The sequence below is a fragment of the Paenibacillus mesophilus genome (genome assembly GCF_005938385.1).
GTDB lineage: Bacteria > Bacillota > Bacilli > Paenibacillales > NBRC-103111 > Paenibacillus_AB > Paenibacillus_AB mesophilus.
In genome coordinates this window covers 57,672-138,732 of the sequence record NZ_VCRA01000016.1, presented here as the reverse complement: position 1 = coordinate 138,732, position 81,061 = coordinate 57,672, and the positions used below count along the sequence as shown (strand labels likewise).

General features: G+C 55.0%; 74 protein-coding genes and 1 rRNA gene (1 of these 75 running past the window's edge). 27 read left to right on the top strand and 48 right to left on the bottom strand.

Translation table 11 applies throughout. The annotated features are described in order from the left end of the window. Together FE783_RS25045 and FE783_RS25040 are read right to left on the bottom strand one after the other, a co-directional pair. Window positions 1–208: ribosomal RNA gene (locus FE783_RS25045) — 16S ribosomal RNA — on the bottom strand; the annotation flags it as partial. Between the two features lie 425 nt (window positions 209–633). Beyond that, window positions 634–1,482, bottom strand: a complete 849-nt coding sequence (locus tag FE783_RS25040; RefSeq protein ID WP_138882119.1) for a MurR/RpiR family transcriptional regulator — start codon at window positions 1,480–1,482, stop codon at window positions 634–636. Between the two features lie 217 nt (window positions 1,483–1,699). Here FE783_RS25040 and FE783_RS25035 point away from each other — a divergent pair, with 217 nt between their 5' ends. Continuing rightward, window positions 1,700–2,281: a sigma-70 family RNA polymerase sigma factor gene (locus FE783_RS25035; RefSeq protein ID WP_138882118.1), complete on the top strand. Its 582-nt coding sequence runs from the start codon at window positions 1,700–1,702 to the stop codon at window positions 2,279–2,281. Continuing rightward, window positions 2,268–3,266, top strand: coding sequence for a hypothetical protein (locus tag FE783_RS25030; protein WP_138882117.1), 999 nt, complete (start codon window positions 2,268–2,270; stop codon window positions 3,264–3,266). Before FE783_RS25035 ends, FE783_RS25030 begins: the two co-directional genes overlap by 14 nt. Window positions 3,267–3,325: 59 nt before the next feature. Here the strand turns inward: FE783_RS25030 and FE783_RS25025 are convergent, their stop codons facing one another. Together FE783_RS25025 and abc-f are read right to left on the bottom strand one after the other, a co-directional pair. After that, window positions 3,326–4,216: an EcsC family protein gene (locus FE783_RS25025; protein ID WP_138882116.1), complete on the bottom strand. Its 891-nt coding sequence runs from the start codon at window positions 4,214–4,216 to the stop codon at window positions 3,326–3,328. A 93-nt stretch (window positions 4,217–4,309) separates the two neighbouring features. Beyond that, window positions 4,310–6,055, bottom strand: a complete 1,746-nt coding sequence (gene abc-f / locus FE783_RS25020; protein ID WP_138882115.1) for a ribosomal protection-like ABC-F family protein — start codon at window positions 6,053–6,055, stop codon at window positions 4,310–4,312. A gap of 510 nt (window positions 6,056–6,565) precedes the next feature. Between abc-f and FE783_RS25015 the strand changes: the two genes are divergently transcribed. Then, a complete protein-coding gene (locus tag FE783_RS25015; protein WP_138882114.1) occupies window positions 6,566–7,666 on the top strand; it encodes an NAD(P)H-dependent flavin oxidoreductase in 1,101 nt (366 codons plus the stop codon). Between the two features lie 160 nt (window positions 7,667–7,826). On the opposite strand, the gene hisJ is transcribed toward FE783_RS25015, so the two are convergent. After that, on the bottom strand, window positions 7,827–8,645 hold the full coding sequence (gene hisJ / locus FE783_RS25010; protein WP_138882113.1) for a histidinol-phosphatase HisJ: 819 nt from the start codon (window positions 8,643–8,645) through the stop codon (window positions 7,827–7,829). 117 nt (window positions 8,646–8,762) lie between these two features. Continuing rightward, window positions 8,763–11,111 carry an RNA polymerase recycling motor HelD gene (gene helD, locus FE783_RS25005; RefSeq protein ID WP_138882112.1) on the bottom strand — a complete coding sequence of 783 codons (2,349 nt, stop codon included), beginning with the start codon at window positions 11,109–11,111 and terminating at the stop codon, window positions 8,763–8,765. A 447-nt stretch (window positions 11,112–11,558) separates the two neighbouring features. On the opposite strand from helD, the gene FE783_RS25000 reads away from it, so the two are divergent. The 5 genes from FE783_RS25000 to def all read left to right on the top strand — a co-directional run bounded on the left by FE783_RS25000 (window position 11,559) and on the right by def (window position 16,319). After that, a complete protein-coding gene (locus FE783_RS25000; protein ID WP_138882111.1) occupies window positions 11,559–12,278 on the top strand; it encodes a polyphosphate polymerase domain-containing protein in 720 nt (239 codons plus the stop codon). Window position 12,279: 1 nt separating this feature from the next. Beyond that, on the top strand, window positions 12,280–12,966 hold the full coding sequence (locus FE783_RS24995) for a DUF4956 domain-containing protein (protein ID WP_138882110.1): 687 nt from the start codon (window positions 12,280–12,282) through the stop codon (window positions 12,964–12,966). Between the two features lie 19 nt (window positions 12,967–12,985). Continuing rightward, window positions 12,986–14,773 (top strand): CotH kinase family protein, encoded by a 1,788-nt coding sequence (locus tag FE783_RS24990; protein ID WP_138882109.1) that lies wholly within the window; start codon window positions 12,986–12,988, stop codon window positions 14,771–14,773. 357 nt (window positions 14,774–15,130) lie between these two features. Next, the gene (locus tag FE783_RS24985; protein ID WP_138882108.1) at window positions 15,131–15,757 is read left to right on the top strand and encodes a hypothetical protein; all 627 of its coding nucleotides are present in this window, start codon (window positions 15,131–15,133) and stop codon (window positions 15,755–15,757) included. A 40-nt stretch (window positions 15,758–15,797) separates the two neighbouring features. Then, window positions 15,798–16,319, top strand: a complete 522-nt coding sequence (gene def / locus FE783_RS24980) for a peptide deformylase (RefSeq protein ID WP_138882107.1) — start codon at window positions 15,798–15,800, stop codon at window positions 16,317–16,319. 228 nt (window positions 16,320–16,547) lie between these two features. Here def and FE783_RS24975 read toward each other — a convergent pair whose 3' ends face one another. After that, entirely contained in the window at window positions 16,548–17,165 is a 618-nt protein-coding gene (locus FE783_RS24975) for a L,D-transpeptidase family protein (protein WP_138882106.1), read from the bottom strand. 292 nt (window positions 17,166–17,457) lie between these two features. Here FE783_RS24975 and FE783_RS24970 point away from each other — a divergent pair, with 292 nt between their 5' ends. Continuing rightward, window positions 17,458–19,032: an FAD-dependent oxidoreductase gene (locus tag FE783_RS24970; RefSeq protein ID WP_138882105.1), complete on the top strand. Its 1,575-nt coding sequence runs from the start codon at window positions 17,458–17,460 to the stop codon at window positions 19,030–19,032. Between the two features lie 55 nt (window positions 19,033–19,087). After that, a complete protein-coding gene (locus FE783_RS24965; protein ID WP_138882104.1) occupies window positions 19,088–20,149 on the top strand; it encodes a Gfo/Idh/MocA family protein in 1,062 nt (353 codons plus the stop codon). 114 nt (window positions 20,150–20,263) lie between these two features. Here the strand turns inward: FE783_RS24965 and FE783_RS24960 are convergent, their stop codons facing one another. The 3 genes from FE783_RS24960 to FE783_RS38720 form a co-directional block, all read right to left on the bottom strand. Further along, window positions 20,264–20,416: a DUF1540 domain-containing protein gene (locus tag FE783_RS24960; protein ID WP_138882103.1), complete on the bottom strand. Its 153-nt coding sequence runs from the start codon at window positions 20,414–20,416 to the stop codon at window positions 20,264–20,266. An 86-nt stretch (window positions 20,417–20,502) separates the two neighbouring features. Continuing rightward, window positions 20,503–21,084 carry a helix-turn-helix domain-containing protein gene (locus FE783_RS37685; protein WP_158302018.1) on the bottom strand — a complete coding sequence of 194 codons (582 nt, stop codon included), beginning with the start codon at window positions 21,082–21,084 and terminating at the stop codon, window positions 20,503–20,505. Between the two features lie 21 nt (window positions 21,085–21,105). Beyond that, on the bottom strand, window positions 21,106–21,237 hold the full coding sequence (locus FE783_RS38720) for a hypothetical protein (RefSeq protein WP_274381459.1): 132 nt from the start codon (window positions 21,235–21,237) through the stop codon (window positions 21,106–21,108). A 280-nt stretch (window positions 21,238–21,517) separates the two neighbouring features. On the opposite strand from FE783_RS38720, the gene FE783_RS24950 reads away from it, so the two are divergent. Continuing rightward, window positions 21,518–22,858, top strand: coding sequence for an ABC transporter substrate-binding protein (locus FE783_RS24950; RefSeq protein ID WP_138882102.1), 1,341 nt, complete (start codon window positions 21,518–21,520; stop codon window positions 22,856–22,858). A gap of 256 nt (window positions 22,859–23,114) precedes the next feature. Here the strand turns inward: FE783_RS24950 and FE783_RS24945 are convergent, their stop codons facing one another. From FE783_RS24945 to FE783_RS24920, 6 genes are all read right to left on the bottom strand, one after another. After that, window positions 23,115–24,617 carry a type 2 periplasmic-binding domain-containing protein gene (locus FE783_RS24945; RefSeq protein ID WP_138882101.1) on the bottom strand — a complete coding sequence of 501 codons (1,503 nt, stop codon included), beginning with the start codon at window positions 24,615–24,617 and terminating at the stop codon, window positions 23,115–23,117. 115 nt (window positions 24,618–24,732) lie between these two features. Then, the gene (locus FE783_RS24940) at window positions 24,733–25,662 is read right to left on the bottom strand and encodes a carbohydrate ABC transporter permease (RefSeq protein WP_138882100.1); all 930 of its coding nucleotides are present in this window, start codon (window positions 25,660–25,662) and stop codon (window positions 24,733–24,735) included. 25 nt (window positions 25,663–25,687) lie between these two features. Further along, a complete protein-coding gene (locus FE783_RS24935; protein ID WP_138882099.1) occupies window positions 25,688–26,650 on the bottom strand; it encodes an ABC transporter permease in 963 nt (320 codons plus the stop codon). Between the two features lie 332 nt (window positions 26,651–26,982). Then, window positions 26,983–27,945 carry a metal-dependent hydrolase gene (locus tag FE783_RS24930; RefSeq protein ID WP_138882098.1) on the bottom strand — a complete coding sequence of 321 codons (963 nt, stop codon included), beginning with the start codon at window positions 27,943–27,945 and terminating at the stop codon, window positions 26,983–26,985. Between the two features lie 17 nt (window positions 27,946–27,962). Beyond that, on the bottom strand, window positions 27,963–28,880 hold the full coding sequence (locus tag FE783_RS24925; protein ID WP_138882097.1) for a lysophospholipid acyltransferase family protein: 918 nt from the start codon (window positions 28,878–28,880) through the stop codon (window positions 27,963–27,965). A 19-nt stretch (window positions 28,881–28,899) separates the two neighbouring features. Continuing rightward, window positions 28,900–29,667, bottom strand: a complete 768-nt coding sequence (locus FE783_RS24920) for a GNAT family N-acetyltransferase (RefSeq protein ID WP_138882096.1) — start codon at window positions 29,665–29,667, stop codon at window positions 28,900–28,902. 217 nt (window positions 29,668–29,884) lie between these two features. On the opposite strand from FE783_RS24920, the gene FE783_RS37680 reads away from it, so the two are divergent. From FE783_RS37680 to FE783_RS24910, 3 genes are all read left to right on the top strand, one after another. After that, complete coding sequence (locus FE783_RS37680; protein ID WP_158302017.1) at window positions 29,885–30,049, top strand: hypothetical protein; 165 nt, start codon at window positions 29,885–29,887, stop codon at window positions 30,047–30,049. 68 nt (window positions 30,050–30,117) lie between these two features. Beyond that, window positions 30,118–31,272 (top strand): glycosyltransferase family 4 protein, encoded by a 1,155-nt coding sequence (locus tag FE783_RS24915; protein ID WP_138882095.1) that lies wholly within the window; start codon window positions 30,118–30,120, stop codon window positions 31,270–31,272. A 15-nt stretch (window positions 31,273–31,287) separates the two neighbouring features. Continuing rightward, on the top strand, window positions 31,288–32,652 hold the full coding sequence (locus FE783_RS24910) for a UDP-glucose dehydrogenase family protein (RefSeq protein WP_138882094.1): 1,365 nt from the start codon (window positions 31,288–31,290) through the stop codon (window positions 32,650–32,652). On the opposite strand, the gene FE783_RS24905 is transcribed toward FE783_RS24910, so the two are convergent. From FE783_RS24905 to FE783_RS24890, 4 genes are all read right to left on the bottom strand, one after another. Continuing rightward, window positions 32,592–34,187, bottom strand: a complete 1,596-nt coding sequence (locus tag FE783_RS24905) for a response regulator (protein ID WP_138882093.1) — start codon at window positions 34,185–34,187, stop codon at window positions 32,592–32,594. The genes FE783_RS24910 and FE783_RS24905 overlap by 61 nt on opposite strands. Then, window positions 34,184–36,043, bottom strand: coding sequence for a cache domain-containing sensor histidine kinase (locus FE783_RS24900; RefSeq protein ID WP_238403249.1), 1,860 nt, complete (start codon window positions 36,041–36,043; stop codon window positions 34,184–34,186). Before FE783_RS24900 ends, FE783_RS24905 begins: the two co-directional genes overlap by 4 nt. Before the next feature lie 33 nt (window positions 36,044–36,076). Further along, window positions 36,077–37,600: an extracellular solute-binding protein gene (locus FE783_RS24895; protein WP_138882092.1), complete on the bottom strand. Its 1,524-nt coding sequence runs from the start codon at window positions 37,598–37,600 to the stop codon at window positions 36,077–36,079. A 588-nt stretch (window positions 37,601–38,188) separates the two neighbouring features. Beyond that, window positions 38,189–38,884, bottom strand: coding sequence for an SGNH/GDSL hydrolase family protein (locus FE783_RS24890; protein ID WP_138882091.1), 696 nt, complete (start codon window positions 38,882–38,884; stop codon window positions 38,189–38,191). A gap of 269 nt (window positions 38,885–39,153) precedes the next feature. On the opposite strand from FE783_RS24890, the gene FE783_RS24885 reads away from it, so the two are divergent. Further along, window positions 39,154–39,411 (top strand): YqkE family protein, encoded by a 258-nt coding sequence (locus tag FE783_RS24885; RefSeq protein WP_138882090.1) that lies wholly within the window; start codon window positions 39,154–39,156, stop codon window positions 39,409–39,411. Window positions 39,412–39,686: 275 nt separating this feature from the next. On the opposite strand, the gene FE783_RS38045 is transcribed toward FE783_RS24885, so the two are convergent. The 12 genes from FE783_RS38045 to FE783_RS24830 form a co-directional block, all read right to left on the bottom strand. After that, window positions 39,687–39,848 (bottom strand): hypothetical protein, encoded by a 162-nt coding sequence (locus tag FE783_RS38045; RefSeq protein WP_202916254.1) that lies wholly within the window; start codon window positions 39,846–39,848, stop codon window positions 39,687–39,689. Beyond that, entirely contained in the window at window positions 39,845–41,029 is a 1,185-nt protein-coding gene (locus tag FE783_RS24880; RefSeq protein ID WP_158302016.1) for an ABC transporter substrate-binding protein, read from the bottom strand. Before FE783_RS24880 ends, FE783_RS38045 begins: the two co-directional genes overlap by 4 nt. Window positions 41,030–41,209: 180 nt before the next feature. Then, window positions 41,210–41,926 carry a hypothetical protein gene (locus FE783_RS24875; protein WP_138882088.1) on the bottom strand — a complete coding sequence of 239 codons (717 nt, stop codon included), beginning with the start codon at window positions 41,924–41,926 and terminating at the stop codon, window positions 41,210–41,212. A 402-nt stretch (window positions 41,927–42,328) separates the two neighbouring features. Then, window positions 42,329–43,000: a FadR/GntR family transcriptional regulator gene (locus FE783_RS24870; RefSeq protein ID WP_138882087.1), complete on the bottom strand. Its 672-nt coding sequence runs from the start codon at window positions 42,998–43,000 to the stop codon at window positions 42,329–42,331. Between the two features lie 292 nt (window positions 43,001–43,292). Continuing rightward, window positions 43,293–43,982: a GDSL-type esterase/lipase family protein gene (locus tag FE783_RS24865; RefSeq protein WP_138882086.1), complete on the bottom strand. Its 690-nt coding sequence runs from the start codon at window positions 43,980–43,982 to the stop codon at window positions 43,293–43,295. An 18-nt stretch (window positions 43,983–44,000) separates the two neighbouring features. Beyond that, window positions 44,001–45,314, bottom strand: a complete 1,314-nt coding sequence (locus tag FE783_RS24860; RefSeq protein ID WP_138882085.1) for an ABC transporter substrate-binding protein — start codon at window positions 45,312–45,314, stop codon at window positions 44,001–44,003. Between the two features lie 112 nt (window positions 45,315–45,426). After that, window positions 45,427–47,595 (bottom strand): tail fiber domain-containing protein, encoded by a 2,169-nt coding sequence (locus tag FE783_RS24855; RefSeq protein ID WP_138882084.1) that lies wholly within the window; start codon window positions 47,593–47,595, stop codon window positions 45,427–45,429. Window positions 47,596–47,622: 27 nt separating this feature from the next. Then, window positions 47,623–49,962, bottom strand: coding sequence for a helix-turn-helix domain-containing protein (locus FE783_RS24850; protein WP_138882083.1), 2,340 nt, complete (start codon window positions 49,960–49,962; stop codon window positions 47,623–47,625). A 26-nt stretch (window positions 49,963–49,988) separates the two neighbouring features. Next, window positions 49,989–51,116: an exo-alpha-sialidase gene (locus FE783_RS24845; RefSeq protein WP_138882082.1), complete on the bottom strand. Its 1,128-nt coding sequence runs from the start codon at window positions 51,114–51,116 to the stop codon at window positions 49,989–49,991. A gap of 14 nt (window positions 51,117–51,130) precedes the next feature. Next, window positions 51,131–52,684, bottom strand: a complete 1,554-nt coding sequence (locus FE783_RS24840) for an extracellular solute-binding protein (protein WP_138882081.1) — start codon at window positions 52,682–52,684, stop codon at window positions 51,131–51,133. Window positions 52,685–52,765: 81 nt separating this feature from the next. After that, window positions 52,766–53,644 carry a carbohydrate ABC transporter permease gene (locus tag FE783_RS24835; protein WP_238403248.1) on the bottom strand — a complete coding sequence of 293 codons (879 nt, stop codon included), beginning with the start codon at window positions 53,642–53,644 and terminating at the stop codon, window positions 52,766–52,768. A gap of 13 nt (window positions 53,645–53,657) precedes the next feature. Further along, window positions 53,658–54,602, bottom strand: coding sequence for an ABC transporter permease (locus FE783_RS24830; protein ID WP_138882080.1), 945 nt, complete (start codon window positions 54,600–54,602; stop codon window positions 53,658–53,660). A gap of 404 nt (window positions 54,603–55,006) precedes the next feature. Here FE783_RS24830 and FE783_RS24825 point away from each other — a divergent pair, with 404 nt between their 5' ends. Beyond that, entirely contained in the window at window positions 55,007–55,789 is a 783-nt protein-coding gene (locus FE783_RS24825) for an ABC transporter ATP-binding protein (RefSeq protein ID WP_138882079.1), read from the top strand. 84 nt (window positions 55,790–55,873) lie between these two features. Here FE783_RS24825 and FE783_RS24820 read toward each other — a convergent pair whose 3' ends face one another. The 6 genes from FE783_RS24820 to FE783_RS24795 form a co-directional block, all read right to left on the bottom strand. Then, window positions 55,874–57,676 carry a right-handed parallel beta-helix repeat-containing protein gene (locus tag FE783_RS24820; RefSeq protein ID WP_158302015.1) on the bottom strand — a complete coding sequence of 601 codons (1,803 nt, stop codon included), beginning with the start codon at window positions 57,674–57,676 and terminating at the stop codon, window positions 55,874–55,876. Between the two features lie 192 nt (window positions 57,677–57,868). Continuing rightward, a complete protein-coding gene (locus FE783_RS24815; RefSeq protein WP_158302014.1) occupies window positions 57,869–59,212 on the bottom strand; it encodes an ABC transporter substrate-binding protein in 1,344 nt (447 codons plus the stop codon). A gap of 145 nt (window positions 59,213–59,357) precedes the next feature. Further along, window positions 59,358–59,681 carry a hypothetical protein gene (locus FE783_RS24810; RefSeq protein ID WP_138882076.1) on the bottom strand — a complete coding sequence of 108 codons (324 nt, stop codon included), beginning with the start codon at window positions 59,679–59,681 and terminating at the stop codon, window positions 59,358–59,360. 64 nt (window positions 59,682–59,745) lie between these two features. Next, window positions 59,746–60,714: a LacI family DNA-binding transcriptional regulator gene (locus tag FE783_RS24805; RefSeq protein WP_158302013.1), complete on the bottom strand. Its 969-nt coding sequence runs from the start codon at window positions 60,712–60,714 to the stop codon at window positions 59,746–59,748. An 830-nt stretch (window positions 60,715–61,544) separates the two neighbouring features. Next, window positions 61,545–62,228, bottom strand: coding sequence for a rhamnogalacturonan acetylesterase (locus FE783_RS24800; RefSeq protein ID WP_238403247.1), 684 nt, complete (start codon window positions 62,226–62,228; stop codon window positions 61,545–61,547). Window positions 62,229–62,469: 241 nt separating this feature from the next. Further along, window positions 62,470–62,925, bottom strand: a complete 456-nt coding sequence (locus tag FE783_RS24795; RefSeq protein WP_138882074.1) for an RrF2 family transcriptional regulator — start codon at window positions 62,923–62,925, stop codon at window positions 62,470–62,472. 233 nt (window positions 62,926–63,158) lie between these two features. Here FE783_RS24795 and FE783_RS24790 point away from each other — a divergent pair, with 233 nt between their 5' ends. The 3 genes from FE783_RS24790 to FE783_RS24780 all read left to right on the top strand — a co-directional run bounded on the left by FE783_RS24790 (window position 63,159) and on the right by FE783_RS24780 (window position 65,789). Beyond that, window positions 63,159–63,785 carry an FMN-dependent NADH-azoreductase gene (locus FE783_RS24790; protein ID WP_138882073.1) on the top strand — a complete coding sequence of 209 codons (627 nt, stop codon included), beginning with the start codon at window positions 63,159–63,161 and terminating at the stop codon, window positions 63,783–63,785. A gap of 126 nt (window positions 63,786–63,911) precedes the next feature. Next, entirely contained in the window at window positions 63,912–64,337 is a 426-nt protein-coding gene (locus FE783_RS24785; protein WP_138882072.1) for an Rrf2 family transcriptional regulator, read from the top strand. A gap of 177 nt (window positions 64,338–64,514) precedes the next feature. Continuing rightward, complete coding sequence (locus tag FE783_RS24780; protein WP_138882071.1) at window positions 64,515–65,789, top strand: MFS transporter; 1,275 nt, start codon at window positions 64,515–64,517, stop codon at window positions 65,787–65,789. Between the two features lie 42 nt (window positions 65,790–65,831). Here the strand turns inward: FE783_RS24780 and FE783_RS24775 are convergent, their stop codons facing one another. Both FE783_RS24775 and FE783_RS24770 read right to left on the bottom strand, forming a co-directional pair. Then, complete coding sequence (locus FE783_RS24775) at window positions 65,832–67,565, bottom strand: ATP-binding cassette domain-containing protein (RefSeq protein WP_158302012.1); 1,734 nt, start codon at window positions 67,563–67,565, stop codon at window positions 65,832–65,834. Next, window positions 67,556–68,380, bottom strand: a complete 825-nt coding sequence (locus tag FE783_RS24770) for an energy-coupling factor ABC transporter ATP-binding protein (RefSeq protein ID WP_138882069.1) — start codon at window positions 68,378–68,380, stop codon at window positions 67,556–67,558. Before FE783_RS24770 ends, FE783_RS24775 begins: the two co-directional genes overlap by 10 nt. A 104-nt stretch (window positions 68,381–68,484) precedes the next feature. On the opposite strand from FE783_RS24770, the gene FE783_RS24765 reads away from it, so the two are divergent. The 4 genes from FE783_RS24765 to FE783_RS24750 all read left to right on the top strand — a co-directional run bounded on the left by FE783_RS24765 (window position 68,485) and on the right by FE783_RS24750 (window position 70,869). After that, on the top strand, window positions 68,485–69,048 hold the full coding sequence (locus FE783_RS24765) for a biotin transporter BioY (protein ID WP_138882068.1): 564 nt from the start codon (window positions 68,485–68,487) through the stop codon (window positions 69,046–69,048). Window positions 69,049–69,206: 158 nt separating this feature from the next. Next, window positions 69,207–69,938, top strand: coding sequence for an MBL fold metallo-hydrolase (locus FE783_RS24760; RefSeq protein ID WP_138882067.1), 732 nt, complete (start codon window positions 69,207–69,209; stop codon window positions 69,936–69,938). 2 nt (window positions 69,939–69,940) lie between these two features. Further along, window positions 69,941–70,534, top strand: a complete 594-nt coding sequence (locus FE783_RS24755) for a TetR/AcrR family transcriptional regulator (RefSeq protein WP_138882066.1) — start codon at window positions 69,941–69,943, stop codon at window positions 70,532–70,534. Beyond that, window positions 70,531–70,869, top strand: coding sequence for a YrdB family protein (locus FE783_RS24750; RefSeq protein WP_138882065.1), 339 nt, complete (start codon window positions 70,531–70,533; stop codon window positions 70,867–70,869). The genes FE783_RS24755 and FE783_RS24750 overlap by 4 nt, the downstream gene beginning before the upstream one ends. 57 nt (window positions 70,870–70,926) lie before the next feature. Here the strand turns inward: FE783_RS24750 and FE783_RS24745 are convergent, their stop codons facing one another. From FE783_RS24745 to FE783_RS24735, 3 genes are all read right to left on the bottom strand, one after another. Then, entirely contained in the window at window positions 70,927–71,343 is a 417-nt protein-coding gene (locus FE783_RS24745) for a DUF4395 domain-containing protein (protein WP_138882064.1), read from the bottom strand. 145 nt (window positions 71,344–71,488) lie between these two features. Continuing rightward, window positions 71,489–72,550 carry a copper amine oxidase N-terminal domain-containing protein gene (locus FE783_RS24740; RefSeq protein ID WP_138882063.1) on the bottom strand — a complete coding sequence of 354 codons (1,062 nt, stop codon included), beginning with the start codon at window positions 72,548–72,550 and terminating at the stop codon, window positions 71,489–71,491. 176 nt (window positions 72,551–72,726) lie between these two features. Then, a complete protein-coding gene (locus FE783_RS24735; protein ID WP_138882062.1) occupies window positions 72,727–73,047 on the bottom strand; it encodes a cupin domain-containing protein in 321 nt (106 codons plus the stop codon). A 215-nt stretch (window positions 73,048–73,262) separates the two neighbouring features. On the opposite strand from FE783_RS24735, the gene FE783_RS24730 reads away from it, so the two are divergent. The 4 genes from FE783_RS24730 (at window position 73,263) to FE783_RS24715 (ending at window position 78,661) form a co-directional block, all read left to right on the top strand. Further along, a complete protein-coding gene (locus FE783_RS24730) occupies window positions 73,263–73,685 on the top strand; it encodes a hypothetical protein (RefSeq protein WP_138882061.1) in 423 nt (140 codons plus the stop codon). A gap of 198 nt (window positions 73,686–73,883) precedes the next feature. Beyond that, window positions 73,884–75,251, top strand: coding sequence for a plastocyanin/azurin family copper-binding protein (locus FE783_RS24725; RefSeq protein ID WP_158302011.1), 1,368 nt, complete (start codon window positions 73,884–73,886; stop codon window positions 75,249–75,251). 312 nt (window positions 75,252–75,563) lie between these two features. Beyond that, window positions 75,564–76,937, top strand: coding sequence for a multicopper oxidase domain-containing protein (locus tag FE783_RS24720; protein WP_138882059.1), 1,374 nt, complete (start codon window positions 75,564–75,566; stop codon window positions 76,935–76,937). A 473-nt stretch (window positions 76,938–77,410) separates the two neighbouring features. Further along, a complete protein-coding gene (locus FE783_RS24715) occupies window positions 77,411–78,661 on the top strand; it encodes a hypothetical protein (RefSeq protein WP_138882058.1) in 1,251 nt (416 codons plus the stop codon). Window positions 78,662–78,717: 56 nt separating this feature from the next. Here FE783_RS24715 and FE783_RS24710 read toward each other — a convergent pair whose 3' ends face one another. The 5 genes from FE783_RS24710 to FE783_RS24690 all read right to left on the bottom strand — a co-directional run. After that, window positions 78,718–79,113, bottom strand: a complete 396-nt coding sequence (locus FE783_RS24710) for a DUF1801 domain-containing protein (RefSeq protein ID WP_138882057.1) — start codon at window positions 79,111–79,113, stop codon at window positions 78,718–78,720. After that, complete coding sequence (locus tag FE783_RS24705) at window positions 79,110–79,517, bottom strand: NUDIX hydrolase (RefSeq protein ID WP_138882056.1); 408 nt, start codon at window positions 79,515–79,517, stop codon at window positions 79,110–79,112. The genes FE783_RS24710 and FE783_RS24705 overlap by 4 nt, the downstream gene beginning before the upstream one ends. Before the next feature lie 25 nt (window positions 79,518–79,542). After that, on the bottom strand, window positions 79,543–79,902 hold the full coding sequence (locus FE783_RS24700; RefSeq protein WP_138882055.1) for a hypothetical protein: 360 nt from the start codon (window positions 79,900–79,902) through the stop codon (window positions 79,543–79,545). Between the two features lie 94 nt (window positions 79,903–79,996). Beyond that, a complete protein-coding gene (locus FE783_RS24695) occupies window positions 79,997–80,371 on the bottom strand; it encodes a VOC family protein (protein WP_138882054.1) in 375 nt (124 codons plus the stop codon). Window positions 80,372–80,476: 105 nt separating this feature from the next. Next, window positions 80,477–81,061, bottom strand: partial view of a hypothetical protein gene (locus FE783_RS24690; RefSeq protein WP_138882053.1) — the 3' portion only. It continues 3 nt past the right edge of the window; 585 of the gene's 588 nt are visible here — the last part of the coding sequence; its start codon lies off the right edge, out of view — the gene reads right to left on this strand; its stop codon occupies window positions 80,477–80,479.

Below are 81,061 nucleotides of genomic sequence, written 5' to 3'. Positions count from 1 at the left end.
AGATTGCTCCGCCTTTCCAGAAGGAAGGATGCCCCTCCTCCACTTATTCGGTATTAGCTATCGTTTCCGATAGTTATCCCAAGCTTACAGGCAGGTTGCCTACGTGTTACTCACCCGTCCGCCGCTAGGCCCGAAGGCCTCGCTCGACTTGCATGTATTAGGCACGCCGCCAGCGTTCGTCCTGAGCCAGGATCAAACTCTCCAATAAGGTCCCGGTTCCCCGGGGTCCCCGAAAAGTAATCGGTGTTGCTGCGAAGCTTCACGTCACTTTTTGGGGTGAAGAAGAGCTGATTGCTCAATACTTAACACTTGCGTGTTTTGCTTTTCACTCGTTGTGCAGTTTTCAAAGAGCATTTTGTTGTGTTGCGACAGCGAAATTTACTATATCATATTTCACCGTTGCATTGCAACTTCTTTTTTTTCACCATCTACTCGAAGTTGTTTCATAGTCGAGCGACAGAATCATATGTTACCACGTTGCCGTTCAAAACGCAAGCGCATCATTTTTCCAAGCGAGGGTATTTAAATACCAAGCAAGCGCAGAGTCATTCAGCATTCGAAGCGTTTCGTAAAGACAACGAAAACTAATATAACACACTCGCATCCACTTCGCAAATGGAAATATTAAACTTGCTAGGAACGCTTCGTCCGGCTAACGGCCAGCCTTGTTTTGTCCAGCAGCGGAATCACTTTATCCTGCTGGCGGCTGGCAATCGTAAGGAACAAAATATCGACTACGTTCAGCTGTGCGATTCTCGAAGCCATCGCACCGCTTCGAATACTCTGCTCGACGGAGCTCGTGAACAGTCGGATATCTCCCAGCTCGGCGACGGGGGAAGAACCGAATTTGGTCAGCGTTATAATGGTCGCCCCTTGTTTCTTCGCTTCCGTCAGCGATTGAATGATCTCGTCCGTTTGTCCGGAATATGAAATACCGAATGCCACATCGTTCTCCGTCAACGTAACGGCTGACGTCAACTGCGCATGAAAATCGGCATAAGCTTGGCACCACCAGTTGATCCGGCTCAGCTTCTGATGAATATCCTGCGCAATGACAGCCGAAGCACCCATTCCGTACACATCGATTTTGCGGGCTTTGGAGAGCGCCTCCGCCGCCTTCTCTACTTCCTCGGATGAAAGCACCGATACGGTGTCTTGTATCGATTGCTTGTTATTATTGCTTACCGCCTGAATGATCTCCTCAACGGTCGCTCCCATCTTAATCTCTTCATAGGTGCCGCTTGGCAAATTCGAGCTTAGATCGCCGGCAATGCGCAGCTTCAGTTCTTGGAATCCTTTCATATTCATCGTCTTCGAGAGACGAATGATCGTCGCCTCGGAAACGCCGCTATATTCCGCGAGCTTCTGTACCGAAAGCTTGACTACATCTTTAGGATATTCCAATATATAATCCGCAACTTTTCGTTCGGACGGTTTCAATTGATCCAGTATGGCCTTTAACGCCACAAGCCCGCCATTCATCTTAATCACTCGTTTCTTATAAACCCAACTTTAGCAGCATTTGTTCTGCAAAAGTTGAGTTATAAATGGAACTTCACAAATCTAGCTTAACCGATGCGCCACGCCTGTGCAAATACATTTTCCAGCCGCAAACCGGAACATTCAAAATAAGGATCGTCCGGAAATTGAACCCGCCGCCGTCATAGAACCAATATAGAGTGAAGGAGGCCGGCCCCTGATGAATGTTCAACCCCCAAACGAACTGCTGCAGCGTATAGGCAACGGAGACCGAGAGGCGTTCGGCCAGCTGTACGAATCGACCCGCGATCAAGTGTATCGAACCGTCTACTTTCTGCTGAATCAAAAACAGGATACTTCCGACGTAGTCAGCGAGGTCTTTATGGAGCTGCTCCGCAGTCTGCCCAGCTACAACGACGATAAGCCGTTCCGTTCCTGGTTAAGCGGATTAACCGTCCGCCAAGCCCGTAATTGGAACCGGAAGCTGTGGCGCAAGTTCAGATTGTTCGAGCGCAGCAAGAGCATGGAAATCGAAGAGCTGCAGGAAGACGCGGCGGTCGCAGTACTCCGCGAGGAGGACCGCAGCGAGCTGAGAATCAACATCGAGCAGCTGCCCTTCAGGCTGAAGGCCGTTATCGTTTTGCGATATTACCAAGACTGTACCGTGGAGGAGATTTCCGATATTTTGAACATCCCGGCGGGAACGGTCAAATCGCGGCACCATCACGCCTTGAAGAAGCTCCGTCTCCTCGTGCGGCAGCCCGAATTAGCAAAGGAGGATTCCGTTCATGCCAACGGATAACGATCTGAAGCTTTGGTACCGAAAGAGTGCCGCACGGATACGTCCGCCCCGCGATCTCGACAGCAGGATTATGCACAGGTTTGACGCTTATGCCAAGGAACGGGCAGAAGGAACAGCCGGGTCAAAAGCCGTCCGCCGCTTCAAAACTGCCGTAGGCCGGCGAACCGCGGTGATTGCGCTTTGTCTCACGCTGTTTTGCGGCGCCGCTTATGCGTCCAATGCGATTTACACGATATCGACAAACAATATGCGTTATGAAATGACGATTGACCCGACCATCGCTTTAAAGCATACGTCTAAAGAAGAAATTATCAAAGCGCTGGACGGAGTCGGAAGCAAGCTCGGCGAAGAAGAGAAAGCGGTCGTATTCGTTCGCCTGCTCGATCGGGAAAAGCTGCCCGCCTTGATCAGCGTATCGAAGCCCCGATTGTACCGGGATATGACCGAGTGGAAAAAGGCGGTCGGGTACACCGCAGAGTGGAAGCTGCCTCAGCTGCTTCCTGAAGGCTACGCCGTCGCCGGCGGCCGGACACAGCAGCAATTCGAAAGAGTCGCACCCGAATGGGCCGACCAATACGGACGCGCATTAAAGAAAGCAGCCGACCGGAACGGGGAAGAAGTCTCATGGGTACAGGTCGGGACAGCTGCGAAATCCAAGCTCCCGGGGGTATTTGTACCGAATCTGCTTCTGACCTCCGATAAAGGGCACGAAATTACGGTCAGCTGGCAAACGATCCCTCAAGGTACGAACATCACGATGAATATCAAGACCGGGAGTCGGGCAACCGCTGAGAAGCTTAGTGTAAACGGCGCCGATGCGGTATATACCTACAATGCCGACAACTTCCTCAGTCATACCGGGAACGTCCAGACGCTCGCTTGGGCGGAGGAAACGAACGGCAGGACGATTCTATACGAACTATCTTCCGAAGCCTCGGCCAACCTGAAGGAAGATATGCACTCCATTGCCGCGCATATGAAATAAAAATAAATGCATGCAAAACCCCCGTATCGCCGTGGTGCGGTACGAGGGTTTTGAGCGTGTTATTCCAAATGACCAAGTCTGCGGATGATTCTTCTTTTCCGGTACATCATCTTGCCCGCTTCCGCAACGTCGTTCACCGTGCTTTTGTTCAGCAGCGCCCCGAAAAGCATGCCTGCAACCGGAACGAGTTGAAACAGCTTCTTCCAACCGAAGTTATCTCGGTACGTAGTAATCACTTCACGCCAGCCCTGCAGCTGGGACGCAAGCTGTTTGCCATCCGTCGCGCCGTCGTAGGTGGCCAGCTCTTCGAGTACGGCTTTTTTGCCGACAATATCGGATGAGCTGAATTGCAAACATTTGACGATAAAGACACGTTCCCTCGGATCGTTCGGATCGAATCCGTAACAGATCGCGGTTTCCTGAAGCACCTTCAGCGACAGTCCGAGCAGCGCCGGAATGTCGACCGCAAGCGTAAATAGCCCTCCGAATCCGGTAGTAGCGCCTTGAACCGCGGCGATTTTTTTGCGACTCTCGGCCAGCCGATCCGCCGCCCGGTCCATCACCGCGAGCGGCAATTCGCCGGCTTGCGCCACAGTTGCAACGGAAGCCCCCTCATACCCCGCCTCTTTGGCCGTGCGCTCCAATGACGCAAGCATCGACTTCTCCGACACGAGATAACGGCCGCCCGTCTGCACGTAACCGCCCAATTCGTCGATCGCTTGACCGATCTTCTTCTGAATCGCCTGCGGCGTCAGCTTATCGAGCAGCATGAACGGAATGCGGCCGAGCTTCTCCCAAAACCATAAATCTTTCTGATCCCGCTCCCAACGGGCGATCGACTCGAGCTCCGTCTCCAACTGCCGCCTGGTTTCTTGTGCATATCGTTGCAGCTCCCGCAAGGAAGCGGTATTTTCTTCGAAGGCAGATGTTCCATCGGGGTTCAGCGCCATACGATCATCCACTCCTGTCTCCATAGTTAGTATGTTATACGGAGCAGAAGCCATTCGGATGCATAACGGCAGTTTCCGGAAAATCGGACCGGGTTAGTTAGCGGCTCGCTGTCCCTTTAATTGTTTCAATCGCCCGGTCAGTTGTTTGTACTGCTTGTCGAGCTCTTCTTTCGCATCGTTTTTGCCCGGGGCGGACAATCGTCCCAACAGCCCGACAAGCTCCATCTCGATCCGCATGATCTCGTTTTCCCGTTCCGCATGCGTCATCGAAATTGAATCCGTATCAGGCCCGGGATTCGGAGACGTTGCAGGCGGGACGCTGTCATCGCTCAATTTGCCCGATCCGGCCGGATTTATGGAGTCCCGCTTTCGCTTCCGTTCACGGTATTCCGCATAGCCCCCGTATTCGAACGTCCATCGGCCGTTCTCGATCACAAGCAGGTGCGTCGCCAATTCGCTCAAAAAATGCCGGTCGTGCGAGCAGAATAAAATCGTACCCGGGTATTCCTTCAACACTTGCGCCAGCTTCTCTCTGGCGAAAATGTCCAAATAGTTGGTCGGCTCGTCGAGCAGCAGCACGTTATGGTCTGCCATGAAAAGCTTGGCCAGCACGGCCTTGACCTTCTCGCCTCCGCTCAAAACCGACGCAGGCTTGAATACGTCATCCCGCTTCATCAGCATGCGGGCCAGCGCGGTTCGTACGGCCGCTTCCGGATATTCGCTAGTCTCCGCCACCTGTTCAAGCACCGTGCGGTCGTCCCTTAATACGTCCAGCCGCTGGTCGAAGTAGCCGATCTTGCAGCCCGCGGCCAGCCGGACTCCGGATTCCGCCTCCATGATCGCACGCAGCAGCGTCGTCTTGCCGGAGCCGTTCGCACCGACGATCCCCACTCTCATTCCCGGTGCAATGCTGCAAGAAAGCGGCAGGAACAGCTGCCTCGAACCGAACGAGCGCTCCAGCCGTTCCAGCCGGATCGCCTCCTTCGCGTGAATCTGTGCATGATAGCGTATATCGAATACGGGCTGTTCCCTGTTTTTTGGCTTTTCCTTCACTTCCAACTGATCGATCCGTTTCTGAATCGACTGTACCGTTTTCTCGACCTTGGATTTCCTTCTGTTGAACTGATCTTTCCCGAGTCTCGCTTCGCTGTCGACTTTGCCGGTCGGCTTCTTCTTCATGCTTCGCGCCTGCCCGGCTTTCTCGATGGCCGCCATCGTAAGCCGCTTCTTTTCCTTGGCGTATTGGTCGTATTCGAACCATTCGCGCTCGCGCCGCAGCTCCTTCAAACGCAAATATTCGCTAAAATTTCCGGGATACTCGCGCAGGACTCCTTCATCCAGTTCAAGAATACGGGTGCATACCGCATCGAGCAAAGCACGGTCATGCGAGATAAGCATAACCGTACCTTCGTACTTGCGCAGCTCTTCTTCGACCTCCGCCGCCTTGTCGCCATCCAGATGGCTGGTCGGTTCGTCGGCAAACAAAATAACCGCACGCTTACGCAGAGCTTGCTCCCATCTCCACCTCGTCCGCTCTCCGCCGCTCATCGTGCCATATTCGAGCGGCACGGGGTCCTCGGGTGCCGTGACGCGGCCGGAACGCTGCCGGCCGGGATCGTCGAATTGCGCAACTACGGCTGCTGTACCGTGCCGCGCAGCCGCTCCCGCATCCGGATCTTCCAGACCGGCCAATACGGAGAGCAGCGTCGACTTGCCCGCTCCGTTCACGCCGACCAGACCGACACGCTCGTCTTCATAAATGCGCAGCGTACCTTCGATCCGGAACAGCAGCCGGTCGCCGATCCGGCGTTCGATTTGATTCGCTTCCAGTCTTAACATACAAAAAAACCTCCCCGTACCCGGAGAGGAGTCTCGATCGTCTCTATTCCACGCGCCTGCAGGCGCAGCCAAATACACCGTTACATGTTACCTTCCGCCGACCCGCGGCTTGCGGCCAACGCAAGCACGCCCGCCATTAAGGCACCGGCATGAGGCATAACGAATACGAAGTCGCGGTCGCATGCCATATGAGGCAGCAACGGCAACCGTATGGGACGGGTACTTTGGTTTATGGACAGACGTATCCAATCTCCGGGTCAATTCAAATTTGAGTCATTCCGAGAATGATCATTTGAGTTGCCTTACGATTCGGATTCATTGTCCATGGCACCGGGTACCTTGCCCTTCCTTCAGTTATGCCGCGGTTTGTTCCTGCGGCTTGCTCACAGTATAATGGGGGCAGATGGCAATGTCAATGCGCGAGGAGCAAGAGATGTGTCGTCCAGCCGCCGGCGGTTTGCTTTTTAGATAACCAACTTGGAAAATCGAAAAACGCAGGAGGGATCGCACATGTCCAACGATCCGTTATTTACCCCGCTCTGCCGGCTGCTCGGCATCGAGCTGCCGATCATTCAAGCCGGCATGGCCGGAGGTCCGACGACGCCCGAGCTTGTGGCGGCCGTCTCCGAGGCGGGCGGCCTCGGCACGCTCGGCGCGGCCTATATGGAGCCGGAGGCGATCCGCGAAGCGGTTCGCGCCATCCGGCGCCTGACGGCCAAGCCGTTCAGCGTCAATTTGTTCGTCGCCCCGATGCGCGACGACTATTCGCGGTACGCCGAGGTGCAGCCGGTGATCGACCGGATCGGCGCGCAGCTCGGCGTACCCGGCCGGGCCGGCACGGAGCCGACGCCGACACCCGAGCGGCTGGAGCGGCAGTTCGCCGTGCTGCTGGAGGAAGGGATTCCCGTCATCAGCACGGCGTTCGGTCCGCTCCCCGAGGCGCTCGGGCAGGCGGCGCGCGAAGCGGGCCGGGTCGTCACGACGATGGTGACGACGGTGGAGGAGGCGCGGCTCGCCGAAGCGGCGGGCTGCGACGTCCTCATCGCCCAAGGCAGCGACGCCGGGGGCCACAGGGGCACGTTCGATACCGAACGGCACCCCTATGGGGCCCTGGTAGGCACGTTCTCGCTGGTCCCGCAAATTGCGGACCGCGCGAACGTGCCCGTCGTCGCCGCCGGAGGCGTGATGGACGGCCGCGGCCTCGCCGCGGCGCTGCTCCTCGGGGCGCAAGGGGCGCAGCTCGGGACGCGGTTCCTGACCGCGGCCGAGTCGGGCGCCCATGCCGCCTACAAGGAGGCGCTGCTCGTGGGCTCGGAGGACGACACCGTCGTCACCCGCTGGTTTTCCGGCCGGCCGGCGCGGTCGCTCCGTAATCGATTCATCGAAGATGCCGAGCGTTCCGGCATCGCACCTATGCCTTTTCCAAGCCATAACACCGCCACCGGCCCATTGCGTCAAGCTGCGGCGAAGCAGAACAATGCCGACTATATGTCACTCTGGACTGGACAGGCGCTTCGCCTGCTCACCCGCGATACGCCGGCTGCGCACATCGTGCGGGACATTGCCGAGCAAGCACGGGGACTGCTGTCCTCCGGTTCACGCCCCAACTGATCAAAGCAGCGGCAACGAGTACATCGGCGGTTCCACGAAAACGCCTTTCGACGAAAGCTGAAATTCGATCCATTAACATTTAGCGCCGCAAACCTCGCCCCACATAGACAAAGGGCTGCCTGCCGGCAAATTTAACCTTACCGGCAGACAGCCCCCTTTATTACCCATGCATAGCCTGCTCGTAATAGTCCCAGCCGAAGCCGACCTGCTCCGGCTTGTGGGAGTCGGAGCCGTACACGCACTCGATGCCTGCAGCGATGCACTCCCGGATGAACCACTCGGGCACATACGGCTTGCCGCACGCAGCAACGCGCAGACCGGCCGTGTTCACATCCACGCCGACGCCCGACTTCTTCAGCAGCGGCAGCACCTTCACGAGCCGTTCGCGTATTTGCGCCTCGTCGACCGGCGGCAGCTCCCGCCGGAATTTCTCGATCAGGCCGATATGCCCGAGCCGCTTCCGACCGGGCAGCCGGACGGCTGTTGCGATTGCAAGCTCGACATGGTCGAAATATTCGTCGACCACCTTCTCCATCGTACCGTAGTACTCGAGCAGATGAACCCGGAAATCGTCGGGCTTGTAGTCGATACAGCGCATTCCGCCCCGTCCGGGCAAGTAATGGACGGACATGACGGAGTCTTCCAGCACGTCCGCCCACGGCTCGGCGATCCGCTCGGTAAACGCGTAATTGTCATGCAAATAATCGAACTCCAGCCCGATGGCGACGTCCAACCGGCCCTCATAACGTTTCTTGTATTCGCGTACGTATTCGAAGTAAGCGGGCATTTCCGAGAAATCCATCGCCAGCTCCGCCATCAGCTGCTCGTCGTCGACCAGCCGCTCGGGCAACGACGGATGCTCCGTTACCGAATAACGCACGAAACCGAGCTTGACCGCCCTGTCCAAATACCGCTCCAATTCGTCCGGATGCCCATGCTTGCAAAATTTCGTATGAGAATGTCCATCCCACTTGATCATCGGCCGCTTCTCCCCTTAATCGATTCAGTTCGGCCGCCCGCGGTGATTCCGATCACGCGTCCATACCGGCACTATTCCATTGTACCAATTCCGCCCCCGCACCGGTACCGTCTGCCGCTACCGGACCTCATAGCTGTCCGGCGAAGCTCCCGACAGAAACGGGCTCGGCTCACCGATATAACAAACGTGCAGCTCATGCATGGCCCGCGTACAAGCCGTGTAGAACAGCTTCCGCTCGCTTTCCCGACCGTAAGTTCCGCTGGAGGCGTCATAGATAACGACACCGTCGAACTCGACCCCTTTGGCCAAATACGATGGAATGACGACCGTCCCCTGCTCAAAAGAACTCGTCTCCGTGCCGATCAGCTTGAGCGGCAATGTCTCTTTCAGCGCAGCGTAAGCTTCGCGGCTTTCTTTGACGGTTTTGCAGATGACCGCGATCGAGCGATGCCCTTCGTCCTGCATCCGGCGTATGCGATCGGCTACGGTGGCTGCCAGCTTCGACCGATCCGCGACAGCAGTTACCGTCGGTTTGCTCCCGCCCCGGTTGAACAGCTCGATGGACTCTCCGCCCTCTATAAGCCCCCGCGTAAACTCTACGATTTCGCGCGTGGACCGGTAGCTCCGGGTGAGCACGAGCTTCTCCGTCTCCTCCTCGCCGAACAGCTGCGCAAGCGCCGCGAAGCCGTCCGTGCCGGCCCCGGCATGGGCGTAGATCGCCTGGTTCAAATCGCCCAACACGGTCTTTTTGGCACGCGGAAACAACCGTTTGAGCACAGCGAACTGAAACGCCGAATAATCCTGAGCCTCATCGATAAATACGTGGCGGACCGACGAATTCGTCTGAAAGCCTTCCAGCCGCTCCAGAACGTTCATGTAAGGCGCCGCATCCTCGTTCGGCAGCTCGCCCCGGTCCAGCTTGTCGACGGTCTGTCCGCATACTTCCGCCCATAGCGTCGGAAGCGGATGGCCGGGAGCTAACGACGCCGCGAACGACGGATCGGCGAACAACTGCCGGTAAATGCCGCGTACGTCCACGAATTTCAGCCGTTTCGCTTGAACCCGCAGCGGCTTGAATTGCTCCTGAACGATCATGAAGGCGAGCTGCTCCTGCTCCCTCGCATAATCGTCGAACGTATCCGCAGAAAACCGCTTCTTCCGTTGAAGCTGCTCGAATGCTTGAATATAGGCATCCTTGTCGAGCAGTTCGATTTCGTCCTCGACCCATGGCTTGCGCCGCTCCAGCTTGGCAAGCTGCCGCAGCTCCTTCAGCAGCCATTCCGACAAAGCCTGCAGCCGGTTCGGAATCGAGAGCGACGCGTCCAGCTCGTAAAACTTTTCCCGCAGACGTTCCCCCGACACCAGTACCCCGTCCCGAAAAAGCACATCGCGGAAAAGTAGGCCGTCCTTTGCCAAGTAAGCCGCATACGCATCCAGCAGCCGCATGCAATCGGCCGACGCCTTATAGCGTATCCCTTCCACCCGAGCCGGGTAGCCGGGCTCTTCCATAGCCGTCAGCGTATACTCCATCTGCTCGAACGGGTCTTCGATCTTAAACGTTCTTCCGAGCCGGTGCTCCACATATTCCTGAAACGTCGTCTGCTGCATGTTCTCTTCCCCAAGCTCGGGAAGAACCGTAGATACGTAGCTGTTGAACATCGGGTTAGGCGAGAAAAGCACGATCTGATCGGCCTTCAGCGTCTCCCGATACCGGTACAGCAAGTAAGCGACACGCTGCAAAGCGGCAGACGTCTTGCCGCTTCCCGCGGCCCCCTGGACGACAAGCAGCCGCGCCCGCTCGTTGCGGATTATCCGGTTCTGCTCCCGCTGGATCGTCGCAACGATGCTCTTCATCTGCGCGTCGGATTGCTTGCCCAGCACTTCCTGCAGCAGCTCGTCGCCGATTGTGACGCCCGTGTCGAACAGGCTGCGAATCGTGCCGTCCCGGATAACGAATTGCCGCTTCAGCTCGATCGTGCCTTCGATTGTGCCACCCGGCGTCTCGTATTGCGCGGCTCCCGGTCCGTAATCGTAATAAAGGCTCGATACGGGCGCCCGCCAATCGTACACGAGAAAATCAAATCCGTCGTCGTCAAGCAAAGAGCTCGTTCCGATATAAACGATCGCGGCTTCCCGCTCGCCCGCTTCGAGAAAGTCGATCCGTCCGAAATAAGGAGTTTGCTTCAAACGGGTCAACGCCTTCAGCTGGCTCATAGCATGGCGATGGCCGCGTTCTCTCTCCGACAGCACTTCCGCCTGCTGCTTCATGCTCGCGAACGTTTCGGCTATTTCGAATTCGTCTTCCATGTTGACGGTCACGTCGTCCCAAAACGTTTTACGGATGTTGACGATGTCCGATCTAAGGTCGCCTACTTGCAGTCCGAGCTTCTCCAGCCGTCCGCCGATGATGGCGACAATTCGATCCACCCTTGACTGCTCCTCCGGCCAATTTTGTTCCGCGCTCATGTCACCGCTCCTTTACGTCCTCCATATTTGCTCAAAAAGGATTTGACAGTCACCAGATTTTTGTGATATTATTATTTTGGGAACATCTGATGAAATCATTCCTCTCTTGGCAACGATCACTTTCCATTGTACCATGGAGCTTTGCCCGATTCAACCGTTTTGCCTTCAACAGTGCTCAACCAACCTACTACATACGAACGGAGACGCGACGCGTCTCCGTTTTTTTGTTTTCCCAAGCATTGCGACGCCCGTAAATGTGAGGTTCATTTCCAGATTAAGCATCGATACTCCGGTTGCCTCCCGCTATTTCAGCTTCCTCTTGGCTTTCCTTCAGTTCGCATTCAGTTCAATTTAATAAAAAAATAATAAACCCCTCTTATACTTAGCCATGTCAACAAAAAAACGAAGCGATGCGGCAGCGATATAGAAAAAGAAGGAGGGTTATCCATGAACTCGAATACGAAGCTGAAGTTCCGCAATGAACTGAAATTTTTCATCAACTATCATCAATATTTCCTGATCCGCCAACGACTCCGGCACTTGATCGAGACGGATCGGCATGTCGGCCCGTCGGGCGAATATCATATTCGCAGCTTGTACTTTGACGACATTCAGAATACGGCGCTTCACGAGAAGCTGGGCGGCGTCCGCGATCGGGCCAAATACCGTATCCGGATTTACAACATGGAAGACAGCATCATTCACCTGGAGAAAAAAATAAAACGGCAAGATTACATCGCCAAAGTGAAGGAACCGCTTACGAAGCCCATGTACGAACGAATCATGGAAGGCGACTACGAGGTACTGAATGTTCCCGGCAAGCCTCTGCTGCTGGACATGTACGACCAAGCGATGCATCGACTTCTGCGGCCTAAAGTGATCGTCGACTATGTGCGCGAGCCCTACGTATGCGACAACGGCAACGTTCGCATTACATTCGACAAAGAGCTGCGGACCGGTCTGCATGCTACCGATATGTTTAATAAAGATTTGGAGACGGTGCGGGCTCTCGACAACGACTTTATGATCTTCGAAGTCAAATACGACGACTACATTCCCGAGTATGTCCGAGCCGCCGTTCAGAATGAAGGGCTGGTCCGGCAGTCGGCCTCCAAATATGTCATTTGCCGCAAGTTTCTAAAAGAAAACAGCTGGGAGGATTTTTAAGATGGATACGACTACCAATTTCTCGGATATTATCAAAAATTCGGTGCTGGAAAACTTCTCGTCCGACATCAGCATCTGGAAAATACTCATTACGCTCGGCGTCGCTTTCTTCATCGGCTTGTTCATTTACATCCTGTACAAACGGATATTCAGCGGCGTACTGTACTCGAAAAGCTTCAACGTTTCGCTGATCGGCATGACGATGGTTACGGCGATGGTCATTATCGCGATCAATTCCAACCTGGTGCTGTCGCTCGGCATGGTCGGCGCGCTGTCGATCGTCCGCTTCCGGACGCCGATCAAAGACCCTACCGATCTGATCTTCCTGTTCTGGTCTGCGGTTGCCGGCATCGTAGCCGGGGCCGGCTTCTTCACCCTCGCCATCGCGGGCTCGATTATCGTAGGACTCGTGCTCGTGCTGTTTATCAAAAGTATGGCCGTGGAGACACCGTATTTGCTCGTCGTCAACTGCGACGGCGACGAGAGCGAGAAAGAAGTGCACAGCAAATTGAGCAGCCTCGTGAAACGGTACAATATAAAGCAAAAAACGGTCAAGCACGGAAACACCGAGCTGACGATGGAAGTACGTCTGAAAGATCACGAAGGCGCATTCGTCAACCGGATATCCGAGCTTAACGGAGTGAAAAACGCCGTGCTCATCAGCTACAGCGGCGACTACGCATCTTAAACGATCGGTGGTGATGAAGATGAATTCCAAAGCAGCTTTACCGATTCTGGCATGCATCTGCATCGCTTTGCTCTTAATCGGTTTTACGGGGAAGTCGCTCTCCCAGAACGCGGAGAGCTCTTCCGCCGCCGGTGCCGTCAACGCTTCCTCCTCGGCGATCACCGCCAACATCGAGAAATACGTGTTCCCCAAAGACAAGGTCGTCGATGTGAAAATCACGATCGCTCCCGAAGATTTTCAGGATATGCTCGACAACGCCGCGGCCGAGGAGCTGAAAACCGCCTCGATCGAATACAACGGAATCAAATTCGATAACGTAGGCATCCGGACAAAAGGAAATCTGAGCTTGCGGAGCGTAGTCAATTCGGAATCCGACCGGTACAGCTTCAAAATTTCGTTCGACGAATATTTAACGAACCAAACCTTTTACGGCATCGACAAAATCAATCTGAACAACAATTACAGCGACGCCACGTACATGCGCGAATATTTGTCTTACGAGCTGGCCAAAGAAATGGGCCTTCCCACACCGGAGTATTCCTTCGTGAACGTATATGTGAACGGCGAGCTTAAAGGCTTTTATTTGGCCGTCGAGCAAATAGGCGATTCTTACCTTGAACGGAATTTCGGCAACAGCAGCGGCGCCTTGTACAAAGCCGTTCAAGGAACCGGTACGGAGCTGAAATGGCTCGGGGCCGATACGGATTCGTATCCGGGACTCGTGCAGAAGTCCAAAGCGTTGAACGACGACATTTTGCTGGACATGCTGGACGAGCTGAACAACGGAACGGATTACGAGAGCGTGATGGACGTCGAGGAAATGCTGAAATTCATCGCGCTGAACGCGATTACGGTCAATATGGACAGCTATCTCGGCTCCAACAAGCATAACTATTATTTGTACGAAAACGACGGCATCTTCTCGGCTTTGCCTTGGGATTACAATATGTCATTCGGCGGGCTCGGATCTTCGCAGATCTTGATCGATGAACCGACACAAGGCGCATTGTCGGAACGGCCTCTGGTGGATAAGCTGCTCCAAGTCGAGGAGTATAAAGAAAAATATCATGACATTATACGAGAAGCGCTCCAAGGTATGCTGTCCTCCTCTGCATTCGAAACGAAAGTCCAACAGTTATCGGCGCTGATCTCTCCTTACGTCGAGAAAGACCCTACCGCGTTTTACACGTATGAACAATATAAAAGCGCCGTAACGCAGCTTGTCTCCTCCAATGCCGGCCGCGTACAAAATTTTGCGCAGCAGCTCAACGGCACGATTCCTTCCTCCGGCGACGGAAGCGGCAGCGGCGGCGGGATGGGCGGCCCTGGTGGTGGCGCCGGAGGGTTCGGCGGCGGCAGAAATGGCGGCGGCCCGGGGCAAGGCCGCGGGATAGACGGGCAGCAGCCCGGCGGCAATGCCGGGGCCGGCGTGCAAGCGATGACGCTTCCAGCCGGTCAAACCGGCGCGGTTGTTCAAACCGCAGCAGCGAATACGGAACAAGCCCAGAACGGGCAGCAGCCACAAAACGGGCAACAAGCTCCGAACGGACAGCAAAACCAGAACGGACAACTGCCCCAGAATGGGCAGCAAGGTCAAATGAGCCAAGGCGGCCGGGGGCAATTCGGTCAAGGCGGGATGGGTGGCGGGCCTGGAGGCATGGGCGGCGGTATGCCCGGCATGGACACTCCGTCGAAAAACGCAAATACGGCCGCAAACCGGAACGAGGCGCTCCTGACTGCCGGTATGCTCGTTCTGCTCCTGCTGTCGTGCCTGTTTGTCGCCAAGTTCAGACGGAGAAGGTTATGATGCCAGTTTATTTTTGCCGGGAGTTGACTCTGACGTTGCGTCATAGTTTAACATGATATTTGCGAGTTGATTGCAAGGTGTACAAAGTCAGACAAGTGGCCCGGAGTCGGACTTCTCCGAAACTCTCTGGTTTACCGGAGAGTTTCGGAGAGTTTTTTCATTTTCACTGACCGCTATTTTGTTTCTGCCACACTAACGCCCTCTCCCTCATCATATTTCGAACGTACACGAGCATCCCGCTCCCCAACTCCAGTCCTCCTTTCTCACTTCGCCCAAATTGCCGTTTTGTACTTGAATACATTTCGTTACCGTTATATAATTTCGTTACAAAATATATTTTACAAGGAGGCAAACGCTATGCCCGATCCTACCGCCGTCAGTTCGTCGCTCGACGAATTGTCCGAAGGGATGACCGCTTATGAGGAAGAACTGGCCGATGAAATCGGGGAACTCGCCAAGCAGCGCGATTGGCAGGGCATTCAGGAACGTACCGAATATGCCAAGAACATCCGCTCGTTCGCCCATAAAATAATGGCGCTCAAAGAAGAATGGGACCGCCTGAACGGCTTGGACGATACCTCCGGTACGAATAACGCCGACGAGGCCGACGTCGATAACTTGCCGGTAACTGCCCGCACGCGCTGGGAAAGGATCGGGGACAAAATCCGCGTTCAAACCGAGGGCGGCCGTTCCGCCTATTCGAACGTCATTCCGATCTGGCTGTTCAAGGAACTCGCTCTCGCTGCACTGCATCAGATCAAATCGAGCGGATATGTGAAGACATCCGACGTATTGAACGTCAAGCTCGACACGATCGTGGAGAAGAGCGATTACAAAAGAGCTCCGCGTTTACCGGTCTACGTCACGTTCAAGGTGCTGGTTAAAGAAGGCGTATTCGAAAATCCCGACAGCAACTCGCACCGGTACACGCTTGTAGGCGGCAACGAAAATTTGCTCCGCCGCTTTCTGGGTGAGCTTGGATAAGAGGGACAGCGGCAATGAATAACCGAAAGGAGAACATTGTATGGCGGAAAAAATGATTCGCAAAATCGGCGATCCCGTCCTGCGGCAAGTATGCAAGCCCGTACCTTCCGTAACATCCAACACGATCAAGCTGTTGAACGATTTGGCGGATACGATCCACTCCGGGGAAAACCGGGCAGGACTCGCCGCACCGCAAGTAGGCATAGCGAAACGAGTCGCCGTGCTCGACTACGGCACCGGACTGATCGAATTGATCAATCCCGTCATCGTCGAACGGTCCGGCGAGCAGAGCGGGTTCGAAGCTTGCTTGTCGCTACCGGGATTTTACGGTACGGTAAAGCGCTCGAAGTATGTCAAAGTGAAAACATGGAATCGGAACGGGGAAGAGACGTTCGTCGAAGGCGAAGACCATATCGCGGTATGCATGCAGCACGAAATCGACCATTTGGACGGCGTGCTGTACATCGACCACGTCAAGAAAGGCCAACTGTTCAACGAGCGCAACGACAAGCCGGTCGACGTCCTGCAAATGATAAAGCTGTCCAGAACGGGCGATCGGTAACATACGCAGAATCGTAACGGAACTAGCTTCCGCTACTCAGGTAAAAGTATCGTTCAAGGAAAAAATAAAGGAACTCTATTCCGTAAATTGACGAAAAACCGGCTTATCGGCCAGAAATCCCCTCAGATAGCGGAAAGAAGTTCCTTTATTTTTCGGGAACGATGCGAAAACAGCGGTTTAGCGGATTGGAGTTCCGTTATCGGCAAGCCGGGCATCCAGGCAAACCGCCTACAACGCAAACGGCGCAAGCCGGAGAAGCTCTTGGCGCGTTCCGATCGCCATAGCCGGCTCCGCGTCCGGCACCATCCACTCCAGCACGCGTACGACCTCCTCTTCCGCCACCGTTACGCAGCCCGCGGAGCTTAAATCCGGTCCGCTCCAGATGTGGAAGAAGATCGCGCTCCCCCGCCCCCTCACGATCGGGTCCTCGTTGTAGCGGATGACCGCCGCTTTCCGGTATAGCGGAATCGCCAGCCTCTCGAACGATTTCCATCGTTGTGCCGGATCTCCCTCGTAGCGGACCCATGTATTGTAGTCGGCCGAATTCGGGTCGTCGACCCAATAATCCTGCTCACCCGCGATCCGGTACGACCACGCCCCCGCAGGTGCCGGCTCGGCGCCGAAGCCGGTTCCCATGCGGAACCGCCCGGCAGGCGTTCTTCCGTCTCCTTCCCGCTTCAGCAGGGACAGCCCGTTTCTCCCGATGGCCGCCGGAGCACCTCCGATCCTCCGCCAGCCGCCGGCGCCTTCCGACTCCCATAATGTCAGCACAGCCTTCGTCGAGACATAATCCGGCGCTTCCACGACGAGCAGTTGCCGGGTGCGCTCGATGCCGCATACTTCCATGGACGCCAACCTCCCATTCCCGTATCCTCATCGGAAACTAAATTTATTGGTCTGTCCATTATACGCCGGTTCCCGCCCTCGAAGAAGGCACTGACGGAAAAGTAATTTGCATTGGTGTCCTTCCGGCCGAAAAAACGTCGAAAGTACCAAAAAAGGTCATCTCATTCCCTAGGTTTGCACGCCGCTTTTCATTACAATGAAACTATCTATGCCTATTGCATAGCGCTATAATAGATTTTGGCGGAGGAACCAACATCATGTTATGGACAATACCGGCAAAGGAGTCGAACCGATGAACCGTCATCTGCACGCGGATATCGTCATTATCGGAGGAGGAACCGGAGGAACCGCTGCCGCCTTGGCCGCTGCACGCATGGGACGCTCCGTTATCATGACAGAGGAAACCGATTGGATCGGAGGACAATTGACCAGTCAGGCCGTACCGCCGGACGAGCATCCGTGGATCGAGCAATTCGGCTGCACGCGCAGCTACCGCCAGTTCCGCAACGGAGTACGCGCTTATTACCGCGATCATTTCCCGTTGACGCCGCAAGCGCGCGCGAATGAAAGACTGAATCCGGGAAGCGGCGGAGTGAGCCGAATTTGCCACGAGTTCCGCACCGCCTGGGCGGTACTGAACCAGATGCTGGCGCCTTATGTGCACAGCGGCCAACTGACGATCTTGACCCGACATGCGATCGAATCGGCGGAAACCGATGGCGACCGCGTCGTATCGGCCGTCGTGCTGAACCGGGATACCGGCTCGCGGATTACGCTCACCGCTCCGTATTTCATCGACGCGACCGAATGCGGCGACGTGCTGCCTCTCGCAGGCGCGGAATACGTGACCGGATCGGAATCGCAGGCGCAGACGGGCGAGCCCCACGCGCTTGAAGGCGAGGCGGACCCGCTCGACATGCAGGGCTTCACCCACTGCTTCGCGATGGATTATATCGAAGGCGAAGACCATACGATCGACCGGCCGGCGCAATACGATTTCTGGCGCAATTACAAAGCCGACTTCTGGCCGGACAAGCTGCTGAGCTGGTCGGGCGTCCGTCCGCATACGCTGGAGACGGTGCAGTACGAGCTGTTCCCCGGAACGGACCGCTACTCGCTATTCCATTACCGGCAAATCGTGGACAAGTCGCACTTCGCCCCGGGTACGTATGCGGGCAACGCGACACTGGTCAACTGGCCGCAGAACGATTACTGGCTCGGCCCCGTATTCGAAGTTAGCGAGGAAGAACGCGCGAAGCATCTGGAAGGCGCCAAGCAGCTCAGCCTGTCGCTGCTGTACTGGCTGCAGACGGAAGCGCCGCGCCCGGACGGCAAGCAAGGTTATCCCGGACTTCGTCTGCGCAAGGACATCGTCGGCACCGAGGACGGACTCGCGATGTATCCGTACTTCCGCGAATCCCGCAGAATCAAGGCGGAATTCACGGTTCTCGAGCAGCATGTCGCCACGGCGTGCCGTCCAGACGGCAAGGCGGAAACGTTCACGGATTCGGTCGGCATCGGTTGCTACCGGATCGACCTGCATCCGAGCACGAGCAACCGCCACTACATCGATATTTCGTCGCTGCCGTTCCAAATTCCGCTCGGGGCGCTCATTCCGGTTCGGATGAACAACCTTTTGCCGGCTTGCAAAAACTTGGGCGTTACGCACATTACAAATGGCTGCTACCGTCTCCACCCCGTCGAGTGGAACATCGGCGAATCCGCCGGTTATTTGGCCGCTTATTGCGTAGAGCGAGGCGTCACGCCGCGCGCCGTGCGCAATACGAAGCCGGAGCTCGAGCAGTTCCAGCAATTACTTTCCCGCGAAGGCGTAGAGTTGTCCTGGCCTGTAACCCGGCCGGTCTAACCGATCCGCCCTGCAACGAACTTAACCATGAACAAATAAACGAGGTGTGTAACCGATGAGCAAAACCGTCAAAATCGCCGTCGTCGGCGCCGGATCGATATCCGAAAGCCATCTGCGTTCCTACAAGGAAAATCCGCAGGCCGAGCTGTACGCCATCTGCGATCTGAACGAAGAGCGCGCCCGCGCCAAAGCGGAGAAGTACAACATCCCGAACGTATATACGGACTACAACGAACTGCTGAAAGACCCGAATATCGATGCAATCAGCGTATGTACGTGGAACAACGGCCATGCTCCGATCAGCATCGCCGCGCTTAATGCCGGCAAGCACGTGCTGTGCGAGAAGCCTCTCTGCAAAACGGTAGAGGAAGCGCTGGCTGTAGAGGAAGCGGTCCGCAAAAGCGGCAAAACGCTGCAAGTCGGTTTCGTGCGCCGTTATGCTTCTAATACGCGGATCGTCAAGCAGTACATCGACAACGGGGACTTCGGCGACATTTATTACGCCAAAGCTACCTGCATCCGCAGACTCGGCAATCCGGGCGGCTGGTTCTCCGACATCGAGCGTTCCGGCGGCGGTCCTCTGATCGACTTGGGCGTTCACGTCATCGACTTGTGCTGGTACTTGATGGGCCGTCCAAAGGTGAAGAGCATCAGCGGGAATACGTACCGCAAGCTCGGCAACCGTTCCAACGTGAAAAACCTGAATTACTACAAAGCGGCCGACTACAATGCCGAACACAACGACGTGGAAGATTTGGCGAATGCGGTCATCCGCTTCGAGAACGGCGCTTCCCTGCTCGTCGACGTCAGCTTTACGCTGCATGTGAAGAAGGACGAAATTTCCGTGAAGCTGTTCGGGGAGAAGGGCGGCTTCGAGGTCGAGCCGGAGCTTTCGATCGTTACGGAAAAATACGATACGATCTTGAACGTAACACCGCAAATCAACAACTTGTCCTTCGATTTCGTTAAAGGGTTCCAAGATGAAGTCGACCATTTCATCGGCGTCTGCCTAGGCGAGCGAGAAACATTGAGCCCGGTCGAAGACGGCGTAGAAATGATGAAAATTCTTTGCGGCATTTACGAATCCGCGGAGAAGGGTGTAGAAGTGCGGTTTTAACCGATAAAAGAAATCGGCAAAGCCCTCTGATAATAATTATCATTCTTGGCAATACTATCGGATGAAGACAACAGAAGAGGGGAGATTGCAGCTCCCCTCTTCCACCTAATCGTCTTATATTTTCGATTCGAACGTCTTGCAGTCGGTTTCCGAGGAATTTCTTGCTTGAGTTCCGTGGCTGACCACATAGATAGAGGACGCGTTGCATTTATTGCCCGTCGCCCAATATTTGCAGGAATTTACTTCGCACAGTACGTCTTTGGCCATGTCCGTTCACCTCCCTCCTCTCTTAAGGGTGGTCTACTTGGGCATGGTTTTATACGTTTGGGTCAGTCTTTTTTCCAATTCCATGCTTAATCCAGCAGTTCCGCCCGCTCTTTAGGAAAAGGAAAAGAAGCGGCCGTATCGCCCGGGTTGCGCGTACGAAAGCCGATTTTAATATCGTCAATCCCGGTCACCTGCTCCAGCGCTTGCAAAATCCGTCCGGAATAGCGGGAGTGCAGCCATTGTTTCTGGTAGGGTGTGCGGCAAACAATGACAACCTGGCCTCCCTCCAAGTAGGCCTCGGTATGTTTTAGCCAAGTATCATAGCTGGGCTTGGAAATATCTCGCCGGATGAGCGTCAGCGTCTCGCTCCAAACACGCTCCATTTCACCTTCGGAAAGTAGCGCCTGCTTAACTAATGGAGCCGCTTCTCCATTTGCGGCATGGGCGTCCCCACCTATATCGGATACCCCGAGTACGTAATCTACAGTAACGTGAAACAGTCCGGATAAATCAACGAGGTTCTGCACATCGGGCATGGATACCCCCCTCTCCCATTTGGACACAGCCTGATGGGTTACCCGCAGTCGCTCCGCAAGCTCCGTTTGGGTCATGTTCCGGCTTTTCCGCAATGCGGCTATTTTCCCGCCGACCTGCTGCGCATCGATCATCCACATTCATCCTCTCGCTCGTCAATCGTTCAGGTAGTAATACGATAGCACACTGCGGGCTTCTGTGGCATGAAACGATTCGTTGAACGGGTGGTTTGTCCGATGCAACTTGCGGTTGCAAGCAGGCGCTTCGGCTTCCCTTTGCAGGTTCATCCGCCCGCCACCCCTCGGAAGTCCAAATCGTGTCTATTTATTGACGCTCCCGGGAATCGTTGCTATTCTTTGGGTGAAGCAGATCATATGTAATACGTTAATGTTAAATGTAATCTTGTAAGCGCTGCCAATATTCCGCATGAATCGACAACCTGATCTTCTGTCGCCCCTCCATGCGGTTCGACTCCAATCTTTATAGCTGACGGTTTTGTTGATAAGGCGAGCAATTAGGCCTTTTCGAACATAGGATCGACCATGCTGAATAAGGGAGTGGTTAGGAATGAACGGGAATTGGATGAAGGTCGCCGGTGCGGCCGCGATTGCTTCGCTCTTGGTCGTTACCGCCTGCGGTTCGGGCGAACCGGGAGGCTCGGGCGGCGAAAGCAAGGATCAGAAGAAGGCCGACGTACCGAAGCCCGCGGCCGAGCCCGTGGAGCTCGTATTTTTCCATGCGGGCGGAGATTGGAACCAGGAAGGCTACTTCATGAAGGAGTACGGCGACGCGATCAAAGCGAAATTCCCCCACGTCACCCCCAAGTTCGTGCCTACCACAAGCGGGTCGCTCGACAAGCTGGTCGCCTCAGGCCAGCAGCTGGACATCATCGTCAGCTCGGTCGGAACCGCCTTTACTACCGTTTTCCCCGCAGGCTTGCAGACCGACCTCGATCCTTACGTCAAAAAATACCAGTTCGATTTGACGCGCTTCGAGCAGACCAGCATCGATATGATGCGGCAGATGGGCGAAGGCAAGCTGTTCGGGCTCCCGCTGTACACCGCACCCGCCCCGATTTATTACAACAAAGACATCTTCGATAAATTCGGCGTCGCCTACCCGAAAGACGGCTTGACTTGGGATGACGTCTACGAGATGGCCAAGAAGCTGACCCGCAAGGAAGGCGGCCAGCTGTATCACGGACTCGCGATTTCACCGAGCCATTATTTGCTGCGCCACCAGACGACGCTGAAATTCGTTGACCCGGCTTCGCTCAAGGTGACGTTGACGACGGATCAGACGAAGGCCGCGATGGAAAATTTGCTCCGCTTCTACCAAATTCCCGGCTATGAGCCCAATGCGACCAAGCTGGGAGTGGCCGGCCAAAGGCAGCTGTTCCAGAAAGACCATACCGCCGCCATGTGGATACCGGCGAGTACGATGCATACGGCCGAAGAACTGGCAGGTATGAACTGGGACATCGCCGCGCTCCCCGCATGGAAAGGCATGCCTGGCACAGAAGCGCAAGTATACCCGTATCATCTGTACCTGGCCAGCAACGGCAAACATAAGGACCAGTCGTTCGAGGTCATCCAATATTTGCTCTCCGATCAGTTCCAGCTGGAAAAATCGAAGAAAGCGCTGTTCGTCTCGCTGTTGAAAAGCGATGCGATCCGCTCGGCCTTCGGTCAGGACGCGCCGATGTACAAAGGGAAAAACATTAAGGTCATGATGCCGACCAAACCCGCTTCGCCGTCTCCGCAAAGCAAATATTTCAGCGCCTCGTCCTCCCGCCTGGCGACGACCGTCGTGCAGGATGTCGTGCTGAAGGGCAAAGACTTGAACACCGCGCTTCGCGAGGCGGAGGAAGTGATCGTCAAGCAGATCGAGACGGACAAGAACAAGTAGAGCCGGACGCCGGGAGCTGAGAACCAGTGCCGGGAAACAGGCGGAGCTTATGCAAAACGATAGTTTCGGGTACGCGGAAAAGAACGGGTATCGGACTGGTCGCATTGCTGACCCGATACCCGTTTCTTTTGGATTTCGTGCGGATGCCTTCATCACAGAACTGGAATGGGGCCGCTGCCGAAAAAAAACCGCCTCCAGGCGCAAGCTGCGCTTGAAAGGCGGTCTTTCTTTTCTCTAACCCGCAAAAGGGTTCTGCTTATTTTTTCGTGGTAGCGTACCAGTCGTTAGCCGCTTTGATCATGTCGGCTCCGCCGTCCGCTTTCCATTGAGCCAGGAATTTGTCGTAGTTATCGAGCGGCTCTGCACCGGCGATATACTTGATGAACGTATCTTCCATGAACTTGTTGAGCTTCTGGGCGTTCTTCGCGATGGCGTCGATCGGCGGCGCGAAAGCGAGAGGATCGATGACCGTGCTGCCTTTGGCGTTTTCTTGAATTTTCGTATAAGCGTCGGTCAACACCGGATCTTTGCGAACGCGCGCTTGCCAGTAGATCGGGTAATTTTTCTCGTCTACTCCCGTCAGGAAGCCGCTTCCGTTGTTCAGATCGTCGTTAAATTTCGGCAGAATCGGTACATAGTTGCCGTTTTCCATTTTGTGGTGTACGCCTTCTTGACCGATCGTGAGACCTTTGAAAATGTCCTTATCCAGCTTCAAATCCAAATATTTGATAATCTCTTCCTTGTTTTCCGCCCACTTCGGTATAGCCGTATACCAAGTGATTCCGCCGGTGCTTACCGCAGCCGCTTTACCGCTGTCGCCCTTCACGGGAGGCAAAATGCCGATTTTGCCATTCGGGAAATTTTTCGCGAGAGCCGTGGTGATAGACGGCGCGTTGTAGTAACCGTTCTGCATCATGGCCGCTTTGCCGCTCGTGAAATTCTCGATCACTTTGTTGGACTGGTTGATGGACCATTCCGGATCGATCAGCTTCTCGTCGTACAGCTTCTTCATGAAGGCGAGATACGGCTTTATTCCCGGATTCTCGACCATGTGCGTAACTTTGCCGTTCGATTCGTTCCACGTCGTCGTGACGCCGAACGAGGTTGCGATCTGCTCAACCATCGGGGCTTTGCCGCCGGTAAGCGGAATGACGTTTTTCTTTTCTTTGATCGTTTTCAGCACGGTATAGAACTCGTCACGCGTAGTAGGCACTTTAAGACCGAGCTCATCCATCCAATCTTGGCGGACGAACATGCCCAAGTTGACTACTCCCGTTCCTCCGTGCGGAACGCCGTATATTTTTCCGTTCATTTTCGCACCGTTCCAAGACGCCTGGCTGATTACGTTCTTCATGTTCGTGCCGTATTTGTTGACCAACTCATCGATTGGCTCCAGCGCTCCGGCAGCGGCCAGCTTCGAATATTGGGTTGCATTCAAAATCATGAACGAGTACGGCTCTTTGTTCGCCATCAGCAGATTCAGCTTCTCGTCGAAGTTTTCTACCGGAAGCATGTCATAAGTCGTCTTGTAGCCCGTCTTCTCGTTCAAATATTTGGCCGTATATTCAGCGTTCGGATCGAAGCGGCCGTATTGAATGAGCGCCTTGAATTCCGGCTTCGGCTTGTTCGCTTCCGCTTGCTTGTTGTCGGTAGGGGCTGTGGACCCTCCGGACGTTTTCGTATCTTTGGCGCTTCCGCATGCAGCTACCGAAACGGCCAAAGTGGCGATCGATAGTACGGATAATGTCTTTTTGAACATAGGTTGAACCTCCCTTTAGCTGTGCAAATCATCGAAATGTCATCATAAGTGCGGCCAAGCTCCCGTTCGCCATAATACGTTTTCCGACCACCCCTTTCGTTGTGCGTTTCCCCGGTCAACCTTTGACGGAACCGACCAGTACGCCCTTTACAAAGTACTTCTGTAGGAACGGATACACGAGCAGAATCGGCAGTGTCGCCAAAATGATCGAGGCCGCTTGGATCGCCTGCGGCGAGACGTTCATGGCCGCGTCAACGTTGATTTCGGTGCCCGCCCTGAGGAACGTGTCGCTCGAGGAAACGAACAGCTCTTTCAAATACAGCTGCAGCGGCTTCAGATGAGCCGAATTGATATAAATGAGCGAAGCGAAGTAATCGTTCCAGAATTGCACCGCGAAAAACAGCGCGATCGTGGCCAGCACCGGCATCGACAGCGGAAGCATGATTCTCCACAAAATCGTCAAATTGCTGGCCCCGTCCAGCTTAGCCGATTCCTCTAAGGAGTCCGGCAAGCTTTCGAAAAAGTTTTTGATGATCAGCATGTTATACACGTTGACCATCGCCGGCAGGAACAGCACCGGCAGTTTGTCGATCAGATGCAGCTGCTGCATGAGCAGGTAAGTCGGAATCAGCCCGCCGCTGAACAGCATCGTGAAGATGTACATCAGAATGAACCATTTGCGCCCGCGAAGCCGGGGCTTCGAGAGCGGGTAGGCCGCCAGCGTCGTCATAAACAGCGCCAGAAGCGTACCGCATATCGTAATGGTTAGAGAAACTTTGAAAGCGTTCAGAAACATCGAGTTTTGCACAACATATTTATAAGTTCCCGTCTGGAAATCGACCGGCCAGAGCGAAACACTGCCTGAAATGACGGCTGCCTCGCTGCTGAGCGACTTCGCGATCAAGTTCAGAAACGGAAAGATCGTCGTAATTCCCAGCAAAATGAAAAACACGTGATTGAAGACGGTAAACACTTTCTCGCCGACGGAAGTTTTGATTCCGCGGGATTTTACTTTCCCCGTATTCAACGCCTGTTCGGCACTCATAGCGAATCCCCCTTTCTCCGATGCGTCACCAGATACCCCGCTGCAGGAATTTCCGGCTCAAAGCGTTGCCCGATATGATCAGAATGAAAGCAATGACGGAATCGAACAGGCCGACGGCCGTCGAGAAGCTGTAGTCCTGGTCTCCCAAGCCGACCCGGTATACGTAAGTTCCGATAACATCCGAGACGTTGTATACGCTCGGATTGTACATAACGAGAATTTGCTCGGTACCGGCCTCCAAAATATGGCCGAGACGCAGAATGAACATGAGCAGGATAATCGGGACGAGCCCCGGAAGCGTTACGTGAATCGTTTGCTGCCACTTGCTCGCACCGTCGATTTTGGCCGCTTCGTACAATTGCGGATCGATGCTCGTGAGCGCCGCCAAATATACGATCGTGCTCCAGCCGGTCTCCTTCCATCCGGCCGACGCGATCAGAACCGAGCGGAATATTTCGCTGTCGAGGAAGAAACGGATCGGCTCTCCTCCGAGCGCGACGATGATTTTGTTGACGAGACCCCCGTTCGTGGAGAGCAGGTCGATGAACAGACCGCTTACGATAACCCACGACAAGAAGTGAGGCAAATAAATAACCGTTTGTACGCCCCGCTTGAACGCCATATTTTTCAGCTCGTTCAGCAGAATGGCCACTATGATAGGGAGCGGGAACAGAAAAAACAGTTTATAGAATGAAATAATTAACGTGTTCTGGAACACGTGCATAAAGCTGTCGGAAGCGAACAGCTTCTCGAAATGCTTGAATCCGACCCAGGGGCTGGCAGCCAAGCCGTCGAAAATGTTGAAGTCTTTGAATGCAATTACAATCCCGTACATCGGCGTGTACTTGAATAGCAGAATGAAGGCGATTCCGGGAATGAGCGCCACGTATAAATCCCAGTCTTTGCGAATATCCGACCATAGCGTCTGGAAGTATGTTTTCCGGGCTTTCGGCACAGGTGCCGATAGTTCGGTCGTTGCCGGCTTCATCTTGTTGTCCCCTTTCTCGATCGATCGGTACCGGCTTGATCCGAAAGCGCGTCCCGTCGGTCATTATGTCATGCTTCAAGTGTAGCAAACGGCGTCGTTTCCTGTACCGGACTACTTTTACGTGTTTTGGTACTTTCGTGACAAGGTGCTGCGACTAATGCACGATGGCGCAATTGCCGCATGTTTCGAAGGCCGGCTTTGTGTGTGTAAACCGGCCTATTGGGATCGCATATTTCGACATAAAAGCTGCTATTTGGGCAGGAGTAGGCTCGGAGTTGTCCGGCAAACTAAAAAACGGCTAACCGAAGTTAGCCGCTACCTTTCTTCCCTCTCTACACAAACGGAGGGGACCATGCCTTCTTCCGCCAGCCGAGGCTCGTATCGACGACTTGCAAATCCCGGTTCAACCGGACGACTACCCCGAACGGCAGCTTGCGGTCGTACCAGAAACGGACGTCGCTCCAGACGACCTCGTAGCCGTCCAGCAGCTCGCTCCAGGAGACGTGAACCCGCTGCGCGAAGCCGAGAAAGGCCCGGACCCCGTCGGTCCCCATCGTCGCCCGGACGACTTCATGGTCGTCTTCCTTCGCATATTGCTGTTCGAGCGTGATGCGGTCGAATACGATTTTACCGGCATAGAAGCCGTTCTCCGTCTCCACGACGAAGCTCCATCTGTACCCGATCACATCCGGCAGTACATGATAAATGCCTTCGACGTTCATAAATCGTTTGACTTTGCGCAGCAAAATGGCATGCTGCCACGCCCGCAGCCCGATATAACCGAAGGTTAGCGCATATACCCATGCAAACACGCCGGCAGGGTCGTACCCGAATACGAGCCATAATACGAGCCCGGATACGTGAACCATAAACAAAAACGGTTCGAATATCGTCAATACGTCCAAATGAAGCCACTTCTTATGCACGGGCCGCATGCACTGGACTCCGTATACGTTCAGCAGATCGAGGAATACATGGAGCACCACAGCGGCAAAGCTCCACAGAAACAGATGCGGCAGCCATTCCGCCGACTGATAAGCAAAAGACAAAATAATCGATAAGACCGCCGGCCACAGGAACAACGCCGGAATCGAATGGGTAATCCCCCGATGGTAGCGAATGTAGAACGAGAAGCCTTTCAAACGGAATACGGTATCGAAATCGGGTGCATTCGAGCCTACCAACGTACCGATCAGAACCGCCTGCGCCAATTCCGGATGATGCGCCACGGCCGGGTCCAAATAAGCGAGTCCCGCAAGCGTTAACCCCATTACCAAATGACTGCCTGTATCCATCTGTTGTCACTCTCCCGTTAGGCTGTAATACCGGCATTCCGCTCCCGACCGACTTCCCATCTCTCGTCGACATTAAACCAGTAAAACCATTGGTCCGGCACCTCGAGCACATATTGCTCCAACAGCCCGTTCAATGCATTCGTCGCCTCCACTCGCTGATCCGCACGAAACTGCTCCTGCAAATAAACCGGGTTACCGAACACAAGCCGATGTCTGAATCCCTTGACCCGGCAGCCGAAGAACGGAACAACAGGCGTCCCGCGCTCCAATGCCAACGCCGCCGTTCCGCTCGGGCCTCTGGTCTCCCTGCCGAAAAACTTCGCCCCGGGAAACGTCGGCCGATAAAAATCCCCAAGCAGGAAGACGACTCCGTTATCGTTCAAATGGTTGCGCAATTTCCGGAACAGTTCCAGAGGCGGCGTATGATCATAGTCCAACCCTTTGCATCCCAACTGCTGGAACTTCAGATACAGCGGCCGCAGCTCCTTGCTGCCGGCTGTAGCGACGGTCAAGCAGCGATATTTCCGGGAAAGGTGCAGATAATAATAGAAAAAATTGCCGATATGGGGAGCGAATACGATGGCTCCTTTTCCCCGCTCCAACGCCTCCCGCAGATGGCTTTCCCCTTCCGTCTCGAAACGGTCCGTGTCATTCCGCCGGGGATCAGGGCAATCGATCATCATTTCGTAAAGTGTAACGATAATGTTATACACATACGACCTGCAATACCGGCGAATCCGGGGCAGCGGAGCATCAAGCAGCTGAGCCATATTCCGGATCACGCTCTTCCTGAACGACGCGGCGCCGACATAAACGAGCAAGCTTGCAACAAAGAAGAAAGCTAGCAATAGCCTGCGGGGAATGAAACGCAGCCACCACCCGACCCGCTGCAATCTTCGTTCGTCTTCCAAGACGATTCCGAGCCAACGATACAACCGAACTCCCCCTTCCGCTTCACCCCATAAAACGCCGTCTGTATCGGCTGGTCATGTTGGCCGTCTCGAGCACGATGAAAAAATCGGCCGTGCGGAACAAAGGATCATAGGCCGGTTCACCGGCAATCTCCGCTCCGAGCCACCGGTACCCTTTCATAAGCGGCGGCAGTTTGCGGTACAGCTCCTTCTCGCTGAAGGCGACATCCGCCGCCCGCAGTTCGTTGATCCGGTGCGTCTCCAGCGGCCGTATTCCGAAACGGTCCGTTATAAGGTTGCCAGACGCGAGCAGGCTGTACAGCTCGTTTACAAATCCGATCGTTGGAGCGGCTACGCTTGCACATCCGATTAAATACGAATAATTGCTCCGCTTGACGTAATCGGCGATGCCTTCCCACAACAGCTGAATCGCCTTGCCGTCCCTATACGCCGGCGCGATGCAGCTTCTGCCGAGCTCCAAGCTTTTCCACTTATAGGCACCGAAGCCGGACAGATCGAACTCGGTTTCCGAATAAAAGCCTCCATGCTGCATAGCCCTGGGGCCGGGCAGCAGCCGATAAGTGCCGATGACGGTATCCGTTTCCAAGTCGGTCACAATGAGATGATCGCAGTAGTCGTCGAAACGGTCCCTCTCCATCGCGGATTCGTTATACAGATTCGCGTTGCGCTCTTCCTCGGCGAATACTTGATACCTTAGACGAAACGCCTGTTCGATTTCATCCGTCCGCTCCGCCAGCTTGACGGCAAGAGGGGCACGCTGCAATTGCAGGCTTTCCAACGGCTTGCTCATCGAAGGGTCACACCTTTCCTTGTTAAATCCGGCACCAGTCTCCGGTCCCGCTTTACCTTTTCTATGATCGTGATTTCAGTGTAATGGGGAAGGATCAACGCAAAGTCCGGATTATGTTAAGTTTTCGTAATTTAACAATTCGCAACATTGCGCTAATACTCGGTTAAACAAACGGCTCTACAATGAGAGAACAGCCGAATGCAGGGGAGGTGTTGGAATGATTGTATTTGACGTCGTTTTGAACGGACGGATTCAGGAAACGCTGCGCCCCGCCAATCAAAGGCACATCGATATTTATTGGTTTATCGTGGACCGCGTGCCGGCGCTGATGCAAAAGTACGGCCATGAAATGACGATTACCCGAAGAGTGATCCAGGAGTAGCAGCTTGTTCCCGACAGATCATCCGCATTGTGAAGTTGAAGCCTGAACTTTTGATGAGGAGGGATCGCATGCGTATCGCCCTGTTCTCCGACACGTATTACCCGCAAGTCAACGGCGTGGCGCTTACCTTGAAGCGGCTGGTCCGGCACTTGGAGCATCGCCGCGTGCCCTATCGGGTATTCGTGCCCAAGGTGGTGGACGAAGATTTGTTCCAAAGCAATATCCACAGTTTCTCCAGCATCCCCTTCTTCCTGTATCCCGAATGCCGGCTCGCGCTTCCGAACTATGCATCGATCCGAAGCGAGCTTCACCGGTTCCGTCCCGATCTCATTCATATGGCCTCCCCATTCAATATGGGCTTATGCGGTCTTCATTACGGCAGAAAGCACGGAGTCCCGCATGTCGCTTCGTATCACACTCACTTCGACCGGTATCTCGACTACTATCATTTGAAATTCGCGGCGCCCTTGCTGTGGCGCTATATGCGCTGGTTCCATGAATCTTGTCTGGCGACGTTCGCCCCCTCGCGGGAAACGAAGGCGCAATTACTCGAGCAAGGAATCCGAAGCGTCGAGCTTTGGCAGCGCGGCGTAGACTGCCATCTGTTTCATCCGGGCAAACGGAGCGGTTCCGTCCGGGAGAAGTACGGAATCGAGGAACGGTATATATTGCTGTATGTCGGACGGTTCGCCCCGGAGAAGGATATCGACATTTTGGCGGAAATCATGACAGGTTTGCCGGAACCGCTGCGGACCGACGTGCATTGGCTGCTCGTGGGAAGCGGACCTCTTCTATCCGACTTGCGCCAGAAAGCTCCGGCCAACGCGACGTTTACCGGTTATTTGGGCGGTGAGGAATTGGCGGAGGCGTACGCCTCGTCGGACTTGTTCGTATTCCCGTCCAGTACCGAGACGTTCGGCAATGTGGTGCTGGAATCGTTCGCATCGGGCACTCCGGTCGTCGGAGCAAGGTCCGGCGGCGTGCAGGAGCTCGTTCAAGACGGAACGACCGGTTGGCTCTGTCCACCGCGCGACGGCAAAGCTTTCGTCCAAACCATCGCCTCCACTCTGCAAAGCCCCGATCTTCTTCATAAGACGGGCTGCGAAGCGCGATCGTACGCCTTGTCCCAATCTTGGGATGCGATCTTCGACGGCCTTCTGGAGCGATACGAACAACTGACGGGGGCTCCTGACAAATCCAAAGATCAGTGGCATTCGGCCTGACGCGGGAGGGGTACTGTGAAAATAACGGTAATCGGTTCGGGATATGTAGGCTTGGTTACGGGAGCGTGCCTTGCTTCCTTGGGGCATCAAGTGATCTGTGCGGATACGGACGCGGGGAAAATCGGCTTGCTGGCATCCGGGAAGGTGCCCCTATTCGAGGAGGGGTTGGAGCCGCTAGTAAAAGAGGCATTGACCGACGGCCGCATCCGGTTTACAACCGAGCTAGCCTGGTCGATAGAGGAATCCGATATTTTGTTTATAACCGTGGGCACTCCGTCTCTTCCGGACGGGGAAGCGGACTTGACCCAGCTATGGTCGGTCGTGAACCTCATCGCGAAATCCGGCGGCGGAAGAAAGCTGCTCGTCATCAAGAGCACCGTTCCGGTCGGAACATGCGACAGTGTGGAAGATTTGTTGCGTCACGGTATCGCCCGCAGCCGGATTATCGATGTGGCTCATAATCCCGAATTTCTGCGTCAAGGAAACGCCGTACGGGATTTCCTGCTTCCCGACCGCATCGTCGTCGGCTGCAAAACCGAAGAGGCGCGGACGATCATGAGCGACCTGTATGCGGGTATAGCGTCTCCGGTCCATCATTGTGACAGACGCAGCGCGGAATTGATCAAATACGGCTCGAACGCCTTCCTGGCAATGAAAATTTCGTTCATCAATATGATGGCCAACTTGAGCGACGAGCTAGGCGTCGATGTGGACGAAGTCTCCGCCGGTATCGGGGCGGACCGCAGAATCGGCCCCCATTTCCTGCAGAGCGGCATCGGCTACGGAGGCTCCTGTTTCCCGAAGGATATGAAAGCTATTCAGGCGCTGGGCAAGTCGGTCGGCTGCGAGCTTCCGCTGATCGAGGCCGCCGAACGGATCAACGGCAAACAGCCTCAATTCATCGTGGGCAAATTGAAACATTCCCTCCAAACGATGAGAGGCTCCCGAATCGCCCTTCTCGGTCTTACTTTCAAACCGATGACCGACGACATACGCGAGGCCCCGTCGCTGACGGTATGCCGCATGTGCTTGGCCGAAGGAGCGATCGTCCATGCTTATGATCCGATGATTCGGCAATATCCAATGCAGGAAGTCGTCCTGCACGGCGACGCGTACTCGGCAATCGACGGTTGCGACGCTATCGTTCTGCTGACCGAGTGGGACGAATTCCGGCTTCTCGACTGGGGCCGGGTCCGCAAGGCGGTTCGGAACGGTTTAATCGTCGACGGCAGAAACATGCTGTCCCACAGCGGGATGCGTTCCGTCTGCGAGCAGTACGGAATGACCTATCTCTCCGTCGGCCGGCCCGCCATCGACCGTTACGGCCTAACTTCACCCGGCGTCATCCCCCAATATTTGCGGAATACGCGGGTAAAATAACTGCCGTCGTGATAGCCGACCATGCTGGCCGCTTCGCTGATTTTCACGCCGTCGAGCAGCGCCGCCTTGGCGCGTTCCATCTTGCGCTCGATGACGTACGCGGAGAACGATTTGCCCGTCTCCTGCTTGAACAGTCTGCTTAAATAGGACGAATTGACGTACAGCCGGTCGGCCACCTGATGGAGCGATATTTCCTGATCCATCTCCTCTTCGACGATCCCGAGCAGCTGCTTCACGATCTGGTGGCTGACCGACATGCGCTGTTTCTGCACGTACACGGCCGCCCGCCGTACGACCCGGAGCAGCATGGCGTGAATTTGCTCTTTATGTCCGAGCGCCTGCGGATGGAGAAAATGCGCGAAGTCGTCGCCGGCCAGCTCCTTGAACGGCCAGCCCTGCTTCTGCATGATCCGGATGAGCAGCGCGCCGAAAAACATCACGTTCTCCTGAATATCGTCCACCGACTCCGCCTTCATCATGCCGCTCATCGCCCACAACTGCTCGAGCGTCTCGGCCGCCTTATCCTCGTCGCCGGTCTGCAGGGCGATCTCCAGCGTCTTCTCCAGGTTCGCGTCCGCCGGCAGCACCGGCTTGTGGCCCGGCTCCTCGCGGAATGGGATCGCGATGTTCCCGCCGTACACGATCCGGTTCTGAAGCGCCCGGACCGCCTGCCGGTACAGCTCCGGCACTTCTTCGCGGCTTCCCGTCGTCCGGCATATGCCGCCGCTTGCGGTCAGCTTCAGGCATTCCTTGACCGTGGACAAGAGCCGCGCGACGTCGGTGTTCACCTGCAGCATGACGGCATCCGAGCTTTTATCCGCAGCGGCCTTGAAGATTAGCGCCGTCGGTCCTCCCGGATCGGAGCAAACCCAGCTGTCCGGCAGCACCTCCTTGGCGATGCCGCCGAGCGCGAACTGCAGCACGGGCATATCCTGCTGCGAGAACCTCGTCTCCTGCTCCGATACCGGATCCATGTCGACGGCGACGACCGCGTATCTGGCATCCCGCTCCAGCTCCAGCTGCACATCTTGGCTGCGCCGCGTAATTTCCCATTCCACGAATTTACCGTTCAGCCAGTTGACGAAGAAGTTGTTTTGCAGATTCGGCAAGTTATGCCGCCATTTCTCCTGAAGCACATCCTGGCTGTGCTTCAGCGCAAGCTCCCTGCGGAGCTGGTCGGCCGCATTCAGCACCGCATCCAATATGTCGGCATCGCCCGCCGGCTTCAGCAAATATTTGAACACGCCGAATTCGAGCGCCTTCTGCGCGTAAGTGAAATTATCGTGCCCGCTCAAAATGACCATCTTCGTCATCGTGCCTTGCTCATGCACTTTTCTCGCTACGGTCAACCCGTCCACGCCGGGAATCTGGATATCGAGCAGCAGCAGATCGGGCTTCTTGCGTTCGATCAGCTCCAAGGCGTCGAGCCCGTTGTGGGCGATTCCGACGATCTCGATGCCGTGCTGCTCCCAAGGGAGATTGTTGACCAAGCTGTTGCACAAACGGACTTCATCTTCCACGATGAGCAAATTCATACGGATCCTTCCGCCCCTTTCTCGTTGTCGGTATCCGCCCGCTCGGGCGAAAGCTGAAACGTTTCCTTGCACCGGTCGAGCGGGAGCCGCACCGTAACGGTCGTTCCCTCTCCTTCCCGGCTGTCGATCTCCATCCGCGACCGCTTGCCGTACACCATCCGGATACGCGACGCCACGTTGCGGAGCCCGTACAAATCTTTGGCGCTCTCCATTGGCGGAAGCAAGATCCCCGGCTTATCGGCAACGAATACTTGCTCGAGCTCGCTCCGGATATATTCGAGACGGTCCGGCTTCATCCCGACGCCGTTGTCCGTAATCGTCATGAACACGAAGCCGTCTTCCAACCGGGTGCGGACAAGCAGCTCGCCCCCGCGGTCCCGCTGCTCCAGGCCGTGGAGAATGGCGTTTTCCACGAGGGGCTGAAGCAGCAGCTTCATGATCGGAATCGGCTTACTCTCCTCCTGAATATCGTAGGATACCGCGAATTTATCCAGAAACCGCAGCTGCTGCACCCGTACGTAGTAGTGCAAATGCGCAACCGTCTCTTCCACCGTGAACGTATCGCTCCCCTTGTTCAGGCTCAGCCTGAAAAAACGCGACAAGTTCAGCACCATCTCGCTGATTTCGTCGGCATCGTAGTTTTTGGCGGCCCAATAGATCGAATCAAGCGTGTTGTATAGAAAATGGGGGTTGATTTGCGTCTGCAAAAATTTCAATTCGGTAACGGCAAGCCGAAGCTGCTGTTCATAGCCGTATTCGATCAGCTGCTTCTGATCGAGAATCATCTGGTTGAACGACTGCGTCAAATAGCCGAGCTCGTCCTGGCGGTTGTTCTCCAGCCTGACGTTAAAGTTCCCGCTCCCCGCCCGCTTCATCCCCTGCATCAGCTTTTGCACGGGCGAGGCGATGCCGCTGTATACCGCCCAAGAAATCCACAGGGCAAGCAGCACGCTGATGCCGATGATGACATACGTATACAGCTGCATCTTCTCCGACTTCGCGTAAACTTCCTTGCGCGGCTGCATGAGCAGAAGCGACCATTTGTAATATTTCGAATTGACCTCGATCGTGAACATGCTGTCGTCGGCCATTTTGCCGGACAACGTTTCTTCCGTCGCATTGTCCGAGCCGGTAATGATTTTCCCGTCATGCGTAACCAAATAGATTTGCGCGTTGGCCGAGGGGAGCAAAGACCGGAATAGGTCGAGCAGCCTCGACTTGCTGAGCGTGACCGACAGCAGATTCGGCTGCCGGTCCGTATTGTACAGATCCATCGAACGTACGAGGGAAATGCCGTCCGCCGCCATCAGTTTGCCGAATGTTTCTCCGTTCGGAGTCGGCTCGTCCGGGAGCGTGTATACGATGCCGTTCCCGCTGAATCGCGCCATCTGCCTGAGCCAGTCCTGCTGGGCGGTGTTCGAGATCCTTCTGCTTCCGTTCGTCGTCGAGACGATCATATTCGAGAGGGAATGATAGATCGATATTTGCGAAATCATATGATTGATCGTCGTCACGCCGGACAGCTGCTTCAGAAGCTCTGTAAAGTTGACGACCGCTTGCGGGGACAGCTCCGAGCCGGACTGCTCGAGCAGCCGGAGCAGGTTGTTGTCCGTAGAGATCAGAGTGGATATTTCCTCCACGTTCTGCAGCGTCAAATCGATATAGTCCATCGAGGACGTAAGCGCCGCTTTCGTCCGGTCGGTCGTCTGCTCGACGAGCATATCCCGCGATTGGAACGTGGAGAACAGGCTGACGGCGACAAGCGGCAGCAATATAAACAAAAAATAGACGGTCAACCTAAGCTGGATGTTTTGATGATAGAGCCGGTTGAACCAACGAAGCAGGCGTATCGTCAAAACCCCCGTTTCCGTTCATATGACGCCGTACGTTCACTTGGCGGTCTCAGCATACCATGCATTCACTTCGCGCGTAATATCTTGTAAGCCTTCCTGCTTCCATCGCTCGACGTATTTCTCAAATTCATCGACGGGGGTAACCCCGACGACCATCTTGGTAAACGTCTCCAGCATGGAGGTGTTTAGCTTCGACATATATTTGCCCATGGACGGCGTAGGCAGACCGGTAAACCGATTCGGGATCAGATTGTTCTCGATCCGCTTCTGGTTATCGTATAGATGGAAATGCTCGCCGAGCGAATCGAGCCGCTGCTTATCCGTGTCGGGCTCTACGACGTCCACGAGAGCCGAATAAATGCCTCTGTACAAATGTTTGTCGTGCTCGGCGAAATTGGTGACCATCTTGCCGTTCTCCCATCTCCAAATTTCGTTTTGGAACCCGAGCTTCAAGTCGTTATGGCCTTTGCCGGCTATAAAATCAAGCATCCGGACGACGTTGGCGGCTTGTGCGGTGCCTGCAGGGATGACGTTGTATCCGCGGATAAGCTGGGAGGCGTATACGCCCTTCTCACCGCGCGAACCTGTCGGGTATTCCAGCGGAATCCATTCCGCCTTCGGATCGCGCTGGCGGTTCAGCTCGATCGGCCCCCGCGTATCGTACCAGGTGGCGGAGAACAGACCCGCCTGGCCGGACGCGATTTTCTCCTCCAAATTTTTGCTCCGGTTCAGTGGGAATTCCGGATCGATCAGTTTCTCCTCGTACAGCTTATGAAAGAAGACGAGCGCCTCTTTCATTCCCGGAAGCGTATTGGAATAGACCAGCTTGCCGTCCCGCTCGTGCCATTGGTTAAGCTGCGTACCGAACGCACCGAGGAGAGGCGCGGTACGTCCCATATTTTCGGTCAACAGCAGTCCGAACGTATCGTTTCTGCCGTTGCCGTCCGGATCTTGCGTACCGAACGCGTGGATAACCTCGTAATACTCGTCAAGCGTGCGCGGAGGCTTCAGCCCGAGCCGGTCCAGCCAATCTTTGCGGACGTACATGAGCTCGACCCCTTTGACTTCGGTCAAGCTCGGAATGGCATATATATGTCCGTCAAACGTAACCTGCGCCCATGCTTCCTTCGGGATTTTGCTCTTCAGGGCGGGACCGTACTTGTCGATCAGATCGTCCAGCGGCTCCAGCTTGCCCTGCTTCACGTAGTTGGCGAGCCATACTTTACTCGCAATATGCAGCATATCCGGTAAATTGCCGGATGTCATAATAATGTTCAGCTTCTCCTCGTAGCTTTGGCTCGGCGGAAGGAACACGTTGATATCCAAATTCGTGTTATTCTCGATATAACTCAAATACGCGTTGTCGTTTTCGTTGATTCCCGGTGGAAAAGACAACCCTAAACTGCTAATAACGATGGAAATTTTCTCCTTATCGTTTTCCGCGCCGCCGTCCTTTTTCCCCCCGGATGAAAAAGGCGACCCTACGACGGCGGCAATAACAACGGCACCCGCCGCTGCCGCTGCCGATGCAATGAGCCATCTCTTTTTAATTTTCCCCATGCGCCAATTCCTTTCCGTCCGAAACGAATAAGGCGGATAACCGTCTGCGCAACCCCCTGCCTTACAGCGCAAACGCTTTCAGCTATTGTCCCTTTATTTTATCACTTTGGAGATGAAAAAGAAACTTTGCTCCCCTTGGATAAGGCCCCCACATTAGGACCGTGGAGCTCATGGGGGCGTCGCCCCGGCGCGGGTATCGGCTGCTCGTTGAGCGGCATATCGATAGAAAGCGTTGCGTAATATGATTATTTTCGTGTGTGGACCACGGTTTATAATGGAATAGATGCATGTAAAATCAGCACCAAAGGCTAGTTTGGTGGTTTTAAATGGAAAAGGTGCAGCTATTTCCTTGCCAAGACGGCAATTCGTTCCAATCTGCGCGAAATAACTGGACTTTTTCCAGCTCATACTGTTTCGCGCGTCGTTTTCCCGAAAATAACTGTATCTTTTCCAGTTTGCGGGCGGAAGGGCAGCAGGCGTGAACTTGGATGTACCGGCTGGCTTTCAAATAGTGCCTCCGATGCGGAGCGCGGCGAACAGAAAAAGCCGCGCCAACGCGCGGCCTAGCCTAACCGGAATATGCCGGTCCTATCGATAACCGATGCTTTCGATCGTCCTTCTGATACAGCCGAAAATACGGTCATGGCCTTGCTGTGTAAAGTGGATCGCGTCATAAAACCAGCCGGATATATCGGTACCCGACCGCCACTCCGCTTCGATCTCCCGCTCGGCATCGGCCAGCGGCAGAGCGCGTGCGGCCGCGAATTCCCGCAGCGAATCGTTGAACCGGTCGAACGAAGAGGGGAATGCCCCGTCGACTACCGGGCTGGCCCAGCCGTACGTTTGTCCGGACTCAGTAGATAACGGGCCCGATGTCCAGAGCAGGCATGCGCAGCCGAGCTCCTCCGCCCGGGTCAGCATCCGCTCCATATTGGCCCGATAATCGCTCAGCGGTATCGGCCTTTTCCAATCGTTGATGCCGAAATTGAGTACCAGCAAGTCCGGCTGCTGCGCGGCGACGTTTTGCTCGAACGCCTCCAGCCCTTGGGCGCTCGTCCACCCTCCCCTGCCGCGATTATGGACGACCGCCTGCGGGTTCAGGCTCTGCAGATGCCTTCTCAACTGGAGAACCCATGAACCGTGAATGAGCTCCGCATCCATTCTCGCCTCTCTCGCCTCATACCATCCTTCGGCGACGCTTCCATACGTCCAGCTGTCGCCATACGCGACTACCGTAACCGGCTCCCCTTTCATCAGCTTGCGTTTCCATTCGGCTGAGTTCATTCAGCTCTCCCCCTACTGTTCAATCGGATATGCCCTTATTATAGAACAAAATCCGTAAGGCGTTTGAAGGATCGGCCGATCTTCACACCATATTCATCCAGCCGCTCCGCATCCCCGTCAAACTTCCCGCACCGTGTCCCCGGAATAGGGTCGCCGTAAGGCCGGATGTGAATCATTAACAGCGTTAATCTTGAGCGGGAATAGCCCCGCCCTTGGAACAAACGACCGCAAAGCTGGTATAATGGGTACAGAAAACGAGGTGAACCCGAATGGCCAAACCAAGAAAACCCGTCTCCCCGCCACCTGCGCCCGCCGACAAGCCGGCTACGTTGAAAGATTTGCTCGACCCCTCCATCGTGCAGAAGCTGAAAGCGACCGGCGACGAACTGAAGGCGGCCGAGGAGAAGCGCAAGGAAGACATCCGCAAGCGGGAGGAAGAAGCCCGCAAAGCCGAGCAGAAGCGGCTCGACAACGATTTCGGCCATTTGCTTGCGAACAGCAAGCTTGACTGGCGGAAGCATAAGTGACGACTCCCTTACGGCTAAAGCCGTGGGCTTCTCGAATCATCGGGACTCGCAACCTCGTCCCTCCCCGATCAAAAATAGAGCAAATCCGCTTTGTGGATAGGTGAACGAATCGTAGCGGCTTTGTGGCTTAAAGCGCGGAGGCTTGGTACTTTGTCGGATACTTGAGGCGGCTATAGGTGCCCCGCGTCTGCTCAAAAAGCCTTCGCAGCGTAGCCTTCATGAAAAATACCACCGTGTCGCAGGCGAGACGGTGGTATTTCGCATGGGTTCGCGGCTTACTTGCACGACGTTTCCGACGGCTTGGCGGCCTCGGGTCCAACAAATTGACGCAAAATCATGCCTGCCAGACCGTTTCCGTCCCCGGTCCATACATAGTAAAAGCTCAACGCCTCCACTCCGCTGCCGTCATCGGCAAACTTGTGGCGGGAAGCGATCATTTCCCTTGGGCGGACGCAACTTTCCGGTCCACCCGTTCGGCGGCTTCCCGCAATACGGTATTCGCGTCTTTTCCGCCTACGAAATCCTTCGCCGCTTGTTCCATTTCCAGACTGGCAATGGAAGTATAAGGCGTGATGACTTGCATCGCCGCAAAGGATTTGGGTAGTATCGCTTGAATATTTTTACTCGAAATGCCGGGTATAGACTGCCCGAATTGCTTCATTATTTGATCCGCGTTCTTAAGGGTGGGAAGAAAGGCATACGTGCTGGCCGCCCATGCTTGATAGTCTTCCGAAGAGAGATAGGAGAGTACCTGGAATGCGGCATCCCGGTTCCTGCTTTTGCTCGTTATGAACACATAATCCGCATTAACGGAGGGTCCCACGCCTGGTTGATCGGCAAACACCGGAAACGATCCGATATCCCAGTTTATCTTCGTTTTCGCCGCCAGTTCAATGACTCCGCTATTGTCCAAGAGCATCGCCGTTGTTTGATCCTGCAAAAACAGGTTGCGCGTATTCAACCACTGCCCCTGGCTGTCCCGCGGTTCATTGCCGGTGACGGACAAGAATCGGGCTGCATTCTCGAATACCCTCTTGAAGCCGTTTTCCATAAACATCGCTTTGTATGTCTTGGTATCGTAATAAGGCGCCGACAACTGATTCCAGCCCACAACCTGGTTGAAGTTCATGGTCAGTCCCCGGTATTGAATGCCCCCGTCGGTTCGGGTCATACGCTTCGCCAGATCGTACAACTCGTCCCAGGTGATTCCATTCTTCGGATAAGGCACGCCGAATTTATCGAACAGATCTTTGTTGTAGAGCAGAACCAGATTGGCGACGGTCCAAGGAAGGCCGGTGATCGCACCGTTCCCGAACGTCTGCAGCGCATCGATCGGCTCCTGCTTCTGCTTGGATAAGTCGTAGTTGTACTTCTTGATTAAATCGCCAATATTACTCTCCAGCTTATATCCGAACACATTAACGGGCATCGCGCTGGCGGAAGCAATCACGATATCAATCGAAGGAGTTGTGGCAACAATGTTGGCGTAGTCTCCCGACAAATAATTGATCCTGTAATTCGGAAATTTTTGGCGGATCTGATCGCCAAATCTGGAATTGAAAAGATCCAAGGAAACACCCGGATAAGCGAATGTAAGCTCCGTCGGCGTTTCAGCCACTTTTTTCGCCTCTGCCGCGGCATCAGCATTCGATCGGTCACCGGGCGGCTTTGAGGATGCACCCTTACCGGACCCGGCATCATCTCCGCAGGCAACAAGCACAGATATTAAACTGCATAGGGTTCCGGCACATAACCATTTTTTTCCGATCATACGATCGCCCCCGAATTAGTTCTTGCATTATTTCACGGCAAACAGCCGGTTTGTGGCCGGCAGACTGACAATGCCGGAATAGTGGTACACTTGGCTCGCCATTTGATCGCCGTCCGATAACGGTGTCGGCTGCTCAATAACGAAGTCGGCAAAATCGGGAGCGTTGAACGCGACGTATGCCAAGCTGATCGCATCCACCGTCCGTTCACAATTCGCCGACAGATCCATAAGTAAAACCGGTCCCGTATCGACCTGATACATATTTTTGCCGTCGTGAATATTCATCGTCTTGACGGGATACTCCATAATCGCCCTCAACCCGATCTCGGCGTTGTACAGCTCGGTCTGCGCCACAAGCGGAACGGCGTCGTGGGTTGCGTGACGGATATCCTCATTCGACTCCAGTAGCTTGCAGTATTCCGGTTCCTTCAGCTTGTACAGTTGTCCTCCCCACATGTCGGATGCTTTCGGACATGTTTTGTAATTCGGATTCAGGTAAGCTTTGCGTCTGTACACAATACCGTATTGCGGACCGAAAACCGGAGTAAAATCGTAATTATCGCTATAAAACAAATCGCTGGGAGCAAACGTGTCCTCCGCTTTGCACGAACCGCACTGATAGTAATCCTCCGTTCGTCCCGTCTTCTCGTCGATCACGCGCAAGCGCGACTCAACCCAAAAGCGCACCGAATTTTCCGGGTTACACCCGGAAATGAAAGAAAGACCGTAATGTATTGGTTTCATATGATTTCCTCCGTTAAGCTGTATTCTATCTTATAATCTGGTCGGACCAAATAAAAAATAAATGATTCGCCTATCGATTTGTTTCTCCTTGATGCCTTTCAAAAAAGCGCTTTCACAATGTGGAATCCGAATGAGGCAGACGATTTCCCACAACGAAAACTCCTCACGCACAGCGGAACAGCTCACTTTCAACCCGGTGCCAACAGCCCTCCTTTCGCAAGCTTACCTAGATTATGGTCTAACCAGATTATCAATAAGACCTGAACACATCATACATCCCAACATGATGTACGTCAATACTCTTTTCACTAATCCAGCGCACATTCCCGAGGAAACGAAAGCCTGCTTGGAGACAGCTCCCGGACGCTCACCTAATAGCAACATTAATTCAGGAACGATCTGCTAGATTTCGAGCGCTTGGTCCAGATGCCTTCGCATGATCGCCTTGGCTTCCTCCGCATCGCCTTTCTTGATTTTCTCCGTAATTTGTTTGTGCTCATTTAACGAGACATAGGTTTTCTCAATATCGTCGAAAAATAACTCCCGCAGGCGGCGAAAAAAGTCGCCGATTACCTCGTTCAATTCGACGTAGGTTTGATTTCCCGTCGCCTTAAAGAGCGCCCGGTGAAACTCGAAGTCCTCCTCAATGGGAATCTTGCCCTGCCGAATTGCTTGCTCCATGCGATCGTTCCATAGGTCCAGCTGCCCGATCAGCTCCAGATCACGATGCTGCACCGCCATCTCAATGGCGCCCAGTTCCAATATTTTACGGGTAGCTAGCAGCTCGGCCAATTTCTCTCTGCTGCGCATCCACTGAACAGAAATATGATCCAAAACTGGATTCAGCTTTGGAGAATCGACAAAAATCCCGCCTCCGGCTCTAATCCGCAAAATCCCCAAAATTTGCAACGATTGCAGAGCCATACGAACCACCGTACGGCTGACGAGCAGCATTTCGGTCAACTGCTTTTCCGTTGGAAGCTTTGCACCGGGCGGCAGTTGATTATCAATGATATATTTCTTGATTCGCTCTTTCACAACTTCAGTCAGTGTTGTTTTCTCGGTCATATCCATATCGAACGCACACCTCACTCAACAAATCCGTAGTGTCCATTTCGCACCCATTGTAAGTGTATCCTACGCGCGTCCTGCGTGTAAACTTTCCGAGGGCTGGATAAAGTGAACGGATCGAGTCGATCTCGCTCGAAATGCTGCCCCAATGGATCATCAGCGACTATCCGAACATCAAGAGCAAATCGGTCGATTTGATCGTGGAGCATTTGAAGGGGAAGCCGTGACGGCTAGCAGGCCAAAAGACAAAGGAACTCTCACCCTGTAGAGTTCCTTTGTCCTTTTCGTCATGCGCCTACAGTTCGATACCGCGCCCCCGCAGCGTCTCCTTCAACACTTCCGCCATAACGGCGTAGCCGAGCACGTGCGGATGCAGCCCGTCATGGGAGAGCCCGGATCGCAAGGCGACTCCGTCTTCACCCACCATTCGCGAATGATAGTCGACATAGACGACATGCGGCTGCCGCTCCGCTTCTTGCCTGATCCGGCGGTTGATCCCGATAATGGCCTGGTTGCGGACGTTATTGCGCGTTTTCCAATAGTGGCTCGTAGGAAGCAGGGATCCGACCGCCATACGAATCCCCTTTGCGCGGGAAATGTTCATGAGCGCCGCCGCATTTGCGACCAACCGCTCTGTAAGGGTCTCCACCAGCAAAGGCAATTCTTCTTCCGCCGCCTCCCGGATCGCGCCCGTATCGTTAATTCCGATCAAAACGACGGCAAGCTTCGGATTCAGCTGCAGCACATCGGCCTCGAACCTCCGGACGACATGCGCCGAGACATCGCCGCCTATCCCCCGGTTGACCAGCAGACGCCCGCTTCCCCCGAAGAAGGCGCCGAGCTCCCACCAATGGGTGATCGAATCGCCGATAAACACGGCATGGACGGGAACGGCCAGCGTCAATATCGTTTCGTTTCTATGGTTAAATTCTTTCCTTCGGCTATCCGATGCGACATCCAGCTTGACGGTCGGTTGCAGTTCCATGGCCGCTGTCGACGCTCCTTACTTCCTTTTGCCGTCGAGAAACTGATTGATTTTTTCTTCCGCTTCCCGTAAGGCCGTATTCACATCTTTGAACTCGAAGTAGTCCTTGAAGCTTTGCATCACGATTTTATAGGCATCCGTGTTGATTTCTTCATACTGCGAATAAATCGGAGAGGGAATCGCCGTGCTTTTGAAAAACGCCTCCACATGTTTACCTTGCAGGAACGGCATATCCGCTCCGAGTTGCTTCTTAATCACCGTATTTTTCAAAGACGATATTCTAGCCGTCGTCCTTGCGCTTATCGTCTGCACCTCGTCGGAGGTGACCGTCTCCAATACTTTCATCGCCTGTTCCTTGTATTTGCTCGTCTTCGTAATCGCCACGAGGTGAGCTGCGACGTGTCCGCTGACGTTCGGCTTCTCCTTGAAGCTCGGATATTGGGCGATATCCCATTGCAGCCCTTTCTTGCCGGCGTCCTCCAGGCCCTGGTTCAACATATTGTTCGTCGCGATCATGGCCAGCGTCTGATCTTTGAGAAAAGCCGGCTTCGAGCCGTACGCCAATAAATTGGCCGGTTTGTTGTTCGGCACGGCATAGACCGCTTTGGCCGTCTCGAATACTTTCCTCCATAGATCGGTATTGATCGACGCCTTCTCCGTCTTGGCATCGATATACGTAATCCCGAAGGCTCCCCGCAATCTCATGATCGTTTCCATATCCAGCCCTCTGTACTGCACGCCCCGCTCCACGAAAGACAGCTTCCGGGCGATCTCGGCTGCATCCTCCCAAGTCATGCCGTCTTTCGGATAAGGCACTCCGGTCCGGTCGAAAATATCTTTGTTATAAAACAGCGCGCTCAGGTCTTCCGAGAAAGGAAGCGCGTACAATTCGCCTTTGTCGGAGATCGCCTTCAGCGAGTCGATGATCGTCGGCTCGAAGCGGGCGAGGTCGGTTTTCGCCTTTTTCGCGAGCGGCGTCAAATCGTACAGCAGGTCGAATTCCTTGTACACCGGCAGCCCGCCGTTCCACGAATACAGCAAATCCGGCGATTGCCCCGCCGCCACCAGCTCTGCGATCGTAGTGCCTTTCCCCGACCGGACGACTTCAATCGAGATGTACGGGTACTTTTTCTTGACCGGTTCGATGATCAAGGTCTCGATATCTTTATCTACAATCGGAACGCCGATAAACAATTTCAGCGTGACCGGCGTCGTATCCTCGACAGCCGCTTGTTCGGCGCTTTTGACGTCCGCCTGCTTGCCCGCACCTCCGCTGCATCCCGCAGCAACAGCCAAGATCAATGCCGGAACGACGATTTTTTTCATCATCATGGTTTTCCGCCCCTCTGCCAAATTAAGGCTATTCGCCCACTCTTGTTCATTAATAAAGAACGACGTTCTTTTAAATCCGTAAAAGGTTAGCTGTATTAGTCTCTTTCACGTTCTATCTTCGCAGCGATTTCAACTCGGTCTCCAGCGCGTTCACTTTGTCCGACAGCTCCTGCACGGCTTTGATCAGCGGCGCGATGAACTCCTCGTACCGCAGCCCTTGCTTGCCCGTCGCACTATCTTCTGTCCACCCGGCAAAGTCCTCGACCTGAAGCGCCGTCAGCGTCTGTTTGACCTCTTGGGCGATAAGACCGTAGTGCGGCCGGTTAAACCGGTGCCGAACCGTCCCCGCGACCGTCGCTTGCTCGCCGCCCGCTTCGTCGGCCCGCTCCGTGATCGCCGTCTCGATATCTTTGAATTTGTACGATACCGGACGAAGCGCTCTTACGAAACTCAAGCCCAAGTCGCTGTCGCGTATATGCTCTTTATCCCTCGCGTCAGAGGTGACGATCGTCGAAGAGCCGGCGTAGATCGAACTCCAGCGGTTCGTCATCGAGCCGAGCGCATACAGGTTGTCGCTTGCCGGGTTAAGCTGCTTCGTCTGTACCGTCGCGCCGTTCAAGTAGAGCGTATTCGCCCGCCATTCGATCTGCGCGATCGACATGCCGGAGCGGGTTATGAGCTCGTAATTGACGGTCCCTCCGTCCGCGTCGTTCGTAATTTGCCGGTTGCACGCCCCGTTGTTCGCGGTCCATTTCCAATTTTTCTGATCGGCGGCTCCGTCGGTCTCCCGCAAGTAGAGAAACGGCTGCTTGCTCTCTAGCTGCAAATCTTTCTGCACGATGGAAATCCGGCTCTTGTCGACCGTGCCGTATTCGTACTTCGTCCAGCCGTTAGAGAATACATGCGTGCCGACGATGCAGTCTCTCGTATTGTTCTGGAAGCTGAAGCCGATTCCCGATACGCCGAGAAATTGAATGCCGTCGTACGTATGCAGCGAGCAGTTGTCGAGATATATGCCGTAGTTCAGACTGAGTCCGGGGATCAGGCCATCGCACGTCAGCCCCGCGCAGTTCTTGAAATGAAATCCGTAAGACGTGCCGGCAAAAGCGGTCACGCTCGCGTCCGCCTGGACTCGAATATTGCCGATCCACGATTTGTTTACATTTTCCAGCTTGAACCCGTACCAATCACCGCCGTGGTCGAACCCGGACTTGTGACGGCTTACGGCAACATCGTGAATGGACGTCCACGCCCGGTCGTTCAAATAAAGCCCGACCCGCTGGGCGTTCAGCAAGCTGTCGTGGATGCGTCCTTCGGAATAGACGGTCGTACCCGTAGACAAAATCCCTTCGTAAGCATGCGCGATATCGATATGCGAAATAAAGAAGAAGACACGGTCTCCGATCTCGATTCCCCTCTTGATGCCGTGCGTCGTCAGTTTGGTTATTCGGACCGAGAGCGCGGCACCCGCGGCCGACATGTTCAGAAACGTGTGGTCCGGCTGCGTCTGCGGATCGATCGTCGTCACATAGGCGCCGACCGCATCGATTTCTTCGATGTAAGCACCCCAGCAATCGCCCAGTCGGATGTAGTTTTCCCAGCCGAAGTCATACACGAAGCCCGTAGTAATCGACTGCCGAGTCTCCCCCCGGAACTCCAGTCCTCTGAAGAAATAGCGGGTACGGTACGTAAAATACAGCGAGGAATTCTTGGGGGTAACGATGGCATAGCGGCCGTGAGTCCCTTTGCTCACGAGCGTCATGTGCTCGACGCCGGCCTCCCGTCCTTCGATCGTCTCCACCTGGAAAGCGAATCCGTCCAAGCCGGTCATCCCGTCGAATACGACGACCGTCCTTCCGCTGCCTTCGCCGATCAGCCGGATGAGCGGGACCGACAAGGTGGACGTGACCCGATACGTTCCGGCCGGGAACAAGACGTTGCTTCCGTCAGCGTCATTCAACGCCGATTGGATGGCCGCCGTATCGTCCGTCGTTCCGTCCCCTTTCGCCCCATAATCGCGAATGTTGATCCCGTCGTCCATCAGGGGATGAGGCTGATGAGGCCCCCCTCCGTAAACCGAGCCGGCCACCGACGACTCTTTGGCATTGGCCGATCCGAGCAGCATCTCTCCCGCTGCCCATGCGGCGCCCGCCATCCCGATTCCGGCCAAAAATTTCCTTCTGCCGATCGGCTGCCGGCCCGCTCCCGCTCCTTCATCGGCATTGTCCGGCCGGAGCTCCTTCGATTCCGATTGTCCGTTCTTTTCATCCTCGACGTTCATCGATCCGTTCCTCCATTCGATTTCGGGTCAAGCCTCCGTACCGCGCTTGTGCGCCTCCGAGCTGCGGTAGCTTTGCGGCGTGACGCCTTCCGTTTTTTTGAATATACGCAGAAACGTAGTGCGGTTGTGAATGCCGACCTTCTCGGCGATATCCCCGATCGTCAAGTCCGTATCGGCGAGCAGCTGCTTGGCCCGATTGACGCGGATCATGTTCATGTATTGGGTGATGTTCATCCCCGTCTTCTCTTTAAAAATGCGCGACACGTATTTGGGGGACATGCCCAACCGGTCCGAGATGCTTTCCAAGTATAGCTCCCGGTCGTACTCGGTTTCGATCATCTCCGTAATGGCGGCGATCAGCGTGTTCGTCTTATAGGCCTGCTGCCGGGTATTCAGCTCTGCCGCCAGCCGGTCGTAGAAATCGAACAGCTCTTTCTTCTTCGCATCGAGGTCTACGGGCCATTCGCCGGATTCGCCGAGCAGCCGGTGCCGTTCTTCGTCAATGAGCCTCTCCCGCTCCAAGCCTTGCTCCATGACGAAACGCAGCCCCGTCCGGTACAAATCCGTAATCAGGACGCCGAGCGCATGGGAGGATGCGCTGCGGTTTTCCTGCTGATGCACGAACTGGCCGATTTTCTCCTTCAGCTCCGGCTCTCCGGCCTTCAGCTTGTTCAGCAGCTTGATCTCGTCCGTGAACGTATACAGAACGTTCGGGCGTATGTCCAGCCGGTCGTAGGGGATAATCTCGCAATCCCGGTTGCCCTCCCTGTACTGAAGCGCCATGATCGCTTCCTTGTACGATTCGGCGATCCCTTTGACGCCCGGATGCACTTGACCGATCCCGACATGAACGATGCAGTACCGGAAATCGAATTGGAACGTCTGCATGAAGCTGTCCAACGCTTTGCGGAGCCCGGCTTCGTCGCTCCCGGCTTCGTCCGGTTCGATCACGCATACGTACAGATGCCGCGTGCATTCCAGCACGTACAGCCGGAAATGCTCGCTCAAGAAGCTCCATATGAGCTTCTTCAGCTTGCTCCAGACGATCACCCGGTCTTCGTCCGGGAGCTGCTCGTAGAACGCGTCCTTGAACTGGAAATGGATGCTGCAGCAGCGGTACCGGTCCTTGGCAAAGCCAAGATGGTCCCGGAAAAGCCGGTTCAGCTCGGCTTCGTTCGGGGTTTCCCGGTCTTTCAGCAAACGAAGCAAAGTCTGATCCATATATTCCAGCCATACGCTGTTCAACTCGCTCTCGAACTTCATGTTGTGCCGGATCAAGCGGCGGATGCCGATGCCGATCTCGTCAAATTCGTTGACGGCCGGCTCCGATTCGTCGTACGTCTCCCTTCCGTCGGCCAGCGCATCCTTAATTCGCTGAATCGGCGTATACAGCTTGAACGTGAATAGGAAGGAGAACAGCAAGCCGATCACGACTAGAACGAGGCAAATCATGACGATCATGCGCAATATGCCGCTCGCTTGACGATTGAACTCGCTCACCGGCGTCAGCGCGTACAGCTTCCATCCGAACAGATCGGACTGTACGTAAGATGCGATATAAGGCGTCCCGCCGAGCGACAATTCCGAGCTCCCGGTCTTGCCGGCATGGAACGTTCCGGCAAGCTTGCCGATCAGATCCGTCTCCCCGCCTTCCGTCTGTTCCGGTCCGAGTACGACCCGGCCGTATCCGTCGAGAGCGACAAATTGCGTGGAAGGGTACGGCGCGTATCCTTTGAGCTTTTTCTGCAGGACCGGCACGGGGATGTTCGCCACGAGAACCGCATTGTAGCCCCGCACCATCCGGCTGATCACGACGGGCACGACCTTCTTCCCGCTTGCGTGCAGCGTCGACGGCTCCAGTATTTCGATGATTTTGTCGGCTTCGATCGTCCGTTTCCAGTAGTCGCTGCCGAACGACTCATACATCGCCGACCGGTCGAAAAAAGCGTCGAAGTCGTCGATGCCGGAAGTCGTATATACTTTGTCGTAGTCGATAAACATGAACAAATCTTCGGCAAACTCGGTCAGAATGACTCCAGTCCGCTTCAAGCTGTGCAGAATGTCGATCAGATTGCTGCGATCCTCCAGCGTATAGCGGGAATCGGGCTTGAGCAGCCGGTTGACGGACGGCTCGTTGAAGAAGCTGATTCCCGCTTCCTGTACGGTCCGCAAATGCGCGTCGACCTGATCCGCCGAGATGTGCAGGCTGAGCCTCGCATTTTCGATGAAATCGCGCTTGTATTTGGCGACGAAGTTCGCGTACGTGACAATACCGATAACGACGATCGGAATCAGGAGGGACAAGAAGTACAGCAGAATTTTGTAGAACAGTCTCGTTGCCGGCATGAACCGTTTCATCCGCTTCATCGTTGTTTCCTCCCGACCCTTCTCGTCTATATCGTCTCGATCGGCACGCGCAGCGCCGAGACGCTTTCTTTGCACACCGAGTAAATAACATGAAGATAACCGTCATGCACAAGCGTATGGGGGTAGCCGTAATCGCCGCCCTTGTACATGCCGGGATAGCTGCGCTCGCCCGGTTCGTTCTTCAGGATGAAGTGACGGTCGAAGCGGATGCCGTCGCGGGACAGCGACAGCACTAACGGGTTGCGGCTGCCGCGCGGCTCCGGGTCGGGCGTGCCCACATAATAAATCGTTCCGTCCGGCAGCCGGCCGAAGTGGAACTTGCTGTTGTTGTCCGTAAACTCCGTCGGCATCGGATGAGACCAGGAAGCCCCGTCATCGGCGCTCCGCGTCACCCACAGCTTGCGGGAATTGCTTCTCAGCAGCATGTGGAGGATGCCTTCTTCCGTCTGGTAGAACGAGCCCTCGCATAGTCCGACCGGCCAGCCGCGTGCTTCCTTCACGAGCCAGAACGACTCCGAGTCGTCGCATATCGTCGCCGCCATTTCCGGCGGGTACAGCCCCGAAGGCGTCCATCCCGTCAACCCGGACCGGTCGTCCGAATAAGGAAACATAATATTGCCGCTAATGATCAGCCTGCCGGACTGTGTCGGCTGCGGTCCGTGATTCGGGATGATCGGAACGTGCATCGGGATCGGCTCGCTCCAGCTGGTGCCGTCGGTTGTAGTAACGGCGTACAAGGACGTGTTCATATGCCCTTTGTCGCCGGCCTTGCGCGATCCGTTCTCCAGATGCTCCGGCTTATATTCGTACTGCCCGTAATAGGCGACGAGAGTCCCTTCGTGCTGATGAAATCCCGCAGCGGTCAGCACCAAATCGGAATGGACGCCCCGCGTCGTATCGATCAAAGGCCGAGGAGTCGACCAATGGAGGAAATCGTCCGAGACGGCCATCAGCACCCGCTGCCCGACGTCGTCCTCGTTCACTTTTCCGTTGGACCATATGGCGTAATAGCTGCCTTTGAAAAAAGCAAGATGGGCATGGTGCGAATAAGACCAGGCGAATTCCCCTGCCGGTTTGTAGATGGAGACGGTTTCGACGTGAAGCTTCGGTCGCTTGCCGCCATTGAACGCATTGACGATTGGCGTTGCCGCCATGGCGCATCCCTCGCTTATTTTTGGACTCTGGCCTGGGCCGCGTTATAGATGTTCTCCAGCTCCGTCGCGCCGTTGTCGTTAAGCGCTTTGGCGAATGCGTCGAACTCGGACAGCGGCTTCACTCCCATGATGAACTTCAGGATGTCGGCCGTAATTTGGCTCAATTTGGAGCTGATCTGCTTGATTTTCTCGTTCTCTTCGTTTGTAAAAGGCGGCTTCAACGACGGCGCGCGGAATTTCGAGCCCAGGTCCTTGTCGATCTGCTCTCCCCAGCGGACCAGATCGGGATTCGACACCTGGATGATCGGCGTCTCGTCCACATGCGGCGCCAAGCTCAAATATCCGGTACCGAGCTCGGACAGCATCGCCCGCGCCGGGTCGGCTGCCGTTTTGTATTTATCGAGTATGCTTGCTAGCATTTTCGGCTTGCCGCCTGCGAGCTCGTACGTCTCGCCGAGCACTCCGAAGTTCGCCGCCTGCATCCCTTCGTCGCTGTACAGCCAGTCGTATAGTTTGACGACGGCCGCCGGATCCTTCACCTTGGAGCTGACCGCGTACAATTCCGAAACCCATCCGGCTTTCGGATAAGCGAAGCCCCGGACTTTGCCCTGACTGTTGCTGAGGTACGGGATCAAGTCCAGCATCGCTTCTTTGTTCTGCTGCTGCAGCGCCTGATTGTAGTTGACCGCGAACGTATTGTTGTCGAAGTAAAACAGCCCTTTGCCGGTACTCAGCTTCTCGGCCCACTTCTGCTGCGTGTTCACCGCGAAGTCGGGATCGAGCAGCTTCTCGCTGTACAGCTTGTTCAAATAGGCGAGCGTTTCTTTGAAAGCGGGCTTGCTGGTCCCGTATACGTAGGAGCCGCCTTTCACATCGGGATCGAAATAAATGCCGTATCCGCCCCCCATGCCGAAAGCGAGCGCATCGAGAAAAGAGCCCATCCCTCGCGCCGTCCATGGTGTCGTATCCGGGTAAGCTTCCTTCAGCTTCTTGAGCACCTGATACAGCTCGTCGTACGTTGCCGGTGTTTTCAAATTCAGCTTTTTCAGCAAATCGGTGCGGATCATCGGAGCTTTTCCGGCCGACAGCTGATTTTGCGCCGTAATCGGGAACCCGTACAGCTTGCCGTCGATCAGCAGCTTTTTCGTTTCCGGATTGTCGGCGAGCCGTTTGCGGAGATTCGGCGCCTGGTCGAGGTAATCGGAAATATTAAGGAATATGCCGGTTTTGGCGTACTGGTTGATGTCGTTCTGATCGACCAATATAATATCGGGAATATTGTTCGTACCGATGAGCACTTGCTTCTTCTCGTTGTAGTTGCTTTGCGGCACGCCCTCCACTTGGAGCTTGACGCCCGTTTTCTTGGCGATCTCCTTCAGTACGGGCGTATCCTGCTTGAGCGCTTGCGAAGGGTGCTCGTAGCGGATCAGCTTCAGCGTCATTTGCTTCGCGCCCTGCGGGTCGGAAGCCGCCGCACCCTTCTCTTTGCCCGAGCATCCCGGGATGATGAGCGCCGCAGACAAAGTGAAGAACACGGCCCATCCGATTTGATTTCGTTTGCTTCGCATCGTACCCCTCCATTTTTTCCATTGTATCAGCTTGCCTGTTGTCTGAAAACGCTTAACCTCGCCCGCAAAGGCCGCCGGCTCTTACCCTTTCAAAGAGCCTATCATCACCCCCTTAATGAAATACTTTTGGATAAACGGGTAGACCGCGACGATCGGAGCGACAACGATGATAATGACGGCATACTTGATGTTCGTCGACGTGACGGCCGCATAAGGTCCGCTCAGCTCCTGACTCTGCTCCGACATTTGTCCCATGACGACGATGTTGCGGAGCAAGATTTGCACCGGGTATTTCGCCTTTTCGTTCAAATAGATGAGCGCCGGGAAGAAGCTGTTCCAATGGCCGACCGCGTAAAACATCGAAATCGTCGCGATGATCGGCAGCGAGAGCGGCAGCACGATCCGCCACAGCACGAGCAGCTCGCCTGCGCCGTCGATCCGCGCCGATTCGAACAGCTCGTTCGGGAGGCCTTGGAAAAACGTGCGCATGACGAACATGTTCCACGCGCTGATGGCCCCGGGCAAGACGAGCGCCCATATCGTATTGATCAGGTGCAGCTTCTGCACGAGCAAGTAGCTCGGAATGAGTCCCCCGCTGAAAAACATCGTGAATACGATCATCAGCGTAAAGAAGCTTCTGCCGTAAAACTCTTTTTTGGATAACGGATAGGCGCAAAGAATCGTACAGCACAAGTTGACGATCGTGCCCACGGCCGTATATAGGATCGTATTGCCGTAGGAACGCAGTATCGACGAATCTTGCAGCAGCAAGCTATACGTGTCCATATTGGGGGCGACCGGCCAAACATTCACTTCGCCCCGCAGTACGGCGTGCCCGTCGCTGATGGAGACGACGAAGATGTGGTACAGCGGATAAAACGTGACGAATATAAGTCCGATCATGAACAGCAGATTGAATGCGTCAAACGTCCGGGATGCGATGCTTCGGCGGATTCTCACCGGGTCTCCTCCTTCACCATAAACTCGTCTCGCTTACTTTCTTGCTGACCCGGTTGGCGACGGTCAGGAACAGGACGCTCAGCACCGAGTTGAACAGCCCAACGGCCGTCGCATAGCTGAGGTCGTTCGAGATCAGCCCCCTGCGGTAGACGTGCAGCGAGATGACGTCGGAAGCCTCCTGATTGGAGCCGTTGGACAGGAGCAGCACTTTCTCGAACGATACGCTCATCACGGCCCCGATATTGAACAGGAGCAGAATGATGATCGCCGGCGCTATCCCCGGAAGCGTGACGTGCAGCATCTGCTTCCACCGGTTCGCTCCGTCGATCGTCGCCGCCTCGTACAGCTGGGGGTCCACCCCGGCTAATGCAGCCAAATAAATGATCGAGCCCCAGCCGATCCCCTGCCATATTTCGGACCCGATATAGATCGTTCTGAACCATTCCGGCATCATCAGAAAGTGGATGCCTTCCACGCCGAACAAGCCGAGCAACCGGTTAATAATCCCGTCATAGGCCATAAAGTTGACGATGATCCCGACCACGACGACGGTGGACAGGAAATGCGGCAAGTAGCTGACCGTCTGCACGATCCGTTTAAACACTTGATGCCTCAGCTCGTTAAGCAGCAGCGCCAGCACAATCGGCGCCGGAAACGAGAACAGCAGATGGTACACGCCGATCAGCAGCGTATTTTTGAGCAGCTTGTAAAAGTACGGGTCGCTCAAAAATTGCCGGAAATATTTCGTGCCCACCCAAGGACTGTCGAACACGCCTTGGAACACGTTGTAGTTTTTGAACGCGATTAAAATACCGAACAGCGGAATGTAATGGAACACGACGAAATAGACGAACGGAATGAGAAACATCAAGTAATAGTACCTGCTCTTCAAAATGGAATGTACGATAGCGATCCCTTCCCCCGTGTTGTGATCGTGGCGGCCTGCTGCCCGCGGCATAAATCCGACACCGCCGCTTGGGTACAATGTAGCACGCGGGATAGCGCATTCCCATCCACATTGCGGGCTTCGCTGCATCAATTATCCACCCGGCAAGGGTGATTCATTTATCCACCTTGATGCAAGTAACCACTTTACCCGCAGCAAAAATACACCCCTTGGCTCATCGGAATCGCATCGTTCCAATGTCCAAGGGGTGTGGGAAGCGCAAGAGAGCGGTTCGCCGCGATCATTCCGCAGCATTCAGTTCGCTCACGAAACTGACGCGGCTCTGTTTCAAAAACTGCCAAAACCTCGATTTCTTTGCCAACGATTTTTCGGACACGATTGTTCGGCCCCGCTCAGAATATGGTACAATCGTGCTTAAAACCGTACAGACTATCCGGAAGCGGGGAGCGATAACGATGAGCTTGGTTGTGGACGTTCGCAACGTCACGTGGAAACGCGAAGACAAAACGCTGCTGCATAATATCGATTGGCAGGTCGGATCCGGCGAGCATTGGGCCATACTCGGACTCAACGGCTCCGGCAAAACGACTCTGCTCAATATGATTACCGGCTATATATGGCCGACGGAAGGCCAAGTCAGCGTGCTCGGCCACGCATACGGCACCGTCGATCTACGCGAGCTGCGCAAATCGATCGGCTGGGTCAGCTCTTCACTGCAGGAGCGGCTTCATATGAACGACCGGACGCAGCATGTCGTATTGAGCGGCAAGCATGCGACGATCGGGCTGTACGACAAGCCCGACGACGGAGACATGGACCGGGTGCACGGTCTCATGAAGCAGCTGGGTGTATCCCATCTGTACGACCGGCATTATCATTCCTGCTCGCAAGGGGAGAAGCAGAAGGTGCTGATCGCGAGAGCTTTGATGGCCTCCCCCAAGCTGCTCATTCTGGACGAGCCGTGCAACGGGCTGGACGTCTTCTCGCGCGAGCAGCTGCTGTCGAGCATTCAGGAGCTGGTCGCAGAGCCGGATGCGCCGAACTTGATCTATGTGACGCATCATATCGAGGAAATCATTCCCGCCTTTACGAAAGCGCTGCTGATCCGCTCCGGGAGGGTATACCGTTCCGGTCCGACACAGGAGGTGCTCACCGGCCCTTATTTGTCCGATTTCTTCCAAGCCCCGGTCGAGGTGGAATGGCGGTACGATCGGGCTTGGCTCCGTGTCATTTCGTAGAAAAGGGCGGCAGGAACGGAACATTGCGCCAAGCTTGAGCGCGTAGTTTCGTCCTGCTGCCCTTTGTGCCGGTCAACCTTCCGATCAGACGATCGCACTGGTGACGACGGCGCCCGCATCCGTGACCGTAATCGCGTACCGGCTTCCGGACGGGGACTTGAGAACAAGCCGCGATTCACCGATCACGCCGAAAGACTCCCAGGTGCCCGGATTGCCGCTGGCCACGCATATCCATCCCATGCATTCGGATGCGGACACATTCGTTTTGTACACGATAGAGCCCCGGACCCAATCTCCGAGCGTGGGGACGCTATTCGCCCAGCATACGGATACGCCCTTGGCGAGCGCTTCCGGGGTCCTCGTTTGCCGTAAATAAGTGTAATTGCCGACCGGAGCGCCAGCGCCCGAAAACACGTTGTCCGGCATAATGCGCACGTCCGAACCGCTCGCTTCCGGAGCAAGATAGATACATTGCCGGGCAGCTTCGATCGAATTGCCGCTCACAACTGTGTCGGTGACGATCGTGTCGAACCGAATGCCGTAATCGGAGCCGACCAGGACATTGTGCGAGATTACATGACCTGTGGAAGGTTCCGGACCCGAAATCCGTATCGCGCCGTAGCTGGAATACACATACTTAATCGTATTACCGCACATGAGAATGCGATTGCAGTTTCGCACGGACATGGCGATCAACCGATTCACTTCAATCGTATTATTGCAAATGACCGGCGCTTCTGCATTGGCAATGTTCCAACCCGCTCCGCCTGTCCCCGCATCGCGATTGCCGCGGATTTCCAGCCCCTTTCGGACGCGTCCAGTCGTAAACATTCTCGCGTCCCCCACTGAGCCGTAGAAGATGTTGTCCGTAATGCTGACATCCTCGGTATTGCCGACGTCTCCGGCGTTGCAGCGAAAAAAATAGCGGGCCTGCCCTTGATTGCCGCGAATCGTCAGTCGCTTGTTTTTGAACGCCGCGTTCGGATTGTACGAATTAACAAACACTCCCGCGCTATCGTAAATATTGTTTTCGATCCAGACATCCTCCACAATATCCGAGCCTGAGTTAGTGCGATTCGGCTCGATATCGATCGACGCCACATAGTCGAATCCGTCCAGTATCACGTTGTCCCGCACCCAGACTCGCCGCGCGGATACGACCGATACTGCGCATCGCCACGGATCGATCAGCATATTGCTGTATACATGCACGTCTTCGCACGGACCCAGGTAGTCCGAGCCGAAATATATGCAATCCCCGTAGGCCGAGTCGAATCGGTTATGATGAATGTAGACATGCCTGGAATCGGTGACACGCAGCAAATGAGACTGCTCCCCTGCCGAACCGCCGATATATTGGCCATTCAGATGGAGGCCGGTGACATGAAGGCCGCTCCCTTTGTAGGAGGCAATCGCCAGCAGTCGCTTCCCTACGGTGCCGTCCGCGCCCTCCATGCGGATTTCCGGCATACCGATGCCATAGATCGAATTGCGGATGAAAACCGTGCCGCTGACTTTATAAAACGCATCCGTTCTCGGCACAATCAGCGGTTTGCCAGTCAACGCTGCGTTGCGGAATGCCTCCGTGTCGTCCGTCGTCCCGTCTCCCACGGCTCCGTAATCTTTGATGTTGATCGCGCACATGTTGTTGAGCCGGGTCATGATTGTGTCGATTTGCCCAGGCACACCACCCGGTCCCTTCGCGTATACGTCATTGTTCACGGAGCCGCCGGGAGCAGCCTCTGCCCAGCCGGGCAGGAGCAGCGCCGTCGAGCCAAGTGCTGCTCCTGCGACACCGAGTGTTGCCAGTAACGCCCGTCTGCTAATCAGATTGTCTGCTTGTTGAACGTTGTGCGTCTGCATGTCGTGTTTGTTCCCATTTGTCATCGTTATACCCATTCCTTTCGCTTCGCTCAAGGCACAAACGGAATAAAATCCGTTGGCTTTTGGGCGTTTTTTTGTATGCTTGAGTTACAGAGAAAGCATTACACTACAAATCACGCGGAGGCGAGGGGGCCACTCTGTTGTCAGTCTGCTTCGCTTGATTTGCAAAAAAAAGCGTTCTGCCTTGCTTCCCGGTTATTTTCCTTTGACATCCGCCTCGATCGCCCGGTTGCCGGCTTCCGTCACTTCGCGCAGTGCGGTGTTGACATCCATCCCGGTTTCGATCATTTTTTTCGCAATCGCGGTCAGTTCTTTGTGAACGAGCTCATCATAAACGGTCGGCTGATACGGCGGCGCAAAGGCACTTTTGAACACTGCCTTGATGTTTTTGCCCCGCATCGATTTCATATTGACTCCATACTTATTCTTGATCGTCTCGTTGCTCAGCCCCGTGAAGCGGCCATGCTCCGTAATCAAGTTCTGGTTCGCCTCACTCGTGAGCAGTTGGATGACCTGGAACACTTCTTCCTTGTGCTTGCCAAGCGCGGAAGCGAGCAGGAAGTGGCCGGACGAAGCCAGCGTCGTATTTGGTTTGCCGGGATGATTCGGAAACTGGGTGATGTCCCATTTGAAATCGTCCGGTGTGCCGTATAGCTTCTCCAGAGCGGCAAAGCGCGCATCGTAGCTTGGCAGCATCGCGAGCGACTGTGTTTTCAGAAAATGGTCCAACGTAGAGTTTTTGTTGCCGGGAATCGCATTGACGTCCTGAATCAGCTTCAGAATCGTTCTCCATCCTTCCTGGTCCGGCAGCGCTTTGTTCGTCTTCGTGTCCACCCGCGTCAGCGTCAACTGTGTGCCGAGATCCGTCACACCGGGGATCATAATGCCTCTGTAATCGACGCCGTTGGCCGAACGGGAAAATTTTTTGGCCAGCTCCATCGTCTGATCCCATGTCATGCCTTCTGTCGGATAGCTAACGCCAAATTGATCGAACAGCTCCACGTTGTAGAACAAAGCCAAGAAGTTCAGCGAAAACGGCACCGCATAAACGTCTGTGCTGCCCCCGTAGATGCGCGATGTCTGCATCGCTGCCGGGTCGAACTGGTTGAGGTCCATTTTGTATTTGGTGATGTAGGGCGATAAATTTTCCGCTGTTCCCATTTCCTTGTGCACCTGAATTTGCGGATACGTCGAAAACATTAAGTCTGGGAATGTGCCTGCCGAAATCATTTCGCTGAGACCTTGAACGCCTCCCGTTGCGCGCACCATTTCAACCGAAATATGCGGATATTTCGCTTTCACCGGAGCGGCGATCAAGTTGGCGAATTCCTCGTCCGAGATCGTCGCGCGGTCCTGCAACATATACAGCGTAACCGGCTTCGGTGTTTCTTTTGGCGCCGGATCGCTGCCACCGTCCGTACCCGATCCTCCCGGATTCTCCTTCTCTCCGCCGCACGCCGCCAACAGCAGCGCTGCCAATCCAATCGCGACGACTACCCGATGTTTCTTTCCTGCTCTGTTCTCCTTGTTCGCTGTCATACGAAAAGGCCCCCTTAACTTGATATAGACGCCAAGCCCAATAAAAAAATAAAGCGCTTTCATTTCTTGTGAAGACCTCATGCAGCAACTCGGCTATATTACATGTGGTTGCCTGCAGTTGTCATTGTACCGGTTCCTCCACCGTTCAGCTCAGCCAGTTGACCGGAGTCAAAACGTTGTTCGTCACCACATTGCTTTCGCAGACGGCATCCTCAATCGACAGACCGTACCGCACCTGATTCGCCGCTGTTCCTTGACGCACTGTATTCATTTGTACGTGATTGAAGCTGCTGCCACGCTGAATGATTTCCGGCGGACCATACACCGATTGAAGCATCCTTGCCCCGTCTGCGTTGGACTCGTGCCGCAGCAGCGATGCTCCCATCACTGCCGCACCTGTCATGCCGAGTGCCGCCAGCAGCTTGCGACGTTCCATGCCGTACTGCGATGTCCGTACCGCTCTATACATCCCGTCTTCCCGTCCTCACTCCATAGTTTTCCCTCCCTCGTGTCATGCCACCCTCCATCATGTACTACAAAGACCGTGTCGATTCCCGCTGCACAAGTCTTGCCGGCATCACTTCATCCACATAGCGTTCCTCTCCCTCGCCGTATGTCCCGGTCAAAATATCCCACGCACGAACGGCCATTTCCTGGGCAGAAGGTCCGATCGCCGTGAACGCCACCTCAAGTTCCTCCAGCTCCGGTACATCGTCGTACACCACGACAGACAAATCATCCGGAATCTGTATGCCGCTGCGCCGGAAAATACGCAACAGTCGGAACAACACCGTTTGGGAGCTGACAAGCAACGCGGTTGGCCGGTCGCTGCGCTTCAGCATCGCCAACACTTCCTCTTCAAATGCTGGACTGATGTCGCTCACTACAAATGCCGGATCGTACTCCAAGTTCTGCTCCGCATGACCCTGGATAAAACCAGACAGCTTGTCTCTATGAGTCGGACGCCCGATATAAGACAACCGGCGATGCCCTAGTGCATGCAGATGGCGAACCGCCTGTACAAATGCACCTTGCCGGTCAACACCAAGTATGTGTGCGCCATCCACCCTTGGTCCCGCCATCGCCAGCACTTCCCCGCGAAACCGCGCCCGCTCGGTATAGAAGCTGACCGGGAGATTCGGGTAGCAATTCCAGAGCATGATGTGGTCAACACCAAGCTGCCGGAACGCTGCCATCCCTTCTCCCGGAAAGTCTGCGATCAGCACAACCCGATATCCTCGCTGCGTTCCTTCCATCTGCAATTGCACACTCATGTTATAGAAAAAGAGACCTTCTTTGGGTGGCCAAATAAGACCGACGACGTGTGTCTTTTGCTGCACAAGCTGCTTCGCTGCCAAATTGGGGATGTAGTTCATTTGCTTGGCAATCGCCTGGATGCGTTCTTTCGTGTTAACGCTTACACGGTAGTCATCGTTTAATGCGCGTGAAACTGTCGAATGGTTGACGCCTGCTGCTTTCGCAATGTCTTTGATCGTGACCATTTTGCATGGCTCCTTCTGCTTTCTTGATCCAAACATAACAAACGTTTGCATGAAAATCAATACGTTTCGGGGATGCGAATTTTGTTTATTTATGCACATTTTTATACACACGCTTGCATTTGAAATTTTACAAAACATAAAGTGCGCTTCCGCCTATATGGTGCTTGTTGCTTGTATTTTGCCACCGGCTGAAGCTTCTCCAAACGGAATGGGAGTCCGATAAACATAGAACGAGACGGTAATGACATGGTGCTTACTTTTGCACGGCAGCTTAATGATGTATTTGTACCTGTTGTACTTATTCAGATTTTGCTGTGCAACTGACACGTACCACTCATTTTCCTTTTCTGTAGAAGACTTGTTATCGGCAACCTCATCCCAATCGGTAACAAGCCCTATTGATATTTATAACACTCCGGCCTCACTTGTTCACCAGCAATTAAGTTCATGAACATAAAAAGTCCTCTCCCTTTTCTGAACTTTTGGAACGAAAAAGAACCTGAAAGAAACGGCTCATGCCGCTCGATCAGGTGCTTCCTGTCGTCCAAAGATATTATTTATTATGTCATGAATTAGCATACATTTCATCAAGAAATGCAAATTACCGATCGGATGGCGCTCAAGCCTAGTTTGGTTATGAGAATCAAACTGGAGCTTCTTGTCCTGGCTCAAGGGATCTTGGATCCATGTATCAAATCTGTATATCCATGTTATTCTGCAATTTTTTCAATTTTATGTACGTCTTCTAAGCTGCCAACCGCAATACCACCATAAAGAAGCATTTCCACTTATTAGTAGGGTTATGTAATCGTATTAGCAGGGATGAAATTCTACGACACTCCGATCAATCGTTCGGCGAGCGGGAGACCCGTTTCCCGTATTCCTTCCGCGACAAGCTTGGCCATTTCGGCTGCCCCTTGTTCGTTGAAATGCGTATTGTCGCAGGAGCCTTTCGGATAGTTCGGGTGCTCGCCCTGGGCAAGCCATACGAACAAACGTTTCGAGCTCTCGTCGCCCATCGCCTCGAGCAGCTTCCGGCTTTTGGCCTGCAGATCAATTACCGGAACACGCTCTTCTGCAGCCAGCCTCGCCATGGCCGCCGGATACGCGCCGTGCGTGTCTTTCAGTTTCCCGCTTTCGTCGAAGTACCGCCTTTCGGTGGACGTAATCAGGACGGGCGTCGCCCCCTTCGCACGCGCCACCCCGATATATTGGCGCAAATACTGCTCATAGGTACCGAACACATCGGTATGACGGGCTTCGTCGGCTTTCTCGTCATTATGCCCGAACTGGATCAACAAGTAATCTCCGGGCACGATCGCCTGCTCGATCGCGGCAAGCCTTCCTTCGTCAATAAAGCTTTTCGAGCTTCTGCCGCCCATCGCTTCATTGCGTATGACCACGCTGTCGTCGAAATATTGGCCCAGACGCTGCCCCCATCCCATCATCGGTTCTTTTTCAGGCGGATAATTGGAGACGGTGGAATCCCCCGCCAAATAAATCGTCAGTTTCACTTGTCCTTCATCTCGCTTTCCATATGCGATTTTTTTCTATCATATACCAATCAACCGCAAGAAAACAGAACATTCGGATTGTGAATTTGACTGTAATGGTTCATGATGCAGATTATCGAACTGCCTGTCTGCAAGCGGCCGGAACACCTTAATAAGCCTTTGCCGCGCACAAAAAGGAAGCCTTCTTCGGACGAGACGCTTGAAGAAGACTTCCTTTTTCGGGTGCCCATGCTCTCTGCAGTCATTCCTCGCACTCGCGCCCGGCAGCGAAAAACTCGACCCGCGCCATCACATCGGCGATCGTATACTGCCGCAAATATTCGATCGTATGCTGCTCCGCACCGGACAATATTTTTTCTAGCGCCAAGTCCAGCTGCTGGCCGGCTTCGCCGCAATCGACATTCTCTTCGCAATCCGAGCCGTCGGCTCGCACCGCAACGTATACGTCGGCCAAAGTAATTTGTCCCGACGGCTTCTTCAATATATAGCCGCCGTCGCGCCCTTCCCTCGCCTCGACAAGTCCCGCTTGCACCAAAGTCTGCAGCACTCTTCTAAGAAAGGTGGCATGCGAATTGACTTGGCATGCGATCGACCCGCTGGATAACACCCCGCCGCTTTGGGTCAACCAGACAAGCGCGTGAACAGCGATACCGAAACGAGGAGGCCCGATCGGTATCCCCCGATTCGCCGTACTCATAGTTGTCACTCCCTTACCCATCCGCCGCGTCCCCTATCGGGTGCGGTTCCGGTTTTTTTGCAGCATCCATAAGTCCATTGTAGAGCTTTTCGCGAAGCCGAACAACTCGCCTTAAACTGAGCTTGACACGATAGCAGTTAACGGTATAAACTGTGAAAGAATTATCACAGTAAATTCTCCCTATCAGGCGATCCGCTTGGAATCGGGAGCACATACAAGGAGGACAAAGCACCATGAGCAACGTATTATTCGTCAAAGCCAACAATCGCCCGCAAGAACAATCGGTCAGCGTCAAAATGTACAACGCCTTCCTGCAGACGTACCGGGAGACCCACCCTGAAGATCAAATAACGGAGCTGGATCTGTTCGCATCCGATCTTCCCTACTTCGACGTTACGATGATGACCGGTCTATACAAGCTGGCGAACGGCTATGAACCGACAGTCGAAGAGAAGAAGGCGGCCGGCGTCGCGAACGGATATTTGGAGCAGTTCCTCGCCGCGGACAAAGTCGTGCTTGCCTTTCCGCTGTGGAATTTCACGATTCCGGCACAGCTGCTCACCTACTTGTTCTATTTGAATCAGTCCGGCAAAACTTTCAAATACACACCGCAAGGACCGGTCGGCTTGGCCGGCGGCAAGAAGGTCGCCCTCCTGAACGCCCGCGGCGGCGTTTATTCCGAAGGACCGATGGCCGGCATCGAAATGTCCGTGAACTATGTGAGAAACCAAATGAATTTCTTCGGCATCACGGACTTGGAAATCGTCGTGACGGAAGGTCACAATCAATTCCCGGACCGTGCCGAAGCGATTATCGAAGCCGGGATCAAGCAAACTGCCGAAGTCGCCGCACGCTTCTGATACTTAGCCGAAGAAGCCTTCTTCCGATCTGTCCGGAGGAAGGTTTTTTTGTTTTTGCCGATTGACAAAAATAACTGTAAACATTCATAATACAGAAATAACGAAAAGTACGGAGGAGGAGCGCAGTTGAACAGCGATTTCGTCATTGCCGTCCATAGTCTAACTTATTTGGCGCACGTCCAAGGCCGGCTCGCGACAAGCGATCATATCGCCGCCAGCGTCTCCGTCCATCCGGTTCGGGTCCGCAAGGTGCTCAGTATGCTGCGAAAGCACGGATATATCCGGTCGAAGGAAGGCGCGAAGGGAGGATTTCTGCTCGGCTGCAAGCCGGACGAAGTGACTTTGGCCGAATTGTACCGTCTAACGTCCGAAGGCTCGATCAAGCCGAAATGGCCCAACCCCAATCCGCAATGCTTAATCGGAGCCCATATCGAATGCTCCATGGACGGCTTGTTCATCACCGCCGAACGGCAGATGGAGCAGTACTTCGGTCAATTTACGATCGCGGACGTACTGGACAACGTGCAGCGCCGGTCCGAAATCGGGGAATAGAGCGATGTTCATGATAGTGTAAAGGAACTCATCCTTCCGCACAGAAGGATATTCCTGCTCCACCCCGTTATCAGATTATACCTTTGCGCGAGCAGAGCCGGCACATACAGTCCGGTTATAACTGTAATATTTTTTAATACATTTATATTCAACAGAAATGAAAGGAAGAAACCCCACATGGACAATCTACAAACAGAAACGCCGAATCGCACCCGCAAGCTGCACTACGGCTGGATCGTCGCCGCCGTGACGTTCGCGGCTCTGCTTATCGCCGCCGGCATCCGCTCGCTGCCGGGCGTGCTGATGCTTCCTCTCGAGGAGGAGTTCGGCTGGAACCGGTCCGGCATTTCCGCAGCCGTATCGATTAACTTGGTTTTGTACGGGCTGATGGGGCCGTTCGCGGCGGCTTGCATGGAACGGTTCGGCATACGCAAAATGATGACATCGGCGCTCGCGCTGCTGGCGGCCGGACTGCTGCTGTCGACCTTTATGAATGCGCTGTGGCAATTGAATGTGCTGTGGGGCGTGGTGGTCGGTCTCGGCACCTCGGTTATGGCGAACGTGCTCGGCGTCACGGTCGCGAACCGTTGGTTCGTTCACCGGAAAGGGCTCGTCGTCGGTATATTGACAGCCAGCGCGGCCACGGGACAGCTTCTGTTTCTGCCTCTCCTCGCGGGCATCTCGGTAACCGCGGGATGGCGGTATGCCGTATGGGCCGCCGCTGCGGCGTTATGCCTCATGATTCCGGTCGTCGCCAAGTGGGTACGCAACCACCCTGCCGATGTCGGTCTGCCTCCGTTCGGCGCAAGCGAGCTGGTCCGCCCTGTCCCGTTCGCGGGCAATTTGTTCCTCCAGCCGCTGCTCACGCTTCGCTCGGTTATGAAGAGCGGAACGTTCTGGCTACTGGCCGGCAGTTTCTTCATATGCGGCTTCACCACGAACGGGCTGATCGGCACTCACCTGATTCCCGCTTGCGGCGATTTCGGCATTCCGGAAGTAACGGCCGCGGGGCTGCTCGCCTTCATGGGCGTGTTCGACTTGATCGGAACTACGCTGTCCGGCTGGCTGTCCGACCGGTTCGACAGTCGCTGGCTGTTGTTCTGGTATTACGGCCTGCGCGGCCTGTCGCTCCTCTTCCTGCCGACGGCGCTGGACATGGGATATATGGAGCTTACGCTGTTCTCCGTCTTTTACGGACTCGACTGGATCGCGACCGTTCCCCCGACCGTGAAGCTTGCCTCCGACCGGTTCGGGACCGGGAAGGCGGGTATCGTGTTCGGCTGGATCGTCGCCGCCCATCAGCTGGGTGCGGCTGCCGCCGCCTTCGAGGCCGGGTTTCTCCGGGAATGGTTCGGCAGCTACGACCTCGCGTTTACGATGGCCGGGTATGTCTGCATGCTGGCAGCGCTAATGTCGATCCGGATCAAACGAAGCTCACTTGCGACGGCCTAACGCCTCGCCAATCCTATATTCCGGGTCTGCAATCCGATCCGGCTACGTCCGCACCGACAGCGCAAGCATAAGCGCAAGAAGCGCGCCGCCCGCGGCGACAGCAAGCCAATCCGGGCGTTTCATGCGCAGCGTTACAGCCGCCGTCCGGCGTGTCCCTTTCAGCGTGTAGCCGCGCGCTTCCAGGGCGTGCGACAAATCGGTCGCCATCTGCAGCAGGGACAGCAGCAGCGGCACGATCATGACGGGCAAATCCCGCAGCCGGACCGTCCCGCTGCGCCGCACCCGCTTGCCGCGCGCCTTGGCGATCCGGTTGAAGCGGCCCGCTTCCCTCCGCAGCACCGGAATAAAGCGGAGCAGCAGAGAGGCGGTCAGCGAGATCGCCTCTACCGGAAATCGGATCCGCCCAAGCGGGGACAACATGCGTTCAATCCCCCGCTTCATGGCGAAAGGAGTCGTCGTTGCCGACAGCAAAATGCCGCCGACCATGACGAGAATGATTTTGACCAGCTCCAGCGTGGTTGTCAGCGCCGCCGAAACCGAAAATGATACGGCTCCGAGCCTTATACCACCGTCTCCGCCGGCGCTTCCCCCGATGCCGATGCCGGAAACGACAGACGATATCGCCAAAAGCCACAGAAACGGCCGCAATACCGGCAGCATGCTTCGCACAGGTACCCGGCACAGCAGCGTCAATCCAGCCGTAATCGCGGCACCGCAGGCGGCGCCGGGCCAATCCCGCTGAGCGAGCAGCCCTATGGAGAAGCAAATGTAGAACAGCCATTTCGTCCGAGGATCGAGCGATTCGATGTAATGGCTGCTTCCGGACGATGTCGATACCTTTACCGGTTGCGGCCTCTCCGGACACGGCCTCTCTCGCTCCAGCCCCCCGTTCCGTTCGGCTGCACTTTGCAGCTTCACCACCGCCGAGTCGTTCATCGGCGGCGCGATCATCCGCTCGGCCGTCAATCCCGCCGCTTCTTCCGGCGTCAGAAACTTTGCCGGCACCGCCACACCGAAGCTACGCAATTGCTCCGCGAGCGCTACGGACAGCGGCATGCCGATATTCGCCCGTTCCCATACGTCCGGGCGGACGGCCAGCTCGGCTGCGGACATATCGGCCGCGATGCATCCGTCCTTCAGCGCGATGACCCGATCCGCGACCGGCAGCAGCAGGTCGAGATCGTGCGTCGCGATGACGATCCCGCCCCTCGATTCCCGTCTGCGCCGCAGCAGGAAGCCGAGTAGCCGATCCACCGCCTCCGGGTCGAGACCTGCGGTAGGCTCGTCCAGCAGCAGCCAATCGGGCTCGGTCGCAATCGTCGATGCAAGAGCGACGCGGCGCTTCTCGCCGCCGCTAAGCAGCAAGGGGGATTGCTGCTTCATGGCGGGCGCAAGCCCCATCTCCCGCATCGCTTCATCCGTTCTTCGCTCCGCTTCCCGCCGGGACAGCTTCAAATAACGGAGCGAATAATCGAACTCTCCCTGTACGGTGCGGGCGAACAGCTGCGCCTCCGGGTATTGGAATACTTGGCCGATGCGGCCGATTCCCGATCGTTCCGGCTTATTTGCGGCCATCAAAGGGAGACCGTCGATCCGCACGCTTCCTTCGAAGGCGACGAGCCCGCCGAGCGCATCGAGCAGCGTTGACTTGCCCGAACCGTTGCGGCCCACGATAAGCGTAATGTCCCCATTGCCGAACGTACAAGAAATCCCGTCCAGCAGCGGTCGTTCCGCACCGTCCGCGATAACGCTCAATCGTTCCACCGTTATTGGCATGCTTCCGACACCACTTTCAGCAGCTGCTCTCCGCGTACCGGACGCCCGCGGAGCGGGAGTCCGGCCGCAAGCAGCCGATGCGCCGCTGCAACGGCATAAGGAAGCCGGAAGCCGAGCGCCGAGCATGGGCACGACGAGCCGCTCTCCCCGTCACCGTAGAGGAAACGTTCCGGCGTGCCGTCGAACGCCACCTCCCCGTCCTTAAGCGCTATGACCCGCTCTGCATAGCCGATTTCATCCATCGCCTGGGTAGCCCATACGACCGTGGTCCCATTCTCGTGCAGCCGCTTGGCGACCGACAGCACAGCGGATTTGGATGACGGATCGAGCATCGCGGCAGGCTCGTCCAGCAGCAGAATGCGCGTCCCGGTTACGACGGCTCCCGCCATGCACAGCAATTGCTTCTGCCCCCCGGACAAATGCTCCACCCGCTCGTCTCCGCGGACACGCAGCCCGACCGAGGCAAGCGCCTCCGTAACGCGCCCCGGCATTTCCCCCGAAGGTACCGCCAAATTTTCCAACCCGAACGATACGTCCTCGAATACCGTTTCGCCGATGATCTGCGCGTCCGGATTCTGAAACACCGTCCGCGCGCTGCGCATCGTTTCCGGGTCGGCTGCGATCTCGCCATGCGTTACTTGCGCGAAGCCGCCCAACGCGCGCAGCAGCGTGCTTTTGCCGCTGCCGTTGCGGCCTACTACCGCCACGAACTCTCCTTCGTCGATGCGCAGGTTCAGCCGCCTCAGCACCGTCTCCGGGCTTCCCGGAGCTTGCAGCGATATATCGGCGTCCTTCAGCATCCACAATGGTCGCACCGTCCGACAGCCCCTCTCTCAAAACCGATTGACAGGTTTGTCCTCATCCTGTAACTTCGACTATGGTAACATATCAAATCGGTTTCAAGAAAGGGTATGTCCTTATGAATTCGAACCGCCCGCTTTTTACCGTGAAAGGCCTCGTGTTCAGCGCCCTGTTCGGCGCCCTGATGTCCGTCATGAGCTTGGCCACGATCCGCGTCGGGTTTTCTCCCGTTCCGATAACGCTCGAGAACATGGCGGTCATGCTGGCCGGAGCGATACTCGGCGCATTTTACGGCTTTTTCAGCATATTCATGGTCGTCTTTCTGGTTGCGCTCGGCTTGCCTCTGCTTCACCTCAATGGGGGACTCGGGCTGCTGCTCGGGCCTACCGGCGGCTTCATCTGGATGTTTCCGGTCAGCGCCCTGCTGATCGGCTGGTTCGTCGGCAAGATCAAAGGAAACGGCTGGCTGTCCTACGTTGCCGTTTTTCTCGTCATCGAACTGTTCGGATCGCTGCTTCTGTACGTGTCCGGCGTCCCCTGGTTCGCTCATAAGTACGGCGTATCGTTGGGCAAAGCTTTGACGATGAGCAGCTTCCCTTATTTGCCCGGCGATGTGGTAAAAGCGATCGCGGTCACTCTGATCGTCATGCCGATCCGGCGCGTATTCCCGAGTTTGAGGTAACATTTCGAAGGCAGCGGACGGCTAACCGTTCCTGCCTTCTTTTCTATTTCTCCAGATCGTATTCATACGCTTCTTTTAAAAACCCTCTTGCAAAAACTAATAACATTAGTTATATTAAAACTAACGATATTAGTTAAAGGCGAACGAGGTGCTTTATTATGAAAATGGTCCAGCAAGGAAATGTATATCAGCTTGCGTTTTTACCGAGATTTTTCCCCGTCAATTGTTATCTGATCGAAGAGCGCGACGGATTGACCTTGATCGACGCGGCCCTGCCATACAGCAGCAAAGCGATTTTGCAAGCTGCCGAGCGCATCGGCAAGCCGATTACGCGGATCGTCCTGACTCATGCGCACGACGATCATATCGGCGCGCTCGATACGCTCAAGGAGCGGCTCCCCGACGTTCCGGTCCATATTTCCGCACGGGATGCCCGCCTGCTGGCCGGCGACGTCTCGCTTGATCCCGGCGAGCCGGATACGCCGATCCGCGGCTCCGTCCCCACAAAGGTAAAAACGCGGGCGGACATCCTTCTCGCGGACGGCGACCGGATCGGCTCCTTGCTCGCTGTCGCCGCTCCGGGACATACGCCCGGCTCGATGGCTTACCTGGATACGCGCAGCCGCACCTTGATCGCCGGTGACGCGATGCAGACGAGAGGCGGAGTCGCGGTATCGGGACGGATGAAGCCATGGTTCCCGTTCCCCGCCATGGCCACCTGGAACAAGCAAGCGGCGCTCGAGAGCGCTCGAAGACTGCGGGAACACAACCCGTCGCTGCTCGCGGTCGGACACGGCCGCATGCTGACGGAGCCTCTTGCCGCCATGGACCGGGCTATCCGGGATGCGGAGAAGCTGTTCGGCGAAACTATAATGGGAAGGAGTGTGTGAGCATGCCGAGAATCGGACTCGATTTGCCGACCCTGCTGCAAGCCGCCGCGGATATCGCGGATACGGAAGGAATCGACGGACTGTCGCTGGCGACGCTCGCCAAAAAGCTGAACGTCCGCACCCCTTCGCTGTACAACCACGTGGACGGTCTGCCCGGCCTGCGTGCCAAGCTATCCGTCTACGGCCTGGAACTGCTTCACGGGAAATTGACCGACGCTGCCGTCGGACGTTCCGGCGACGATGCCATCCGCGCTTTCGGGAACGCATACCTTGCCTTCGCCCGCTCCCGTCCCGGGCTGTACGACCTGACCTTGCGCGCTCCGGATCCCCATGCTCCCGATGTCGTACAGGCAGGCAAGAAGCTCGTCGATTTGCTCGTCCGTCTTATGGAGGGCTACGGCTTGGAGGGCGACGACGCCCTGCACGCCATTCGCGGGCTGCGCAGCGCCTTGCACGGCTTCGCTTCGCTCGAACAGAAGGGCGGCTTCGGGATGCCCCTTGATCTGGACAAAAGCTTTCGCCTGCTGCTGGATGCGCTCCTTGCTGGACTCCATGCGATCCGCTCGGGCGGACCGGTGAATGAGGTGCGGCGATGATCCTTGTTCAATACGCCGTCGTAGCCGTCAGATTTCTTCTCGAGCTCGCCGCCTTGGGCGCATTGGGCTACTGGGGCTTCCGCAGCGGAACCGGACTGCCGATGAAGCTTGCGCTCGGGATCGGCGCCCCGCTCGCAGCGGCAGTCGTTTGGGGCGCTTTTGTCGCTCCTAAAGCGTCGTTTCCCGTAGCCGTTCCGGTACGCGTCTTGCTGGAGCTGTGCGTATTCGGCTCCGCTACGGCGGCCTTGTACGCGTCAGGGCGGTCTACGCTCGCCGCCGTTTTCTTGACGATCGCTCTGATCGATACGGCGCTTATTTATTTGCTTAAGCTTTAACGCCGTTAAGCCCGCGCGGCATAGCCGCGCAGGCCCGGAATTGCGAATGTTGTGCGGTTACCGAAGCTTCCGGTACATCAGCCACCTATAGCGAATGAAGCATCCGATGCAGAAGCCCATAATCGCCACGAAAGCCGCTATTCCGACCATAGCCGAAAACAAATAAGCGACGAACGGCCACTGGAACGCGTAACCGATCAAAGCAAGCAGCAGGAAACCGCAAGCTATCAGCTGATTAAATTTTTGCGCAGCCTTCTCCTCCAGAATGTAAGCCGTCATGGGCTTGCGCAGAAAGAGTTTGGCGAACCTCATGATCGGATTGAAGTCGAGCAACACGCCCATCGCCCCCGCGAGCAGCGGTACGGCCAATATCCAATAAACTCCGTTAATCCAGACCAATATAACCGAGATGACAATAACCCATTGGTTGGCTCGGACCAGCGGCCTAGGTATCGATGCCGGCATCTCGCCCATTTCAATCCCTCTTTTCCTGTAGGATTATCTTGAATTATACATGACGTTCCCGTTGAATGCGAGCTGCCCTATATTCATTGTGCACGCAAAAAAACTCCATTAGCCGCACAGGGCGACTGATGGAGCTTCTTTTTTTCCCGTAGTCTTACTTCACCTGCGAGGAAGCGTCCTCGGCCGGGGCTTGCAGGACGACTTTCCAAGCCGTTCCGATCGGTGGCAAGGTTCGGGTCAACACGCCGTTGTAGTAGCCGATCACTTTGGCCCCTTTCTCGAGGGAGCTTTTCTCTACCGTTTCGCCGTTCACGTTGATGAGCTCGGTCGTATCCGTCAGCCGCAGCACGACCTCGGACGACGTTTGCTCGGTCAGCCCCATGCCTTTGATCCGAATACTCGTCGTACCGTCATCCCCCGTGCGGACTTCTTCGATCAAGCCCACCGTGCCGATGATTCCTTTCGCTTCCGCCTGCTCCGGCACCGTAATTTTGTAAGTCGGCGTTTGCGGAGGCAGGCTGAGCGTAGCCGCGAGCGAATGCTCCGCCTCGATCTCCATGCCGAGAGCCAGATCCGCAAAGCCAAGCTTCGTGCCGTCTGCTTTTTCGAACACCGTTTCGGCTCCTATATTCAATACGAGGCCGTCCGTGCCGATTCCGTTGATCCGGACCGTTTGTCTGCCTTCGTTGTCGTAAACGACGGTAATGACGCCTTTGGTAGATGCCGTTTTGCGCTGCTGCTCGGACGTGATGGACACCGTGCTCCCTTCGATTTTCACGTTAGCATGTAAAATCTCGCTTACAAACGACGCGGGCACATACGTCTTGCTGTCCGTCAGCTCGGGGGCCGTTCCGAGCGACTTGTACATTTTGTTCAATACGTAGCGATCCTCGCCCAGCTTCACGCTTGTCCACAGCGCGCCCTTGCTCAACTCGGCCGATTGGTCCGCTTCGTTCCATGTAACTTTGATGCCGAGCGTCTCGGCGACGTCGCGAAGCGGGATCATCGGTTCCTTGGCGTCCGCCTTTATGTAGCCGTTAGCGGTGAGAGCTTCATTGTCGATCGCGATTTGGATTTGCTGCAGGATGCTTTGCGAAATCACTACCGCCGCTGTCGTCTGAGGCACATTATCGTTGGCGGCGTAAGCCGCCCCTCCGGTTACGGAAATCGATAGCGCGAATAGTGCGGCGATGCTTTTTTTCATCCGTTTGTTCATGTTGAGTTCAACTTCCCTTCTGTCTATTGTTCCAGCTGGTTTCATGAACATAAACGGGAATGTTTCGGATAATGTTGCAAAAGCGTTGAAAAAAGTTTCAGCCGTTTGCAAAAAAAGCCGGATACGCAAGAAGCGCATCTCGGCAAATGTCTCTCAAAAGCGTTGTCCTATACCGGTTATCCCCGCTTCAGCAGGTCGGTCCGCAGCGGTGTGAAAGCATCCAGCAGCGCGCTAGGCTCGAGCGCCTTCACGCCATGCTTGGCGCCGCCGGGTATAAAGATCGTCTCCCCAGCCCGGACGACCGTCTTCTCCCCGTCGATCGTAAATTCGATCGCTCCTTTCAGGCAATAGGAAAGCTGCTCGTGCGGATGGCTGTGGACGTATCCTTCCGCCCCTTCCTCGAACTGCACTTCCATCATCATAATCGAGCTTCCCGGCTCGAAAATTTTCCGCTTCACGCCCGGTTCAGCCGGCTCCCATTCTCCTATCGGACACATACGGCCGCCTCCTTATTCCGTAATGGTACATGATTTCGCCTAACGTATTACAGATTCGGTCCCGCACCTCCAACTCCTGCTGCATGCCCCTTTCAACCGGTATCGGCTCCCACGATTGTTCGTATACTTGTGCGTTTGCTCAAGCGCTCGCGCGTGTCGCTACATAAAGTAATAGAGAGTGAATCATACGCAATATGCAAAGGAATGAATGCGCGATGAGCAAAAAGAAACCGGCTATGGCGAAGGGCGGCGCGGGTCGCAGACAATCGCCGGGTCGAACGGGCCGAAGAGCCTCCGCCCCTTACTTGAATCAGCCTAACATTCGCGGCCTTCTTTCCCCGGGCCCTGCCGCCCCCGGCACGGAGAGCAGAGGCTTCCTACCGTTTCTGGACCAGATGGGCGGAATCGACGGAATCATTTCCACGATGGGGAAAATCCAGAAAATGATGAAAATGTTCCAGCAGTTCGGCCCGATTCTTAACATGCTTAATTCTTTCGGGTCCATGCTCGGGCCGAAAGCGGCCACAACGAGTCTCCCGTTGAAACGGGAGCCCCAACGCGCTTTCGTGCGCAAAACGCCCCCCATCCGAAAACCGGGCGTCACAAGTAGATCAAATAAAAAAATCCCTCGGAAGTGAAAACGGGGAGCCCCGTTTTTTACTAGCGGCAAGCCGGCTCGTTCCCTCGCAAGGAACGAAGCCGGCTCTATTTTGTTCATGCCGTTAATCCTTTGCCGGAGCGAAAAAAGGAGCGGAATCGGTAAGTTTTTTGTAAGACCGCTCCCCTATAGTAACCGAATGAAGTCCATGTCGAGAAGAAGAGAGGATGAACCGAAGTTGAGTAAAAAAGCGTTTGTATGGGCCCTGGTCGTTGCATTTGTTTTGTCGTTCGGCACCGCTTATGCCGCGAGCGAGGGCGTAGCGGAAACATGGGACGTAGCGGTCGGCAAAGCAACTGCCGACGGAGTCAGTCTCGATGCCATGTTCCCGGGTGTCGTCTATGTTCATGAAGGAGATACTGTTACTTTTACGAACGGCTCCATGTTTACGCCTCATACGGTTACGTTTTTGGCGGGAGCGGCCCCGCTGTCCCCGGAGGATCCGAAAAACCTGGCGCCCGGCGCGACCGGAGTCAAATGGGACGGCAAGAAGCTGCTCAATTCCGGCATGATGGAGCCGGGTGCGAAGTATAGCGTCACGTTTACGGCGAGCGGCGCTTATCCGTACTATTGCATCCTGCATCCGCTTATGACCGGTACGGTAGTAGTCATACCGAAAGGACAGCCGATTCCTACCAAAGTTCAACAGGCTGCGGCTTCGAAAGCCCAAACGGACGATTTGATCGAGCAGGCGGATGCGCTGCGGCATGCGAAGCATGAAGCCCAATATGCCCACAAGGAAGACGGCTCCTTTACATACAAGATGGAGCTGGGAGTCGGCCACCGCGGTTTTTCGGTGAACCGGATGCTGCCGGAAACGCTGTTCATTTCGGAAGGCGATACGGTCGAGTGGCTGAACGACAACCATTATGAAATGCACTTTATTACGTTCAATAAGCCTGCGGAGGAAAGCTTCTTCCTGCAAGGGGGCGCGTTCAATCCGAAATTCATGGCGCCGTCGGGCGGAACTGCGTTCGACGGAACCGGCTTTACGAACTCCGGCGTTATGATGCCGTCGCAGTCCTATAAGCTGACCTTTACCAAAGCCGGAACTTATACGTATGAGTGCTATCTGCACTCCGGCGACAAAATGACGGGCACGATCGTCGTAGCCCCGATGGATACGGTCAAAGTAACCGTTAACGGGAAGCCTCTCGCCTACGACTACACGCTTCCGCAAGTTCATAACAATCACGTATATGTCGGCCTCGACTCGTTTGCCGAAGCGTTGGGCGGCAGCGCTGCATGGGACGATGCCCTTGGCGCGGTCATTCTCAACATCGGCGGGACTTACTCCGCTCCGGATTCGTTAGCGCCTGCGTCGGGTGTGCCGATCATCGTGAACGGCAAGCAGCTCGTGTACGGGTTTGATCCGCAGCCCTTTATATATGACGGCCGCAGCTTCGCACCCGTCCAAGAGCTGGTCGGCGCTCTTGGCGGCTGGTACGGCTGGGACCAAGCGACTCGTTCGATGGAAGTGGAAGTGCAAGCCGGCTCAAGCTCGCAAGAACCGGCCGCAGCTGCAGGGGCCGCTCACGGTCATTAACTCGGCAACGGTGAGGATACAAGCTCGGAGAAGCCGCATTTGGTTTCTCTCAAGCTGTTGAGAAGGTCAAAAAAGGATGGAACATCCAAGAGGGGTTGGGGAGATGTGCGTAAAGCGAAGCGTCTGACTTTAAAATCGAGTTGTAACCGCGACAATAATAATCAAGCAACTCGATTTTAACGGAAGTGGAGCGCATTCCCCAAATCCTCGTCCTCATTGCTTCCTCTTTTTGCACACGTTCTCAACAACTCGGAGAAGCCGCTTTGGGCTTCTCTCTTTTCTCTATGCGGGGTAATTGGTTAGGGAGGTACTATGATCAGAATAAGAGGATTCTTCAGTCGGCTGCTGCCGCTCCTGTTACTTTCGATGACGATGATCGGGCTGCTCCAGCCGGGGCGGACGCATGCCGTTTCCTCTTCGGGGACACTCCAGGACGGCCTGAAGCATTTTGAACTGTACGCTACGGACGGTTACTTGACGCTGCCGGACGGCGAACAAGTTTACATTTGGGGCTACAGCTTGGAGAACAAGAAGGGATCGGCCGTTTATCCGGCGCCGACGCTCGTAATGGCCGAAGGCGACAACGTAGAAGTAACATTGACCAATATCGGCCCGTCAAAAGAAGGCATCAAACGGCTCGCGCATACGATTCATTGGCACGGACTGGATACGGATCAGGCGAATGACGGGGTTCCTCATACCTCGCCCGCCATTCAGGTGGGGGAAAGCTTCACGTACCGGTTTGAGGCGACTCATGCGGGCACCTATTTTTATCATTGCCATGTCGATACGATCGAGCATCTGCAAATGGGGATGCACGGCTCGCTGATCGTGAAAGCGAAGGACGGCGCCAAGCAGGCATGGACGGGGGGACCTTCCTACGACAAGGAATACGTGTTCCACCTGAACGAAATCGATCCGGTATGGCATCATGCGGTGGAGAACGGCCTGGCCTACGATAGAACCGATTTTCATCCGAGGTACTGGACCATTAACGGCAAAGCGTTTCCGAACTTAATGGAAGACCCCGACTCCTTCATCGAAGGGACGGTAGGGGAAACGGTGCTGGTCCGGTTAATCAATTCCGGCTACGAGGAGCACCCGTTCCATCTGCACGGCCATCACTTTCAGGTGATCGCCACCGACGGGCGCCCGCTGCCGGTCCCGTATGAGAAGGATACGATCAATATCGGCTCGGGCGAGCGCTACGATATTTTGATCAAGTTCACCCAGAGCGGGGAATTCCCGTTTCACAGCCATAAAATTACGGACAACACGAACAACGGCGTCTACCCAGGCGGTTTGCATACGATGACAAGCGTCAAGGCGGCGGAAACTGCAGTGCACGGTCATTCGGCGGGCGGAGGTCATGGCTCGCATGACTCCGTGGCCGGCTCACAGCCGACTTCCGATCCGGTCGACAGCGTGACGGACTTGGCTCAACCGCAAATTTCGATCGGCGCATCGGCCTATTCGATCAAAGAGCTGCGGATCCAAAGAGGGACTGCGGTCACCTGGGTAAACGACGATTCGCAAATTCATACCGTAAGCGCTTTGGACGGCTCGTTCGAAAGCAAAAACATCGTACCGAAGCAAGCATGGAGCCACACGTTCGACAAAGCGGGCACGTATATTTATTATTGCGCGACGCATCCGAGCATGGAGGCCAAAATCATCGTCGAATAGAGAAATCCGTCGCCAGCCGCATCATTTCCGATACAAGCGACAAGCCGGCCCGCTCCCCGCAAGGAGCGAAGCCGGCTTTATTTTGTTCATAGCGTTAATTCATACGTCCACGTCGCCGATGGAGCTTCCAAACCGGTTTGCTCCCGTTGTATCGCCGGCTTCGCCAAATCGACGAACAGCAGCGCTTCCCGGACCCGTTCCTCCATCCGATACGGAAAACCGTCAAAAGCTTACCGATTGTGGCGGATTCATGCGAGGCCGCCTCCGAAACAGCGTTTTGATACGCTTATCAAACACAGGCGCCCCCGCCTGCAACATTCAGCAAACGTTCAGCCCATCTTCACCTCCATTTAAGATTCGCGGTCTATTATAAAGCTACAAGGAGGTGACACCCCCTTAGACACAGCCAAACGACATTCCAGGAGCTACATATCACAAAACATACAACAAATTGCGAAAGGTGGAAACCAACCATGAAACGTTTAAAAACGATAGTTGCAAGCACGATGACATTGGCACTCACACTCGGCGGAGGCCTCTGGGCGCACCACTATGTGAGCGCCGCCTCGACTGACGCACAAGCACAGACACAGCCGCAGGATCAAGGCGGGAAAATGTTCGGAGGTAAGCGAGGAGCGCCGGGACAAGATGTCCGCGGATTGCGCGGCGGACACGGCGGCTTCGGAATTTCCGACGAACTCGCCACGCTTCTCGGCACGACCAAAGACGAGCTGCACACCGCGATCAAATCCGGCAAAACGCTGGCTGCAATTGCAAGCGAGAAAGGCGTGACCGTCCAATCCGTCGTCGCCCTGCTGGTGAAAGCCCCATCCGAGCAAGTGGATAAACTGCTTGCAGACGGCAAATTGACTCAGGAGCAAGCGACCCAGCGCAAAACCGAATTAACCGACAACGCCACCAAGTTCGTTAACGGCGAACTGAAAGGCGGCTTCCCCGGCGGCGGGAAAGGCGGGCCTGGAGAAAGAGGCGGCATGCACGGCGGTTTCGGAATTTCCGACGAACTCGCCACGCTTCTCGGCACAACCAAAGACGAGCTGCACACCGCGATCAAGTCCGGCAAAACGCTGGCTGCAATTGCAAGCGAGAAAGGCGTAACGGTTCAATCCGTCGTCGCCCTGCTGGTGAAAGCCCCATCCGAACAAGTGGACAAACTGCTTGCAGACGGCAAATTGACTCAGGAGCAAGCGACCCAGCGCAAAACCGAACTGACCGACAACGCCACGAAATTCATCAACGGCGAGCTGAAAGGCGGCTTCCCCGGCGGCGGGAAAGGCGGGCCCGGAGAAAGAGGCGGCATGCACGGCGGTTTTGGAATTTCCGACGAACTCGCCACGCTTCTCGGCACAACCAAAGACGAGCTGCACACCGCGATCAAGTCCGGCAAAACGCTGGCTGCAATTGCAAGCGAGAAAGGCGTAACGGTTCAATCCGTCGTCGCCCTGCTGGTGAAAGCCCCATCCGAGCAAGTGGATAAGCTGCTTGCAGACGGCAAATTGACCCAAGAGCAAGCGACCCAGCGCAAAACCGTACTGACCGACAACGCCACGAAATTCATCAACGGCGAGCTGAAAGGCGGCTTCCCCGGCGGCTTCCCCAGCGGCGGGAAAGGCGGGCCCGGCGGCAAGGGCGGTTTCGGCGACAAAGGCGGTTCCCGGAGCGGCGACAAGGCGGCCGGTGCATCCGGTCAAGCGGTGACGAGCTAACTGTAATATACAAAGGACGGTCGAGCGACCGTCCTTTTTTGCCATTTCGAAATAGGTTAACCCGCTGCTTCGATCCACTTCGCGATCACTTCTTCCAGCTTTTCTTTCTTCGCTTTCACATCGTGCATATCGGTGAATTTTACGATCGCCCTGTCAACGGCCGCCCATTCCAACAGCCCTGTCGGATCTTCGAACAACCGTTCCTTTCCTTTGTTGTCTTTACTTTTCGCTCCGCAATGAAAGACAAGCCGGAAAAAGCCTTTCCCCTGCAAATTAAAAGTGACTCTGTCTTCCTCTTGGATACAGAAGCTGGGCGCATTCCATTTTATATGCTCGGTAAAGCGGGGATCCGCACTTAATATGATTTTGCGAACTTCCTCTATTTCCTGCTTCAATGGATGCTGGAGGTTGCTCAAGTATTCAACGACTTGCTGATGGCCCGTCTGTTTCATGGTTGCCCCCTATTTATTAAGTATGTAATCAATAAATCCCTGTCCTCGGGATAAGCATGCTTACATTCCATCACTTCATCCAGTGACTTCCATCCGACATTATGAATGATACCATCAGGATCTTCGATCCTTATTTGGCCCCCTACTGCTTTCACTTCGAAATAATGCGTCGTTGCCTTTATTCCGCTGGACGTTTCCTTGCTTTTGACAAACATATGTTTCACAACCTCGACGTCGTACCCGGTCTCCTCTTTGACTTCCCGTACACAGCACTGTTCAAGCGTTTCGTTTTCTTCCAAGCCTCCCGAAGGGACGGCCCATTCGATCAAGTCTTTGCCTTGAACCATCAGCAGCTGCTTCCGGCTATTCATACAAACAGCCGCCGCACCGATCCATTCCTTCATTGCAGAGTCCTCCTTTCACCTAATTTTACCATACAATGGAAAGGGGCGACTGTTTTTTCGGCGACATCCTCGTGATTGCATGTCCTTTCGAGAAAAGAAACGAGGAGAGGGCTGCCCCTCTCCCGGCCTGAAAGCTATTTTTTTCTGTATTCACCCTGCCAGCCGCTATGCGTGCCGCTGTGCATTCCGCTGTGCATGCCGCTGTGGTGCCCATGATGATGTCCGGTGTGGTGATGCCCGTAAGGATGCATTCCATGATGGTGATGCCCACCGTACCCGTACGGGTGATAATAGTGCGGATGATACCCGTGATGATGATACGGGTGTACAGGATGATGGTGGTAATGACTGTATGGGTGGTATGGGTAGTAAGCCATAATAACACCCCCCTCCAATTATTTACAACCATCATATGACCCGGGGGTGTAACAGGTAGCTTGCCTTACTGAATTAGGCGGAACAGCCTTGATTTCGCCGCTTTAATGATCCTGACACATCATCAACGTATTTCCGTCCGGATCTTTGAAGAGGAACCATGACACCTTCGGCCCTCGGTTAATATCTTTAATGATTTCAAAGCCGAGATCCTGCACGTAATTCCTCGCCGAATCAATATTGTCCGAGCCTAATTTCAATGATACCGGCAGCCAGTCGGGGATCGGCCTGCCCTTCATTTCATCGGAATCCAGGATGACACCGTTTGGCAGAAAATACAGATGTCCGAATAACATTTCCTCTTCCTTGACCGGGTAACCGAAAAGCTTGCTGTACATGACAATTGCGCTTTCCAAGTTACGGACATAAATAAAATAACCATTTACTTGTGCCTGTATCGGAGCTCCGGACTCACTCACTTCTATCACTCACCCGTCTACAAATATTACATTTCAAAATATTGTAAACCCTCCTTGAATTATACCAAACATTTGTTCGATTTGTAAGAGAGTATAACGCAATTATCATTGTTTCTTAGAACGGGATTGGCGCACAATCGTTGTTTTGGCTCGCTCCTGTCCCAGCTCATCGTAGCCGAATATCGTTATTTCATCGGCGGCAAGAGAAGATTTGAAGCGGACTATTTCGAGGAAGTCCGGCTCCTTAGTTACTATTTTCTCTATAGTTTCGTGAGCCCTTTTAACGACCAGTTTGTGTAACGAAGCGCCTCTCCTTACCCCGATCACGACCCCCTCGTTTCCGCTTGCAAGTAATGTTTTCGCTTGAATCACGTTTTTGGAATGGCTGGCCGAATCGAATTTATACCTATCTTTCTTGGACTTTGGTAAAAAAGTCGCGATCCCAATCTCCCCCTCATAGGGATGCACTTCAAATAAAGCATAAATTTGACCCTCTTCGGTTACGGTCTTCATGAGGCGAGTCCCTTTGCCAATAGTTAAATCCGTTGCGATTTGGATATCCGATTCGGTTGCGGAAATATCGTTTACATCAAACGGGCCGATCTCATTATCAAAAATTTGATACCACAGAAACATAACAATGCCTAAGAAAACCAAGCCGGTCACCAATAGGATAGATACAAATGATTT

What these genes read in the sequence shown, in the direction of transcription:
- FE783_RS25040 (WP_138882119.1), bottom strand. Translation starts at nt 1,482, where the DNA reads ATGAATGGCGGGCTTGTGGCGTTAAAGGCCATACTGGATCAATTGAAA.
- FE783_RS25035 (WP_138882118.1), top strand. Translation starts at nt 1,700, where the DNA reads ATGAATGTTCAACCCCCAAACGAACTGCTGCAGCGTATAGGCAACGGA.
- FE783_RS25030 (WP_138882117.1), top strand. Translation starts at nt 2,268, where the DNA reads ATGCCAACGGATAACGATCTGAAGCTTTGGTACCGAAAGAGTGCCGCA.
- FE783_RS25025 (WP_138882116.1), bottom strand. Translation starts at nt 4,216, where the DNA reads ATGGCGCTGAACCCCGATGGAACATCTGCCTTCGAAGAAAATACCGCT.
- abc-f (WP_138882115.1), bottom strand. Translation starts at nt 6,055, where the DNA reads ATGTTAAGACTGGAAGCGAATCAAATCGAACGCCGGATCGGCGACCGG.
- FE783_RS25015 (WP_138882114.1), top strand. Translation starts at nt 6,566, where the DNA reads ATGTCCAACGATCCGTTATTTACCCCGCTCTGCCGGCTGCTCGGCATC.
- hisJ (WP_138882113.1), bottom strand. Translation starts at nt 8,645, where the DNA reads ATGATCAAGTGGGATGGACATTCTCATACGAAATTTTGCAAGCATGGG.
- helD (WP_138882112.1), bottom strand. Translation starts at nt 11,111, where the DNA reads ATGAGCGCGGAACAAAATTGGCCGGAGGAGCAGTCAAGGGTGGATCGA.
- FE783_RS25000 (WP_138882111.1), top strand. Translation starts at nt 11,559, where the DNA reads ATGAACTCGAATACGAAGCTGAAGTTCCGCAATGAACTGAAATTTTTC.
- FE783_RS24995 (WP_138882110.1), top strand. Translation starts at nt 12,280, where the DNA reads ATGGATACGACTACCAATTTCTCGGATATTATCAAAAATTCGGTGCTG.
- FE783_RS24990 (WP_138882109.1), top strand. Translation starts at nt 12,986, where the DNA reads ATGAATTCCAAAGCAGCTTTACCGATTCTGGCATGCATCTGCATCGCT.
- FE783_RS24985 (WP_138882108.1), top strand. Translation starts at nt 15,131, where the DNA reads ATGCCCGATCCTACCGCCGTCAGTTCGTCGCTCGACGAATTGTCCGAA.
- def (WP_138882107.1), top strand. Translation starts at nt 15,798, where the DNA reads ATGGCGGAAAAAATGATTCGCAAAATCGGCGATCCCGTCCTGCGGCAA.
- FE783_RS24975 (WP_138882106.1), bottom strand. Translation starts at nt 17,165, where the DNA reads ATGGAAGTATGCGGCATCGAGCGCACCCGGCAACTGCTCGTCGTGGAA.
- FE783_RS24970 (WP_138882105.1), top strand. Translation starts at nt 17,458, where the DNA reads ATGAACCGTCATCTGCACGCGGATATCGTCATTATCGGAGGAGGAACC.
- FE783_RS24965 (WP_138882104.1), top strand. Translation starts at nt 19,088, where the DNA reads ATGAGCAAAACCGTCAAAATCGCCGTCGTCGGCGCCGGATCGATATCC.
- FE783_RS24960 (WP_138882103.1), bottom strand. Translation starts at nt 20,416, where the DNA reads ATGGCCAAAGACGTACTGTGCGAAGTAAATTCCTGCAAATATTGGGCG.
- FE783_RS37685 (WP_158302018.1), bottom strand. Translation starts at nt 21,084, where the DNA reads ATGATCGATGCGCAGCAGGTCGGCGGGAAAATAGCCGCATTGCGGAAA.
- FE783_RS38720 (WP_274381459.1), bottom strand. Translation starts at nt 21,237, where the DNA reads ATGAACCTGCAAAGGGAAGCCGAAGCGCCTGCTTGCAACCGCAAGTTG.
- FE783_RS24950 (WP_138882102.1), top strand. Translation starts at nt 21,518, where the DNA reads ATGAACGGGAATTGGATGAAGGTCGCCGGTGCGGCCGCGATTGCTTCG.
- FE783_RS24945 (WP_138882101.1), bottom strand. Translation starts at nt 24,617, where the DNA reads ATGTTCAAAAAGACATTATCCGTACTATCGATCGCCACTTTGGCCGTT.
- FE783_RS24940 (WP_138882100.1), bottom strand. Translation starts at nt 25,662, where the DNA reads ATGAGTGCCGAACAGGCGTTGAATACGGGGAAAGTAAAATCCCGCGGA.
- FE783_RS24935 (WP_138882099.1), bottom strand. Translation starts at nt 26,650, where the DNA reads ATGAAGCCGGCAACGACCGAACTATCGGCACCTGTGCCGAAAGCCCGG.
- FE783_RS24930 (WP_138882098.1), bottom strand. Translation starts at nt 27,945, where the DNA reads ATGGATACAGGCAGTCATTTGGTAATGGGGTTAACGCTTGCGGGACTC.
- FE783_RS24920 (WP_138882096.1), bottom strand. Translation starts at nt 29,667, where the DNA reads ATGAGCAAGCCGTTGGAAAGCCTGCAATTGCAGCGTGCCCCTCTTGCC.
- FE783_RS37680 (WP_158302017.1), top strand. Translation starts at nt 29,885, where the DNA reads ATGATTGTATTTGACGTCGTTTTGAACGGACGGATTCAGGAAACGCTG.
- FE783_RS24915 (WP_138882095.1), top strand. Translation starts at nt 30,118, where the DNA reads ATGCGTATCGCCCTGTTCTCCGACACGTATTACCCGCAAGTCAACGGC.
- FE783_RS24905 (WP_138882093.1), bottom strand. Translation starts at nt 34,187, where the DNA reads ATGAATTTGCTCATCGTGGAAGATGAAGTCCGTTTGTGCAACAGCTTG.
- FE783_RS24895 (WP_138882092.1), bottom strand. Translation starts at nt 37,600, where the DNA reads ATGGGGAAAATTAAAAAGAGATGGCTCATTGCATCGGCAGCGGCAGCG.
- FE783_RS24890 (WP_138882091.1), bottom strand. Translation starts at nt 38,884, where the DNA reads ATGAACTCAGCCGAATGGAAACGCAAGCTGATGAAAGGGGAGCCGGTT.
- FE783_RS24885 (WP_138882090.1), top strand. Translation starts at nt 39,154, where the DNA reads ATGGCCAAACCAAGAAAACCCGTCTCCCCGCCACCTGCGCCCGCCGAC.
- FE783_RS38045 (WP_202916254.1), bottom strand. Translation starts at nt 39,848, where the DNA reads ATGATCGCTTCCCGCCACAAGTTTGCCGATGACGGCAGCGGAGTGGAG.
- FE783_RS24875 (WP_138882088.1), bottom strand. Translation starts at nt 41,926, where the DNA reads ATGAAACCAATACATTACGGTCTTTCTTTCATTTCCGGGTGTAACCCG.
- FE783_RS24870 (WP_138882087.1), bottom strand. Translation starts at nt 43,000, where the DNA reads ATGGATATGACCGAGAAAACAACACTGACTGAAGTTGTGAAAGAGCGA.
- FE783_RS24865 (WP_138882086.1), bottom strand. Translation starts at nt 43,982, where the DNA reads ATGGAACTGCAACCGACCGTCAAGCTGGATGTCGCATCGGATAGCCGA.
- FE783_RS24860 (WP_138882085.1), bottom strand. Translation starts at nt 45,314, where the DNA reads ATGATGATGAAAAAAATCGTCGTTCCGGCATTGATCTTGGCTGTTGCT.
- FE783_RS24855 (WP_138882084.1), bottom strand. Translation starts at nt 47,595, where the DNA reads ATGAACGTCGAGGATGAAAAGAACGGACAATCGGAATCGAAGGAGCTC.
- FE783_RS24850 (WP_138882083.1), bottom strand. Translation starts at nt 49,962, where the DNA reads ATGAAGCGGATGAAACGGTTCATGCCGGCAACGAGACTGTTCTACAAA.
- FE783_RS24845 (WP_138882082.1), bottom strand. Translation starts at nt 51,116, where the DNA reads ATGGCGGCAACGCCAATCGTCAATGCGTTCAATGGCGGCAAGCGACCG.
- FE783_RS24840 (WP_138882081.1), bottom strand. Translation starts at nt 52,684, where the DNA reads ATGCGAAGCAAACGAAATCAAATCGGATGGGCCGTGTTCTTCACTTTG.
- FE783_RS24830 (WP_138882080.1), bottom strand. Translation starts at nt 54,602, where the DNA reads ATGCCGCGGGCAGCAGGCCGCCACGATCACAACACGGGGGAAGGGATC.
- FE783_RS24825 (WP_138882079.1), top strand. Translation starts at nt 55,007, where the DNA reads ATGAGCTTGGTTGTGGACGTTCGCAACGTCACGTGGAAACGCGAAGAC.
- FE783_RS24820 (WP_158302015.1), bottom strand. Translation starts at nt 57,676, where the DNA reads ATGACAAATGGGAACAAACACGACATGCAGACGCACAACGTTCAACAA.
- FE783_RS24815 (WP_158302014.1), bottom strand. Translation starts at nt 59,212, where the DNA reads ATGACAGCGAACAAGGAGAACAGAGCAGGAAAGAAACATCGGGTAGTC.
- FE783_RS24810 (WP_138882076.1), bottom strand. Translation starts at nt 59,681, where the DNA reads ATGTATAGAGCGGTACGGACATCGCAGTACGGCATGGAACGTCGCAAG.
- FE783_RS24805 (WP_158302013.1), bottom strand. Translation starts at nt 60,714, where the DNA reads ATGGTCACGATCAAAGACATTGCGAAAGCAGCAGGCGTCAACCATTCG.
- FE783_RS24795 (WP_138882074.1), bottom strand. Translation starts at nt 62,925, where the DNA reads ATGAGTACGGCGAATCGGGGGATACCGATCGGGCCTCCTCGTTTCGGT.
- FE783_RS24790 (WP_138882073.1), top strand. Translation starts at nt 63,159, where the DNA reads ATGAGCAACGTATTATTCGTCAAAGCCAACAATCGCCCGCAAGAACAA.
- FE783_RS24780 (WP_138882071.1), top strand. Translation starts at nt 64,515, where the DNA reads ATGGACAATCTACAAACAGAAACGCCGAATCGCACCCGCAAGCTGCAC.
- FE783_RS24775 (WP_158302012.1), bottom strand. Translation starts at nt 67,565, where the DNA reads ATGCCAATAACGGTGGAACGATTGAGCGTTATCGCGGACGGTGCGGAA.
- FE783_RS24765 (WP_138882068.1), top strand. Translation starts at nt 68,485, where the DNA reads ATGAATTCGAACCGCCCGCTTTTTACCGTGAAAGGCCTCGTGTTCAGC.
- FE783_RS24760 (WP_138882067.1), top strand. Translation starts at nt 69,207, where the DNA reads ATGAAAATGGTCCAGCAAGGAAATGTATATCAGCTTGCGTTTTTACCG.
- FE783_RS24755 (WP_138882066.1), top strand. Translation starts at nt 69,941, where the DNA reads ATGCCGAGAATCGGACTCGATTTGCCGACCCTGCTGCAAGCCGCCGCG.
- FE783_RS24750 (WP_138882065.1), top strand. Translation starts at nt 70,531, where the DNA reads ATGATCCTTGTTCAATACGCCGTCGTAGCCGTCAGATTTCTTCTCGAG.
- FE783_RS24745 (WP_138882064.1), bottom strand. Translation starts at nt 71,343, where the DNA reads ATGGGCGAGATGCCGGCATCGATACCTAGGCCGCTGGTCCGAGCCAAC.
- FE783_RS24740 (WP_138882063.1), bottom strand. Translation starts at nt 72,550, where the DNA reads ATGAACAAACGGATGAAAAAAAGCATCGCCGCACTATTCGCGCTATCG.
- FE783_RS24735 (WP_138882062.1), bottom strand. Translation starts at nt 73,047, where the DNA reads ATGTGTCCGATAGGAGAATGGGAGCCGGCTGAACCGGGCGTGAAGCGG.
- FE783_RS24730 (WP_138882061.1), top strand. Translation starts at nt 73,263, where the DNA reads ATGAGCAAAAAGAAACCGGCTATGGCGAAGGGCGGCGCGGGTCGCAGA.
- FE783_RS24720 (WP_138882059.1), top strand. Translation starts at nt 75,564, where the DNA reads ATGATCAGAATAAGAGGATTCTTCAGTCGGCTGCTGCCGCTCCTGTTA.
- FE783_RS24715 (WP_138882058.1), top strand. Translation starts at nt 77,411, where the DNA reads ATGAAACGTTTAAAAACGATAGTTGCAAGCACGATGACATTGGCACTC.
- FE783_RS24710 (WP_138882057.1), bottom strand. Translation starts at nt 79,113, where the DNA reads ATGAAACAGACGGGCCATCAGCAAGTCGTTGAATACTTGAGCAACCTC.
- FE783_RS24705 (WP_138882056.1), bottom strand. Translation starts at nt 79,517, where the DNA reads ATGAAGGAATGGATCGGTGCGGCGGCTGTTTGTATGAATAGCCGGAAG.